Origin of the sequence: Sphingobium sp. B8D3B, assembly GCF_025961875.1 — a bacterium.
GTDB lineage: Bacteria > Pseudomonadota > Alphaproteobacteria > Sphingomonadales > Sphingomonadaceae > Sphingobium.
Map to the genome: position 1 here is coordinate 2043225 of NZ_JAOQON010000001.1, position 115343 is coordinate 2158567.

103 protein-coding genes and 1 tRNA gene (2 of these 104 cut by a window edge) are annotated in these 115343 nt (G+C 64.5%); 62 read left to right on the forward strand and 42 right to left on the reverse strand.

Going from position 1 to position 115343, the window contains the following annotated elements; translation table 11 throughout:
* Positions 1-531, reverse strand: partial view of a CsgG/HfaB family protein gene (locus M2343_RS09610; RefSeq protein ID WP_181558816.1) — the 5' portion only. 231 nt of this gene lie to the left of the window's left edge; only the first 531 of its 762 coding nucleotides appear in the window; the start codon lies at positions 529-531; its stop codon lies off the left edge, out of view.
* A gap of 211 nt (positions 532-742) precedes the next feature.
* Here M2343_RS09610 and lepA point away from each other — a divergent pair, with 211 nt between their 5' ends.
* From lepA to M2343_RS09630, 4 genes are all read left to right on the forward strand, one after another.
* On the forward strand, positions 743-2563 hold the full coding sequence (gene lepA, locus M2343_RS09615; protein WP_264572150.1) for a translation elongation factor 4: 1821 nt from the start codon (positions 743-745) through the stop codon (positions 2561-2563).
* Positions 2560-2874 carry an alkylphosphonate utilization protein gene (locus M2343_RS09620; RefSeq protein WP_181558814.1) on the forward strand — a complete coding sequence of 105 codons (315 nt, stop codon included), beginning with the start codon at positions 2560-2562 and terminating at the stop codon, positions 2872-2874. Before lepA ends, M2343_RS09620 begins: the two co-directional genes overlap by 4 nt.
* Positions 2875-2914: 40 nt before the next feature.
* Positions 2915-3109 carry a hypothetical protein gene (locus tag M2343_RS09625; RefSeq protein WP_181558813.1) on the forward strand — a complete coding sequence of 65 codons (195 nt, stop codon included), beginning with the start codon at positions 2915-2917 and terminating at the stop codon, positions 3107-3109.
* 191 nt (positions 3110-3300) lie between these two features.
* Positions 3301-3627, forward strand: coding sequence for a hypothetical protein (locus tag M2343_RS09630; protein WP_264576471.1), 327 nt, complete (start codon positions 3301-3303; stop codon positions 3625-3627).
* Between the two features lie 19 nt (positions 3628-3646).
* Here M2343_RS09630 and M2343_RS09635 read toward each other — a convergent pair whose 3' ends face one another.
* Together M2343_RS09635 and M2343_RS09640 are read right to left on the reverse strand one after the other, a co-directional pair.
* A complete protein-coding gene (locus tag M2343_RS09635; protein ID WP_181558812.1) occupies positions 3647-3835 on the reverse strand; it encodes a flagellar FlbD family protein in 189 nt (62 codons plus the stop codon).
* Between the two features lie 111 nt (positions 3836-3946).
* A complete protein-coding gene (locus M2343_RS09640) occupies positions 3947-4150 on the reverse strand; it encodes a Flp family type IVb pilin (protein WP_264576472.1) in 204 nt (67 codons plus the stop codon).
* 397 nt (positions 4151-4547) lie between these two features.
* Here M2343_RS09640 and gmk point away from each other — a divergent pair, with 397 nt between their 5' ends.
* The 3 genes from gmk (at position 4548) to M2343_RS09655 (ending at position 7668) form a co-directional block, all read left to right on the forward strand.
* Complete coding sequence (gene gmk / locus M2343_RS09645; protein WP_181558811.1) at positions 4548-5228, forward strand: guanylate kinase; 681 nt, start codon at positions 4548-4550, stop codon at positions 5226-5228.
* Between the two features lie 191 nt (positions 5229-5419).
* On the forward strand, positions 5420-7219 hold the full coding sequence (locus M2343_RS09650; protein ID WP_264576473.1) for a DEAD/DEAH box helicase: 1800 nt from the start codon (positions 5420-5422) through the stop codon (positions 7217-7219).
* Complete coding sequence (locus tag M2343_RS09655; protein ID WP_264577533.1) at positions 7219-7668, forward strand: YaiI/YqxD family protein; 450 nt, start codon at positions 7219-7221, stop codon at positions 7666-7668. Before M2343_RS09650 ends, M2343_RS09655 begins: the two co-directional genes overlap by 1 nt.
* Before the next feature lie 20 nt (positions 7669-7688).
* Here M2343_RS09655 and M2343_RS09660 read toward each other — a convergent pair whose 3' ends face one another.
* The gene (locus tag M2343_RS09660; protein WP_264576474.1) at positions 7689-8765 is read right to left on the reverse strand and encodes an ABC transporter substrate-binding protein; all 1077 of its coding nucleotides are present in this window, start codon (positions 8763-8765) and stop codon (positions 7689-7691) included.
* A 216-nt stretch (positions 8766-8981) separates the two neighbouring features.
* Here M2343_RS09660 and M2343_RS09665 point away from each other — a divergent pair, with 216 nt between their 5' ends.
* On the forward strand, positions 8982-9887 hold the full coding sequence (locus tag M2343_RS09665; protein ID WP_264576475.1) for a hypothetical protein: 906 nt from the start codon (positions 8982-8984) through the stop codon (positions 9885-9887).
* A gap of 132 nt (positions 9888-10019) precedes the next feature.
* Here M2343_RS09665 and M2343_RS09670 read toward each other — a convergent pair whose 3' ends face one another.
* The 4 genes from M2343_RS09670 to M2343_RS09685 all read right to left on the reverse strand — a co-directional run bounded on the left by M2343_RS09670 (position 10020) and on the right by M2343_RS09685 (position 15773).
* Positions 10020-11645 carry an ABC transporter ATP-binding protein gene (locus M2343_RS09670; RefSeq protein WP_264576476.1) on the reverse strand — a complete coding sequence of 542 codons (1626 nt, stop codon included), beginning with the start codon at positions 11643-11645 and terminating at the stop codon, positions 10020-10022.
* Complete coding sequence (locus M2343_RS09675) at positions 11642-12661, reverse strand: ABC transporter permease (RefSeq protein ID WP_413716048.1); 1020 nt, start codon at positions 12659-12661, stop codon at positions 11642-11644. The genes M2343_RS09670 and M2343_RS09675 overlap by 4 nt, the downstream gene beginning before the upstream one ends.
* A 65-nt stretch (positions 12662-12726) precedes the next feature.
* Entirely contained in the window at positions 12727-13806 is a 1080-nt protein-coding gene (locus M2343_RS09680; protein ID WP_264576478.1) for a microcin C ABC transporter permease YejB, read from the reverse strand.
* Complete coding sequence (locus tag M2343_RS09685; RefSeq protein WP_264576479.1) at positions 13803-15773, reverse strand: extracellular solute-binding protein; 1971 nt, start codon at positions 15771-15773, stop codon at positions 13803-13805. The genes M2343_RS09680 and M2343_RS09685 overlap by 4 nt, the downstream gene beginning before the upstream one ends.
* A gap of 274 nt (positions 15774-16047) precedes the next feature.
* Here M2343_RS09685 and M2343_RS09690 point away from each other — a divergent pair, with 274 nt between their 5' ends.
* Positions 16048-16977: a 1-phosphofructokinase family hexose kinase gene (locus M2343_RS09690; RefSeq protein WP_264576480.1), complete on the forward strand. Its 930-nt coding sequence runs from the start codon at positions 16048-16050 to the stop codon at positions 16975-16977.
* On the opposite strand, the gene M2343_RS09695 is transcribed toward M2343_RS09690, so the two are convergent.
* Positions 16964-17431, reverse strand: a complete 468-nt coding sequence (locus M2343_RS09695; protein ID WP_264576481.1) for a low molecular weight protein-tyrosine-phosphatase — start codon at positions 17429-17431, stop codon at positions 16964-16966. The genes M2343_RS09690 and M2343_RS09695 overlap by 14 nt on opposite strands.
* Positions 17432-17444: 13 nt before the next feature.
* Here M2343_RS09695 and otsB point away from each other — a divergent pair, with 13 nt between their 5' ends.
* From otsB to M2343_RS09710, 3 genes are read left to right on the forward strand one after another with little or no spacing between them, the layout of a single operon-like run.
* Positions 17445-18356, forward strand: coding sequence for a trehalose-phosphatase (gene otsB / locus M2343_RS09700; protein ID WP_264576482.1), 912 nt, complete (start codon positions 17445-17447; stop codon positions 18354-18356).
* Entirely contained in the window at positions 18356-20152 is a 1797-nt protein-coding gene (locus M2343_RS09705; RefSeq protein WP_264576483.1) for a glycoside hydrolase family 15 protein, read from the forward strand. Before otsB ends, M2343_RS09705 begins: the two co-directional genes overlap by 1 nt.
* Positions 20149-21609, forward strand: coding sequence for an alpha,alpha-trehalose-phosphate synthase (UDP-forming) (locus M2343_RS09710; protein WP_264576484.1), 1461 nt, complete (start codon positions 20149-20151; stop codon positions 21607-21609). Before M2343_RS09705 ends, M2343_RS09710 begins: the two co-directional genes overlap by 4 nt.
* Here the strand turns inward: M2343_RS09710 and M2343_RS09715 are convergent.
* Both M2343_RS09715 and M2343_RS09720 read right to left on the reverse strand, forming a co-directional pair.
* Positions 21588-22889, reverse strand: coding sequence for an MFS transporter (locus M2343_RS09715; protein ID WP_264576485.1), 1302 nt, complete (start codon positions 22887-22889; stop codon positions 21588-21590). The genes M2343_RS09710 and M2343_RS09715 overlap by 22 nt on opposite strands.
* 64 nt (positions 22890-22953) lie before the next feature.
* Positions 22954-24579: a GMC family oxidoreductase gene (locus tag M2343_RS09720; protein ID WP_264576486.1), complete on the reverse strand. Its 1626-nt coding sequence runs from the start codon at positions 24577-24579 to the stop codon at positions 22954-22956.
* Positions 24580-24707: 128 nt separating this feature from the next.
* On the opposite strand from M2343_RS09720, the gene M2343_RS09725 reads away from it, so the two are divergent.
* The 3 genes from M2343_RS09725 to M2343_RS09735 all read left to right on the forward strand — a co-directional run bounded on the left by M2343_RS09725 (position 24708) and on the right by M2343_RS09735 (position 27091).
* Positions 24708-25097: a nuclear transport factor 2 family protein gene (locus M2343_RS09725; RefSeq protein ID WP_264576487.1), complete on the forward strand. Its 390-nt coding sequence runs from the start codon at positions 24708-24710 to the stop codon at positions 25095-25097.
* Between the two features lie 105 nt (positions 25098-25202).
* Positions 25203-26699, forward strand: a complete 1497-nt coding sequence (locus M2343_RS09730) for a sensor histidine kinase (protein WP_264572132.1) — start codon at positions 25203-25205, stop codon at positions 26697-26699.
* The gene (locus M2343_RS09735) at positions 26696-27091 is read left to right on the forward strand and encodes a response regulator (protein ID WP_264576488.1); all 396 of its coding nucleotides are present in this window, start codon (positions 26696-26698) and stop codon (positions 27089-27091) included. The genes M2343_RS09730 and M2343_RS09735 overlap by 4 nt, the downstream gene beginning before the upstream one ends.
* 35 nt (positions 27092-27126) lie before the next feature.
* Here M2343_RS09735 and M2343_RS09740 read toward each other — a convergent pair whose 3' ends face one another.
* On the reverse strand, positions 27127-28386 hold the full coding sequence (locus M2343_RS09740) for a threonine ammonia-lyase (protein WP_181558795.1): 1260 nt from the start codon (positions 28384-28386) through the stop codon (positions 27127-27129).
* 57 nt (positions 28387-28443) lie between these two features.
* Between M2343_RS09740 and M2343_RS09745 the strand changes: the two genes are divergently transcribed.
* From M2343_RS09745 to M2343_RS09765, 5 genes are all read left to right on the forward strand, one after another.
* Entirely contained in the window at positions 28444-29313 is an 870-nt protein-coding gene (locus M2343_RS09745) for an NAD(P)-dependent oxidoreductase (protein ID WP_264576489.1), read from the forward strand.
* Positions 29310-30980: an amidohydrolase gene (locus tag M2343_RS09750; protein WP_413716015.1), complete on the forward strand. Its 1671-nt coding sequence runs from the start codon at positions 29310-29312 to the stop codon at positions 30978-30980. Before M2343_RS09745 ends, M2343_RS09750 begins: the two co-directional genes overlap by 4 nt.
* A gap of 3 nt (positions 30981-30983) precedes the next feature.
* Complete coding sequence (locus tag M2343_RS09755) at positions 30984-31793, forward strand: class I mannose-6-phosphate isomerase (RefSeq protein WP_264576490.1); 810 nt, start codon at positions 30984-30986, stop codon at positions 31791-31793.
* Positions 31794-31941: 148 nt separating this feature from the next.
* The gene (locus M2343_RS09760; RefSeq protein ID WP_181558791.1) at positions 31942-32787 is read left to right on the forward strand and encodes a beta-etherase; all 846 of its coding nucleotides are present in this window, start codon (positions 31942-31944) and stop codon (positions 32785-32787) included.
* Positions 32788-32927: 140 nt separating this feature from the next.
* On the forward strand, positions 32928-34160 hold the full coding sequence (locus tag M2343_RS09765; RefSeq protein ID WP_264576491.1) for a serine hydrolase domain-containing protein: 1233 nt from the start codon (positions 32928-32930) through the stop codon (positions 34158-34160).
* A 108-nt stretch (positions 34161-34268) separates the two neighbouring features.
* Here M2343_RS09765 and M2343_RS09770 read toward each other — a convergent pair whose 3' ends face one another.
* Positions 34269-34964 (reverse strand): hypothetical protein, encoded by a 696-nt coding sequence (locus tag M2343_RS09770; RefSeq protein ID WP_264576492.1) that lies wholly within the window; start codon positions 34962-34964, stop codon positions 34269-34271.
* A gap of 95 nt (positions 34965-35059) precedes the next feature.
* Positions 35060-36373: a S8 family serine peptidase gene (locus tag M2343_RS09775; RefSeq protein WP_264576493.1), complete on the reverse strand. Its 1314-nt coding sequence runs from the start codon at positions 36371-36373 to the stop codon at positions 35060-35062.
* A gap of 115 nt (positions 36374-36488) precedes the next feature.
* Here M2343_RS09775 and M2343_RS09780 point away from each other — a divergent pair, with 115 nt between their 5' ends.
* Both M2343_RS09780 and M2343_RS09785 read left to right on the forward strand, forming a co-directional pair.
* Entirely contained in the window at positions 36489-36947 is a 459-nt protein-coding gene (locus M2343_RS09780; protein WP_264577535.1) for an RNA polymerase sigma factor, read from the forward strand.
* A gap of 4 nt (positions 36948-36951) precedes the next feature.
* Positions 36952-37686, forward strand: coding sequence for an anti-sigma factor family protein (locus tag M2343_RS09785; RefSeq protein WP_264576494.1), 735 nt, complete (start codon positions 36952-36954; stop codon positions 37684-37686).
* A gap of 164 nt (positions 37687-37850) precedes the next feature.
* On the opposite strand, the gene M2343_RS09790 is transcribed toward M2343_RS09785, so the two are convergent.
* Positions 37851-38987 carry an LLM class flavin-dependent oxidoreductase gene (locus M2343_RS09790; RefSeq protein WP_264576495.1) on the reverse strand — a complete coding sequence of 379 codons (1137 nt, stop codon included), beginning with the start codon at positions 38985-38987 and terminating at the stop codon, positions 37851-37853.
* Between the two features lie 412 nt (positions 38988-39399).
* Between M2343_RS09790 and M2343_RS09795 the strand changes: the two genes are divergently transcribed.
* Positions 39400-42252, forward strand: coding sequence for a TonB-dependent receptor domain-containing protein (locus M2343_RS09795; RefSeq protein ID WP_264576496.1), 2853 nt, complete (start codon positions 39400-39402; stop codon positions 42250-42252).
* Positions 42253-42429: 177 nt separating this feature from the next.
* Here M2343_RS09795 and M2343_RS09800 read toward each other — a convergent pair whose 3' ends face one another.
* The 3 genes from M2343_RS09800 to M2343_RS09810 are packed head-to-tail and all read right to left on the reverse strand — an operon-like array spanning position 42430 to position 45269.
* The gene (locus M2343_RS09800; RefSeq protein ID WP_181558783.1) at positions 42430-42936 is read right to left on the reverse strand and encodes a flavin reductase family protein; all 507 of its coding nucleotides are present in this window, start codon (positions 42934-42936) and stop codon (positions 42430-42432) included.
* Positions 42937-42949: 13 nt separating this feature from the next.
* The gene (gene ribB / locus M2343_RS09805) at positions 42950-43618 is read right to left on the reverse strand and encodes a 3,4-dihydroxy-2-butanone-4-phosphate synthase (RefSeq protein WP_319799398.1); all 669 of its coding nucleotides are present in this window, start codon (positions 43616-43618) and stop codon (positions 42950-42952) included.
* Complete coding sequence (locus tag M2343_RS09810; protein WP_264576497.1) at positions 43611-45269, reverse strand: CocE/NonD family hydrolase; 1659 nt, start codon at positions 45267-45269, stop codon at positions 43611-43613. The genes ribB and M2343_RS09810 overlap by 8 nt, the downstream gene beginning before the upstream one ends.
* Before the next feature lie 164 nt (positions 45270-45433).
* On the opposite strand from M2343_RS09810, the gene M2343_RS09815 reads away from it, so the two are divergent.
* From M2343_RS09815 to M2343_RS09825, 3 genes are all read left to right on the forward strand, one after another.
* Complete coding sequence (locus M2343_RS09815; protein WP_264576498.1) at positions 45434-46282, forward strand: TetR/AcrR family transcriptional regulator; 849 nt, start codon at positions 45434-45436, stop codon at positions 46280-46282.
* Between the two features lie 183 nt (positions 46283-46465).
* Positions 46466-47470: a Rieske 2Fe-2S domain-containing protein gene (locus M2343_RS09820; protein ID WP_264572119.1), complete on the forward strand. Its 1005-nt coding sequence runs from the start codon at positions 46466-46468 to the stop codon at positions 47468-47470.
* A 27-nt stretch (positions 47471-47497) separates the two neighbouring features.
* On the forward strand, positions 47498-48226 hold the full coding sequence (locus M2343_RS09825) for an SDR family oxidoreductase (RefSeq protein WP_264576499.1): 729 nt from the start codon (positions 47498-47500) through the stop codon (positions 48224-48226).
* Positions 48227-48319: 93 nt separating this feature from the next.
* Here M2343_RS09825 and M2343_RS09830 read toward each other — a convergent pair whose 3' ends face one another.
* The 3 genes from M2343_RS09830 to M2343_RS09840 form a co-directional block, all read right to left on the reverse strand.
* Positions 48320-49312, reverse strand: a complete 993-nt coding sequence (locus M2343_RS09830; protein WP_264576500.1) for an amidohydrolase family protein — start codon at positions 49310-49312, stop codon at positions 48320-48322.
* Positions 49309-50658 carry an MFS transporter gene (locus M2343_RS09835; protein ID WP_264576501.1) on the reverse strand — a complete coding sequence of 450 codons (1350 nt, stop codon included), beginning with the start codon at positions 50656-50658 and terminating at the stop codon, positions 49309-49311. Before M2343_RS09835 ends, M2343_RS09830 begins: the two co-directional genes overlap by 4 nt.
* 90 nt (positions 50659-50748) lie before the next feature.
* On the reverse strand, positions 50749-51825 hold the full coding sequence (locus tag M2343_RS09840; protein WP_264576502.1) for an alpha/beta hydrolase: 1077 nt from the start codon (positions 51823-51825) through the stop codon (positions 50749-50751).
* A 222-nt stretch (positions 51826-52047) separates the two neighbouring features.
* On the opposite strand from M2343_RS09840, the gene M2343_RS09845 reads away from it, so the two are divergent.
* From M2343_RS09845 to cyoD, 5 genes are read left to right on the forward strand one after another with little or no spacing between them, the layout of a single operon-like run.
* Positions 52048-54375, forward strand: a complete 2328-nt coding sequence (locus M2343_RS09845) for an FdhF/YdeP family oxidoreductase (RefSeq protein WP_264576503.1) — start codon at positions 52048-52050, stop codon at positions 54373-54375.
* Complete coding sequence (locus M2343_RS09850; protein ID WP_264576504.1) at positions 54372-55244, forward strand: cytochrome ubiquinol oxidase subunit II; 873 nt, start codon at positions 54372-54374, stop codon at positions 55242-55244. Before M2343_RS09845 ends, M2343_RS09850 begins: the two co-directional genes overlap by 4 nt.
* A gap of 11 nt (positions 55245-55255) precedes the next feature.
* The gene (locus M2343_RS09855; protein WP_264577536.1) at positions 55256-57325 is read left to right on the forward strand and encodes a cbb3-type cytochrome c oxidase subunit I; all 2070 of its coding nucleotides are present in this window, start codon (positions 55256-55258) and stop codon (positions 57323-57325) included.
* Positions 57322-57948: a cytochrome c oxidase subunit 3 gene (locus M2343_RS09860; RefSeq protein WP_264576505.1), complete on the forward strand. Its 627-nt coding sequence runs from the start codon at positions 57322-57324 to the stop codon at positions 57946-57948. The genes M2343_RS09855 and M2343_RS09860 overlap by 4 nt, the downstream gene beginning before the upstream one ends.
* Entirely contained in the window at positions 57945-58259 is a 315-nt protein-coding gene (cyoD, locus tag M2343_RS09865; protein ID WP_264576506.1) for a cytochrome o ubiquinol oxidase subunit IV, read from the forward strand. The genes M2343_RS09860 and cyoD overlap by 4 nt, the downstream gene beginning before the upstream one ends.
* A gap of 23 nt (positions 58260-58282) precedes the next feature.
* Here cyoD and M2343_RS09870 read toward each other — a convergent pair whose 3' ends face one another.
* The 7 genes from M2343_RS09870 to M2343_RS09900 form a co-directional block, all read right to left on the reverse strand.
* Positions 58283-59224 carry an NAD(P)/FAD-dependent oxidoreductase gene (locus M2343_RS09870; RefSeq protein ID WP_264576507.1) on the reverse strand — a complete coding sequence of 314 codons (942 nt, stop codon included), beginning with the start codon at positions 59222-59224 and terminating at the stop codon, positions 58283-58285.
* A gap of 2 nt (positions 59225-59226) precedes the next feature.
* Positions 59227-59769: a hemerythrin domain-containing protein gene (locus M2343_RS09875; RefSeq protein WP_264576508.1), complete on the reverse strand. Its 543-nt coding sequence runs from the start codon at positions 59767-59769 to the stop codon at positions 59227-59229.
* Positions 59770-59886: 117 nt separating this feature from the next.
* Entirely contained in the window at positions 59887-60780 is an 894-nt protein-coding gene (locus tag M2343_RS09880; RefSeq protein ID WP_264574500.1) for an NAD(P)H-hydrate dehydratase, read from the reverse strand.
* The gene (locus M2343_RS09885; protein ID WP_264576509.1) at positions 60777-61535 is read right to left on the reverse strand and encodes a histidine phosphatase family protein; all 759 of its coding nucleotides are present in this window, start codon (positions 61533-61535) and stop codon (positions 60777-60779) included. The genes M2343_RS09880 and M2343_RS09885 overlap by 4 nt, the downstream gene beginning before the upstream one ends.
* A 291-nt stretch (positions 61536-61826) precedes the next feature.
* Positions 61827-63968, reverse strand: coding sequence for a bifunctional diguanylate cyclase/phosphodiesterase (locus tag M2343_RS09890; RefSeq protein WP_264576510.1), 2142 nt, complete (start codon positions 63966-63968; stop codon positions 61827-61829).
* A gap of 327 nt (positions 63969-64295) precedes the next feature.
* A complete protein-coding gene (locus M2343_RS09895) occupies positions 64296-66284 on the reverse strand; it encodes a BCCT family transporter (RefSeq protein ID WP_264576511.1) in 1989 nt (662 codons plus the stop codon).
* A 250-nt stretch (positions 66285-66534) separates the two neighbouring features.
* Positions 66535-66608 (reverse strand) — tRNA-Gly (locus M2343_RS09900).
* A gap of 179 nt (positions 66609-66787) precedes the next feature.
* Here M2343_RS09900 and trpD point away from each other — a divergent pair.
* The 8 genes from trpD to M2343_RS09940 all read left to right on the forward strand — a co-directional run bounded on the left by trpD (position 66788) and on the right by M2343_RS09940 (position 74913).
* A complete protein-coding gene (trpD, locus tag M2343_RS09905) occupies positions 66788-67780 on the forward strand; it encodes an anthranilate phosphoribosyltransferase (protein ID WP_264576512.1) in 993 nt (330 codons plus the stop codon).
* Positions 67777-68565: an indole-3-glycerol phosphate synthase TrpC gene (gene trpC, locus M2343_RS09910; protein WP_264576513.1), complete on the forward strand. Its 789-nt coding sequence runs from the start codon at positions 67777-67779 to the stop codon at positions 68563-68565. Before trpD ends, trpC begins: the two co-directional genes overlap by 4 nt.
* Positions 68562-69029 carry a cyclic pyranopterin monophosphate synthase MoaC gene (gene moaC / locus M2343_RS09915; protein ID WP_264576514.1) on the forward strand — a complete coding sequence of 156 codons (468 nt, stop codon included), beginning with the start codon at positions 68562-68564 and terminating at the stop codon, positions 69027-69029. The genes trpC and moaC overlap by 4 nt, the downstream gene beginning before the upstream one ends.
* 21 nt (positions 69030-69050) lie before the next feature.
* Positions 69051-70256 carry a gephyrin-like molybdotransferase Glp gene (gene glp, locus M2343_RS09920; protein WP_264576515.1) on the forward strand — a complete coding sequence of 402 codons (1206 nt, stop codon included), beginning with the start codon at positions 69051-69053 and terminating at the stop codon, positions 70254-70256.
* A gap of 83 nt (positions 70257-70339) precedes the next feature.
* Positions 70340-71605 carry an FAD-dependent oxidoreductase gene (locus tag M2343_RS09925; RefSeq protein WP_264576516.1) on the forward strand — a complete coding sequence of 422 codons (1266 nt, stop codon included), beginning with the start codon at positions 70340-70342 and terminating at the stop codon, positions 71603-71605.
* 3 nt (positions 71606-71608) lie between these two features.
* The gene (locus M2343_RS09930) at positions 71609-72064 is read left to right on the forward strand and encodes a c-type cytochrome (protein WP_264576517.1); all 456 of its coding nucleotides are present in this window, start codon (positions 71609-71611) and stop codon (positions 72062-72064) included.
* A gap of 223 nt (positions 72065-72287) precedes the next feature.
* On the forward strand, positions 72288-73982 hold the full coding sequence (locus tag M2343_RS09935; protein WP_264576518.1) for a hybrid sensor histidine kinase/response regulator: 1695 nt from the start codon (positions 72288-72290) through the stop codon (positions 73980-73982).
* Position 73983: 1 nt separating this feature from the next.
* A complete protein-coding gene (locus M2343_RS09940; protein WP_181558759.1) occupies positions 73984-74913 on the forward strand; it encodes a DNA-binding response regulator in 930 nt (309 codons plus the stop codon).
* Here M2343_RS09940 and M2343_RS09945 read toward each other — a convergent pair.
* Complete coding sequence (locus M2343_RS09945; protein WP_264578209.1) at positions 74872-75495, reverse strand: RidA family protein; 624 nt, start codon at positions 75493-75495, stop codon at positions 74872-74874. The genes M2343_RS09940 and M2343_RS09945 overlap by 42 nt on opposite strands.
* A gap of 242 nt (positions 75496-75737) precedes the next feature.
* On the opposite strand from M2343_RS09945, the gene M2343_RS09950 reads away from it, so the two are divergent.
* The 7 genes from M2343_RS09950 (at position 75738) to M2343_RS09980 (ending at position 86976) form a co-directional block, all read left to right on the forward strand.
* Positions 75738-78392: a TonB-dependent receptor plug domain-containing protein gene (locus M2343_RS09950; protein WP_264576520.1), complete on the forward strand. Its 2655-nt coding sequence runs from the start codon at positions 75738-75740 to the stop codon at positions 78390-78392.
* A 47-nt stretch (positions 78393-78439) separates the two neighbouring features.
* Entirely contained in the window at positions 78440-78940 is a 501-nt protein-coding gene (locus tag M2343_RS09955; protein ID WP_181558756.1) for a Rid family hydrolase, read from the forward strand.
* A gap of 73 nt (positions 78941-79013) precedes the next feature.
* Positions 79014-80603, forward strand: a complete 1590-nt coding sequence (locus M2343_RS09960) for a flavin monoamine oxidase family protein (protein ID WP_264576521.1) — start codon at positions 79014-79016, stop codon at positions 80601-80603.
* Between the two features lie 4 nt (positions 80604-80607).
* On the forward strand, positions 80608-81045 hold the full coding sequence (locus M2343_RS09965; RefSeq protein ID WP_264576522.1) for a c-type cytochrome: 438 nt from the start codon (positions 80608-80610) through the stop codon (positions 81043-81045).
* 38 nt (positions 81046-81083) lie between these two features.
* Positions 81084-82673 (forward strand): flavin monoamine oxidase family protein, encoded by a 1590-nt coding sequence (locus M2343_RS09970; protein ID WP_264576523.1) that lies wholly within the window; start codon positions 81084-81086, stop codon positions 82671-82673.
* Between the two features lie 116 nt (positions 82674-82789).
* Complete coding sequence (locus M2343_RS09975; protein WP_264577537.1) at positions 82790-83857, forward strand: efflux RND transporter periplasmic adaptor subunit; 1068 nt, start codon at positions 82790-82792, stop codon at positions 83855-83857.
* Complete coding sequence (locus tag M2343_RS09980) at positions 83854-86976, forward strand: efflux RND transporter permease subunit (protein WP_264576524.1); 3123 nt, start codon at positions 83854-83856, stop codon at positions 86974-86976. Before M2343_RS09975 ends, M2343_RS09980 begins: the two co-directional genes overlap by 4 nt.
* 112 nt (positions 86977-87088) lie before the next feature.
* On the opposite strand, the gene M2343_RS09985 is transcribed toward M2343_RS09980, so the two are convergent.
* Positions 87089-87397 carry a UrcA family protein gene (locus M2343_RS09985; protein ID WP_264572066.1) on the reverse strand — a complete coding sequence of 103 codons (309 nt, stop codon included), beginning with the start codon at positions 87395-87397 and terminating at the stop codon, positions 87089-87091.
* A gap of 19 nt (positions 87398-87416) precedes the next feature.
* Positions 87417-87770, reverse strand: a complete 354-nt coding sequence (locus M2343_RS09990) for a hypothetical protein (protein ID WP_264576525.1) — start codon at positions 87768-87770, stop codon at positions 87417-87419.
* 413 nt (positions 87771-88183) lie between these two features.
* On the opposite strand from M2343_RS09990, the gene M2343_RS09995 reads away from it, so the two are divergent.
* The 5 genes from M2343_RS09995 (at position 88184) to gltB (ending at position 96779) form a co-directional block, all read left to right on the forward strand.
* Positions 88184-89143, forward strand: coding sequence for a complex I NDUFA9 subunit family protein (locus tag M2343_RS09995; RefSeq protein ID WP_264576526.1), 960 nt, complete (start codon positions 88184-88186; stop codon positions 89141-89143).
* 87 nt (positions 89144-89230) lie between these two features.
* Complete coding sequence (locus M2343_RS10000) at positions 89231-90034, forward strand: undecaprenyl-diphosphate phosphatase (protein WP_264576527.1); 804 nt, start codon at positions 89231-89233, stop codon at positions 90032-90034.
* Positions 90035-90193: 159 nt separating this feature from the next.
* Complete coding sequence (locus M2343_RS10005) at positions 90194-91639, forward strand: NAD(P)-dependent oxidoreductase (protein ID WP_264576528.1); 1446 nt, start codon at positions 90194-90196, stop codon at positions 91637-91639.
* Positions 91639-92229, forward strand: coding sequence for a DUF2059 domain-containing protein (locus M2343_RS10010; RefSeq protein WP_264577538.1), 591 nt, complete (start codon positions 91639-91641; stop codon positions 92227-92229). The genes M2343_RS10005 and M2343_RS10010 overlap by 1 nt, the downstream gene beginning before the upstream one ends.
* A 20-nt stretch (positions 92230-92249) precedes the next feature.
* On the forward strand, positions 92250-96779 hold the full coding sequence (gene gltB, locus M2343_RS10015) for a glutamate synthase large subunit (protein WP_264576529.1): 4530 nt from the start codon (positions 92250-92252) through the stop codon (positions 96777-96779).
* An 85-nt stretch (positions 96780-96864) separates the two neighbouring features.
* Here gltB and M2343_RS10020 read toward each other — a convergent pair whose 3' ends face one another.
* Positions 96865-97341, reverse strand: a complete 477-nt coding sequence (locus M2343_RS10020) for a hypothetical protein (protein WP_264576530.1) — start codon at positions 97339-97341, stop codon at positions 96865-96867.
* Positions 97342-97484: 143 nt separating this feature from the next.
* On the opposite strand from M2343_RS10020, the gene M2343_RS10025 reads away from it, so the two are divergent.
* Positions 97485-98156, forward strand: coding sequence for a glutathione S-transferase family protein (locus M2343_RS10025; protein ID WP_181558743.1), 672 nt, complete (start codon positions 97485-97487; stop codon positions 98154-98156).
* 6 nt (positions 98157-98162) lie between these two features.
* On the opposite strand, the gene M2343_RS10030 is transcribed toward M2343_RS10025, so the two are convergent.
* From M2343_RS10030 to M2343_RS10055, 6 genes are all read right to left on the reverse strand, one after another.
* Entirely contained in the window at positions 98163-99320 is a 1158-nt protein-coding gene (locus M2343_RS10030; protein WP_264576531.1) for a sensor domain-containing diguanylate cyclase, read from the reverse strand.
* A 103-nt stretch (positions 99321-99423) separates the two neighbouring features.
* On the reverse strand, positions 99424-100629 hold the full coding sequence (locus tag M2343_RS10035; RefSeq protein WP_264576532.1) for an FAD-dependent monooxygenase: 1206 nt from the start codon (positions 100627-100629) through the stop codon (positions 99424-99426).
* Positions 100630-100719: 90 nt separating this feature from the next.
* Positions 100720-101361 (reverse strand): class I SAM-dependent methyltransferase, encoded by a 642-nt coding sequence (locus tag M2343_RS10040; protein ID WP_181558740.1) that lies wholly within the window; start codon positions 101359-101361, stop codon positions 100720-100722.
* Between the two features lie 127 nt (positions 101362-101488).
* Positions 101489-101854, reverse strand: a complete 366-nt coding sequence (locus M2343_RS10045) for a response regulator (RefSeq protein WP_264572056.1) — start codon at positions 101852-101854, stop codon at positions 101489-101491.
* A gap of 100 nt (positions 101855-101954) precedes the next feature.
* Positions 101955-102833, reverse strand: coding sequence for a LysR substrate-binding domain-containing protein (locus M2343_RS10050; RefSeq protein ID WP_181558738.1), 879 nt, complete (start codon positions 102831-102833; stop codon positions 101955-101957).
* Positions 102834-102929: 96 nt separating this feature from the next.
* Entirely contained in the window at positions 102930-104147 is a 1218-nt protein-coding gene (locus M2343_RS10055) for a DUF418 domain-containing protein (RefSeq protein ID WP_264576533.1), read from the reverse strand.
* A gap of 84 nt (positions 104148-104231) precedes the next feature.
* Here M2343_RS10055 and M2343_RS10060 point away from each other — a divergent pair, with 84 nt between their 5' ends.
* The 3 genes from M2343_RS10060 (at position 104232) to M2343_RS10070 (ending at position 106796) form a co-directional block, all read left to right on the forward strand.
* Positions 104232-105038: a methyltransferase domain-containing protein gene (locus M2343_RS10060; protein ID WP_264576534.1), complete on the forward strand. Its 807-nt coding sequence runs from the start codon at positions 104232-104234 to the stop codon at positions 105036-105038.
* Positions 105031-105564 (forward strand): GNAT family N-acetyltransferase, encoded by a 534-nt coding sequence (locus M2343_RS10065; protein WP_264576535.1) that lies wholly within the window; start codon positions 105031-105033, stop codon positions 105562-105564. The genes M2343_RS10060 and M2343_RS10065 overlap by 8 nt, the downstream gene beginning before the upstream one ends.
* Before the next feature lie 131 nt (positions 105565-105695).
* On the forward strand, positions 105696-106796 hold the full coding sequence (locus M2343_RS10070) for a CAP domain-containing protein (RefSeq protein WP_264576536.1): 1101 nt from the start codon (positions 105696-105698) through the stop codon (positions 106794-106796).
* A 42-nt stretch (positions 106797-106838) separates the two neighbouring features.
* Here M2343_RS10070 and purL read toward each other — a convergent pair whose 3' ends face one another.
* Both purL and M2343_RS10080 read right to left on the reverse strand, forming a co-directional pair.
* Positions 106839-109076 (reverse strand): phosphoribosylformylglycinamidine synthase subunit PurL, encoded by a 2238-nt coding sequence (purL, locus tag M2343_RS10075; protein WP_181558734.1) that lies wholly within the window; start codon positions 109074-109076, stop codon positions 106839-106841.
* Between the two features lie 142 nt (positions 109077-109218).
* Positions 109219-109596 (reverse strand): hypothetical protein, encoded by a 378-nt coding sequence (locus tag M2343_RS10080; protein ID WP_181558733.1) that lies wholly within the window; start codon positions 109594-109596, stop codon positions 109219-109221.
* A 124-nt stretch (positions 109597-109720) separates the two neighbouring features.
* On the opposite strand from M2343_RS10080, the gene M2343_RS10085 reads away from it, so the two are divergent.
* The 5 genes from M2343_RS10085 (at position 109721) to queA (ending at position 113323) form a co-directional block, all read left to right on the forward strand.
* Positions 109721-109966: an exodeoxyribonuclease VII small subunit gene (locus M2343_RS10085; RefSeq protein ID WP_264576537.1), complete on the forward strand. Its 246-nt coding sequence runs from the start codon at positions 109721-109723 to the stop codon at positions 109964-109966.
* 7 nt (positions 109967-109973) lie between these two features.
* Positions 109974-110876: a polyprenyl synthetase family protein gene (locus tag M2343_RS10090; protein ID WP_264576538.1), complete on the forward strand. Its 903-nt coding sequence runs from the start codon at positions 109974-109976 to the stop codon at positions 110874-110876.
* A 10-nt stretch (positions 110877-110886) separates the two neighbouring features.
* Positions 110887-111405 carry a pantetheine-phosphate adenylyltransferase gene (coaD, locus tag M2343_RS10095; protein WP_181558730.1) on the forward strand — a complete coding sequence of 173 codons (519 nt, stop codon included), beginning with the start codon at positions 110887-110889 and terminating at the stop codon, positions 111403-111405.
* A 77-nt stretch (positions 111406-111482) separates the two neighbouring features.
* Positions 111483-112199, forward strand: coding sequence for a peptidylprolyl isomerase (locus M2343_RS10100; RefSeq protein WP_264576539.1), 717 nt, complete (start codon positions 111483-111485; stop codon positions 112197-112199).
* A gap of 92 nt (positions 112200-112291) precedes the next feature.
* The gene (queA, locus tag M2343_RS10105) at positions 112292-113323 is read left to right on the forward strand and encodes a tRNA preQ1(34) S-adenosylmethionine ribosyltransferase-isomerase QueA (RefSeq protein ID WP_264576540.1); all 1032 of its coding nucleotides are present in this window, start codon (positions 112292-112294) and stop codon (positions 113321-113323) included.
* A gap of 20 nt (positions 113324-113343) precedes the next feature.
* Here queA and M2343_RS10110 read toward each other — a convergent pair whose 3' ends face one another.
* Entirely contained in the window at positions 113344-113751 is a 408-nt protein-coding gene (locus M2343_RS10110) for a DUF1489 family protein (RefSeq protein WP_264576541.1), read from the reverse strand.
* An 86-nt stretch (positions 113752-113837) separates the two neighbouring features.
* On the reverse strand, positions 113838-114176 hold the full coding sequence (locus tag M2343_RS10115) for a GIY-YIG nuclease family protein (protein WP_319799402.1): 339 nt from the start codon (positions 114174-114176) through the stop codon (positions 113838-113840).
* Positions 114177-114415: 239 nt separating this feature from the next.
* Here M2343_RS10115 and cobA point away from each other — a divergent pair, with 239 nt between their 5' ends.
* Both cobA and M2343_RS10125 read left to right on the forward strand, forming a co-directional pair.
* On the forward strand, positions 114416-115216 hold the full coding sequence (gene cobA / locus M2343_RS10120; RefSeq protein ID WP_264576542.1) for a uroporphyrinogen-III C-methyltransferase: 801 nt from the start codon (positions 114416-114418) through the stop codon (positions 115214-115216).
* Positions 115217-115220: 4 nt separating this feature from the next.
* On the forward strand, positions 115221-115343 hold the 5' end (the start) of the coding sequence (locus M2343_RS10125) for a DUF2849 domain-containing protein (RefSeq protein ID WP_181558725.1). Its footprint extends 177 nt past the window's final position; 123 of the gene's 300 nt are visible here — the first part of the coding sequence; it begins with the start codon at positions 115221-115223; its stop codon lies beyond the right edge, outside the window.

Sequence of the window (115343 nt, forward strand, 5' to 3'; positions counted from 1 at the left end):
CGTGGTGCGCGCATTGACGATGGAGAGCGTCACATTGGCTTCGCTCTTCTTGATGTTGATGCCGCCGGCCAGCGCGCCGAACGTGCTGCGGCCCAGGAAGCCGCCCAGCATGCCGCCCAGAGCGTTGCCGCCGCTATTCTTGTTGGAGGTCACGATGTCCGGCTGGAGGAAATAGTCCGCCGCCTTCACCTGACCGCGCCCGATGTTGCTGCCGGCTTGCAGTTCACCCTGATCGGCCAGGGCGCGCTCCATCGCGCGGTTCTGCATCGAGCGCCCGCGGTTAACGAGCGTGAAGCAGCCGGACTGCTGGATGAAGATGCGCAGGATCGCTTCGGGGCTGCCGAGACTCAGCTCGCGCCACCACTGCGTGTCCGGCTCGACGATGGCGACGGTGCCCAGATTCTTGGTGCAACGCGGGATGTCGCGCGTGCCTTTGTCCTGCGCCTTGCGCCCCGAGGATTGCGCCATGGCCGGCTGCACCACCAGGCCGATCGCGGACAGCGCCAGCGCCAGTTTGATCGATAGTTTCATGTGTTACCTCACCCACAAGGATTATGCAGTCGACGCCCCTGCCGAACCACAAGGCCCGCTGTTTATCACAGCAAAATGGCGGCACAAGGTTAACGACTGCACGGCGGCGGCGCATGACAGGCGGCGCTCCTCATGTCTTGTATGAAATGGTCGCGGCGGGCCCTCTTTCAGAAGGCTTTGCCGGAACCCTTCCGCCTGCTATCGGCGCGCAATGACTGACCTCGCCCACATCCGTAACTTTTCCATCATCGCGCATATCGACCATGGCAAGTCGACCCTCGCCGACCGCTTGATCCAGCGCACTGGCGGACTCTCGGATCGCGAGATGACCGCGCAGGTGCTCGATAACATGGATATCGAGAAGGAACGCGGCATCACCATCAAGGCCCAGACCGTGCGCCTCGATTACACCGCGAGCGACGGCAAGACCTATGAGCTCAACCTCATGGACACGCCGGGCCATGTCGACTTCGCCTATGAAGTCTCGCGCAGCCTCGCCGCGTGCGAAGGCGCGCTGCTGGTCGTGGATGCCGCGCAGGGCGTGGAAGCGCAGACGCTGGCCAATGTGTACCAGTCGATCGAGCATGACCATGAGATCGTGCCGGTCATCAACAAGATCGATCTGCCCGCCGCCGAGCCCGAGAAGGTGAAGGCGGAGATCGAGGATGTGATCGGCATCGACGCCAGCGAGGCGGTGCTTGCCAGCGCCAAGGCCGGCATCGGCATTGACGAGATTCTGGAAGCAATCGTGAAGAAAATCCCCGCCCCCAGCGGCGACCGGGACAAGCCGCTGGAAGCGATGCTGGTCGACAGCTGGTACGACCCCTATCTCGGCGTCGTCATCCTCGTGCGCGTCATCAACGGCGTGCTCAAGAAGGGCCAGAACATCAAGTTCATGATCGGCGGCACGGAGCATCTGGTCGACCGCGTCGGCTGCTTCCGCCCCAAGATCGAGACGCTGCCCGAGCTTGGCCCCGGCGAGATCGGCTTCATCACCGCGCAGATCAAGGAAATCACGCAGACCCGCGTGGGCGACACCATCACCACGGTGAAGAACGGTGCGACCACGCCCCTGCCCGGCTTCAAGGAAGTGCAGCCGGTGGTGTTCTGCGGGCTCTTCCCGGTCGACGCGGCGGACTTCGAGAAGCTGCGCGAAAGCATCGCCAAGCTGCGCCTCAATGACGCCAGCTTCTCCTTCGAAATGGAGAGCAGCGCGGCGCTGGGCTTCGGCTTTCGCGCCGGGTTCCTCGGCCTGCTGCACCTGGAGATCATCCAGGAGCGGCTGACCCGCGAATATGACCTCGACCTCATCACCACCGCGCCGTCGGTGGTCTATCGCATCCAGCTGCGCAAATCGAAGACCGAGGACGCGCGCGAGATCCTGCTGCACAATCCGGCGGATTATCCCGACCCCAGCCGCATCGAGCAGATCGACGAGCCGTGGATCAAGGCGACGATCTACACGCCCGACGAATATCTGGGCAGCATTCTCAAGCTCTGCCAGGACCGGCGCGGCATCCAGACCGGCCTCACTTATGTGGGCGGCCGCGCGCAGGTGAGCTACGAACTGCCGCTCAACGAAGTGGTGTTCGATTTCTACGATCGGCTGAAGTCAATCAGCCGGGGCTATGCCAGCTTCGACTATGAGCAGATCGGCCTGCGCGAGGGCGACCTCGTGAAGATGAGCATCCTCGTCAACAACGAGCCGGTCGACGCGCTCTCCATGATCGTCCATCGGGGCGTCGCCGAGGAGCGCGGCCGCCACATGTGCGAGCGGCTGAAGGACCTCATCCCCCGCCACCTCTTCAAGATCCCCATTCAGGCGGCGATCGGCGGCAAGGTGATCGCGCGCGAGACCATCGCCGCGATGCGCAAGGACGTGACCGCCAAATGCTATGGCGGCGACATCACCCGCAAGAAGAAGCTGCTGGAGAAGCAGAAGAAGGGCAAGGCGCGGATGCGCGAATATGGCTCCGTGCAGATTCCGCAGGAAGCATTCATCGCCGCGCTCAAAATGGGGGACGACAGTTGAGCGAGCAGACTAGCGACGAGGATTATGTGTTCGATGAAGCCAGCGGCGAGTGGCTGCCGGCTTCCGAACTGGCCGCCAAGCAGGGCGCGGCCGATGCGGTGGAAGTGCGCGACGCAGTCGGCAATCTGCTGGCCGATGGCGATCAGGTCACGCTGATCAAGGATCTGACCGTGAAGGGCGCGGGGCAGACGCTCAAGCGCGGGACGCTGATCAAGTCGATCCGCCTCACCGGTGACCCGCAGGAAATCGACTGCCGCTACGAGGGCATCAAGGGGCTGGTGCTGCGCGCTGAGTTCGTGAAGAAGCGGTGAGCGCGGTACCGGGCCGCCCATCGCAAAGGAGTGCAGCCTGATGGCCAAGACTGACGCCGGCGGACGCTTCGAGCGGCATCGCCAGCCCTGGACCGCCGCCGAGATCGACAAGCTGCACACGCTGGCGAAGAAGGGCATGGCGCTGAAAGCCATCGCCAAAGCGCTCACCCGCAGCGAGGAATCGGTGAAGGACCGCGCCAAAGCGGACGGGCTTACGATCGCGAAACTGCGTTAAGGCGCGGCCCCTAATCCTGCCAGCAGCAAATGGCGCCCGTCCGAGCGAGCGTCCGGCAACCTTCGGGGCGCACAAGCGTCTCATCAGGGCCAGCTCCCAAGCGAGATGGAAGTGGCACAAAGCTGCTGTGGGCATGTCGCGTCCGCGGCGGCCGCGTGCCGCTGTGCGAGACCATGCTGGAGGATGTCCCCATGCCCATTTCCCATACGCCCCTGATAGAGCGCATTGCGCGCGTGCTCGCCGGACTGCGGCTGAGCGAGAATGCTGATGGCACCGAGCCGAGCGCCAGCCGGTCTGTGGACCTGGAATGGGAAGATTGCGTTGAGGACGCACGCGCAGTGCTCCGCACGATGCGCGAGCCGGACGCGGCAATGGCCAGCGCAGGCAATGAAGAGATTTGGGAAGCGATGATCGCGGCCGCTTTGTCGGGCGAAGCGAGCGGTGCGGGTGCAAACCAAGCCAACCCGGATGAGACCAATCCGCTTGCTCCTCCGATCAATCTCAACGCGGGCAGCTGAAGTCTCGACGCGCTAGTCCCTAGCTTTCGGGTAGCTGGTTGGTCCGGTTCAGCCGGTCGATCACTTCATCGAGCGGTTCAACGACCGTCACGCTACGGCCTTCGCCAAAGCGAATACGCGTGCCCTCGCCGACATTGGAGATGAACGAAATCTGCGTTGCATTGACGGCGACGGGGGCGCGGTCCGGGCTGGTGAACTTGACGAACATGGGCACGCTCTCCTGCTTATGATTGGAGACAGCCTAAGCGCATTCTCGCGTCACGCAATTGCTCGTCGCGCGAAGGTGGAAAATATCCGGCAGGCTGCCGCTTCTCGCGCCTTATCGGCCCGACAGGCTGTTGCTGATGCCGAAGAAAAGCTCGGAGAGATTGATACCGAGCGACAGGAACGCCATGACGCAGGCCAGCGACACCAGCGCCGCGATCAGCCCATATTCCACTGCCGTCGCGCCCCGCTCATTTGCGCGCAGCCGAGCAAAGGGCTTAAGGTCACGGTCAACAGCAGGTGATATCTGACGCGGCATGGGGCACTCCTCACATTTGTCGGTTCAACGTCGCCGCAAATGGTGGAGAGGTGGTAAAGAGAAGGCGCCAGATGACATTGGACTAAGAGCGCGGAAGGCTCGTCAGCCCAAACCGAGTGAGGCCACGGCGATCAATGCCGCGATACCGGTGAGGCTGGTTACCAGCCCAAGTTCCAAAGCCTTTGCTCCGCGCTCGGTGCGGAGAATCCGCATAATCATGTCATCCTCCAATGACATAACCCATAGCACCGGCTGGCTTTACGTGCGCTTAACGAAGCCGCTGGAAGACGACCGATCCACACAAAAAGCCCTCCAGACTGGGAGCGCGGAAGCGATTCCTCCGCCCAAGTCTCAGTCCGCCAATTGACGTGGCGACAGACTCACGGCAGGAGCAAGCATGGCCGACATGACCGATCCCGTTTCCGCCGATCCACTTGCCCAGCCCGCGTCCTTCAAGCGCCGGGGGATGCTTTTCGTGCTGTCCTCCCCTTCCGGGGCCGGCAAATCCACCATCTCGCGCAAGCTGCTGGCGCATGATCCGGGCCTGACCATGTCCGTCTCCGCCACCACCCGGCCGATGCGGCCCGGCGAAGTCGACGGCAAGGATTATCATTTCGTCGATCTCGAGCGGTTCCGCGCCATGGTGACGGACAACCAGTTCCTCGAATGGGCGCATGTGTTCGATCATCGCTACGGCACGCCGCGCGCGCCGGTGGAAGGGATGCTGGAAGCCGGGCACGACGTGCTGTTCGATATCGACTGGCAGGGCGCGCAGCAGCTTCACCAGCTTGCCGGCGGCGATGTCGTCCGCGTGTTCATCCTGCCCCCCTCGATGATCGAGCTGGAAGCGCGGCTGCGCGGACGCGGCACGGACAGCAACGACGTGATCGAGCGACGCATGGCGCGCGCGCACAGCGAAATCGCGCACTGGGACGGCTATGATTATGTGCTCGTCAATGACGATGCCGAAGCCTGTTTCGCCAAGGTGCTCACGATCCTGCAGGCCGAACGGCTCAAGCGCCACCGGCAGACCGGCATCATCGGCTTCATCCGCAAGCTCGACCGCGAGGAAATCTAGCCCTCAGCCCGCCCCGCAGGGGTCATCGGCCCGGCCACGCAAAACTTTGCAAGCCAGATGCCCTCCATATCTGTATGGGGGGCGCATAAGGCGGACCACCAAACAGGATGACGCGCGCAGATGAGGCCTTTGAAACAGGCTTTGCGGCGAGGATGGTCCACCGCTCCACTCTTTTTTGATTAGCGAGATACATGCCCTTTTCCACACTCCCCCCTCTTCTCGCCAATGCCCTTGCCGAGCGCGGCTATGCCGACCCCACGCCCGTTCAGGCCGAAGTTCTGGAGGCGCAGGCGCATGGCCGTGACCTCATCGTCTCGGCGCAGACCGGATCGGGGAAGACCGTGGCGTTCGGCCTCGCCATTGCCACCGACCTGCTGGAAGATGGCGAACGCATGGCGCCGCCCGGCCTGCCCCAGGCGCTGATCATCGCGCCGACCCGTGAACTGGCGCTGCAGGTCAGCCGCGAGTTGATCTGGCTCTATGGCAAGGCCGGCGCGCGCATCGCCACCTGCGTCGGCGGCATGGATGCGAGCAAGGAACGCCGCGCGCTCTCGCATGGCGCGCAGATCGTGGTCGGCACGCCCGGCCGCCTGCGCGACCATCTGGAACGCGGCGCCCTCAACCTCTCGACCCTGCGCGCCGTGGTGCTCGACGAAGCCGACGAGATGCTCGACATGGGATTCCGCGAGGATCTGGAAGAAATTCTCGACGGCACGCCGCAGGAGCGCCGCACCCTGCTCTTCTCCGCGACCATGCCGGCCCCCATTGTGGCGCTGGCCCGGCGTTATCAGCGCGACGCGCTGCGCATCTCGACGGTGACGCAGGAGCGCGGCCATGGCGACATCAGCTATCAGGCGATGGCTGTGGCGCCGGCCGACATCGAACATGCCGTGGTGAACCTGCTGCGCTTCCACGAAGCGGAAACGGCGATGCTGTTTTGCGCGACGCGCGACAATGTGCGCCACCTCCATGCCGGGCTGGTCGAGCGCGGCTTCGCGGTCGTTGCCCTTTCCGGCGAGCATAGCCAGAATGAGCGCAATCAAGCGCTGCAATCCTTGCGCGACCGGCGGGCACGCGTGTGCGTGGCGACCGACGTGGCCGCACGCGGGATCGACCTGCCGACGCTGAGTCTCGTCGTCCATGTCGAGATTCCGCGCGATGCCGAGACGCTGCAGCACCGCTCCGGCCGTACCGGGCGCGCGGGCAAGAAGGGCACCGCCGTGCTCATCGTGCCCTATCCGCGCCGCCGCCGGGTGGAATCGATGCTGCGCGGCGCGCGCATCCAGGCGGACTGGATTTCGCCGCCTTCCGCCGACGACATTCGCCGCGCCGATACCCAGCGCCTGCTTGAAACGCTGCGCGCCCCTGTCGAACTCAGCGAGCAGGATCATGAGCTGGGCCGCCAGTTGCTGGCCGAGCGCAGCCCGGAAGATGTCGCCGCGATGCTGGCCCATGCCTATCGCGCGCGCCTGCCCGAGCCCGAAGACCTGCTGGGCAGCGATGCCCCCGCCGAGCCGCGCGGTCCCCGCCCCGGTTTCGAGCAGAGCGCCTGGTTCCGCCTCAATGTCGGCCGCAATCAGAATGCCGATCCGCGCTGGATCCTGCCGCTGCTCTGCCGGCGCGGCCACATCAGCCGCACCGAGATCGGCGCGATCCGCATCGCGGCGCAGGAAACGCTGTTCGAGGTCGCGGGTGGCGTCGCTGCGCGCTTCCTCGACGCCGTGCGCCGCACCGCCAGCGAGGATGACGAGGTCGACATCCAGCCGACCGACGGCAAGCCCCGCGAGGAAGCGCGCCGCAATCGCCGCGACAATGCCCGCCCCGTCCATGCGCCCAAGCCCTATCGCGCACCCGCGGCGCGCGGGCCGCATGGGGGCCGCCCGGACCAGGCCCAGCCCGGCCCGCATGGCGCCGGCAAGAAGAAGGGGCCCAACAAGTGGAAGGGCGGCGCCAAGCCCTTCGCGCACAAGAAGCCCGGCAAGGATAGATGATCGCGATCCTCGTCGATGCCGATGCCTGCCCGGTGAAGGAAGAAATCTACCGGGTGGCGTTTCGGCATGAGACGCCGGTCAGGATCGTCAGCAACCAGCGCATCCGCATTCCCGATCATCCGCTGGTCGAGCGGGTGGTCGTGTCCGACGCCTTCGACGCGGCCGACGACTGGATCGCCGAGCAGGCGGGCCCGACGACGATCTGCATCACCGCCGACATTCTGCTCGCCGATCGCTGCCTGAAAGCCGGCGCGAGCGTGATCGCCCCGACTGGCAAGCCCTTCACCACCGCGTCCATCGGCAGCGCCATCGCGACCCGCGCCATCATGGCCGATCTGCGCGCGGGCGGCGACATCATCGGCGGCCCGGCGCCGTTCAGCAAGGCGGACCGCTCACGCTTCCTTTCCGCGCTGGACGAGACGATCGTGCGGCTGAAGCGGTCGCGCTGAGGGCCAGGGTCCGCGTTACGTCACTTCCGCTTGGGCAGCGGTGGCAGAGCCTTGGCTTCCTCCAGCACGCTCGTGTCGATCAGCGTCGCGAGTTGTGCGCGGGTGCGGGGCGTGCGCTTGTCCTGTTTGGCGAGCCAGGCTTCCTCTTCCTCCAGCACGTCCAGCAGGTCGCCCGTCCAGTCCGCCAGCCAATTGTGGTGGGACCAGCTCTGCTTGACCAGCTCGAGCGGATAGCCGCTGTTCTGCGCCACCAGCTCCTGCGCCCGTGCGGGATTGCGGCGGACCTCCTGCGTGGCATCGATGATCGCGCGGACCATAACGACGATGTTCCGCCGCATCTGCGGATTGGCCAGCGCGCCCGCGGTTGTGTTGAGATTGAACAGCTCGCGATAGACGCCCTTGCCGCTGAACTCGATGGCATCATCGCCAATCGCCTGCGCGGCGCGCTCGACTTCCGGCTCCCAGATCGCCACGGCATCGACTTTGCGGTCGGCCAGCGCCTGCGGCATGTCGGGCAGCTTCATGCCGACCATGGTGACGTCGTCACTGGACAGGCCGACGGTTTTCAGCATCTTCTGGGTGAAGAAGCCGGACGAAGTGACGGAAATCGTCGCAATCCGCTTGCCCTTGAGATCCGCCAGCGAGTTGATGCCGGCCGATTTGCGCGCGACGATGCGGTACAGCCCCTCGGTGACGGTCATAACGATCCGCATGTCCGGATTGCGCAGCGAGTAGCGCAGCGCCTGCGTCTCGGCATTGGTCGCGATGTCGGCCGGCGCACTGCTGTCATCCGGCGTCGCACCGGGCTCGCCGACAAGATTGGCAACGCTCCCCCGCCCGACCGTGACGGGAGCCGGATAATAGGATTCAGCGGCGATAAAGAGCGGCGCGAATTCGAACACGGTGAGATTGCCGAACGCGCGGATCGGACCTGCCTGCGCGACAGTCGCGGAAGCCGCCGAGGCCGAGGCCACGGGCGTATCCGCCTGGGTGCAGGCCGAGGTGCTGGCGACCAGAAGCGAGAGACCGGCCAACAGGACGCCGCGCCCACGCCGACTCGCGCTGCCGTGGCTCCCCGCCCGATTGAATGCCGACATCCTCTTCTCCCTCACATCGCTTTTGACGGCAGAAGGCTAGCGAGCGGCGGCGCCGCCAACAATGCACGGAACGGCATTGATCCTTGCCTGGGGTGGCGAGTGCGGCGTTTGCCGTTCACAGACCAACAGGGTCATTCCGGACACCACGCCTTTGCAGCTATCAGAGATGTCGAGCGGTAGTAAAAAACATGACGTTCATGCAGACGAATATGGAGTATGATCGCTGTATTGGGGGGGCAGATGCACTGGCGTAGGACTGCTAAAAGCACCGACGAACCATCCGGCTGTGCCTATCTCGGCCTCCTATCTTTCATCGCGTGTCTGCTGGGCTCGGCGCTAGCAGCGCCGGTGTTCATCGGTACAACTTATTCGCAATTCCTTCTCGGTAGTGGATGGGAGAATGGAGCCAACTTTCTCCTTTCTGTGATGTTCGTATCCTTCGTTGGCGCCTTCTTTGCCATTCCAATCGGTCTGCTTTTGGGCATTCCATTGCTCGCGGCCTGCCGGCCCTTCTTGCATTACACCGCCCTCGCGGCTCCGGTCTTTGCGCTCTCAGGTCTACTCACCGGTTTAGCCGTAAAACATTTTAGCGAAGTAGAGTTCGGTAGTGCTGAGCTTGTCTTCGGAGCTTGCATCGGCGGTATGCATCCGCTGGTTTATGGTCGAGCAAGCGGGGTTGCCTGGTCGAAAATCTGCATAGCCTCGCTGCTCAGCACTATAATTGTGCCGGCTGTCGCTTACGCTGGTGAGGATGTGCTGAACGCCATAGGTAGCCGTCACGAGTTTGAGGAACGGTGCGCCGACATTTACGGCTCGATGGCGGTTGTCCGTGACCGTGCCGACATGGAGCAGCAGGACCCTGCTTATCCATATGCCGGAAAGTGGCTCAATCAGCGAAAGTGGCGCTCGCTCTATGCGCGAGAAGACGTGACCTTACTCGATGAGACCCAAGTCCTCATTGCACGTGATTACGCTTACGTGCCCGGTGGCTTTACGGGTTGGATTACTGGCGGACGGCGGGTGGAGCGGCATTGCCTGACTGACAAAACCGGGGTCGACGCGGATTTTCTGCGCGGGCAAGGGTTCGGCGTACGGCCTAACCTTCGCGATCTTGCAGACTAGATATGACCGCGCTTCAGCTATCAAAACATCCGCGTAATAGCTACCTGACAGCTCCCTACACCGTTGCAGCCGTTCACTTACCGAGCCAACACTGCATAGCGGACATTCATCTGGTCGGGCTTGCTAACCCAATCACGCCGCCGCCCGCGCCCGCAACTCCAACGCCGCCGCGATTAGATCACGCGTGTAATCCGTCTGCGGCGCGTTGAAGATCTGTTGCGAGGAGCCTTGCTCCACGATCTTGCCATTGCGCATCACCACCACTTCATGCGCGAGGGCGCGGACGACCTTGAGGTCGTGGCTGATGAACAGATAGGTCAGGCCATGGCTCGCCTGCAGGTTGCGCAGCAGGTCGACGATCTGGGCCTGCACGGACATGTCGAGCGCGGAGGTGGGCTCGTCGAGGATCACGAGATCGGGCCGCAGGATGATCGCGCGGGCGATGGCGATGCGCTGGCGCTGGCCGCCGGAGAATTCGTGCGGGTAGCGATCCAGCACCGCCGTCGAAAGGCCGACCTCCTCGATCATCGTCGCGACGGCCTCGTAGCGCTCCGCTGGCGTCAGGTCGGGTCGGTGGATCGGCAACCCCTCGCCGACGATCTGGCCAATGGTCATCTTGGGGCTGAGGCTGGCAAAGGGGTCCTGAAAGACGATCTGCATCCGCTTTCGCAGCGACCGCATCTGCTTCCAGTTGCGCTCGTGCAGCGGCTCGTTCTCGAACCAGATCGGCCCTTCCGAGCGGCTGATGCGCAGCAACGCGAGGCCGAGCGTGCTCTTGCCCGAGCCGGACTCGCCGACGACGCCGAGCGTATGCCCGCGCGGAATGGAGAGCGTCACGCCATCCACCGCCTTCACAAAGGCGCGCGGCTTTCCGAACCAGCCCTTGATCGGGAAATGGACCTTCAAATCCTCGGTGCGTACCAGCGGCGCGGGATCGCCCTCGATCTTCAGCGGTTCGCCGCGCGGCGTCGCGTCCAGCAGCTTGCGGGTGTAGGCATGCTGGGGATTGTCGAACACCTCGCTGGTGTCGCCGGCCTCCACCACCTCGCCCTGCGTCATCACGCAGACGCGCTCGGCCATCTTCCGCACGACGCCCAGATCATGGGTGATGAGCAGCATCGCCATGCCTAGCCGCTGCTGCAGATCCTTGAGCAGATCGAGCACCTGCGCCTGCACGGTCACGTCGAGCGCGGTGGTCGGCTCGTCGGCAATCAGCAGGTCCGGCTCGTTGGCGAGCGCCATCGCGATCATGATGCGCTGGCGCTGCCCGCCGGAGAGCTGGTGCGGATAGGATTTGAGGCGGTTCTCGGCATCGCGCAGCCCCACCAGCTTGAGCAGATCGATGGTCTTGGCGATTGCGGCCGCCCGGCTGATCGCGGGATCGTGCAGCTTCATCGCCTCGATGATCTGCCGGTCAATGGTGTGCAGCGGGTTGAGCGCAGTCAGCGGCTCCTGCGGGATCAGTGCGATGCGTGCGCCACGCAGCGTCTGCATCGTGCGTTCGCTGGCGCCGACGATCTCCTGCCCGTCCAGCCGGATCGAGCCCGATGGATGGAACGCCACGGGATAGGGCAGCAATTGCAGGATCGACATGGCAGCGGTGGACTTGCCCGAGCCGGACTCGCCGACCAGCGCCAGCGTCTGGCCCTTCTCCAGCGTGAAGGAGACGTCCCTGACCGCCTCGACGATGCGGCCTTCCGAGCGGAACGAGCAGCACAGCCTGTCGACCGCAAGCAGGGGCCTGTCCGTGGCGCTCATGTCGATTTCCTTGGATCGAAGGCGTCCCGCGCCGCTTCGCCGATGAAGATGAGCAGCGAGAGCATGGTGGCCATGACGGCGAACCCCGCGATGCCGAGCCACGGTGCATAGAGATTGTTCTTCGCCTGGTTGAGCAGTTCGCCGATCGAGGGCGATCCGCGCGGCATGCCGAAGCCGAGAAAATCCAGCGCCGTGAGGATCGTGATCGACGAGGAGACGATGAACGGCAGGAACGTGATGGTCGCGACCATCGCATTGGGCAGGATGTGCCGGAACATGATCGTCCGGTTGCCAAGGCCGAGCGCCCGGGCGGCGCGGACATAATCCAGATTGCGCGCACGCAGGAACTCGGCGCGCACGACGTGCACCAGCGTCATCCAGCTCACCAGCAGCAGCACGCCGAGCAGCGTGAAGAAGCTGGGCGTGAGGAAGCTGGCCATGATGATCAGCAGGTAGAGCATCGGCAGGCTCTGCACGATCTCGATGCAGCGCTGGAAAATGAGGTCGGTCCACCCGCCGAAATAGCCCTGTATGGCGCCGGCGGTGATGCCGATGATGGAGCTGAAAAAGGTGAGCAGCAGGCCGAAGGTCACCGAGAGGCGGAAGCCGTAGATGATGCGCGCCAGCACATCGCGCGCTTGGTCGTCTGTGCCCAGCCAATGGCGTGCGGAGGGCGGCGACGGCGCGGTGACGGGGATATCGTAATCGATCGTCCGGTAGCTGTAGGGGATGATCGGCCAGATCGCCCAGCCGTCGCCCTCAGCGATCATCGCCCGCACGGCGGGGTCCTGATAATTGGCCTCCGTCTCGAACACGCCGCCGAATGTGGTCTCCGGATAGGCGCGCAGAACAGGCGCATAGATCTCGCCACGATAGCTCAGCAAGATGGGCTTATCATTGGCGATCAGCTCGGCGCACAGCGTCACCGCATAGAGCGCAAGGAAGATCCACAGGCTCCAATAACCGCGCTTATTGGCCTTGAAATTGGCCCAGCGCCGGCGCGTGAGCGGGCTCATCCGGCTGATCGGGCGCACAGGCCGGGAATGAACGGCCGGGGCTGCGACGGGCGCTTCGGCGTTCATCAGACGTCCCGCCTTTCGAAATCGATGCGGGGGTCGACCAGCACATAGGTGACGTCGCCGAGCAGATTGGTCAGCAGGCCGAGCAGCGAGAAGATGAACAGCGAGCCAAGCATCACGGGATAATCCCGGTTGATCGTCGCCTCGAAGCCCAGCAGCCCAAGGCCATCTAGCGAGAAGATCACCTCGATCAGCAGCGAGGAGGTGAACAGCACGCTGACGAAGGCAGCCGGAAAGCCGGCGATGACGATGAGCATCGCGTTGCGGAAGACATGGCCGTAGAGCACGCCGTTCTCGGAGAGGCCCTTGGCCCGCGCCGTGGTCACATATTGCTTGCCCACTTCATCGAGGATCGAATTCTTGGTGAGCATGGTCAGGTTAGCGAAGGCGCCGATGACCATCGCGGCCACCGGCAGGGTGATGTGCCAGAGATAATCGAGCACCTTGCCGATGAGCGACAGCTCCTCCCAATTGTCCGAGACCAGGCCCCGCGCCGGGAAGATGCTCCAGAATGTGCCGCCAGCGAACAGCACGACCAGCAGCACCGCGAACAGGAAGCCCGGAATGGCATAGCCGATGGTCACGAAGAAGCTCGACCAGGCATCGAACGCAGTGCCCGCGCGCACCGCCTTGCGGATGCCGAGCGGAATAGCGACGAGATAGGTGATGAGCGTGGTCCAAAGGCCCAGCGAGATCGACACCGGCAGCTTCTCGATGATCAGATCGATCACCGGCTGGTCCTTGTAATAGCTATTGCCGAACTCGAACCGCGCGAAATCGCCGAGCATCTTGAAGTAGCGATAGAGCACCGGCTTGTCGAAACCGTAGAGCTTCTCCAGCTCCTTCACCATTGCCGGGTCCAGCTCGCCGGTGGGCATGATGCCGCTGCTCGCGCTGGTATCCACACTGCCGCCGATGGTGGCCGTCGCGTCCATCGCGGTGCCGGCGAACCGCGCCTGAATCTGGTCGATCGGGCCGCCCGGAACGAACTGGATGATGATGAAGGTGATCGTGACGATGCCGATCAGCGTCGGCACCATCAGCAGGAGCCGCCGGGCGACATAGGACCAGAGTGCCGTCATGAGGACTGTCCTTGTGCGTGCCCGGCCGTCTTGCCGGGGTCGCTCCACCACGTATCCAGCGTCATGATCGGGAAATTATAGGCGGGCTGCTTCCTCGGCATGCCGAACCGGTCCCAATAGGTGATCGGCATCTGCCCCACCGGCGCCGGATAATCATGCTGGAAAGGAATGGCGTAGAAATTCCACAGCAGGATGCGATCGAGCGCCCGCATCGCGCCGACCACGGTCTCGCGGTCCGTCGCGGTGATCATCTGCGCGAGCATCTTGTCGACTGCGGGATTCTTGACGCCCGGATAGTTCAGCGATTGCGGCTGATCCGCAGCGTGCGACCCCCAGATCAGTGTCTGGCCGATGCTCGGCGTTTCATGGCCGGGGAACATCGGGATGTTGAGCAGCAGGTCATAATCATAATGCCGCAGCCGATGCCGGAACTGCGCGCTGTCGAACGAGCGGAAACTGATGGCGATGCCCAGTTGCCGCGCATTCTCGACAAAGAGCGAAACCTGCCGGTCCATCAGCGGAGAATAGCTGATCAGTTCGAGCGTGATGGGGCGACCGGTCGTCTTGTCGATCAGCCGGCCGTCCTGATAGCGATAGCCCGCCGCCCGCAGGATCCGCACCGCCTCGATGAGGTTGGCCCGGCGATTGCGCCAGTTCCCGCCCACGGGCAGGTCCGGCGCCTTGGTGAACACCTCGCCCGGCACCTCGTCCCGCACGGATTGGAGCAGCTCCAGCTCCCGCCCCTGCGGCAGTCCCTCGGCCGCAAACTCGCTGTTGGTGTAGAAGCTGTGCAGGCGGCCATGATGCCCGGCGAGCAGGGTCCGGCGCACCCACTCGAAATCATAGGCCAGCATCAGCGCGCGCCGCAATTGACGATCCGCCAGCGCGGGCCGCCGCGTGTTCATGACGATGCCCAGATAGAAGGACGGGCTGCGGTAATCGATGACCTGCCGCTTGATCTGGCCCGCGCGGAAGGCCGGCAATTGCTTCTCGCTCGCCCAGCGCACTGCGCTCGTTTCCTGTCGGAAGTCGACATTGCCGGCGAGGAAGGCCTCATAGGCCACGGTCTGGTCCCGGTAATAATCGTGCCGGATGATGTCGAAGTTGTATCGGCCCTTGTTGACCGCCAGATCCTTGGCCCAATAATCCTTCACGCGCTCGTATTCGATCCAGCGCCCCTGGCTGAAACGGCCGACCTTGTAGGGGCCGCTGCCCAAGGGGCGGTCGAGCGAGGCGGCATTGAGCGCGTGCTTCGCGTAATAATGGCGGGGGAGCAGCCACATATCCATCACTACCGTCGGCAGCGTGGGATTATTGGGCTGGGTGAAATAGACGCGGACCGTGTGCGGACCGCGCTTTTCCGCACGCGTCACGGCCTGCTCCAGCCGTTTGAGCGAGGGCGTCACCAGACCCTTGGCCTGATCGATGGTGAAGATGATGTCCTCGGGCGTGATCGGCACGCCATCATGCCAGCGGGCGCGGGGATCGAGATGGAAATCCATCCATGAAATATCTTTGGGATAGGTGATCGACTCAGCGACCAGCGCGTAGCGCATCGCCGGCTCGTCCGAACTGCGCCGCATCAGCGGCTCGTAAACCTGCATCATGCCGATGGGCGGCGTGCCGAGCAGGGCCATGAGATTGAGACTGTCGAAGCCGCCAATATAGGCCACCCGCAGCGTGCCGCCCTTGGGCGCCTTGGGATCGGCATAGTCGAAATGCTTGAAGCCGGGGCCGTATTTGGGGGTGCCGAACACCGCATAGGCATGGCTGGAGATCAGCTCATTGCCGCCCGGCACGGCCTGAACGCTGGCGGAACTGATCGTCAGCAGCAGCGGAAGGCAGAGTAGCGCCAGCAGGAGTTGCCGAAGCACCCCGAGGCGCTGCCTCACCGGCCCGGCAGATGGTGGCGGGCCGCCATCATCCAGGCCATGGTCATTCGGGCCGTCCGCAGCATCTCCAGCCATACTCTCCCTTCCGAACCCCAGATGGAGTCCAGCAAACCGGTGATGCCCATTCGATCTTGCGCCGAATGTCGTCTCACCCGCTCCGTTGGTTCAATGTCTAACTTTAGTTGACCTAACTAACAATTCGAATCGAACTTATCTTGTCATAATTCGCGCTGCCAGGCGCGTAAACGCCCTGCTCGTCATCGTGCCGCGCCTGCTCTGCCAATGCAACCGGCTGCCGCACAGCGCGGCACGGCTTTGATCGCCGCGCGCATCCTGCTAGCCCATGCGCATGAAGAACATCGCCACGCTCACCCTCAATCCCACCATCGATGTGGCCTATGAGGTCGACAAGGTCTTTGCCACGCACAAGATGCGGACGGCTGGCGAATATCATAATCCGGGCGGCGGCGGCATCAATGTCGCCCGCGTGTTCGTGCGGCTGGGCGGCAATGCGCGGGTGCATTACCTGTCCGGCGGGGCGACCGGCGTGGCGCTCGATGGCTTGCTCGACCGGCATCAACTGGTGCGCGCGCGAATCCCCATTCAAGGCGAGACCCGCGTCGCGACCTCGGTGCTGGAGAAGGACAGCGGCAAGGAATATCGCTTCACGCCGCCGGGGCCGGTGGTGGATGAAGCCGAATGGCGGCTGGCGCTCGACCAGCTCAGCCAAGTGGACTGCGATTATATCGTCGCCAGCGGATCGCTGCCGCCCGGCGTGCCCGAGGATTTCTACGGGCAGCTTGCCGCCGCGCTGGCGCCGCGCGGCATCGGCTTCGTGCTCGACAGTTCAGGCGCCGGTCTGCGCGGCGGCCTTAGCGGCGAGCATGTGCTGCTGGTCAAGCCGAGCCAGGGCGAATTGCAGCAGCTCGTCGGGCGCGACCTGAAAGGTCCGGACGCCATTGCGGCGGCAGCGCAGGAGATCGTGCGATCGGGCCGCGCCCGCTATGTCGCGGTCACTCTTGGCCATGAAGGCGCGGTGCTGGCGACGGCAGAGAGCACCCTCTATCACCCCGCCATCCCCATCGACGCGAAAAGCGCGGTCGGCGCCGGGGACAGCTTCGTCGCCGCGATGGTCTATGCGCTGGCCAGCGACTGGCCGGTGGAAGATGCCTTCCGCTATGGCATTGCCGGCGGCACTGCGGCGGTGCTGACGCCGGGCACCGACCTCGCCCGCCCGGCCGACATCGACCGCCTCTACGCGCAGATCAAAACCGGCTGACCAGCGCGCGCGCCGCCGCCTGCACATCCCGCCAGGTCACATCGAACCCGGCTTCATCGCCAAAATAGGGGTCGGCCACGGCCTGCCCCTCCCGCGCCGGCACCATGTCCAGCAACAGGCCGACATGAGCGCGATGCCCTGCGGGCGCGAGGCGCCGGATGCTGGCGAGATTGTCCGCATCCAGCGCAAGGATCATGTCGAAGCGCTGGAAATCCGCCTGGGTGATCTGCCGCGCACGATAGGTCGAGATGTCAATGCCATGACGCAGCGCGGTCGCCTGCGCGCGCGGATCGGGCGGCCGCCCGACATGCCAGTCGCCCGTGCCCGCCGAGTCCGCCGTCACATCGAGGCCGGTCAGCGACGCCTCGTGGCGGAAGGCCGCCTCGGCCAAAGGCGAGCGGCAGATATTGCCGAGACAGACGAACAAAATGGCGGATGGGGTTGGCTTGAGCATGCGCCTCGCTATCATGCGCGGACGACGAACGCGACCCGGCCGCGCTTCGGCCAGGCCGCGAGACAGGAACCCGCCCCCATGTGCGGGCGTTCGCAACGAGAGCCACGCCGAACCCAATCACGGCGGACCCAACCATAACGCAAACCATGACGCAAAGCATGACAGGGGAATCACCATTTCGCATCCGTCCGCATTCGATCTTCCAGCGCCCTCAATCGACACCCTCGACCATCTCAGCCTGTTTCTGGATCTGGACGGCACGCTCTTCGAGCTGATCGACCATCCCGAAGAGGTGATCGCAGACGAGCGTCTGCGCAGCCTGCTCGCCCGGCTGTCGACGCGGCTCGATGGGCGTCTGGCGGTCGTGAGTGGGCGCTCGATCCCGCAGATCGACGCCATTCTCGGCCCTATCGCGCAGGATCTGGCGGTTTCCGGCAGCCATGGCAGCGAACATCGCTGGCGTGGCGTCGCGGCGCATCCGGTGCGGCCCAAGGGACTGGACGAGGCCGCTGCGGACTTTCGCGCCTTCGCCGGTCAGCATGAGGGGGTGATCGTCGAGGACAAGAGCTATGGCGTCGCGCTGCATTTCCGCATGGCGCCGCAGATCGAGGCGGAAGCCACCGCCCTCGCCACCCGCCTCGCTGACGACCTCGGCCTCCATTACCAGCCCGGTAAGATGATGACGGAACTGCGGATGCCCGGCGGCGACAAAGGCAAGGCCGTGCGCACCCTGATGAGCCGCGCGCCCATGGCAGGCACCTCGCCTTGGTTCCTTGGCGATGACGAGACAGACGAGGCCGCGTTTCTCGCCGCCCAAGCGCTTGGCGGCGTCGGGGTGATCGTGGGCGATCGGCAGCCAACCGCGGCCCAATACAAGCTTGCCAATCCGCGCGCCGTACATGCCTGGCTGGAGGACCTGCTCTGATGACTGCAACACTCGACCTCTGGCCCATCGGCAATTGCCAGGTCTCCGCCCTGATCGACCGGGCTGGCCGCTTCGTCTGGGGCTGCGTGCCCCGGGTGGATGGCGACCCGGCCTTCTCCTCCCTGCTCGACCCGGCCCCGCGCGCCGCCGAGGGCGCACGCGGCTTCTGGGAAATCGATCTGGAAGACTGCGTGGAGACGACGCAGCATTATGTCCGCAACACACCGGTGCTGGTGACGCGGCACGAGGACAAGCATGGCAATGCCATCGAGGTCATCGACTTCTGCCCGCGTTTCCACCGCAGCGGGCGCATGTTCCGTCCGGTCGCTTATGCCCGCATCGTCAAGCCGGTGGCGGGCAGCCCGCGCATCCGAATCCGCCTGCGCCCGGCGCGCGACTGGGGGGCGCGCGATCCGCACCGCACGCGCGGCACCAATCACATCCGCTACATGCTCTCGGACATGACCCTGCGCCTGACGACCACCGCGCCGGTCGGCTGGATCGAGGACGAGCGGCTGTTCCGTGTCGAGCGGCCGCTGCACTTCTTTCTCGGGCCAGACGAGAGCTTTGCCGACGATCTGCGCATTACGCTGGACACCATGCTCGACCGGACGATCCGTGAATGGCAGGGCTGGGTGCGGGGTCTCGCCACGCCCGTGGAATGGCAGAAAGCGGTCATTCGCGCCGCGATCACGCTCAAGCTGTGCCAGCATGAGGAAACCGGCGCGATCGTCGCGGCCCTGACCACATCGCTGCCCGAACATGCCGATAGCGGGCGCAACTGGGATTATCGCTACTGCTGGATTCGCGACGCTTATTACACGGTGCAGGCGCTCAACCGGCTCGGGGCGCTCGATGTTCTGGAGAGTTATCTCGAATATCTGCGCAACCTCGTCGACAATGCACGCGGTGGCCATATCCAGCCGCTTTATGGGGTGGGTGGCGAAGCCACGCTGACCGAAAGGATCGCGCCGGGGCTGGCCGGCTATCGCGGCATGGGGCCGGTGCGCGTCGGCAACCAGGCGGCCGAGCAGATCCAGCACGATGCCTATGGCCAGATCGTCCTCTCCAGCACCCAGAGCTTCTTTGATCGGCGGCTGCTGCGCATGGGCGGCACCGACGATTTCCATGCGCTTGAGGCCGTGGGCGAGCGCGCGTGGGACGTCTATGACAAGCCCGATGCCGGCCTGTGGGAGCTGCGCACCCGCAGCCATGTCCACACCTACTCCGCCGCCATGTGCTGGGCGGCGTGCGACCGACTGGCCAATGCCGCCGCCGCGCTCGATCTGCCGGAGCGGGCCGCCTTCTGGCAGGGGCGCGCCGATAGCATGCGCCAGACCATTATCGATGCGGCCTGGCGGGAGGATACCGGTCGGATGTCCGCGACATTCGGCGGCGACGATCTGGATGCCAGCATCATCCAGTTGCTGGACCTTCGCTTTCTCTCGCCCGGCGATCCGCGATTCAAGACCACGCTGGAGGCCGTCGAGCAGGGGTTGCGGCGCGGCAGCCACATGCTCCGTTATGCCACCGAGGACGATTTCGGCCTGCCCTCGACCGCCTTCAACGTCTGTACCTTCTGGCTGATCGAGGCGTTGCACGCCACCGGACGCGTCGATGAGGCGCGGGTGCTGTTCGAGGAAATGCTCAGCCGTCGCACCGCCGCCGGACTGCTCTCGGAGGATATCGACCCAGCCACGGGTGAACTGTGGGGCAACTATCCCCAAACCTATTCGTTGGTTGGATTAATCAACTGCGCCGTTCTGCTCAGCAAACCGTGGAGTACCATCAGATGACTCGCCTCGTCATCGTGTCGAACCGCGTCAGCCCGCCGACGGGGGAAGGACAAGCCAATCAGGGCGGCCTTGCGGTCGCGCTGTCCTCGGCGCTGCGCGAGACAAACGGCATCTGGTTCGGCTGGTCGGGCAACGAGACCGAGACGTTCACGGGTCATGTGAATTTCAGCAAGAGTGATGGCGTCACCACTGCCACCGTCGACCTTGAGCCGCAGGATGTCGACGAATATTATAACGGCTTTGCCAATCGCACGCTCTGGCCGCTCTTTCACGACCGGACCGACCTCGCAGAATTCGAGCGCAACTTCGCGGGCGGTTATGCGAGGGTGAACGAGCGCTTCGCCGACACCCTACTGCCGCTAATCACGCCCGAAGACCTGATCTGGGTTCATGATTACCACCTCATCCCGCTCGGCGCGGAACTGCGCAAACGCGACGTTACGAACCGCACCGGCTTCTTCCTCCACACGCCCTGGCCCGTTGCGCGCCTGCTGACCTCCCTGCCGAGCCACGCCAAGCTGGTGAATGCGCTGTTCGCCTATGATCTCCTGGGCTTCCAGTGCCAGGCCTGGCTCGATTCCTTCCTCTATTATGTCCACGACCAGTTCCCCGAGGCGGAAATATCGGACGGTGTGATCCGCATCGGCGACCGGACCGTGCGGGTCGTCGCCTGCCCGATCGGCATCGATGCGGGGGACTTCGCCAAAAGCGCGACCACCCCGGAAGCCGATGAAGCGCGCGAAAGCATCCTGCGCAGTCTCGAAGGCCGCGACCTCATCATGGGGGTCGACCGGCTGGACTATTCCAAGGGCATGGAGCAGCGTTTTCACGGGTACAGCCGCCTGTTGCAGGACCATCCCGAGTTTCAGGAAAAGGTCACCTTCCTCCAGATCGCGCCGCCATCGCGCGAGCAGGTCGCCAGCTATCAGGACATCCGCCGCGAACTCGATGCGCTCTCGGGCCATATCAATGGCGAGTTCGCCACCGCCCATTGGGTGCCGTTGCGCTATGTGAACCGTGGCTATGATCGGCTTGCCCTCTCCGGCATGTACCGCTCCGCGCGCGCCGCACTGGTGACGCCATTGCGGGATGGGATGAACCTGGTCGCGAAGGAATATGTCGCGGCGCAAGACCCGGAAAATCCCGGCGTGCTCATTCTCTCGCGTTATGCCGGCGCAGCCGAGCAATTGCAGGATGCCCTGCTGGTCAACCCGTTCAGCCCGGAAGAACTGGCCGACGCGCTGCACCAGGCGCTGCTCATGCCGCTCGAAGAGCGCAAGACGCGCTGGCGGGCTATGATGGACAGCGTGGAAACGCAGGACATTCGCTGGTGGCTCAAGCGCTTCCTCGATCTGCTGACGAGCGAACACCCGCCGCGAGGGAGCGCTGCCGAGGCCTCTGAGAGTTCAGAAGGCGCAGATACGAAAGAGGCCGCTCAGGCTGCAGCCTCCTCCTGAGCGGAGGGCGCGGTCGCGATCCGCGCCTTGGAGAAGGCGAGCACGCACAGGATGCAGCAGCCGACCGGCACCAGCAGCGCCAGAAAGAACATGCCGGCGGACATGTTGGCAGCGATCAGCGCCCCGCCTACGAGCGGGCCCGCCATGGCACCCACGCGCGCGACGGCGACCGCCAGACCGATGGCGGCCGACAGCATCGTGATCGGGTAGATGCTCGCGGCCACGGCCGTCAGGGCGATATGGGCGCCGCCGACGCCCATGCCGATAATCAGCATCAGCAGGCCCCAGGTGGCGAATGCCGGCGCCAGCACCGCCAGCGCCACCAAGCCGAGCGACACCAGCGCATAGCCTGCCAGCAGCGCCGGGATCGTGCGGTGACGGTCGATCTGCGTAGCCAGAATGAGGCCGCCGACCAGTCCGCCGATCTGCACGATGGACGCCATATGGGCCGAGGTCTGGAAGCTGAAGCCCACCCCGCGCAGCACCGTCGGCAGCCAGCTGGCCAGCATGTACATGGACAGCGCATTGAAGCAGAACAACGCGGAAAACAGCGTGGTGCGCAGCAGATAGCCGCGCCCCAGCGGCGCCAAGATGGGAATGTCCGTCCAGTGCCACGCCCGCTCGCGCGCCGCTTTGACCGCTACGGGCGCCGCCGGCAGACGCGTGAGAAACAGCGCGAGAAGAATCGTGATCACAAACATGAAGGTCGCCGGAACGGTGAACGCCGCTTCCCACCCGCGCCCGGTCGTGAGCCACGGCACCACGATACCGGCGCCCGCCGCACCTACAGGAATGCCGCACCCGACGATGGTCATCGCGCTCGCCCGCCGCTTGGCCGGCATCACCTCCGCGAGGATCGCCAGCACGTTGGGCAGGCAGGCGCCCAGCGCCGTGCCCGTGAGAAGGCGCCACCAGAACAACTGACTGACCGTCTGCGACCATGACGTGCCGAGCGTCGCGAAGCTGATAACGCCCAGCGCCACAACGGTCGTCGTCCGCCGCCCCACCTTGTCGCCCAGCGGGCCGAGAAAGAAGGCGCCGAGACCAAGGCCAATGACCACGGCAGACAAGGCCGGTGCGAACAGGGCCGGTGACTCCCCCCAAAGCTGCGCCAGATGCGGCACGATGACGGGCATTGACCCGATATCATAGCCATCGATGACCATGATGATGAAGCTCAGCAGGCCGACGATGTAGATCTGCAATCCGCTGGCCGCCTTGGCAGGCGCCGGCGGGTCAGCTTGTGCATCCGCCGGCAGAATTGCGTCGCTCTGGCTCATCTCGGTCCCATCCTCTCACCCTGTCGCCGCCGGTTCATCCGGTCTGGCCGTTCCTGCTCGTCCATCACCGTTGCGCTGGCTTGGCCGGCCCCGTCTTGCCCAGAATGAGGTCAGCCGCCTTTTCCGCGATCATGATCACGGGGGCGTTGGTATTGCCCCGGATCAGCGCCGGCATGGAGGAGGCATCGACCACCCGCAGGCTCTCGACCCCGCGCACCCGCAACTGCGCATCCAGTACGGCGGCATCGTCGGTCCCCATGGCGCAGGTGCAGGCGGGATGGCCCCCGCTCCGCGCCGTTGCGCGCAGCCAGCCTTCAAGCGCGGCATCATCCGCTGCATCCGAGCCGGGCGCGACTTCTGCGGCGACCAGATCACGCGCAGGCGCTGTCGCGAAGAAACGGCGCATGAAGTGCATCGACCATAAGAGCCGATCAAGATCGCCCTGTTCGCTCAAGAAATTCAGGTGGATTTTCGGCAGCGCCTCGGGATCGGCGGAGCGGAGCGCGATGCTGCCCCGGCTCTCGGGGTTGAGCAGCAGCGTGCCGGCCGAAAACTGGTGCCCCGCGCCTTTTCGCCAGCCGGGGAACCAGGGCCGCGCCGCGTAACTTGCGTGGACGATCTGAAACTGAAGATCGGGTCGATCCTGCAACGGCCCCGAGCGCAGGAAGCCCTGTATCGACATCGGGCTCTGTGCCATGTTGCCGGTGCCGAACAGGGCCCAGCGCGCCGCGTGCAGGGCGATCCGGTCGAGCCGCAACTGGTCGTCGAAAGTCACCGGCGTGGCGGCTTGCCAGAAGCTGAGCGCGATCGGATGATCCTGCAGATTGGAGCCGACACCCGGCAAATCGCGCAGCACCGGCACGCCCATATCGGCCAGATGCGCCGCCGGGCCGATGCCGGAGAGCATGAGCAGTTGCGGCGAGTTGATCGCGCCGCCGCACAGGATCACCTCGCGGCGCGCCCGCACCTGGCGCACGGCCCCGCCCTTGCGATACTCCACCCCGACCGCCCGGCCATGCTCCATGATGACGCGCGAGGCGAGCGCATGGGTCTCGATCCGCAAATTGGGGCGACCCCGCACCGGGTCGATGAACGCCCGTACCGTGCTGTGGCGCCGCCCCGCGCGGATCGTGCAATCGGGAATGCCGAACCCCTCCGGGCGCGGCACGTTGAAATCCGGTTCCTCGTCATAGCCCAGATTGCGCGCGGTGCGCATGAAGGCCGGGAACAGCACCGGGTCCGGCTTCATCGCCGTGACGTGCAGTTCGCCCGTCCCGCCATGGTCGGCGCCGGCGCCGCGCCAATTGGTTTCCGAGCGGCGGAAATAGGGCAGTACGTCGTCGAAGCCCCAGCCGGGCAAGCCCATCTCGCGCCAGCGATCATAGTCCGCCGCGTGGCCGCGAATATACATGGTGCCGTTGATCGAGGAGCTGCCGCCCAGCGCCTTGCCGCGCGGGATAGGCTGGGTGCCATTGCCCATTTGCGGGTCCGGCTCGCTCTCATTGCCCCAGATGAAGCGCTCGGTCGCGGCGGCCTGCATCCAGGTGAGCGGCATGTCGATGATCGGATGACGGCACTCACCGCCGGCTTCCAGCAGCGTGACGGAGGTTCCGGCCTGCGCGCTCAGGCGATTGGCCAGCACGCAGCCCGCACTGCCTGCCCCCACGATGACGAAGTCCGCCTCATCCATCGGTCGGTCGCCCTCCCCTCCACACTGTCTCTGCCAGACCGTTGCAGCCTTTGCCCTGCTGGTCTTACGGTGCATATGCACGAGCACAAGTGCGATAACGCACGCCTGCCGCGATGGAGAGCGATGAGATGCGATATACCGCCGATGAGGAAGCCAATCTGGCCTTGGTGCGCGGCCTTTTCGACGAGGTGCTCAACCCCATGGATTCGAGCGCCGTGGACCGGTTCATCGCGCCCGACTATATCCAGCACAATCCCTCGGTCGAAACGGGGCGCGCGCCATTCAAGGCGTTTCTCGACCATATCAGGTCGGTGCATCCCCAGGGCGTGCATGATGTGAAGCGCATGTTCGCCGATGGCGATCATGTCATCGTCCACTACCACGTCCGCCGCTGGCCGGACGATAGCGGCTGGGCGGTGGTTGACATCTTCCGGATCGAGAACGGCCTCATTGTGGAGCACTGGGATGTCGCGCAGGACGTGAAGCTCGGCGGGCCGAACGCGAACGGGATGTTCTGAGCAGCGGGCATTCGCCGCCCGCGCAGATGCGACCAAATCGTCAGGCTTTGGCCGGCGCAGGTGGAATGAAATTGACTCTGTGCAACCGACGCGCAAGATCGTGCATTGTCGGGCTGGATTCTACCGCCGTCCGTCTTTTCCGAGGGCTCCGTGACGATCGATTTTCAGGCCCTGCTGGCGCGTTCTCCCAATCCCTATGTGTTGCTCGATAGCGATCTGCGGATCGTCTGGATGAACGACGCCTATCTGCAGGTGACCATGCGCACCCGCGATAAGCTGCTGGGCCAGAACATGTTCGATGCCTTTCCAAGCGACCCGGACTCGGAGAGTCATCGGCAGCTGGAAGCCTCGTTCCGGCGGGTTTTCGCCTCCGGCAAACAAGACGAGATCGCGCTCATCCGCTACGACATTCCCACGCCCGACGGCGGCATGGACGTGCGCTACTGGAGTGCGACACACACGCCCTTTGCGGACGAGGCACGCAAGGTCGCCTACATCCTGCAGCACACGGTCGACGTCACCGAACTGCAGACGCTGCGGGCCATGCGCGATGAAATGGGCCTGATCCAGCGCGCCAATGCCGTGCAGGCGCGCAATCTGGACCTCGCGGAAGAGGCTGGGCAGTTCAAATCCCTGTTCGAGCAGGCGCCGGGCTTCGTGGCCATTCTGCACGGGCCGGATCATGAGTTCCGCATGGCGAACGCCGCGTATCACAAGCTGGTCGGGGGCCGGGATCTGCTGGGCAAGCGGGTGAAGGACGCCCTGCCGGAGGTCAGCGGGCAGCGCTTCCTGAACCTGCTCGATCAGGTCTATCGCTCGGGCAAACCCTTCATCGGGCGCCGCCTCAAGGTGCTGCTGCAGAATGACGAGGGAACCGAGGTGCAGGAGCGCTACCTCGACTTCGTCTATCAACCCACCGTGGGCGAAGGCGGGACTGTTTCCGGGGTGTTCGTCCAAGGCCATGACGTGACCGACCAAGTGGAATCGGAAGAGCGGCAGGCCCTGCTGATGAACGAGCTCAATCACCGCGTGAAGAACACGCTGGCGATCGTCCAGGGCCTCGCGATGCAGTCATTCCGCCAGATGCCCGGGTCCGAGGTTCCGCGTCAGACCTTCAACGCACGGCTCGCGGCGCTGGCGGCGGCCCATAATCTGCTGACGACCAGCAACTGGAAAACCGCCGGCTTCATCGAGACCGTGCGCAGTGCGGCCGAAGCCTCCATCGGCGAGGATCTGGCGCGCGTGCATCTGGACGGCCGGGATTTCACCATCGCGCCGCAGACGGCGGTGTCCCTCTCCATGATCATTCACGAACTCTGCACCAATGCTGTGAAATATGGGGCTTTGTCGGTGCCTGAAGGTCACATAGACCTGAGTTGGACGATCGAGGACGAAGAAGAGGATTACCGATTGATCGACCTGCGTTGGGAAGAACGCGGTGGCCCACCCGTCCAGCAACCCGCAAGTCGGGGTTTCGGGTCGCGCCTCATCGAGCACGGCTTCTCGACGGAACGGGCCAGCGGCGTCGTGATAGACTTTCGGCCGACCGGCCTGCTGTGCACCATCAAGGCAAAGCTCACCAACGCATCGATTGTTTCATGAGACTGGACGACCTGACCATCCTGATCGTTGAGGACGAGCCGATTATCGCCCTCGTTCTGGAAGACAAGCTGCTGGATCGCGGCGCGAACCCCGTTCTGGCGCACAGTTTCGACAGTGCGGCAGAGCTGATCGGCCGACAGGCGCTAGACCTCGCCATTCTGGATGTGAACATCCATGGCCAGCAAAGCTATCCGCTGGCGCAAATGCTGCGAGACAAGGGCACACCCTGCATCTTTGTGACTGGCTATGGCGGGGCGCTGCACCCGGAGGCATTCGCGAACGTCATGACGCTGACCAAGCCCTATAGCGTGGCCGCGTTGGATGACGCGCTCCAGACGGCGCTGGCATCCAGCTCTGCCAGCCAGCCGGAACCCGACACGCCGCTGACCTGACCGGTCAGAGCCGCGTCACCGGCGCGGCGGCGTTTTCAGGCCAGCTCGACCGGCGTTGTGTCGTAGCCCGCCACAGCCAGCGCCTGCATCAACCGCTGGAGATGGGCTTCGTCGCGCGTCTCGCATTCCACATCCAGAGTCAGCCCCTTGGCGGGCAGATTGGTGAAAATCCGCTGGTGGGAGAGCTCCAGGATGTTCACCGCCTCCTGATCGAAGATGCGAGCGACATGGAACAGCGCGCCGGGGCGATCCTGCATGATGATGCGCAGGCGGGCCAAGCGGCCCGAACGGGCCAGATCGCGCAGCAGCACATTGGCGAGCAGGCGCGTATCGATGTTGCCGCCGCACAGCACCAGGCCCACCGTCTTGCCGGCGAACAGCGGCTTGTGCTCGATCAATGCCGCGAGACCGGCGGCGCCAGCGCCCTCGACCACGGTCTTCTCGATCTGGAGCAGCAGGCTTACCGCCTGTTCCAGCGCGCGCTCGGTCACGAGCACCACATCATTCGCGAGCGCGGTGACGAAGCGGCGCGTGAGCTGCCCCGGCTCCTTGACCGCAATACCCTCGGCCAGCGTATCGCCATCGCAGGGCAGGTTGGCGCTCTTCACCACATCGTACATGGAAGGGTAGAGTTCGGCCTGAACGCCGATCAGCTCGATATCCGGGCGGATGCCGCGCGCAGCGGTGCCCATGCCAGAGAAGAGCCCACCACCGCCGATGGGAATGACCAGCGTGTCGATCTCCGGCGCGTCCTCCAACATCTCCAGCGCCACCGTGCCCTGCCCGGCGATGATGTCCGGCTCGTCGAACGGGTGGACGAAGGTCAGGCCACGCTCGGCTTCCAGCTTGCGCGCGTGATTATAGGCGTCCTCGAATTTCTCGCCTTCCAGCACCACGGTCGCGCCGTGACCCTCGGTCTGCATCACCTTCACCAGCGGCGTCGTCATGGGCATGACGATGGTAACGGGAACGCCCAGCTTGGCGCCGTGATAGGCAAGGCCCTGCGCGTGGTTGCCGGCCGACGCCGCGATAACACCCTTGGATCGCGAGGCATCGTCCAGCAGCAACAGGCGATTGAGCGCGCCGCGTTCCTTGTAGGCGGCGGTGAACTGGTGGTTCTCGAACTTGAGATACACGGTCGCGCCGGTCATCTGCGAGAGCGTCTTGCTGACCACCGTTGGCGTGCGCAGGATCGAGCCCGAAATTCGCGCCGCCGCCGCGCGGACATCGGCGACGGAGACGGGCAGCGCATCGGCACTGGCCGTCAGGGGCTCAAGCGGTTCGATCCTGTTCATGGCGCCGCCCCCTACTCCCATCTGGCGCATCCTGCAAACTGCCACTATGCCCTGCTTATGGCAAAAATCGCGTTTATCGGGCTGGGAGTGATGGGCGGACCAATGGCGGGGCATCTCGCCGCCGCCGGGCACGACCTCTCGGTGTTCAATCGGTCGATGGGCAAGACCCAGGCCTGGGTCGAGCAGCATGGCGGCGAGGCGGCAGTCAGCCCCGCGCAAGCCGCGGCGGAGGCCGAGGTGGTCATCAGCTGCGTCGGCAATGATGCCGACCTCGAAGCGGTGACCATCGGGCGCGACGGCGCGTTCCGCACGATGCGACCCGGCGTGCTGTTCATCGATCACACCACCGTCTCCGCCAAAATCGCGCGGCAGCTCGCAGACGAGGCGGAGAGCCGGGGGCTTCATTTCGTCGATGCGCCGGTTTCCGGCGGACAGTCCGGCGCGCAGGGCGGCACGCTGTCGGTGATGTGCGGCGGCACCCAGGCGGCGGTCGAGACAGCGCGGCTGGTCATGCAAAGCTATGCCGCCCGCATCGTGCATTGTGGCGAGGCCGGCGCGGGCCAGACCACCAAGATGGTCAACCAGATCTGCATCGCTGGCGTGCTGGAGGGACTCTCCGAGGCGCTGCGCTTTGCGCAGGCAGCAGGCCTCGACCTCGGCAAGGTTCAGGAAGCGATTGGCGGCGGCGCGGCGCAAAGCTGGCAGATGGACAATCGCTGGAAGACGATGAGCGAGGACAGCTTCGATTTCGGCTTCGCAGTGGAGTGGATGCGCAAGGATCTGGGCCTCGCCCTTGATGAAGCGCGCACGCTCGGCGCCACATTGCCGGTCACGGCGCTGGTCGATCAATATTATGGCGAGGTCGTTGCCATGGGCGGCGGGCGGCAGGATACCAGCGCGTTGGTGAGGCGCCTGCGCAAGCCATGAGTTTTGCACGAAGGACAAGCGCCGTTCTGGCGGCGCTCGCGCTTGGACTGGGCATGGGCGCGACCCGCGCGGACGCGCAGGGCCTGATCGATAATGTGAACGGCATCACGGTCGATGCGACCGGGGATCTCGTGCATTTCACCGGCCTTGTCATCAGCGACGATGGCCGGGTGGAAAAGCGGCTGGCGCGCGGCGAGAAACGCCCCGATCGGCCGAGCTTCCGCTTTGACGGCAAGGGCCGCACGCTGATGCCAGGCATCATCGACGCGCATGTTCATGTCATTGATCTCGGCTTCTCGCGCCTCAATCTGGACCTGAGCGATACCAATTCGCTCGAAGAGGCGCGGCAGAAGATCGCCGCCTTCGCTGCGGCCAACCCCGGCCGTCCGTGGATCATCGGCTTTGGCTGGAATCACGAGAAGTGGAACCTCGGCCGCTTCCCGACTGCCGCCGACCTCGATGGGCTGGGCGATGGGCGCCCGATCTGGCTGGAGCGCGTCGATGGTCATGCCGGCTGGGCCAATGCCGCCGCGCTGGCCGCCGCAAAGATCGCGCCGACCAGCAAGGCGCCTGTCGGCGGGCGGATCGAGATGGTCGCAGGGCGTCCCAGCGGCATCCTCGTCGACAAGGCGATGGCGCTGATGACGCCCGCCCTCCCCCGACCCCAGCCCAAGGATTATGACGCGGCACTGTCCGCCGCGCAGGATGCGCTGCTGGCGCGCGGTGTCACCACCGTGGCCGACATGGGCACCAGCATCGAGCATTGGCAGGCCTATCGCCGGGCCGGGGACCGGGGGGCGCTACGCATCCGCATTCTGGGCTATGCCGCCGGCATGGAGCAGGCCGCGCTGATCGCCGGGCCTGCGCCGACGCCGTGGCTCTACAACGACCGGCTGCGGCTGGGCGGCGTCAAGCTGGTGCTGGATGGCGCGCTCGGCTCACGCGGCGCCTGGCTCAAGGCGCCTTATGCCGATGCGCCCAAGGAGAGCGGCTTAGCGCTGCTGACATCAGCCCAGTTGCGCAACCAGATGAGCCGGGCAGCGATGGACGGCTTCCAGCTTGCCGTCCACGCCATTGGCGATCAGGCCAATGCCGAGACGCTGGATGCCATCGAGGAACTGAGCGAGACCTATAAGGGCGACCGGCGCTGGCGGATCGAACATGCGCAGATCGTCGACCCGGCCGATCTCGCCCGTTTCGCGCGCAGCGGCACGATCGCTTCCATGCAGCCGCAGCACGCCACCTCCGACTGGGCGATGGCGACGCGGCGGCTCGGGCCGGAGCGGCTCGGCGGCGCTTATGCCTGGCGCACGATGCTCGACAACAAGGTGCCGCTGGCATTCGGCTCGGATGCCCCCGTGGAGCCGGCGGATGCCTTTATCGGCCTCAAGTCTGCCACCACGCGGCTCGATGCCCGCAACGAGCCGGCTGGCGGCTGGTTGCCGACGCGACGTCTGACGCTGGCCGAGGCACTGCGCGCTTATGGCCGCGGCGCGGCTTACGCCGCTTTTGCCGAGGAGCGCTTCGGCAATCTCGCACCCGGCCAGCGTGCCGATTTCCTCATTCTGGACCGCGACATCGAACTGGCCAGCCCCACCGACCTTGCCGCGACGCAGGTCCTCGAACTGTGGATGGACGGCAAGCGCGTCGCTCTGAAGGATCGCTGAATCGTGAACGCCATTCGCCTTGCCACCAAATATGTCGAGAAGCCCTGGGGCCGCACCGATCTGCCAGCGGCCTATCCCGATGGACAGGGCCGGCAGATTGGCGAGGTCTGGTTCGATGGGCCGGACGGCCAGCATCCGCCGCTGCTCGTCAAATATATCTTCACCAGCGAGCGCCTGTCCGTCCAGGTTCACCCCAATGACGCGCAGGGCCAGGCGCGCGGTCTGCCGGGCGGAAAGAGCGAGTGCTGGCTCATCCTCGATGCCGAGCCCGGCGCGACGCTTGGCATGGGGACGCTCCGCCCGCTGGATGATGAGACCCTGCGCGCCGCCTCGCTCGATGGCAGCATCGAGCATCTGATGGACTGGAAGCCGGTAAAGGCCGGCGACTTCTTCTACATTCCCGCCGGGACTGTCCACGCCATCGGCGCTGGCGTCACGCTGGTCGAGGTGCAGCAGAATGTCGATGTGACCTATCGGCTCTACGATTATGGCCGGCCGCGCGAACTGCATCTGGATGATGGCGTCGCCGTGAGCCGGGCCGAGCCCTATACGCGGGCGCCGGTCAACATCGCAGAGGTGGATGCGGACACGCTTCTCCGCCGCGACGAGGCGCCCTTCACGCTGGCCCTAGAGCGCTGGCACGAAGGCAACCATGACCTGGACTGCGCCGATGGCCCGTGCTGGTTCGTGCCGCTGAGCGGCCACGGCACGATCGACGGACTGGCTTGGGCAGCGGGCGAGTGCTGGCTGGTGACGGATTCCGCCACGCTGACCGTGACCGAACCCGCCCGGGGCCTCATCGCGCAAAGCTGACACCTGCCAGACTTAGTCAATGAGAGAGCGCGCCGGGCCCGCGCAGCTCTGCTCATTCCCTTTGCGCTTAGCCGCAAAAATACTGGCATTCGAGATTGCAAAGCCCTATTCACGCCCCACAATGGCGAGGACTGAAAGAGGCTCTGCAATGGCAAAAGACAACAAAATCACATTTTACGATCTGGCGTTGGCGAGCGGCGCGACGATCAGCCCCTTCGTGTGGGCGACGAAATATGCGATCGCCCACAAGGGCTTTGAGATCGACACTGTGCCCGGCGGCTTCACCGGCATTCTCGAGCGCACCGGCGGCAAGACCGAGCGCCTGCCCGCGATCGTCGACGATGGCAAATGGGTGCTCGATAGCTGGCTGATCGCCGAATATCTGGACGAGACCTATCCCGACCGGCCGACGCTCATCCCGCACCCCAGCGTGCGCGCCCTCACCCAGGGCATGGAAGCCTGGCTGTGGAAAGAAGCGATCAGCCCGTGGATGACCTGCTTCCTCAAGGAATATCGCGATCGCTCGCTGCCGCAGGATCACCAATATGTCACCGAATCGCGCGAGCGGATGTTCGGCCGCAAGATCGAGGATATCATCGTGGGCCGTGAAGAGCGCCTGCCCAAGGTGCCGCCAAACCTCCAGATCATGCGCAATGTGCTAGCGGAGAATAAGTGGTTCGGTGGCGACACGCCCAATTATGCCGATTACCGTCTGCTCGCCGTGTTCCTGTTCACCGCCTCGGTGGCAGATACGCCCGTGCTGACCGACGACGATCCGCTCCGCGATTGGATCGAGCGTGGGTTCGATCTGTATGGCGGCCTTGGCCGTCACCCCGGCCTCTCCCCCATCTTCGGCCTGCAACTGCGCGAGGGCGATCCCGAACCGTTCGTGAAGGGCAATGCCAAGAACGGCCTCTCCAGCCGCAACACCGGCCCGCAGTCCACCTCGGCGGAAACCGCGCGGCTCAAGGGCGAGGCCCAGCCGGCCGCCTGAGCGCCCCCGACATCGCCCTTTCGAGGCGACAAGAGACAGACAGGCGGCAGGCTTCACGGCGTGCCGCCTGTTCGTTTTTGCGATCTCTTGCCGTCCGCCCGCGCGCGGATTACCCACAGCGCAGGAGAGGAGACATAATCATGAAAAATCTTGCTCGCCGGGTCGGCTTGGCCCTGGCTCCCATTGCCATCTGTGCCGCCCCTGCCCTCGCCCAGCAGGAACTGCCGCCCGTACTCGCCAGCGGCGCGAAGTCCGATGTCGCGCCCGCCGTGCAGATCCTGCGTTGGCACATGAACGATGCGGACGTCGCGTCCCTGACCTTCCGCAGCATGGACACGCTGTTCACCACGCGCTCGGCGCCGCGCTCCGGGCCGATCTGGCAGCTCCCGCGCAACGACAAGCCGCTCGATTTCAGCTATGCCTATAAGGGCACCACCTACAAGGCCGACGACTTTCTGGAGCGCACCTATACCAATGCGCTGCTAGTGATGAAGGACGGCAAGATCGTCACCGAGATCTACCGCAACAATAGCAATGAACAGACCCGCTTCATGGGCTGGTCGATGACCAAGTCGCTGACCTCGATCCTCATCGGCAGCGCGCTGGCGGAAGGGCGGATCAAGTCGCTCGACGATCCCATCACCGCCTATCTGCCTGAGCTGAAGGGCTCGGGCTATGAGGGCGTGTCGATCCGCCACATCCTGCAGATGCGCTCGGGCGTGGACTATGAGGAGCGCTACGACTTCGCCAATCCCGGCATCGCCGCGACCAATCACATCAATGCGCTGGTCAAGAATGTCTCGCGCTTTGCCGACATGGCGCGGCAGGTGAAGCGGCTGCACACGCCGGGCACTGTGTTCCAGTACAAGACCATCGACACTGCCGTGCTCGGCTGGCTGATCGAGCGGGTGAGCGGCGGCGACACCATTGCCGGCTATGCGACCAAGCATCTGTGGGAGCCGCTGGGCGCCGAGCGTGACGGCTTCTTCATCATGGATGGCCCGCCGGGCGTCGGCCGCGAGTTCAACGGCGCCGGCTACAATGCCACGCTGCGCGATTGGGCGCGCGTGGGGCAGATGATGCTCGATGGCGGCAAGGCCAATGGCAAGCAGATCGTCTCGGCCGCCTGGGTCGCGGAATCGACGCGGCCGACCGACCCCAAGGAAGCAGGGCCAATGGGTTATGGCTATCAGTGGTGGACGCTGGGCGGCGGCTCCTACTCCGCCATCGGCCTGCAGGGACAATATGTGTTCGTCGATCCGGAGAGCCGCACGGTGGTGGTGAAGCTCAGCTACTTCCCGCCAGCCAATATGAGCGCGGACGAAGAGACGGCTGCATTCCTGAAGGCCGCAGCCGCCTGGACACCGCGCTGAGCGCCATCTCTCGAGCATGAGAAATGCCCCGGCCTCTCATCGAAGCCGGGGCATTCCGAACGGTCTGTCCCACACAGCGCCGTTCTACGGCGACGGTGCGAGGGAGGCTTACTCGTCGCCGGTGCTGGCAGACTGGCCGGCCGTGCCCGAACCCTGGACCGAGCCGCTCACGGTGCCGCTGGCATCCACCGAGCCGGCGGTATCACGCACCTGTCCGGCAGCGTTGCGAGCAGCATTCGCCGTGCCACGCGCCGTACCGCGCGCCGCTTGAGCGGCACCGCGGGCCGTGCCGCGCGCGGTCTCCACTGTGCCGCGAGCGGTGCCCCGCGCCGTCTCGGTCGTGCCCTGCACAGTGCCGCGGGTCGTTCCGACGACCTCCCGGGCCGTGCTGCGAACCGCATCGGTGCCGACACCCTGCGCCGAGACGCCGACGCTCTTGTCGATGCTCTGGCTGGTGCCGAGCGCACCGCCACCGGTCACGGAGCCAGCCGGGCCAGTCGCGGACGTCGCCCCTTCAACGGTGCCGGCAACCGTGCCGGCCAGACCCGCATTGGCGCTGGCCGAACCCGAGCGCGTATCGACCGAGCGGCTGGTGTCGGCCCGGCCCGCGCCGGACAGGGTGCCGGTGACGCTCTGGGAGGCAGAGCCGACCGAGCCGAGCGTACCGCCAAGATTGCCGGCACCGCCCAGCGTGCCACCAAGCGTGCCGCCCAGCGACCCGCCGGCATTACCAAGGAGCTGCGCCTGCGCGGGCATCGCGAAAATAGCGGCAGCGGCGAACGTGGTGATCAAAATCCGGTTCATATGTCATCTCCTTCAAGATGCGGGCCTCTCTTCTGGCCCGTCGGAAGGAGAACGACGGCCGGATGGGGCTTCATCCCGACCCGCCGGAAAAATTTTTACCGCGCGGTCGCGGGCACCGTGCGGCAGGCTTTGCAGACGATGCCGCGCCCGACATTGCCCTTGCCCTTCACCGCTTCGCCGGCCACCGCGCTGACGCGACGCGCGGGAGAGCCCTGCGCGGCAGCCAGACGTGCCGCAACGAGCGGCGCGGCAAAGGAGGTGCCGCGCACCTTGCCATAGCCCTTGCCGGGCAGCGCGGCGACCATGTCGGCGCCGGGCGCGGCGAAATCCAGATGTCTGGCGCGCCCCGCCTCGAGCAGCGCCCGGTCCCGGCCATCGACACCGGTGACGGCGATTACGCCGGGATAGGAGGCCGGATACATGGGCGGCGCAGCAGGCCCGTCATTGCCCACCGCCGCAACGACGATCACGCCGCGCTGCTGCGCCAGCGCCACGGCGCGGGCCAGCAACTGATTGGGCGGGCCGACCAGCGAAACGGTGATGACGGGCGCGCCACTCTTGACCAGCCAGCCCAGCGCCTGCGCGATCAGCTCAGCCGATCCGGCAGCGGGATTGCCGCCATAGACATCCGCCGCCAGCAATACTCGCCCCGTGGCCGCGCCCTTGAAGGCGCCGTCCCGGCCGACCAGCAACGAGGCAATGGCCGTTCCATGGCCGCTGCCCTTCGGCCCGCCCGCCGCAAAGCCGCGTTGGCGGATCGATGCTCCAGCCAGCGCCGGATGGGCCGCGACGCCACCGTCGATCATGCCGATGGGCACATCGCTGGCCCCGCTCTCGCCGGCCGCCGCTGCGCCGTCCGCGCCGCCCAGCGCCCCGCCGGCTGGCTCGAATACATGGTTGAGATCGAACACCCCCTCCGGCGCGAGCTTGCGGGCGCGCTCCAGTGCCTTGCGCGCCGTCTCGCCGCGCGGCACGCCGAGCACATGGGTCCGCAGACCCAGTTCCTCCATCGCCTCCGTCCGCAATGTCTCGAAACCCGCCGCCTTGAGGCGCACGAGCAGATCCGGGGACGCATCAAGCGCGATGATCTCTCCCCGCCGCACCGGCTGGCCGTCGGCATCCGCCTCCAGCACATCGCGGTTGGCGCGGATCAGTGCATCGAGCCGGGCGCGGCGCAAATCACGCAGGGACACCCGGTCCAGCGTATCGGCCGCACGGACGCTGAGCGTGTCCACCGCGCCGCCGATGGTCGCGGGCGCATCACGCAAGAGCGGATCGACCACGCCGCCGGCGATCTGGCCGGGAAGCTGGCCCGGAAGCTGACCGAGATTGCCCGGCAGAAGCTGCGCCTGCGCACTTGCGCCGAGCAGAGCGGCGATCAGGAGAATTGCGGTTGATTGTCGCGCCATGGTCGGTCCTTATCATTTTTTCTCAAGCTTTGGATGAAACGCTCGTGCCGCGTCGTTTCATCCACAAGAGCTGAAAGGAATTGGCTTGGACGGGTTCGAGGAAGGCCTCACTGCCATGTTGCCGCGCCTGCGCCGGTTCGCACATGGGCTGTCGCACAGCGCCGCCGACGCGGACGATCTGGCGCAGATCGCCGTAGAGCGCGCCTTGCGGTCCCGTAGCCAGTGGCAGGCCGGCACACGCCTCGATTCCTGGCTCTACCGGATCACGCGCAACGCCTGGATCGATACGGCGCGCGCACGAAACCGTGAGACCGCGCGCCTGCTGCCAGAAGAAGCCGGCGAGCAGGTGGGCGAAGACCCGCGGCCCGGCCTCGAAGCCCGGCTGGACCTCGACCGGATGATGGCAGCGATGACCCGGCTGCCGGAAGACCAGCGCGAGGCTGTCGCGCTCGTGCTGATCGAAGGCTGCGGCTATCGGGAGGCCGCTGAGATATTGGAGATACCCGTCGGCACGTTGTCGAGCCGGCTGGTGCGTGGACGCAATGCGCTGCTGGCGCTTGTGGGCGAAGGATGAGCAGATGACGGACCCAAGGATCGGCCCCATGATCGATGACGAAACGCTCTATGCCTGGCTCGATGGCGAACTGCCCGAGGACGAAGCCAAGCGCGTCGCCGCGCTCGTCGCCGCCAATCCCGCGCTGGGCGAGAAGCTGGAAGCCCAGCGTCAATTGCAGGCGGGCCTGCGCGCGGCCTTCGATCCGGTTGCCGCTGCCCCGGTGCCGGCCGGCATGGCCGCAATCGCAACGAGCGAAGGAACCGTGCAGAGCTTGGCTGATGCGCGCGCCCGGCGCACAAGCCGTGCGGGCTTTGGCCTGCCGCAATGGGCAGCCGTCGCGGCGGCGCTGGTCGCTGGGTTCGTTGGCGCGCAGATGCTGCCAAAGGGCGGCGCCACCGCTCAGGACGGGCTGGTCGCAAGCGCAGAGCTAACCGAGGCACTCGACACCCAGCTTGCCAGCGCCGGGGATGCCGATGGCGCCGCCGCGCCGGTCAGGGTGCGCCTCACCTTCAAGGATAGCAAAGGCGACATCTGCCGCAGCTTCGATACCGCCAGTACCGCCGGCGTCGCCTGCCGGGAGCAGGACGGCTGGGCCGTCCGCGCGCTGGTCAGCCATCCCCGCCAGACCGAGGGAAGCTATCGCATGGCGACCAGTGGCGATGCCGCCATCATGGCCTATGTGGACGCCCAGATCAGCGGCGATCCGCTGGATGCGACGGCCGAAAAGCAGGCCATGGCGAAAGGGTGGAAGAAATAGTGCTGCAGCGCAGGCCGGTGGATAAAAAAGGTGGTCTTGCTGCGCCAATCGGCCCGAGTTGCCACCCTTGATAGCCCGACTCTGGGGCGGCGCCGTCCCAGTTTACCTGGGACGCACACCTCTCACCGACCGGCCCACCCCGCGAGTTGCCCCATATTGCCGGCTCAGCTTTTCCCGCCCTCCGAAACAGCCTTGGCAATAGCGGCCTGATTGGCACCGCTGAATTCATCGCGTCGCTCGTGGACCCAGTTGAAGGACCGTTCCCGTTGGGCATTGGCCCGGTTAAACCGCGGCATGACGTAGCGCATCATGAGCTCATAAGACCGCTTGGTCGCTTCGAAATCCATCCAGTTGGTCCCGGTCATCGTAATATAACCGAAGCCACCCGTCTTTTCCCACAAGGCCTCGAGATATTCGACGGCATCGTCTGGTGTGCCGATCAACCCGCCGCGCGCCGCGACGATGCGCTCCGGATCGGATCCGGCTTTGGCGCGCGTATCCGCATAGCTTTTCGGGTTGAGCGCTTCGAGATAAGCCAGCCAAGGCTCGAGCCCGAAACGCATGGCCGCAGCGGCATCCGCGCGGCTCTCGGCCAAGTGGAAGGAAACCACGACACGCAGATTATCGCGATTGAGTTGATTGCCGTGGGCGCTGCCGGCTTCTTCCGCCAGCTTCCATGCCGCGGCAACATCGCCGCCGCCATGAGTGAGGATGCCTAGACCGTATTTGCCTGCCAGGCGCGATCCGATCGGCGTCTTGGAGGTCACGACCGCCATTTCGGGACGACGGAAGCTATAAGGCGCCATTTGGAGGCTCGCCTCCCGCAGCGAGAACCAGTCGCTATCGTGATCAACGACTTCGCCATCCAGCAACCGGACGATCACATCCAAGCCTTCGACCAGCCTCTCGCGCTGCTGCTCCGGCTTGATGTTCAACATGTGCGCATCGGAGACCAGCATGCCGGGACCAAAGCCGAACATGGCCCGACCGCGTGTCTGATGATCGAGCTGCAGGATGCGATCCGCAATCATGTAGGGGTGATGATAGGGCACCGAGATCACCCCGGCGCCGAGCTTGATCCTTGAGGTCCGTTCCGCCGCAGCCGCGATGAACAGCTCCGGGGAGCCATATATTTGCATGCCCCCGGAATGATGCTCGCCCATCCACAATTCCGCAAAACCGAGATGCTCCAGCCAGTCCACAAGCTCGAAATCCCGACGCATGCAGAGCGCTACGTCCTCATCGTTGCCGTGATGTGGGGGCAGGAATACGCCTGCACGAACGTTGCGCCTCTCATACATGGGTTTTCTCCCGCAAATCTTATCGTCACGGCCCGACTATCAACGCAATAATTAAAACACAATAGAAATTATTATTTCGTGAGACTCGCGAAGCCTGACCGCTCGGACAGCGAACGAACCGAGCGCGTGAAAAACGGCTCATCGCACGTGGGATACAGGCCTTAATATATCCTCTTTTCCGTGTCATATTCCGAGTGAAGGGAAGTTGGCAGATGACGCAAAAACGGCACCCTTCTCCAGCCCTCATAGCTTCACATCGGTTTTTATATATATCTATAAATAAGTTGTTTCGGCCCCAATGATCGGTTAGGAGGATGGCGTTTCTCGCCAAGCCCAACCAGGGCTGGACGACGTCAAGAGACCAAAAAACTCGGCGCGCCATATGCTGCCGAAGCTGACTGGAGGGAGGATTATGAAAACACTCAGGAAAGTTGCCGTTTTCACGCCGCCGCGCGTAACATGGAAGGCAACCACCGCACTCGTGACCAGCATTGTCCTGAGCCTACCGAGCGCTGCGAATGCGTCGGAAGGTGGCCAGCCCGATGGCATGGCGGCTCTTCCTCAGGCCAGCACACAAGCCAGCGCGCCGGAAAGCGCCAGTAGCACCGACATCATCGTAACCGGATCTCGCGCCGCCGCGGCCGGTTTTTCTGCACCATCGGCCGTGTCAGTCATCGGCGCCGATATCGTCGATCAGCAGTCGCCGATCAGCATTGCTGAAGTGCTGCAGCAGGAGCCGGCTTTCAAGGCCACGCGCTCGGTCGGCGGAAACGCGAACAACTTCGCGAGCCCGGGGCAGGCGACGGCAGATCTTCGGGGGCTTGGCGGGCAGCGGACCCTCGTGCTCGTCGATGGGTCACGGGTTGTGCCTCAGGCATCTTCGGTCACGACAGGATCACCCGTCGCGACGGACCTCAACGTCATTCCAACGAACATGATTGAAAGAGTCGAAGTCGTCACGGGCGGCGCGTCCGCACAATATGGATCGGATGCCGTTGCAGGCGTGGTCAACATTCTTCTCAAGAAGAAGATGACCGGCATCGAACTGTCTGCCCAGACCGGCATTTCGCAGCAAGGCGACAATTTCCGCTACAAGCTCGGCGCCGTGGGAGGCTTGTCGTTCGGGGACGGCCGGGGGAACATCGTCGTGGCGGTCGAGAAAGCGCGCAGTGACGAGATTCAGGACATTTATCGCCGCGATTGGGGACGCCGCGAGGAGATGATCGTCACCAACAGAGCCTATCTGACCAATGGCTTGCCCGCCAATATCGTGGCCGACGGCGTGCGCAATTCCAACAGCATCGGCGGCCGCATCATCGGCCCTGCCAACTTCAGCCTGCGCAACTATACCTTCAATGATGATGGCACCATCCGGCCCTATCAGGTCGGCAGTGTCGATGACGGCACCAATCAGATTGGCGGCGAGGGTCTTAGCCGGTCCAAGGGGTCGAGCCTGATCCCCGGCATCGAGCGCTTTGTCGTTCACGCCCTCAGCAGTTTCGAAGTCTCGCCTGCTCTTAATATCACCCTGTCCGGGGGCTATTCAGAGACGCTAGGCCTGTTCACCGGCGGCCTGCCGAACTTTGCGTCCTTTACGATCCGCAACGACAATGCCTTCCTGCCGCAAGCGGTCAAGAATGCCATGGCTGCGCAGGGGCTGACCAGCATCACCGTCGCCAAGGGTGTCTATGATGTCGGGAACATCAATTTCCGGGTAAAGAACAAGACGCCGCACGGCACGATTGGCGTCGAGGGCGACCTCGGCAATTCGTGGCACTATGATGCCCATTATTCCTATGGCGAAAACCAGTTCCGCAGCGACTTCAGCAATAATTTCTCACCCGCCTTCTGGAATCTGGCGGTGGATGCTGTCACGGCTCCAGGCGGCGGGATCGTCTGCCGGTCGACCCTCGCCGGGCAGCCTGCCAATCCCCTCGCCGCTGGCTGTGTTCCAGTCAACATCTTCGGGCCGAATGCCGTCAGCACCCAAACGCCGGCCGCGCTCGCTTATGTGAACCGCTCCGATTATCACGAGGTGATCTACAAGCAGCACGCCGCGAGCATCAACATGCGTGGCGAGCCGTTTTCCACCTGGGCTGCGCCCGTCGCGGTCGCCTTTGGTGGTGAGTATCGCCAGGAGTCGCAGGTTCTGACGGCCGGTCCGCTCGCGACAGCCGGTCGGTTTGCGATCGGCAATGTCGCGCCCTTCTCCGGCAAGTTCAATGTCAAGGAAGGCTATGTCGAGGCAATCGTGCCGCTCGCCAGGGACCTTTCTTTCGCGCGCAATCTCGATCTCAATGGCGCCATTCGCTATGCCGATTACAGCACGGCCGGGGGCCAGACGACCTGGAAGGTGGGTGGCGTATACGAGCCCATCCAGGGGCTGCGTTTTCGCGTGACACGCTCGAAGGACATCCGTGCAGCGGCGATCTACGAACTGTTCTCGCCCGGTTCTTTCGTGAACGTGCCTTTGACGGTGAACGGGGTCACGGCCGTCATTCCGCAGAACCGCACGGTGGGGAATCCCGATCTGAGGCCTGAGAAGGCCGACACGCTCACGCTGGGCGTTGTCGTACAGCCCTCGAGCCTGCCCGGGCTGCGCATGTCGCTCGACTATTATCTCATCGACCTGAAGGATGCGATCGACTCGATCACGGCCGCCAATATCGGCAATGCCTGCTCGGCGGGCGATGCCCAGGCGTGCAGCTACATCACCTTCAGCGGCGCAACGCCGACGCGCCTTGTCGCGCCTGTCCAGAATATTTCGCAGTTCAAGACGAGCGGACTGGACATGGCGCTCTCTTACCAGGCCAGTCTTGGCGGCGGCGTGTCCATGAGCACGCGGTTCACCGGAACCTACGCCTTGCGGTCCTACATCAATGGCATCGACCGGTCGGGCGAAAACGGGATGGGCAGCCTCGGCTCACAGCCACGCTTCCGGGGAAATCTCACGCAGACATTCAGCACCGATGCGGTCTCGCTGTCAGCGCAGCTCCTGTACATCAGCAAGGGCAAGAACGATAACCAGTTCGACACGATCCCTGCGTTGACCATCAATGAGAACGACATCCCGGCCGCCGCTTACGTCAATCTGTTCTCGACGATCCGCGTAGCGGGCAATTTCGAGCTGTCCGCCAGCGTCTCCAACCTCCTCGACAAGGATCCTCCATCCAGCCCCTATGCAACGCAGAGCCAGCCGGTGAATGGCCAGCTCTACGACAAAATCGGACGCGTGTTCGAGGTGGGCGTGAAGGTTCGCTTCTGATGATTGGGCGGGCCAGTGCGGCGAGCGCGCTGGCCCGTTCCACGGAAGTCTCTGCTGCTTCAAATGCCCTGACGAGGCAAACCGCTGGCCACCGCCATGGCGACCCGTTCCGTTGGCCGGTTCAGCGGTGCATGGACCCGCCTTTCCAGACCTCCTGCTCTGACGCGGTAAAAACGATCATCCGGCAGTGATAGGGGCGCCCAGGCTGACGTAGGAACCGTTCGCGTACACCAGCGGGCTGACCTCATCAGTGAGGAACACTTCCTCGACACGGCCGATCACAATGTGATGCGTCCCATAGTCCAGAGCCTGCTCGTAGCGACAGAAAAAGCTCGCCTGCGCATCTTCCAACCGGGGACAGCCATCTGCAGCCGTGCCCCACTTGCCCGTGGCGAACCTCTCTTCCCCCCGCGCTTTGCCGGCGCAAGCTGCCGATATGTCGGCATGGTCGCTGTGCAGAATATTCACGCAGAAGTCGGCGCCTTCAGAGAGCGGCAGGTACAAGCTCGCCGAGCGATTGACGCAGATGAGCAGCGATGGTGGATCCATGCTGAGCTCGCTCACCGCGGTCGCGGCCATCGCGTAGCGGGTGCCGTTATGGCGACAGGTGATCACGACGACGGCTTTGGCCAGACGCCGCAGCCCCTCGCGCAAGCTGATGGCCACGGGGGAGAGTTCGGTCATGTCATTTGCTCCGTCACGCTGCCTGACGCTCTGTCTGGCGGCGGTGGATGATAAGGTCTTCGATTGAGCCAATGCAGAGCCCGTGCCGATCGGCGAAGCGGATGAGGTCGGGCAGACGCGCCATTGTGCCATCATCGTTGAGGATCTCGCAGATCACGCCTGCGGGCTTCAGCCCGGCCAGCCTTGCCATGTCGACCGCTGCCTCTGTGTGACCAGGTCGCGTGAGGACGCCACCGGGCTGCGCGACGAGCGGGAAGATATGGCCTGGCGAGACGAGGTCGGGCGGCCCGCACTTGTCGTCGATCGCCACGGCGATGGTCCGCGCGCGGTCATGGGCCGAGATGCCGGTCGTCACGCCCTCGGCAGCTTCGATCGACACCGTGAAAGCCGTGCCATGCGGCGCGTTGTTTGTTGCGACCATTGGCTGCAGAGCCAGATCCTCCGCGCGAGCCGCAGTGAGGGCGAGGCAAATCAAACCGCGGCCATAACGGGCCATGAAGTTGATTTCCGCGGCCGTTGCAAATTCGGCTGCAATAACGAGATCACCTTCATTCTCTCGATCTTCCGAATCCACGAGGATGATAGGCCTGCCCGCACGAAGCGCGCCAACCAACTCATGGATGGGCGAGAGCGGGGACAGCGGTCCGTCCACGACCGGACGTGGATATTCTGCCTCAAGCATTGCGCAGGGCCACGACCGGGATCAGCAGGTGGGAGTCATGCTCGCCCCCGGTGTGGATGTGGTGCATGCCGCGATTGACCGTGTCTTCGTGCCGCATGTAGAGCATCGGCTTGGGATATTGATAAATGTCCCGCCCCTTGATCCTGATCCGCAGCACGTCGCCGGCCCTGAAGAGCGTGCCGGAGGGCAGGATCTCAATCTGCGCTTCGACAATCTCTCCCGGCGTGACCTTCCACTCAGAGGTGTTGGTGAGCACGGGCTGAAATTCGGTCGAGCGTTCGGAGTCCAATTCACGCCGCGAGAGGCGCAACCAGCCATAGGCGGCAGCGCCGTCCTCAAATACAGCCCAATGGATGAAGCCCACCTTCTCGCCATCTTCGACCTTTTCGACCGCGACAAATACGTCCATGTCATCGGCGTCTTCGGTGGAGACCATGAGCTTGAGCTTCATATGCCCGACGAGCGTGCAATCCTCCTCGAACCGATAGTCGAAGCTGGCCTCCGCCCCGTCATCGAGCGGATCATAGCTCTGGATCGCTTCGGCCGGCGCTGGCTTGTCGCTCATCTCTCCGGTCGCTGCGTCGAGATACAAGCGACGATATTGGGTGTCCTCCACGGGCCATTGCTCTGACTGCTTCATGATTGCCGAGCCAGCCCTGTCGCGTACGTGCAGTCTGACCGGCGGCCAGGTGCCCATGTCGTTCGATACGCCCTTCAGGACATGGTCGAAGAACGCTGTCTGGCGCGCGATGGAAGTGGGTTCGTAATAATAGCCCCATTTCTTGCTACCATGAACCTCGAGCCACTTGCGCGGAGATGCGATTTTCTTGAAGCCTTCGAGGGTGCCACGCGTGTGTACGCCGTGGTCGCTCCAACTCGCGACCACATAGGCCGGGACGTCGATCCGGCTAAAATCGGGCACCTTCGATTGCCAGTACTCGTCGAAGAACGGATGCTCGGCGGTCAACGCCCAGAGATCCTCCACCATGGCATCCGAGGCGCCCCAACGCACCTGGATGTGCGGCCAGAAATGCGTCTCTGGGATGCCTCCGTGGCGCACGATCTCGTTGAAGGTGTCCGACCAGCCCTCCCAAGGATTGATCGCCGCCAGATGGGGCGGGTTAAGTGCGGCCACGTTCCACTGCGACGAGGAGAGGTAAGATACGCCTGACAGGCCTACGCGCCCGTTGCTCCATGGCTGCGTGCCAGCCCATTCGATGAGATCATAATGAGCCTCGCCTTCCTTGCGCGAGAAATAGCTTGCTGTGGTTTCCGCATACCAAGTTCCGGGGATATCGGCCGTAATCACCGCATAGTCCTGGCCGGTCCAGTAGACGGGATCCGGGGCCTCGAAAATGGTGAGGTCCGACTGCCACTCCGCCTTCACGCCGGACGTCGGATAGAGCGTCGCAAGCGGGGCCGGGTCATGCTTGCCATAGGGGGTCCAGGCGACCAGAACAGGGATCGGCCCCGTCAGGTCCGCTGGCAGAAAGAGGTCGATCCAGAGCGGCTTGCCTTCCCGGGTCGGCACCGCAATGTCCCGCTCGATGCGGATGCGATCGCGGAAGGAAAGCTCGTGCTGGCGGGGGCGCCCTCCACGAAATTGCGGCGTGTTGGGCGGCCGCCTCAGTCTTTCCCGATAATCGCCCATCCTCTCGCTCTCCACTGACCAATTGGCTTGCGCCTCATAACCGGGGCCGGGATTAATTTCAATACGCTTAGAATTTATTCCGGGCGTGATGTAGGCCGCCGTTCCCATCCTGCCGGCCTTTCGCGTAAACTGCGCGTCCGTAGAAAATGACAAGGGGACCGGCTATGGCTATGAACGCCCCGTATCGCGGGATGTCGGCCGGACTAACTGGCTGGCGTGCAAGCCGATTATGCGCAGGCAGAGTTTTCAAGGTGTCGGATAAATCCGATGCCCTTTCCAGGGTGGTTAAGATGGGCCGGAAGAAGGCGGAGAGCCAAAACAGCAGCGAGGGTGCCGAAACGAAGGGCGCGCGACCGGCCAAAAAGCGCTCGATCGGCCGTCCATCCGGGCAGCGTGGTATCGGCAAGAAGCTGTTGATCGACAAGACTGTCGAACTCCTGCGCCATGTGCCGCCCGAAAAGCTGTCCCTGTCCATGGCGGCGCGCAATGCCGGGGTACACCTCACCCTTTTCAAATATTATTTCACCGACCGAACCCGGTTGCTGGTCGACGTCGCGCGAACCCTGGCCGTCTCTTTGGGCGACTGCCTCGCCCAGACCGAAGCGGGATCCCTGCCGGCCGTGGAGCGGATAAAGATCAGAATCGACACGATGGTCGACTTCTTTTTCGTCAATCCTTTCTATCACCGGCTCATGACCGAGATTATCGCCGACGAGACCGATCCGCTCGCGGCTGAGCTGATCGCTTTGTGGGTGGGGAAGACGCTCGATATCTATCGCGACATTATCGACAAGGGCGTGGCGGAAGGGTCGTTGCGGAAGGTCGATCCCTACTTCACATTTTTCGCGATCATGGGGCTGTGCGAGCAATATCAGCACGCATCCCGCTTCGTCGAGCAAGGCAATTTGGCAGCAGGCGGCGCCCCTCATTCCGATGTGGCGGCAGAATATAAGGCCTTCGTCTATCAGCTCATGCTGAGTGGAATTGCGCTCGAGCCCGCCCGCACGGGCTGAGCCTCACGGCAGCATTACTCATCGGTGTTCGACGACGTTCCACCAGTGGGAGCGAGCGATGCCGCTCGTCCTGAGCATGAACATCCGCATGACGGCGGAGGTGGTGCATATTTATAGCATCCTATAAAAAACTTTTCTTCTCATTTTGCGCGTGATAGGGAGCCCAAAACCAGGAGGATTGTGATGTCTGTTACGACGGTCGATGAGCAAGTGAACGCCTCACGCCAGCGCCCTTTTGCCGGCCAGGAATATGGCCGGGTCCCTGACGGTACCTATCTCAAGAACTGGAATCCGATCATGCTGGCCTCGGAGCTGGTGCAGGGAAAGATCGTCGGGAAGGATTTTCTCGGGACGCGCATCATCGTTTACCGCAACGAGCAGGGTGAGCCTGTGGTGCAGAGCGCGTACTGCCCCCATGTCGGCGCCGACCTGTCCGGCGGCGAAATTGTCGATGGCAAGGTGCGCTGCCCCTATCATCACTGGAAGTTCGCTGCCGATGGCCGCTGCGCTGAAATTCCAGGCGAGACGATTATTCCCGGCGCCGCGAGGATCTACAATTATCCCGCTGCCGAGCGCTGGGGCATGATCTGGGCATTCAACGGAGAAGAGCCGCTCTATCCCCTTCCCGAGATGCCGAACCTTAAGGAAGACGAACTGGTCTACCGCGCGTTTCACAGAGGGCAGCGAGAGATCGAAGGGTGGATTGGCTCCTCGAATCTGGTGGACTTCCAGCATCTGTCCACCGTGCACGGCATCCCCGACCCAAACCCAGTGAGCGTGGTGTTCGAGGACTATCTCATTACCGTCCGGCAGGAATCCGTAACGCGCATCGCCGACACGCAGCTATGGGGGGCAACCTGGCTTACCGCGCATATGCAGTTTCCCAATGGCAGCGAGCGCTTGTTCATGGCCGGGAGTTCGCAGGTTGCGCCCGGCTGGTCCGACGCCTTCTTCGTCGTCGCCATGCGTCGGTCCGATGCGGAGAAGATGGGCGACCAGGCCGCGCAGGAAGAGTTGGATAACCGCATCGCCTATATGCACAAGCTATATGCGGAGGATGAGCCGATCCTCTTCAAGCTCCGTTTCCGGGGCTATGGCAAAAGCGCGCTCCTGAGGGCCGACAAATATTTCGGCCAGTTTCTCCAGTATCTCGAGAAATATCCCCGCTCCGCACCCTTCGACGTCTGAGGACCGATCCGTAAAAAGGGATGAGGAATGACTGAGGCTGGACGGGTTGCACTTGTGACCGGGGCAACCCGGGGCATCGGGTTCGAGATTGCCAGAGGCCTGGCAGAGCACGGCATGCGGGTGGTGATCGGCGCCCGCGATCCTGCGAGCGGGCAAAAGGCTGCCAAGGCCCTGTGCGATCAGGGCCTGGATGCCCATTATGTGATCATCGACGTGACCGATCGTGCATCGGTTCAGGCTGCGGCCGCGGTGCTAGTCGACCGCTTCAAGCGGCTCGACGTCCTGGTCAACAATGCCGGCATTTCCCTGGACAAGCACAGCCTGCCAAGCACCGCCGATCTCGACGAAATGCGCAGGGTGTACGAAACCAATGTCTTCGGCGTGGTGGCGGTCATCCAGGCGATGCTGCCGCTCCTCCGCCAATCGGATCGTGGCCGCATCGTCAACATGTCGACGGGCCTTGGCTCCCTTGCGCTGACCCGCGGGCCGGATGGGCCGATGGCGTTCAGTCGCCTCCTCGCCTACAACAGCTCCAAGACGGCCCTCAATGCCGTGACCGTGCAATTCGCGAACGAACTTGCCGGGACGCCGATCAAGATCAACGCGGCCAATCCGGGCCTATGCGCCACAGAGCTTTCTGGTGGCAAAGGCCAATCGCCGGTGGCGGGGGCGAAAGTCGCCATCTCCCTTGCTCTCCTGGCCGCAGACGGGCCAACCGGCGGGCTTTTTGGTGAGGGTGGTCCAGTGCCATGGTAATGGCGCGCTTCCCCTCCCCGCGAAGAGGCGAAGTGCGGCCCCGTTGACCTGGCACGCACCGGGTCGCATCGCGCATAAGAATGGCAGTGAGGCCTAAATCCGGAAGACGCGCCGCGCGGTTTCGCCAAGCACTGCTGCTCGCTCCGCCGCGCTGAGAAGGCGCGTCGCATCGATCCCATCGGCAACAATGCCGGCATAAGGCCTCGTGGTGTTTCCGTAATCGGACCCCCACATGAGGCGCGACGCCCCGAACACGTCTACTGCGGTACGAAGGAAATTCGCCGTGTCGATGCCTGCGCCCGCAAGCGCGTCGACATTCAGGCTGGTCCACTTGAAGGCGATCGTCTCGTGATCCTTCAGGGCCATGTGGTCAGGAAGCAGACCGTTCTGGCTGCCTGTGCCTCCAGTCCAACCCAAATGTTCAAGGACGACCTGACAGTCCGGGTAGCGGTCGGCCAGTTCGCACACCGTCCGGAGGGCCGCCGACCTTGGGTCCATCCGCAGGTAGGTGATGCAGAGCGGGAGCTTTTCAGCCTGTGCCATCTGCCACAATGCCTGCGCGCCCGGTGACTTCAGCCAGGGCAGATCCCCGTCCCCATCGACAAAGCCGGTCAGGCGAATAGCCGAAACGCGCTTCGTCGGCAGGAGCGCCTGAAGTACGCTGCGACTTTGCACCTGCGCAGGATTGAGGATGATCTCCGTGCGGATGCGGTCCCAATGGGCCTGCGCGACGTCGAGCAGATAGGTGTTATCGGTCTTGTAGGCGCCGCTGTACTGCACCCCGATCCCGGCCCTGATGCCCATCTTTTCCCAGAGGGGAAGCATCTTCTCGGGCGTGACAGGCGCATTGAGGACGCGTGCGCGCATCACCGCTTCCGGCTCACGGGCGTTGCGCATGTCCACCGGATAGTGCGCAAAATCGGCAGAGAAGAAATGGATATGGGCATCGATCATGCCCGCCGTTGCATCGGGCTGCGACGGCTGCTGTCGCGTTCGTGCCAGCGCCGGCCCTGCGACGAGGAGCGGCGGAACAGCTCCCAGCAGCGCCCTGCGCGAGAGGACGGCGGAGCGGCCGGGGGCGCTCATCGCACGCCCTTTGCCGTACGAGCCGACAACGCCGGCCCCGACACGATGACGTGGAAAAGGATCATGGCAATGGCCGTGAGCAGAAGCGGCGAAGCAACGATCATATAGATCCACAAGCCTGGGACCTGTGCCGCGAGCATCACGCCGCCAACGGCGGGACCGATCATGGAGGTTACCCGCCCGATCCCCCCGGCCCACCCGATACCCGTTGACCGCATGGAGGTGGGATAGCTTGAGGCAACAAGGGAATTCAGGCCCGCCTGGACGGCGATGACGAAGAAGCCATAAGCGAAACCCAGGAACCAGCCCAGCGCATGAAAGCCACTCACAAAGTAGAAGCAAGTCATTGCGACAAATCCCAGCAGCGACATGAGCGCCAGTGACGGAGCAAGACCAAGGCGCTGCATGAGCAGGGTCAGCAGAATCGGCCCAGCGATAGCGCCGAACGCAGACACTGACGACATCCGCGCGGCGGCCCCGGTCTCTACGCCCCCGAGAAGATGAAGGAAGCTCGGGAGCCAGGAGGTCAGTGTTGCCACCACGCACAGCGTGCTCCCCATGGCGACCCAGAGGAGCAACGTCATGGGTGCGCGACCGCTTCTGAACAGGCCGATCACCGGCGAGCCCTCATTACGCTCCTCGTTGGACACGAATATCGTGTCAGGCGCGAGTTGCAGGTCGGGAGCGATTTTTCCGAGGATCTGGGCGACGCGCGGATCCCGGGGATTGCGCGTCATCAGATACCGGCAGCTCTCCGGCAAACGGACATAAAGGTAGGGCACCAGCAGGAGAAGTGCGATGCCTCCGCCCCATAAGGCCGACTGCCACGAGTGAAAATGAACGAAACTCGGGCCAACAAGCCCGGCCACAGACGCGCCCAGGCCGTGGCCGATGTAAAGCCAGGTGAGCAACTTGCCGCGGCGGTTCTCCGGCATGAACTCGGTCGCCAGCGCGACAATGTTCGGCATCGTTCCGCCCATGGCTGCGAAGGCGAGAAAGCGCACAAGGGTGAACATTTCGAGCGTCTGGACAGCGGTCGACAGGAGCGTCAGCAGCCCGAAGAAAGTGGCACCGACCAGGATGATATTCCGGCGGCCGATGCGATCGGCCAGGACAGGGATGGTGTAGAAGCCCAAGGCCATACCGGCTGCCTGCGCCGAGAACACATAGGCCATGGACGGAATGGGTATATCGAGGTCGCGGGCGATGACGGCCGCGAGGTTCGCAACGATATAGGCGTCATATCCTTCCAGGGCCATGAGGATGCCGCACAGGAGATAGATGGTCCAGCGGTAGCGACCCATCGTTGGGCGCTCGAGAATGGTATCAATCGACTGAACAGCCATGCAGATCCCCTCCGGCGCTCCACATATCGCAGAGCGCTCGCCAATCAGCTAACATCACAAATCGACACGGGCAATATATTCTATATAAATTTAATTATTTGGTCGGGTATGCGACACTTCGCCCGCTGGCGCCGCGAGCTTGTGCTTCGCCAGGAAATTCTGCAGCAAATCTGCCACGGCGACATTATTGAGATCGGCAAAGGGGAGGTGCGTGTTGCCCTTGAGACCCGCATTGGCAAGCTCGAGAATTTCCGCCTTGCCCCCATATTGATTGATGAGCTTTACGAACCGCCGGTTCAGCGGCAGCGCGAGTTGCGGACCGCGCGGTTGCGACAGATTGTCTCCCCAGACAAATTGCATGGGGATCTTTGCCAGTTTCTTGAATGTCTCGAGCGGCACGTAGACCGGGCCGTAGGGGCTTGGGGGCGAACCGTCATTCTCGCTCTCCGGTAGAACGAAGCCGACATTTTCGTAGGCGACGATCGCCTTCACGCGGTCGCTCTCAATCGCCGTGAGGAGAGCCCGGAGGCCGCCCGCCGAATTCGTGACCATGACGACCGGACCGGTCCGCTCCAGTGCGGCGGCTGCGGCATGCGCCTGCAAGGCGACGTTCTCCATCGTGTCATATTCGGCATAACGGGCCCGGCTAGCCTGCTCCCACGCGCGGGCGTCCGCGGTCGGAAACTGCACCCCGGGGTGCCACTTCATATAGCTTGGGCCAAACCGCCAGGCCGTGAAGGTCTCCTGGTCAGATCCCAAGCGCGGGGCTGACTCCACGGTTTCACAGGGCAGATTCGCGCGGCCGACGCGGGGGCCATCCCAGAGATAGACCGGGAAATGTCGTCGCAGAAAGATGCTGTCGAAACCTTCACCGCCGTCCCACCGGTTTTTCCAGGCGGCGACGCTGGAGCTATGCCAAAAGAAGAGGCCAGTAGGGCCCGCATTCGCCGGGATTTGGTACTCCACATAGCCGTGATCACAGACAGTGGACTTGACGACTGGGTCCCCAACCCGTGTTCCTCCGGCTGCGAAGGAGCCTTGTCGCTCGATCATCAGCGGCGGCGGCCCCGCGTCCCTCGCGAGCGACGCGGATGGTCCCGTAATGACGAGTACCGCGACGAGGAGGCACCGCGCGACCTGACCGGGAAACATGTGATTGCGAGTCATCAACCTCTCCAAAGAGTTGGCATCTGGAAGGTGAGCTTGATGCTCCAGCACAGACGCCACTCCCTCGACGTCTATATTATAATACTCTATAAATAATGGCAAGCAAACCTGCTTGTGCTCCACCCATCGCTGAATACGCCGCCCTTCTCGACTTTCCCCAAACAGATCGGATCGCTCGCCGGTCCGAAGCGTTATGCTGCAAATGGCACGGGAGCGGGCACGATGGCGCATGAAGATGACCCCACGACGCAGGACGAGGACACGGTCCATTACGGCGGCCCCTCCGGCGGCTTTGGTTCGCTGAGCGGCGTCGCGCGCATCTTCGGCAAGGAGTGGGCGACGCCCATGGCGCTGGAGACATTGCGGCGCCAGAACAAGCCCGGCGGCTTCATGTGCGTCTCCTGCGCCTGGACCAAACCGGAGCATCCCCACCCCGCCGAATTCTGCGAAAATGGCGCCAAGGCGACGCTGTGGGAGCTGACCACGCACAGCTGCACACCGGACTTCTTCGCCAAGCACACGGTGACCGAATTACAGGCTTGGCAGGACTATGACCTCGAGCAGACCGGCCGGCTCACGCACCCTATGCGCTATGATCGGGCCAGCGATCGCTATGTGCCGGTCAGCTGGGACGAGGCCTTCGCGGGCATCGGCGCTGAACTCAAGGCGCTCGATCCCAAGTCCACCGTCTTTTACGCCTCAGGCCGCGCCAGCCTGGAGACCTCTTATCTCTATGCCCTGTTCGCGCGGCTCTATGGCCACAACAATCTGCCCGACAGTTCCAACATGTGCCACGAGACGACCTCGGTCGGCCTGAAGAAGGTGACCGGATCGCCGGTCGGCACCTGTCAGCTCAAGGATTTCGACCATTGCGACGCGATCTTCTTCTTTGGCCAAAATACCGGCACTAACAGCCCGCGTTTTCTCCATACGCTCAAGTCTGCGGTGGAGCGCGGCTGCAAGATCGTGACCTTCAATCCCGTCCGCGAGAAGGGGTTGATCGAGTTCGTCGATCCGCAGAACCCCGTTCAGATGGTGACGCAGAAGCGGACCGAGATTTCCTGCCTCTATTATCAGGTGAAGCCGGGCGGAGACATCGCCGCGATCATGGGGATGATCAAGCATGTCCTCGCGGACGAAGACCGCCAATGGGCCGAGCAAAAGCAGCATTTGCTGGATACGGACTTCATCGCACAGCACACGCATGGCTTCGAAGCCATGGTCGAGAAGGTCCGCGCGACCTCCTGGGCTGAGATCGAACAGGAGTCCGGCCTCAGCCGCTCTCATCTCGAAACGGCCGGGCAGATCTATTGCGACGCCAAGAAAGTCATCGGCATCTATGGCATGGGCGTCACCCAGCATGTCCATGGCTCGCAGACCATCGGCATGCTGGTCAACCTGCTGCTGCTGCGCGGGCATATCGGCGTCGAGGGGGCGGGCATCTCTCCAGTGCGCGGTCATTCGAACGTGCAGGGCCAGCGGACCGTCGGCATTTCGGAGAAGCCCGAACTCGTGCCGCTTGATCGGCTGAAAGAGCTGTTCGGCTTCGATCCGCCGACCGAGAAGGGCGTCAACACCGTCGAGGCCTGCGAGGGCATCATCGATGGCAGCATTCGCGCCTTCATCGGCCTGGGCGGCAATTTCGTCCGCGCCATCCCGGAGCGGGAGAAGATGGAGGCCGCGTGGACCAAGATGCGGCTCACCGTCCAGATCGCCACCAAGCTCAATCGCAGTCATCTGATCAACGGCGAGGTCGCCTATCTCCTGCCCTGCCTCGGCCGATCGGAGGAGGACATGCAGGCGGGCGGACCGCAGACCGTGACGATGGAGGATTCCCTCTCGATGATCCACGGCTCGGTCGGCAAGCGCAAGCCGGCGAGCGAGCATCTTCTCTCCGAACTCGCCATCGTGGCCGGCATGGCCAAGGCGACGCTGCCTGCGCGGCCAGCCGTCAAATGGGATGACTGGGTCGGCCATTACGGCCAGGTACGCGACCTCATCGAGGCGACCTATCCGGACAAGTTCGCGGACTTCAACCAGCGCCTGTTCACGCCGGGCGGCTTCTTCAAGGGCAATAAGGCCCGCGAGCGCATCTGGCAGACCGAAAGCGGCAAGGCCGAGTTCACGACGCCGACGAGCCTCACCGCCATGGGCGTGCCCGATAAGGCGGGCCGCTACCGCCTCATCACCATGCGTTCGAACGATCAGTTTAACACAACGATCTATGGCTTTTCGGATCGCCTGCGCGGGATCGAGGGCACGCGTGACGTGCTGCTGATGAGCCCGCGCGACATTGAGGCAGCCGGGCTTGAGCCCGGGCAGGTCGTGGGCCTCGCCAGCGATGCGGACGATGGCATTGACCGGCAGGTGGGCGGGCTCACCGTCACCCCCTTCGACCTGCCGGAGGGCTGCGTCGGCGCTTATTATCCGGAGATGAACCCGCTCATCCCGCTCTGGTATCATGACAAAGCCTCCAAGACACCGGCCGCCAAGGGCGTGCCGGTGCGGATCGTGGCGCAGTCGGCCACCGGAGGGGGACAGGCGGGATGAAGCGCAGTGGCGAAGGCGCTCGGGCGGTTCGCCCGGGCGCCGCGCTGCTTAGCCTGCCGCTGCTGCTCGGCGGATGCGAGGCGCTGAAGCTCGGCGTGGTCAACCATGCCGGCCCTGTGGCGGCGGACCAGTGGCATCTTTTTCTCCAGCTTGCCCTCGTCCTCATCTTCGTGGCCGGGCCGGTTTTCATCCTCGTCCCGCTGTTCGCCTGGCACTATCGCCTGTCCAACCGGGATGACGCCTATCGGCCCAATTGGGGATTTTCCTGGCCGCTCGAGCTGCTCATCTGGATCCCGCCAACCGCCATCGTGATCGGACTCGGCGTCCTCCTGTGGAACGCGACGCACCGGCTCGATCCCTACCGCCCGCTCGCCTCCAACCAGCCGCCCCTGGAGGTGCAGGTGGTGGCGCTCGATTGGAAATGGCTCTTCATCTACCCCAAGGAGGGCATTGCGACTGTCAATCGTCTGGCCATCCCTGTGGGCCGACCGATCCATCTCAGCCTGACCAGCGGGACGGTCATGCAATCGCTACTCATCCCGCAACTCGCCGGGCAGATCTACGCCATGGCCGGCATGCGCACGCAGCTGCACCTGGCCGCCAGTCGGGCCGGCGTCTTCCGTGGCCAGAACACGCAGTTTAATGGGAAGGGCTTTCAGAGCCAGAAGTTCGATGTCGTGGCGCTGCCGCCGGCCGACTATCGCCGCTGGCTGGAGCAGGTGCGCGCCGTCCGTAGGCCGCTCGACGACAAGGCGCTGGCGGCGATCACCGCCCGCTCCATCGCCCCGCAACCCGCCTTGTTCTCGTCCGTCCCCCCAGGCCTGTTCGAGCATCTGATGATGGCGAGCACACAGGGGCAGGCCCATTGAGCGCGCCGCTTATGCCGGCGCTGCTGGGGCGGTTCCGCTGGGATGCGCTGCCCTTTGTGCGCGCTTGGGAAAACCCCAACACCAATGAACTGATCGCCGCCGGAGCCGGTGCCGTGGTGGTGGCCGGCGCGCTCTTCATGGTCGTGCTGATCACCCGCCTCGGCCGCTGGCGCTGGCTCTGGACGGAATGGCTCACCAGCCTCGATCACAAGAAGATCGGGATCATGTACGTCGTGATCGCCCTGATCATGCTGGCGCGCGCGCTGATCGAGGCCAATCTGATGCGGTTGCAGCAGGCGGTGGCAATCGGCAATCCCGGCCTGGTTGCGCCCGAGCATTTTGCCGAGCTGTTCAGCACCCATGGCTCGATCATGATCTTCTTCATGGCGATGCCCTTCCTCACCGGGCTGATCAACTATCTGGTGCCGCTGCAGATCGGCGCGCGCGATGTCGCTTATCCGCTGCTCAACGCCATCGGCCTCTGGCTCACTGCAGCCGGCGCGGGGCTGATGATGGCCTCGCTGGTGATCGGCCGCTTCTCCACCGGCGGCTGGAGCGGCTATCCGCCGTTCACGGAGATCGGCTTCAATCCCGGCGTCGGGCCGGATTACTGGATCTGGGCCGTTACTTTGGGCTCGGTTGCCTCCACCTTGGCCGGCATCAACATCGCCGTCACCATCTACAAGATGCGCTGTCCGGGAATGACATTGATGCGGATGCCGCTGTTCGCCTGGACCAGCCTGTGCACCGCCATATTGATGATCTTCGCGATGCCGCCGCTGACGGTCGCGACGGCGCTGCTGGCGCTCGACCGCTATCTGGACTTCCACTTCTTCACCAACGCCCTTGGCGGCAACATGATGCATTATGCCAACCTGTTCTGGATGTTCGGCCATCCAGAGGTCTACATCGTCATTCTGCCGGCCTTCGGCATCTATTCCGAAGTGGTCTCCACCTTCTCCTCAAAGGAGCTGTACGGCTACAACTCGCTGGTGATCGCCACGATGGCGATTGCGGTTCTCTCCTTCACCGTCTGGTTGCATCATTTCTTCACCATGGGGCAGAGCCCGAGCCTGAACGCCGTGTTCGGCATCGCGACGATGGCCATCGGCGTGCCGACGGGGGTCAAGATCTATAACTGGATCTGGACGATGTTCCGCGGCGAGGTGCGCTTCACAACGCCCATGTGCTATGCGCTCGCCTTCATGATGACCTTCGTGCTCGGAGGGCTCACCGGCATCATCCTCGCCTTCCCGCCGCTCGATTACATCGTGCACAACACGCTGTTCCTCGTGGCGCATTTCCACAATATGCTGATCCCGGGCACGCTCTACGGCCTGCTCGCTGCCTATACCTTCTGGTTCCCCAAGGCGTTCGGCTTTCGGCTCGATGAGCGTTGGGGCAAGATATCCTGCGCCTGCTGGGTGATCGGCTTCTATCTCGCCTTCATGCCGCTCTATGTTCTCGGCGCGGCAGGCATGGCGCGCCGCACCCCGGCGGTGATGGAGACCGCCTACCGGCCCTGGCTCTATGCGGCGGAAGTCGGCGCGCTGGTGCTGTTCTGCGGGTTCCTCGCGCTGCTCGTCCAGCTCTGGGTGAGCCTGCGCAACCGCGCGGCCACCCGCGTCTTCGCTGGCGATCCCTGGGATGGGCGGGCGCTCGAATGGTCGATCGCGGCGCCGCCGCCCGCGTATAATTTTGCCCGGCTGCCGCAGGTCGACCAGCGCCACTGGTTCTTCGACGCCAAGCGCAAGGGTGCGCCTTATGTCAGGCCAGCCCATTACGAAGACATTGAGACGCCGAAAAACAGCGCCGTCGCGCCAATCATCGGGATGGCAAGCGCGGCAGCCGGCTTTGCCCTTGTCTGGCATATGTGGTGGCTGGCGATCCTTGGCCTGCTTGCGGTCATAGCGACCGTGATTGCACGCAGTTTCGCCCGCGACACGCACCGGCTGATCCCGGCCAGCGCGGTCGAACGGACGGAGCGGGCCTGGCTCGACGCGGTGGCGCGGGCGCGGCCCATCCCCCGCGAGATGGAGACGACCCCGGCGAATGCGGGGCTGGCCGAGGTGCACCCATGACCGCCGGTGAGACGAAACATCCCGGCCTCAATCTTGGCAGCACCGACGCGCAAACCCATGAGGCGGCGGGCTCTGCCCTGTTCGGCTTCTGGGCGTTCCTGATGAGCGACGCGGTGATCTTCGCGCTGCTCTTCGCCACCTATGGCGTCATGCTCCCCGCGACCGCCGGCGGCCCAACTCCGACAAGCGAATATAAGATCGGCCCGACCTTCCTTGAAACGCTGGTGCTGCTCACCAGCAGCCTCACCTACGGCCTGGCCTCGATCGCGATGAAGCATGGGGCGGGGCAGGCGCGCATCCAGACCTGGCTGGGGCTGACACTTGCCTTGGGGCTGCTCTTCCTCGGGCTGGAACTGCACGATTTTGCTGGCATGATTGCCCATGGCGCCACGCCCATGCGCAGCGGCTTCCTCTCGGCCTTTTTCGCGCTGGTGCCCCTGCACGGCCTGCATGTGCTCGCCGGTAGCCTGTGGATTGTCGTGATGATGGCGCAGTTGCGGATCATCGGCCTTGATGCGCGCGTGAAGATCAACCTCCTGAGGCTCGGCCTGTTCTGGCACTTCCTCGACATCATCTGGATTGCGATCTTCTCGACCGTCTATCTACCGGGGCTGATCCCATGAGTGAACGCCGAGACGATCCTCGCCGGGAGGCGCGCAGCTATGTCTTTGGTTATGCCGCCGCGCTCCTGCTGACCGCCGCCGCCTTTGCGCTCGTGCGCTGGCCGGTGCTTGCCAGCACCACCACCTATGCGCTCGTTCTGGCCTTGGCGCTCATCCAGATTGTCGTGCAGTTTCGCTGCTTCCTCCATATCGGCCTCAAGCGCTCGACCCGAGACGATCTCCAGCTCATCCTCTTCTCGACCCTGATCATCACGCTCATGGTCGGCGGCACGCTGGTGATCCTGTTCAATCTGCGGATGCGGATGATGTGAGTGGGCGGTCGTCGCAGCGTTGACTAGCGACGGAGGGGCGCCACCTTGGCCAGATCGTTCCGGATCGTGGTCGCGGCGACGCCGCCCTCCCCCATCGCGTGGCTGATCTGGTCGAGGCCGAGGACGACATCGCCAGCGGCATAAAGCCCGGGGATGTCTGTGCGCTGATGGGCGTCGACCATCAGACACCCCTCGGACGTGCGACTTGCGCCGAGCATCCCGGCAAGCTCCGAGCGGATGTCAGAACCCAGCGCCGGATACAGCGTGTCGAAGCGGCGCGTCTCGCTCTCGATGCCGAGCGCGATCTGGTCTTCCACCAAGCTGATGGACGTACATTGTCCGGCAATATCGATGCCCGCCGCTTTCAGCCCAGCGCATTGCGCCGGTTCCAGACTATGTCCCCCTTCAGGCGCGACCAGCGTGATATCGGCGGAATAGCCGCGAAGGAACGTGGCTTCATTATAGCCGCGCTCGCCCGTTCCGAGCACCGCGACCGCCTTGTCCGTGACTTCATAGCCATCGCAGATCGGGCAATAGCGGAGCCGACCGGTCGCAAGCGCGCGATCATGGCATAGATCGTCCATCATGGTGGGGCGGCGATTGACCACGCCGGTGGCGAGCAGGACGGTCCGCGCATGGAGGGTGCGGCCGCCCGCCTGCGCGATGAACTGGTTGCCATCATGCGCGAGGCTCTCGACGATCCCGTCCTGCAGGCGCGCGCCATAGAGGACTGCCTGTCGACGCATCCGCGCAAGCAGATCGACCCCGGAGACGCCCTCCGGAAACCCGGCATGATTGCGGGTGAGCGGGATCAAGGCGGCCCGGCTATGTCCGCCGTCTATGACGCAGACCGCCAGATGAAAGCGCGCGAGATAGATCGCGGCGGTCAGCCCCGCAGGGCCGCCGCCGACGATCAGGCAGTCCAGCCGTTCGGCCGAGGGGTCGGCCGGCTCCTGGACGGCCATGCTTATTTGCTGGCCTGCGCCATCAACTCGGCCTTGCGGGCCGCCAGCTCTGCGCCCAGGGCCTTGAGATCGAGTTCGCTCTCGCGGCTTTCAGCAAACATCTCCTGCTCCTCTTCCTCGACATGATGCTCAACATATTCGCCGAGCACCGTCACTTTGGCGTCGAACAGGCGGTCACCCGCCTTCATGGCCTGGATCTCAGCGATGAGTTGCTTGGCGCTGGCATGTTCCACTTCGGCCTCGTCGAGCAGGTCATCATCGTCGATGGCCTCGCGCGCGGCGGGATAGAAGATTTCTTCTTCGATCTGCGCATGAACCGTCAGAGCGAGGCAGATCTTGTCAGCCAGCGCCTGCTTCTCGGCATCGTCTTCGAGATCAGCATATTGGTCGAAAAAGCCCTTCACCTCCTTGTGGTCGTCCTTGAGCAATTTGATCGCGTCGGCGGGCTTTGCCGCCGCCCGCTGGGTCTTGCGCGCCGTCTTCGAGGCGGGCTTCTTCGATGCGGGTTTCGCTTTGGGCTTTGCGGCAGTCTTGGTCGTGGCCATGTCGTTTCTCCATCCTGGGGGCGCAGGCGCGCGCCCCTTCGCAGAACAACCACCGAACGACGCCGCGGACCCCGCCGCGCCGCCCATATTAACCTTTGGCAATACGATTACCGTCGCTCATCGCTCCGGTTCCAGGCTAGCGATCAGCCCGGGAATGACCGGCAGAAGATCGCGCGCGAGAAATCCGACTTCGGCAATCTGGTTGGCAACGCCGGCGCCCGCCGCGCCATGGACGAAGACACCCCAGGCCGCCGCTCGCAAAGGATCGGCGCCGCGCGCGGCAAGGCCGCCGATCAGACCAGCCAACACATCGCCCGACCCGCCCGTGGCAAGACCGATGCTGCCGCCCTCGAACAGCAAGGGCTCATCCTCCCGCGGCGACGCGATCAGGGTTTCGGCGCTTTTGAGGACGACCACGGCATTGAAGGCGCGCGCGACATGCAGGGCTGCGGCGCGCGGGTCTTTGCGGATCACGTCGATGTCCTGCCCCGTCAAAAAGCTCATTTCCCGATGGTGTGGCGTCAGGATGACCCGCCCCTCATGCGCCGCCACCAGTTTCTCGAGCTTCCGGGCGCAGGTGAGGGCAGCGGCATCGAGGATGATCGTCTGGCCCGGTTTTGGCGTGCCGAGCAGCGCGGCGACAAACTGCTCGGTGCGATCCCCCGCGGACATCCCCGGCCCGAGGATGAGCGTGTCACAGCGCGCGAGGCGTTCCTGCAGCAACGCGACCGCCTCGAGCGCGATCTCGCCATCCTCATCCGCAGGCAGGGCGATCATCGCCGCCTCGGGCACCAGGACGGCGAGCGCCATCGCGGCGGATCGCACGGTCGCCATCTGGAGCTTGCCGGCTCCCGCGCGCAACGCCGCCTCGCCCGTGAGCCTGAGCGCGCCCGGCACGAACTCCGCGCCGCCGACCAGGAGAACCCGGCCCCGCGCGTCCTTATCGCCCAGCGCCGCGATCGGCGGCAGCGGATGGGCTTCGAGCCAGGCGCGGTCGAGGGTCGGCATCATCCGCGCCGCCCCGTGATCGCGTCAGGTTCGCTGGTGACCGGGGTCGCGTGGTTCTGCATCGGCGCTGTCACATTGTAGCGGTGGAGCTTGAGCCCGCCATCCCGGCCCGCCGACGGATCGAACAGATAGTCGGTGATGGCGCAATTGGCCACGTCCCCTTCCCGGTCGATCGCCAAGATGCGTTGTTCATCGAGGCTCTCGATGATGTAGCGCATGCAGAGGACCACCACCTGATGCGTGAAGATCATCACCCGCTTCCCGGCATAATGAAGCGAGATGGTATCGAGGACCGACCGCAACCGCAGGATGACATCGCACCAGCTCTCGCCCCCGGGCGGGCGGTGATAGAATTTCCCCAGCAGGCGCCGAAATTCGGCCTGATCAGGGAAGATATTCGCGACGCCGGGCGTGGTGAGGCCATCGAGAATGCCGAACTCCTTCTCGCGCAGGCGCTCGTCAAAGCAGATCGGCTCCTGCCGGTCGGTCCCGCCCGCCTCGCGGAAAAGCTCCGCGGTCTGAAAGGCACGGAGATAGGGAGAAGATAAGAGAATCTGTGGCCGATGCTCGGCCGGCTGCTCGCAGAACCACAGACCCAGGGCGCGCGCCTGCGCCGTACCGAGGTCGCTCAGCGGCACGTCGGCATCCCGCGAGGTCAGAGCGATCCGGTCATGCACTGCCTCGTGCGCAGCGTCGCGGGCGACATTCCCCGCGCTCTGCCCGTGGCGCACGATAATCAACTGTTCTGGCCAATGCATACTGCCTCCGCTGATGATCGCGGAACGTTCCTGACGCTTAATTCGATCCCCATGAGGGTGAGGCGCGGACAGCGAGCACCCCGGCGGCGCCCGCGATTCAAAGCGCTCCAGTTGTTCGCTTGCGCCCCCTTGCTGTCTAAGCTGGGTGCTCCACTCAACGCACCGGTCGGTTGTTGAAGCCGAACCAATAACGGCTCCCAAGGCCAGAAGATTGGGGTTTACACCACCACTCGGTTGGCAGGAGGGGCCACGCCACCCACTTCATTCTCGTTCAGCGGCTGCAATCGAGAATCATCTTTTTTGAGTCCCGCGCCTCAGACTGCTTTCTTGGAGTAGCTGGGAGAGCGGCATCGGGCGGCCGAACAGCCAGCCTTGCAGCCAGTGGCATCCTGCGGCCCGGGCGAGGGCCGCTTGATCTTCTGTCTCTACGCCTTCTGCCGTGATCCTAAGACCCAGCGCTTGGGCCAGCGCTACAATGGCTACCAACAAATCGCGACCTGACGCACAGCCCATGGCTTCTTTCACGAAGAGCTTATCTATTTTCAGCCGATCAAATTTGAAGGATTGGAGGTAACCAATACTTGCGAAGCCAGTTCCAAAGTCGTCCAAAGCGAGCCGGATGCCCAAGGTCCGCAGATCGGCCATGATTGCCGCAGCGGCCTGTGGCCGACCCAGCAAATAGCTTTCAGTGATCTCGAGTTCGAGCCGGTCAGCTGGAAAGCCTGTGTCGGCAAGGATTGCGCTGATCTGGTCAGCAAGATGTGCATCCCAAAACTGCGCGGGCGAGAGGTTGACCGAGAGGTCGATGCCGAGAGGCTTGATGTCGATGCAGGCCCTGCGGAGCACCTGCCCTCCCAAGGAACCGATTAGGCCAGTCATTTCGGCAAGCGGAATGAATACATCTGGGGGAATTGGACCTTCGGTGGGATGGGTCCATCGCGCTAGGGCTTCAAGCCCAACAATGGCGCCGGATTCCGCTAGAACAATCGGCTGATAGGCCAGTTCAATTCGATTTTCCGCGATTGCAATGCGCAAGTCCTGTTCAAGACGCTTCCGCACGAGATGTTCTTTGTCCAGTTCGAGGGTGAAGTCGCTCCAGCGGTTCTTCCCCCTGGCTTTGGCATTGTACATTGCAACGTCCGCACGGCGCATCAGTTCGTCGATATCGACGAGAGCATCTGAAGAAGACGTCACGACGCCAACGGATATTCCGATGAGAATATTGGCGCCGGCGACCGGAACCGTCGTCTGAAAGGAGGCGATGATGCGTTCGGCGAGCGAACATCCCGGGCCATCGACATCAAGCTGGCACAATATTGCAAACTCGTCGCCGCCCGTGCGAGCAATCAGCGAATGCGCCGGCGCGGCCGCTGCGAGCCGGGATGCCACCTCCCGCAGCAGGGCGTCCCCTGCGCCATGGCCATAAAGATCGTTCACGCCTTTGAAGCCATCTAGGTCCATGTAAAGCAGAACGAAATGATTACCGGTCGCAATCGCCTCGTTGAGCCGACCGAGGAGGACGCGGCGATTAGGAAGCTCCGTTAAAGGATCGTGGTTCGCCAAATGCTGAGTTCTGGCTTGGCTGGCTGTCAATGCTGCAATGGACTGCCCCCCCTGCCGCAGGATAAAAAGCGCAGCGATAACCGCGACGACCATGATGCCGGCAAACCCGGGGATGACCTCGCGACGAAATTGTGTGCCAGGGGTCTCGAACGCGACCTCAACGGATGCGATCTGGTTACCATCCATATCTCGCAGGACTATCGCGGCGCTCGACGGGGCTGGCCGTGCCAGGTTTAGCGCTAGGGCGGGGAGATGGTGCTTGGCACGGATACTGGCGAGATGGCTCGCATCAAAACGCTCGGCTATGACGAGCAGGTGCCTCTCACCCGCAGGCGCCGACACTTTGTTGGTCAAGGGAACAACGGCAGCAACCGAGTAGACGAAAACCTGACGTTTCTCGCGGGCAAAGCCGCTGACGATTGGCGTGCCACGATCATCCATACCACGCACTTTTGCCATCGCCGTCTGAATTGACGGACCCAGTATCTCGGCAAGTTTAGATGAGGATCGGTTCCCGTTGCTGAAGGCGTAGCGGGTCCCCCCGTCAGGACCGATGACAAAGACATGGTCATAATTCTGGGTTTTACCGAGGTAAGCCGTGATGTTGTCGTCGATCCACGCCGCGCTGAAGTCGTACGAAATGTGGCGCACTGCGTCGTCCCATTTCGCGTAGTCCTGAAGATCATGCTCCACCATGGAGACGCTTGTCGCGAGGGCAGCTTCCAGCGTCCGCGTCTCGCGTACTGCCTCAAGCCGATCCTGCGCGGAGGTCGTGACTAAAATGAGCCCTAGAATGCTTCCAAAGCACAACCCGAGAAGCAATAGCACAGGCCAGAGATAGCGAGCAGGCACGCGTTGAATGAGTGACATAGGCCTTTGCTGATGTGACTGTTTTCAGCACCTTTGGGCCGCAGGTCGTACCAAGACGTTAATAAAGATTCTCCATTCACCGCATTTCGGATGGAGGGATAGCTGACGGCTTTTTCGCTCAGAATGAGCCCGTGTCTCAGCAGAACCTCGCTGACAAATTTCCGTCGGAGAAAGCGTGCGGACGAACGAACACGCTCCCTTGAAGTCTCCCTCACGCGAGCTTGCAATCGGATGAAATGTTCTCTGAGGCCAAATGCCGTTTGCGTCTTACGACTACATTTCAGACGAGCTCTACCCTTTACCTTCTGCTGACTGCCGCTGATCGCATCACGACATCCGCCGGCTGTGACGGAAGCGGGAATAGCGATTAAGCAGATCGTTGATCAGTTGCTCGTCGGTATAGCCGGTCACGTCATGAGGCTGCCCGCCGTCGGAAAAGTGCGCCACGGCGCGATAATGAAGCCGCTCTCGCTCCTGGGTCTTTCGCGGCTCGGCCCAGACAAAACTCGCCACGCGAAACCCGCGCGCACGGACGGTATAATCGAAGTCGCCGCGATCGCCATGCGGGATGGTGAGCCCCACATGGTCGGCATCCTGCATGAGGCGCGCGGAAATGCCGCTGTCTCGCATCTGCGCCGCCACCGCCGCGAGGGCCGGCTGCGCGGTGTCGGCGAGAAAAGTGAGCACTTCCTCTCGATCGTGAAACCGGGTGATGGTTGCGAGGCGCTGCTGCCATGTGAGGGCGGTTTCTGCGCCCGTGGCATCACCTGCAGTAGACAGGTCCATCGCTTCCTGGCTCTCGGTTTGAAGGGCTCGCAACAGGCCATAGCAAATGAACACCATGACCACAGCGAAGGGCAACGCGCTGGCGATCGCCGCGGTTTGAAGCGCCTGAAGCCCACCGGCGACCAGCAGCACCGCCGCGACACCGCCGGCGCAGACCGCCCAGAAGACGCGCTGCCAGACCGGCGGGTCTTTCGCTGCGCCGGACGTGATCATATCCATGACCAACGCACCGGAATCCGCTGACGTTACGAAGAACGTGATGATGAGAAGCGTCGCAATGCCTGAAACAATGGTGGAAAGCGGGAGCTGCTCAAGCGTCTCGAACAAGGCGACCGGGAGGTTGTTAGCGACCGTATCGGCGATGTGGGCTGCGCCGCTCAGATCAAGCGCGATCGCTGTGTTCCCGAATACGGTCATCCAGAGGAAGGTGAACAATGCCGGGACGAGCAAAACGCCGCCGACGAACTGACGGATTGTGCGCCCGCGCGAGATGCGCGCGATGAACATGCCGACAAATGGCGACCATGCGATCCACCAGCCCCAGTAGAACAGCGTCCAGCTACCCAACCACGGATTAGGCTCGTAGGCGTACAGGCGGAAGGTGCGCTGCACGACCTCGCTGAGATAAGTCCCCACATTCTGGACGAAGGCCTGAAGCAGAAACACCGTCGACCCTGTCACGAGCACGAAGACCAGCAATAGGGCGGCCAGAATGATGTTCAGTTCCGACAGGCGCTTCACGCCTCGGTCCAGCCCCATGACAACCGACAGCGTCGCCAACCCCGTGATGGCGGCAATCAGGACCAGCTGGATGACCGTATTGCTCGGCAGACCGAACAGATAGCTAAAGCCGGCATTCACCTGCAGCACGCCCAGACCGAGCGAAGTCGCCACACCGAACATGGTGCCCAGCACGGCGAAGATGTCGACAGCGTGGCCGATAGGACCATAGATCCGCTCCCCGATCAGCGGGTAGAGCGCCGAGCGGATGGTGAGCGGCAGACCGCGGCGAAAGGCGAAATAGGCGAGCGCCAGGCCGACGACGATATAGATTGCCCATGCGTGCAGCCCCCAGTGGAAGAAGGTAAGGACCATCGCCTGACGGGCGGATTCGATCGTGCGACCTTCGCCGACCGGCGGCAAGGCGTAATGCTGGATGGGCTCGGCGACGCCGAAGAAGATCAGCCCGATCCCCATCCCCGCGCTGAACAGCATCGCGAACCATGAAGGATAGCTGTAGTCCGGTTCACTGTCGTCGGAGCCAAGTTTGACGTCGCCATAGCGGCTGAACATCAAAAACAGGGCGAACACGAGAAAGCCGGCCACCGAAGCGATGTAGAACCAGCCGAAGTCCGCCACGATGAGCGCCTGCGCAGCGGCGAATAGCCGACCGGCAACATCAGGAGCGATTGCTCCAAACAACACAAAGGCGAGAATGAGGCCGGCCGAGACGAAGAACACGGTAGGATTGATCTCAACCCGGCGCTTTGTCGTGCCTTCCGGCGCATCATTAAACGATGGCTCGCTCACCTCTTCCCCCCATGCAGCGAGAACTCTGCTCAGGAAAGGGAACGAGGCGAAGCGCCGTCGGTTGCATATAGCTCATTCTAACGCCAGCAGTCCGTGCCAGCAGCGTGACCTTAGCGCGCGGTATCTTCTGCACCTGTCCGCTCACAAAGGAAATCAAGAGCGAAGAAATGCCGCCCGATTATGAATGATCGTCCAGATCACCGCACGTGCGCAGCCGGCTTGCAACATCGCGATACGAATGAAAAAGGGCTGGAGCGGGTAGCGGGGATCGAACCCGCATCACAAGCTTGGAAGGCTAGTGCTCTACCATTGAGCTATACCCGCTCATCGACCGTTCGCCGATCCTCACCGGCACTCAGCCGGGACGACCGCTCAGTGGCGATGCGCTGGAGCCATTGCCACGACAGGCACGGCAGCGTCAACAGCTTCGCATCGCGATCCTTTGACGGCAGAGCATTGATCGACGCTCGACTTTGCGCGCCGCAGATTGCAAAGGATCGGCAATGAACAGCTTGCCCGATCCTGCCAGCCCTCTCTCGCCGGAGGACGCCGCCCGCGCCTTCGCAGCCATTCTGGATGGCACGGTGGAGGACGAAGCAATCGCCGCCTTTCTGATCACACTGGCCGAGCGCGGCGAGACGGCCACCGAGATTGCCGCCGCCGCGCAGGAGATGCGTGCGCGCCTCATTCCCGTGCAGGCGCCGGCGGGGGCCATCGACGTGTGCGGCACCGGTGGCGATGGCCATCACACACTCAACATCTCGACCGCCGTCAGCCTCGTCGTTGCCGCCTGCGGCGCGCCGGTGGCCAAGCATGGCAATCGCGCTGCGTCCTCCAAGGCCGGCGCCGCCGACACGCTCGAGGCGCTGGGGCTGGACCTCGACCGGGCTGCCGAAACAGCCGAGCGCACGCTGGCGGATCTCGGCATCTGCTTCCTGTTCGCGCAGAAGCATCATCCCTCGCTCGCGCGGATCGCGCCGATCCGCAAGGCGCTGGGCCGGCGGACCATCTTCAACCTGATGGGGCCGCTCGCCAATCCGGCCGGCGTCACCCGCCAGCTCATCGGCATCGCGCGCCCGGCCTATGTGCCGATCTATGCGCAGGCGCTGGCGGAGCTGGGCACCGAACGGGCGATGGTGATTTCCGGCGATGAGGGGCTGGACGAACTCTCCCTCGCCGGCGGCAATGACGTGGCCGATGTGACGAGCGACGGCATCGTTGCGATGCGACGGATCAGCGCCGCCGATGCCGGGCTGCCGACACACCCTATCGACGCGATCAAGGGCGGCGACCCGGCCTATAATGCCGCGAAACTGCGGGCGCTGCTGCTGGGCGAGGCAGGCCCCTATCGCGATGCCGTGCTCTTCAACGCCGCTGCGGCGCTGATCGTCGCCGGCAAGGCCGAAACCCTAGCCGAAGGAGTCGAGGAAGCCACCGAAGCCCTCGACCGCGGCCTTGCCAACACCCTGCTCGACTGCTGGATCGCCTACGCATGAACAAGCTCGATGAAATCTGCGCCACCAAGCGGGACGAGGTCGCCGCCCGCAAGCAGGCGACCTCGCTCGCTGACCTGCAGGCGATGGCCGCCTCCCAAACCCCGCCGCGCGGCTTCCGTCGCGCGCTCGACGCCAGGGTAGCGGCGGGGGGCTATGGCCTCATCGCCGAGGTCAAGAAGGCCTCGCCATCCAAGGGGCTGATCCGCGCCGACTTCGATCCGCCGGCCCATGCCCGCGCCTATCAGGCGGGCGGCGCGGCCTGCCTTTCGGTGCTGACCGACGCGCCCTATTTTCAGGGCCATGAGGACTATCTCATCGCGGCGCGCGCCGCCGTCTCGCTGCCGGTGATCCGCAAGGACTTCATGGTCGACCCCTGGCAGGTGCTGGAGAGCCGGGCGATCGGCGCCGATGCCGTGCTCATCATTGTCGCGGCCCTCTCCGATGCGCAGATGCAGGAGATCGAGGATGCCGCGCTTGGCCTCGGCATGGATGCGCTGGTGGAGGTGCATGATGCCGCCGAGCTGGAGCGGGCGCTGACGCTGCGCTCGCGGCTGATTGGCGTGAACAACCGCAACCTCAAGGATTTCTCGGTCGATTTCGCCCGCACCTATGAGCTGGTCGGCAGCGCGCCGGAGGGCTGCACCTTCGTCGCCGAGTCCGGTCTTGGCTCGAAGGCGGACCTCGATGCGATGGCGGAGCATGCCGTGCGCTGCTTCCTGGTCGGCGAATCGCTCATGCGGCAGGATGATGTCGAGGCGGCGACCCGCGCGCTGATCGGCGCATGAGCGGCCTCAGCCATACCGACGAGGCCGGCGCCGCGCGCATGGTGGATGTAACGGCCAAGGCCGACACCAGCCGCACCGCCAGCGCGACCGGTAGGATCGACATGAATGAAGCAGCTCGCGCCGCGATTGCGGACGGCACTGCCGCCAAGGGCGATGTGTTCGCCGCCGCGCGCATCGCCGGCATCATGGCCGCCAAGCGCACCAGCGACATCATTCCGCTCTGTCATCCCCTGCCGCTCACCGGCCTGACCCTGGACCTTGCGCTGGATGCGGGCGGTGCCACCGCAACCGCAACGGTGCGCACATCCGGCAAGACCGGCGTGGAGATGGAAGCGCTGACCGCCGTCTCCGCCGCCCTGCTGACGCTCTACGACATGCTCAAGGCCGTGGATAAGCACATGGTCATGCGCGACATCCACGTGACGGCCAAGGCTGGCGGCAAGTCCGGCGACTGGACCGCTTGAGATCATGGCGGCGGCGCGGCCATGATCTCTGTCGATGACGCACAGCAGCGGCTGCTCGCCCTCGCCACCCCGCTGGCGCCCGAGGCGGTTGCGTTGGCTGAGGCGAATGGCCGATGGCTGGCCGCGCCGCTGACCGCAGCGCGGGACCAGCCGTGGACGGCCCTCTCCGCCATGGACGGCTATGCGATCCGTCACGCCGATCTGCCCGGGCCCTGGCGCCTGGTGGGCGAAAGCGCGGCGGGGAGCGTTCCTCCGGCTCAGGCCATCGGCGCGGGCGAAGCGATGCGGATTTTCACCGGCGCGCCGCTGCCGCCCGGCGCGGATACGGTGGTGGTGCAGGAAGATATCGCCGCCGATGGCCCGTCCATCCGCCTGACCGGCGACGGACCGGGCGGTGCGGGGCGGCATGTCCGCCCGCGTGCCAGCGATTTTGCGCAGGGCGATATGTTGCTGCCCGCCGGCCTGCGGATCGGCCCGGCGCAAATCGGCCTGGCGGCGCTCGCGGGCCACGACACGCTGACGGTGCATCGCCAGCCGAGGGTCGCGATCCTCTCCACCGGCGACGAACTCGTCCCGCCCGGCGCGCCCTGCCCGCCCGGCAAGCTCCCGGCCTCCAACGGCGCGATGTTGCGCGCCATGATTGGCGGCGCGGGCTGCGTGGTGACCAGCGAGCGGATCGTGCGGGACGATCTGGATGCACTCACCGCCGCGCTGCGCGATGCGGCTACCGCCGATGTCATCGTCACCTCCGGCGGAGCGTCCGTGGGCGATCACGATCTGGTGCGCCCGGCGCTGGAGGCGGCAGGCGGCAGCATCGATTTCTGGCGGATCGCCATGCAGCCCGGCAAGCCGCTGATCGTGGCGCGCATCGGGCAGCAGATCATGCTCGGCCTGCCCGGCAACCCGGTCTCGGCGATGGTCACCGGCGCGCTGTTCCTGCTGCCGCTCATTCGGCGGCTCGCTGGTGGAACGGATGTGCTGCCCAAGAGCCGCACGGTGCGGCTCGGCGCAGACCTCCCCCCGGGCGGCAAGCGCAGGCTGTTCATGCGCGCGATGGTCGACGGTGCGGGAATCGCCACGCCGCTGGCTTTCCAGGATAGCGGCGCGATGCATGCTGCCGCGCAGGCCAATGCGCTGATCGTCCGGCCCGAAGGCGCGCCGGCCGCGCGCGCTGGGGAAGAAACAGCCGTGCTCGACTGGGCCGCGCTCGGCCTCGGCGCGGACTGAGCCTTTCCAGCACTCAATACGTATTCTGGGCAATTGCTGCCCTCCCCTCGCGCCCTACAGTCTGCGTCTCAAATGGGGGTCGCATGGCAGAATTTCGGCAAGAGGGGCAGCTGGGCGTCGAACGCCGGGCCATGCTCACAGGAACGATCGGCGCCGCAGCCATGCTGGGGCTGCAGGCCTGCGCCCCGGCCTCCGGTTCCCGTCCGGCGACCCTGCGGGCGCCGAGCCGCCGGACAGCACTCGTTCCCATCCGCATCAGCCGCGACCAATTGATCGACGTAAAATGCTGCATCCGCCCGCTGCGCGCTGCCGGACCGAACCTGAACGTGGAGACGGTCGGCGATGCCCTCGTCATCCATAATTATGGCCATGGCGGCAGCGGCTGGTCGCTCTCCTGGGGCTCCGCCGACATCGCGGTCGGCAAGGCGCTCTCTGTCCTGCCGCGCGAGATTGCGGTGGTGGGGTGCGGGATTATCGGCCTGACCACGGCCGTGATGGCGCAGCGCGCCGGCCTCAAGGTCACGCTCTATGCGCGCGAATCCATCCAGCAAACCCGCTCGTTCCGCGCCAGCGGATCGTTCACGCCGGATAGCCGCATCGCCTTGGCCGAGCCCGCCGGCCCCGCCTTTGGCGAGCTGTGGGAACGCATGGCCCGCTTCTCGTGGAAGGCCTTTCGCACCTATCTCGGTCTGCCGGGCCATCCGGTGGAGTTCGGCGATTCCTACCAGCTTTCGGATACGCCGATCACTCGGCGGGAGTGGCCAGCCGACCCTGCAATCACGCAGAACTTCGCGACGAGTGGGCGGCCACAGCAGAATTCCGAGTTCGGCCATTATAGCGAGCTCATTCGGGACATCGTGCCGCAGGCGCAGCCGCTGAGCGCCGAGGAGAATCCCTTCCCGCAACCCCATGTGCGGCGCAGCTCGCAGATGATCTTCAACTTCGCCAGCTATGCCCATGTCATGCTCGGCGAGTTCTTCGAGCGGGGCGGGCAGTTCGTGATGCGCGACTTCGCTCGCCCGGCGGACTATGCAGCACTGCCCCAGAAGGTCGTGATCAACTGCACCGGCTATGCCGCCCGCGACCTGTGGCAGGACAAGACCATCATCCCGGTGCGCGGCCAGACCGGCTGGCTCGTGCCGCAACCGGACGCCTTTTACAGCGTGCGCTATCGCAATGTTTCGCTCACCTCCAAGCGCGACGGGATCGTCGTGATGAACAATAACCCAGATGTGGGCGAGATGCTGGGCGTGGGCGACAGCATGGAACTGCCCAATGTCGCGGACATCGAGAAAGGTCTGGAGATCATGGCGCCCGTCTTCGCGCCCGGCTTCCAGGCACAGGGCTGACCGATGCTGCTGCGCACCGCTCCGCTCCTGGCCGCTGCCCTGACCGCCCTCGCCGCGATCGCTGCCACGCCACCTACAGCCAGCACGCGAGACGGCGTCTATACGGCTGCACAGGCCAAGGCTGGCGCCCGCCTCTACGCCACGCGTTGCGCCATGTGCCACGGCCGGGCGCTGGAAGGCACGTTCGAGATTCCAGGTCTTGGCGATCGGTTCATGGCCCATTGGAGCAATGCCCCGCTCTCCAATCTGCATGATTATGTCGGCCGGGCCATGCCGCAATTCGCGCCCGGCTCGCTGACGCCGGACGACACGACGAACATCATCGCCTTTCTGCTGCAGGCCAATGGCCTGCCGGCCGGAAGCGCTGCGTTGCCCAGCGAGGCCGGCGCTCTCGCGCGGATCACCGTGCAGCCCGCAGACCTCAAGCTCACCGCCAGGGCTGTGCCCAGAACACAATAGGCACAGCCCTTTTTCCTTATGACGCACTGCAGCAAATTTGCCACAGATTCCGGAAAAATGCCTTGCACGCGTGCGAGGCTTTGAGTTTGTCCTTTTTGCAATGCACCATTCATCAAATGAACCGTGCGCGCGTGAACCAAGGTCAATCGCCGATGGAGTCGGACTGTCCCGGCTTCAGGACGCTGCGTCGCCACCGCCCGCGTCACCGGCAGATCGGCTGACCATGACGCGGCAGGATCTTCATCGCAGGGACACCGCTCCCATCGAGAAGATCGATGCCGCCGGCGTTCTGGAGACGCCGCCGCCCCGGCTCGCCCACCTCGTCAAGCTCGGGCTTCTCGGGCTGGCCTTTGGGGGGATTTTCGTCGGCCTGCACATGGTGTCGGACAACGAAGATCGGCTGCTGCTGGAAACGCTCACCATCCTCGATCTTCTGGCGCTGAGCTTCCTGCTGCTGCTCGGCATTCGCCGCTGGCGGGAAGCGGCGGCCTACACGATCCGCGCCCAGCATCTGGTCAGTGAACTGGAGACGGCACGGCAGAGTGCGATCAGCGCGAACCTCGCCAAAAGCCGCTACCTTGCCAGCGTCAGTCACGAGATTCGCTCGCCGCTCAATGCCATCTATGGCTATGCGCAGCTGTTCGAGCGGGGCGATGGCGTCAACGCGCAGGAGGCGGCGCGGGTCATCCTGCGCTGCTCGGAGCATCTGACCAATCTGGTCGAGGGCTTGCTGGATATCTCGCAGCTCGAATTCGGGATGCTGCGCGTGCGCACCGAAGAGGTGCGCCTCAACAGCTTCCTCGACCATATCGTCTCGATGATGCGCCCCGCCGCTCACGCCAAGGGCCTCACCTTCACGCTGGAAAAGACCGGCCGCCTGCCGGAGATCGCCCGCTTCGACCAGAACCGGCTGCGCCAGGTGCTGATCAACCTGCTCTCCAATGCGATCAAGTTCACCCAGCAAGGCAGCGTGACGCTCAAAGTGGGTTATGCCGGGCAGATCGCCACCTTTGAGGTGAAGGACACCGGCCCGGGCATCGCGCCGGAAGACCGGCAGCGCATCTTCGAGCCATTCGAGCGCGGCGAGGGGCGGGAGTCCGGCGCCGGCCTCGGCCTCGCCATCTCGCGCACGCTGGTCGAGATTCTCGGCGGCCAGCTCGATCTGGTCAGCACGCCGGAAGGCGGCAGTTGTTTCCGCATCGTGATGATGCTGAGCGAGGTCGCCGGCAAGGCCCTCTCCTCGGCACCCATGCGCAAGCTCACCGGCTATGAGGGCAAGCCACGCCATGTCCTGCTGGTGGAGGACGATGCCGACCAACGCCAGTTCCTCGAGCAGTTGCTGCGCGGGCTCGGCTTTCAGGTCGAGGCGCGGCCAGATGGCGAACAGGCGCTGCTTGCCGCGCGCGAGACGCCGCCGGACCTCGCCATTCTGGACATCAGCCTGCCGGGGCTATCCGGCTGGGAGATCGGCTGTGAGTTGCGCGCGATGTTCGGCGACCGGCTGCAAATCCTCATGCTCTCGGCCAATAGCGAGGAACTGCACCGGCCGGAGCATGACAGTCCGCAGCACGATCGTTTTCTCGTCAAGCCGGTGGAATTTGAATCGCTCGTCGGCGCGATTGGCGATTTGCTGCAACTGACGTGGCGCTGGCAGGACGATGCGCCAGATGTCGGCAGCGCCGGGCCGGATACACCGTCCGCCCTGCAACCAGCGCCGGTTGCGCTCGACGACACCGCCCGCAAGCACATCGCCCGGATGCAGGAATGCCTGCGGATCGGGCACATTCGCGGGATCGAAACCGAGATCAAGCAGCTGGAGCGCGCCTCACCCGCCGCCGAGCCGCTTGTTCGCCAGCTTTACCAGCACCTCGACCGATACGACCTGACCGCCATGGCGCGCCTCTTACAGGATTACTGACATGATTGGCATTCCCGGACATTCGGACACCGTCCTGATCGTCGATGACGAGCCGGACACGTTGCGGATGCTCACCGCCGCGCTGGAGACAGCCGAGATTTCCGTGCTGGTCGCAACCTCAGGCCATGTGGCGCTGGCTCAGCTGGGCAACATCATGCCCGACCTCATCCTGATGGATGCGGTGATGCCCGGCATGGACGGGTTCGAGACCACGCAGAAGATCAAGGCCAATCCCCAGCTCGCCAGCATCCCGATCATCTTCATGACCGGCCTGACGGAGAGCGAGCATGTGGTCGAAGCCTTCGAGGTCGGCGGGGTGGATTATGTCCGCAAGCCGGTGGACCTGCAGGAGCTGCTGGCGCGCGTGCGCGTCCACATGGCGCAGGGGCGTGCCGTCCATGCCAGCGTCGCCAGTCTCGATGCGACCGACAGGCTGATCCTGGCCACCGATGCGCGCGGCAGTCTCTTGTGGTGCACCCCGCGTGCGGAACAGGCCATCTCGCGCGTCTCACCCGGCTGGCTGCGCAGTGAATCCGCGCTGCCGGAAGAAATCCGCAACCAGATCGAGAAGCTGCTGACCAAGGACGAGGGCGTCGCCGGCAATGCCGTGCGCGTGCGACAGACCAAGGGCCAGGGCGAGCTGGAGATGCAGGTCATTGCCCATTATCGGGAGGATGAAGTGCTGATCCGCCTTAATGAGCTCAATCCCGAGCAGGATCTCGACCGTCTGCAGGAGCGCCTGCCGCTCACCCGGCGCGAGGCCGAGGTGCTGCTATGGGTGAGCTATGGCAAGCCCAACCGGGTGATCAGCGATGTGCTGGAGATCAGCCCGCGCACCGTCACCAAGCATCTGGAACGGATTTTCGACAAGCTGGGTGTGGAGACCCGCTCAGCCGCGGCGGCTGTCGCGATCCGCATGCTGGGCCAGTAGCGACTTCTTGCGCAGGGCGGGGGGAAGCCGCGGCGGCCGCATGTAAGAGGCCTCCGGCGACGCGCCGCTGGACTTGCGCACCGCGATGGCCTCGATCTCGATCAGGTAGAGCGGGCCGACAAGCGCGGCGACCTGGAAAGTGGAGCGCGCAACGGTGTTGGGATTAGCCTGCGTGCCGAAGAACTGACGGAACCCCTCGTTAACGCCGGCGAAGTCCATCTTGCCGGTGCGCGGGTCCGCCGCGACGAACAGCGACAGCTTCACCAGATCGGACATCTTATAGCCCTGCGCCTCGAGCAGGCTCTTGATCTTGTTGAGGGTGCTGATCGTCTGGGCCTTGGTGTCGCCCATCTCCTCCAGCGTCTTGACCTCGCTCATCGGCTTGGCGGGATCGACCGGGGACGGCAGTTGGCCGGAGAGGTAGAAGGTCTCCATCCCCTCGCCGACGCGTACGCCATCCAGAATGATTGCGTTGGGATTGCCCTTGATCCGCGTGACCTCTGCCTGAGCGGGCGCGGCGGTCATCAGCAGCGCGGCGGCACCTGCCAGAACGGTCTTGGCCAACATGGCCTTGAGAGACATGCGACCCAGGTCGCGGCGAGCCGAATAAGCGCGTCTAATCATAGTGATGTTAGCTACGAATACCCCCCCTCCGCCACCATACGACAAAATGCGTATGTCCGAATCCCGACCAGTCCGATCAGCTAGCCAGGCGCAAAACAGCATATCACAGGGCGACGCGGGACGCTCGGCGCAACAACCATAACCCGCCGAAAAGACAGACAAAAAGGAGAGCGCACCACGAGAACAAGGGGGACGTCTTCATGATCACGCGCAGAAATATTGCTGCCCTATTGCTCCTTACGAGCGCAGCCATTCCCGCCGCAGCCGTGGCGCAAACGGCCGAAACGCCGCAGGAGCCGCCGGCCGATGGCGGCGAGATCATCGTCACCGGCACCCGTTCCACTGGCATGATGGCCGCAGAGAGCGCCGCGCCGATCCAGTTGCTGAGCTCCTCCGCACTGGAAAAGGTGGGTCAGCCCAACCTCAACCAGGCCCTCACCCAGCTCGTGCCGAGCTTCCAGGCGCAGACGCAGGGCACCGATATGGCGAGCTTCTCGCTCTCGGCCCGCCTGCGCGGTCTCAGCCCCAACCACACGCTGGTGCTGGTCAACGGCAAGCGCCGCCACGGCAACTCCATCCTGCAGGTCATCAACGGCGCATTCGGCGGTTCCGCCGCGCCGAGCATCGACCTGATTCCGCCGGACATCGTTCAGCGCATCGAGGTGCTGCAGGACGGCGCCGCCGCGCAATATGGTTCGGACGCCATTGCCGGCGTCATCAACATCATCCTCAAGTCGGACACTTATGGCGGCGCGGTGAAGTTCAACGCCGGCCAATATTATGACGGCGAAGGCACGACCTACAGCGCGAGCGGCAATTTCGGCATGCCGATCGGCGAGAGCGGCTTCCTTGACCTGTCGCTCTTCCATCGCCGCAATGACTGGACAACGGTCGGCGACGGTCAGTTCTCGGTGCGGAACTATGACGGCACCACCGTCACCAACGTGTCAGCAGCCTTCAAGCCCCTGCTCGACGCCTGCAATGCCAAAAACTGCACCGCGGGGATCAACGGTGGCCAGCCGGCGTCGCAGTTGACCCTTGGCTTCTATAACTTCGGCTATGATTTCGGTGGCGTCGAGCTCTACTCGTTCGGCAACATCTCCTATCGTCATGGTGACGCCCTGCAGGGCTATCGCCATCCCACCCGCCTGTGCCGCACCACCGCCGGCGCCGCGACGACCACGGACCCGACCAACTGCTTCGGCACCAGCGCCCAGACCGGCCTCGTGCCGCATATCGAGGTGAAGCAGGACGAATTCCAGTTCACCACCGGCCTGCGCGGCGAGATCAGCGGCTGGGACTGGGATCTGGCCGGCAGCTATTCGGAAGACGTCGCGAAGGTCTACACCACCAATTCGGCCAACGCGTCGCTGTTTGTCGCGACCGGGCAGTCGCCGTCCGACTTCTATGACGGCAGCTTCAAGTTCACCCAGTTCGTCGGCACCCTCGATCTTCGCAAGGAGTTCGACGTTGGCTTAGAGGATCCGCTGAATTTCGCCATCGGCGCGGAATATCGCAAGGAAACCTACGCCATTGGCGCTGGCGACGCGCTGTCGCGCTATGTCGAGGGTGGCCAGTCCTTCCCCGGCTATGCTCTCAGCGATGCCGGCACACTCTCGCGCAACGCCAAGGCGGCCTATATCGACGTCGCCGTCAACCCGGTGCCCGACTGGACCGTGGATGTCGCCGGCCGCTATGAGCATTACAGCGACTTCGGCGACACGACGATCGGCAAGATCACGACGCGCTACGACTTCTCGCCGGCCTTCGCGATCCGCGGGACGGCCAGCACCGGCTTCCGCGCGCCCTCGCTCCAGGAATCCGGCTACTCGGCCACGAACGTCGGGCCGACCTCTGCCACGCTGCAACTTGCGCCCAGTTCGCCGGGATCGGCCAGCGCCGGGTTCGGCGCGCTCAGTCCGGAAAAGTCGGTCAACTTCTCTGCCGGTATCGTGCTCCGCCCGATCTCGCGCTTGACGATCACGCTGGATGGCTATCTCATCAAGATCAAGGACCGCATCGTGTCCTCGGGCAGCATCACCGGCCAGCAGTTCGTCAACCTGACGTCGCCGCCGCAACGTGTCGGTATCGACACGCCGGCCGCGCTGATCAATGGCCTGACGCCCTATGACCTCGTGATCAACGCCATCAATGCCAGCGGCAAGCAGCTCGATCCGACCGTGCGGACGAACGGTTCCCTCGCGATCCAGACCTTCACCAACGGTATCGATACAAGGACGATGGGCCTGGAACTCGCCGCGCGTTATCCGGTCGATCTGCCCTTCGGTAACATCGATTTCTCGATCGGCGGCAACTACAACCTCACCAAGGTCACGAAGAACAAGCTGGGCACCCTGTTCGGCCCGACCTCCGAGCAGATCATCGAAAAGGCCAGCCCGGCCTTCAAGGGCAACTTCAGCGCCCTCTTCACCAGCGGCAAGTTCACCGCCAATGCCCGCGTGAATTACTACAGCAAGACCAATCAGTTCGTGCAGCCCAACAGCACATCGGCCAACGGCAATGCGAGCCGTGGCATCGCTGCCCTGCCCGCGCCGATCCTGCTGTCGAACAACCAGCGTTACTATAATGCCGAGGTGGCGCCGGCCGCGATCGTCGATCTGGAGTTCAGCTACGAGATCACCAAGTTCGCCAACCTCGCGATCGGCGCGAACAACCTGTTCGACAAGATGCCGGAAGTACCGGCGCTCGTTGGAAACTACGATCCCGCGACGTGGCCGACGACCGGTGTCTCGCCCTACATCAACAACGGCGGCACGTTCAACGCGCCCTACACCTTCGGTCCTTACGGGTCGAACGGCGGGTATTACTACGCCCGCCTGACGCTCAAGTTCTGATCGAACAAGACGAGCAACCTTACATCAACTGTATCTGGACGAGGAGAATGACATTGAAGAAGACCGGCATCACCGCCGCCATGTTGTCAGGAGCGCTGCTTGCAGCGCTCCCCTCGGCCGCCGGCGCGCAGACCGTCGAGCGCACTTATGGCGCGCCGAACTCCCCCATCGCCTCGCTGGCCTTCGTGCCGGCGGGCGCGAACATCATGTTCGTTTCCGGCACCACGCCATCGCCGGTCGATCCGGCCAAGCCGGAAGAACTGGGCGATACCAAAGCGCAGACGCTCAGCATCCTCACCAAGATGAAGGCGTCGCTGGAAGCCAAGGGCTTTTCCATGGGCGACATCGTCAAGATGACGGTGTTCCTCGTCGGCACCCCGGAGACGGGCGGCCGCATGGATTCAGCCGGGATGAATGAGGTGTTCCGCACCTTCTTCGGCACGGCGGAACAACCCAACAAGCCCACCCGCTCGACCATCCAGGTCGCCGCGCTGGGCCGCCCGACCATGTACGTGGAGATCGAGGCCATCGCGGCGAAAATGCCGTGAGGGTCGAGGGAGGCGCATCGGGGGATCGCGCCTCCCTTTTCCACCGGGCACCGGCATCAAAGGACAAGCAAGGATGACGACATCACTGCGGCCGACCCGGCGGGATATGCTGGCGATGATCGGCAAGGTCGGCGGCACGGTCGCGCTCTATCAGGCGATGACAGCGCTGGGCCATGCGGCGGAATCGCAATTCACCGGCCCGCCCCAGCTCACCGGCGCGCCCAAGGGCAAGAAGGTGCTGATCCTCGGCGCCGGCCTTGCGGGTCTCGTCGCTGCCTATGAGTTGCAGCGGGCGGGCTATGCCGTCGAAATACTCGAATATCAGGATCGCCCCGGCGGCCGGAACTACTCGGTGCGTGGTGGCGACAAGGTCGTGGAAGTCGGCGGCGTCTCGCAGACCTGCGCTTTCCAGCCCGGCAATTACCTCAATCCCGGCCCGTGGCGCATTCCGCACCATCACCGCTCGCTCTTGCATTATTGCAAGACGCTGGGCGTGGCGATGGAGCCGTTCATCCAGCTCGATCACAATGCGTTCGTCCACAACAGCAAGGCGTTCGGTGGCAAGCCCCAGCGCTACAAGGAGCTGGCGGTCGACTTCAAAGGCCATGTGTCGGACCTGCTCGGCAAGGCGCTCAACGCGGGCGCGCTGAATGACGCGGTGACCAAGGAAGATCAGGAAAAGCTGCTCGAATCCCTGCGCGACTTTGGCCTGCTCGATGGCGACCTCAATTTCACCAGCAGCCTGCGCGTCTCCGGACAGCGCGGCTATGATCGCGCGCCGGGCGGCGGCGTCAACGGCGCGCCCACACCCTCGAAGATCAACAGCCTGTCCGACGTACTCTCGTCCGACATCTGGGCGCATATGAGCTTCTTCTTCAACAATGTGATGCAGACCACCATGTTCCAGCCCAAGGGCGGCATGGACATGATCGGCAAGGCCTTCGCCCGCGCCGTCGGCCCGGTGGTCCAGCTCAACACCAAGGTCACCCGCATCACGCAGGACGACAAGGGCGTCACCGCTTATTGGCAGGATATTCCCAGCGGCAAGACCGGCCAGAGCAGCGCCGACTGGTGCGTGAACACCATCCCCCTCCCCGTGCTCAGCCAGCTCGACATGCAGGTGGGTGCGCCACTCAAGGCCGCGATGCGCGCCGTGCCCTATAGCGGGCAGGTGAAGATCGGCCTGGAGATGCGCCGCCGCTTCTGGGAAGAAGACGACGCCATCTATGGCGGCCACAGCTTCACCGATCAGACGATCGGGCTGATCTCCTATCCCAATGACAGGATGTTCGGCAACGGCCCGGCCGTGCTGCTCGGCGCCTTCGCCCGTGATGCCGGCGGGTTCCAGCTTGCCGGCATGACGCCCGCCCAGCGCATCGAGATGGCACTGGCGCAGGGCTCGGTGTTCCACCCGGCCGCCTATCGCAAGGAGTTCATGAACGGCACCTCCGTGGCCTGGAGCCGCCTGCCCTGGATTCTGGGCTGCACCTCGCGCTGGTCGGACGACGCCCGCGCCGCGCATTACCAGAACCTCGTCGCGATGGAGGGCCGCATCGTCCTCGCGGGCGAACATGCCTCTTATTACGGCGGCTGGATGGAGGGTTCGCTGCTCTCCGCGCTCGACGCCATAACCCGCATCCACCAGCGCGCCACCGGAGCCTGACGCCATGACCCTCAAAACCGCCGCCGCGCTAGCTCTGGCGGGCGCTCTCCTCGCCGCCACGGTGGCTGTCCGCGCGCAGGATGCGCCGGGCGGCGGGCCAACCAGCGTGGACATCTCCAATGAGGGCAAGGAGGTCTATGAGATGATCTGCCAGGCCTGCCACATGGCGGATGGCAAGGGGGGCGCCGGCGCGGGCGCGGCGATCCCGGCCATCGCTGGCAACGCCAACCTGGCGGACAAGGACTTCATCGCCACGATCCTGGTCAAAGGGCGCGGCGGCATGCCCTGGTTCACGGACATGCTCACGCCCGAGCAGATGGCCGCCGTCGCGACCTACGCGCGCAGCCATTTCAACAACTATCCCGATCCCGTCACGGCCGCCGACGTCAAGCGCGTCATCGCCGCGAACGGATCGTCGACGCGCGATTGCAGCACCTGCTGAGCCGTGGGGACGGCCCGGCACTTTTGGGGGACATGAGCATGACCGAATTTACGGCTCCGACACGGCGTGACCTGCTGGCGATGATTGGCAAGGCGGGCGGCGCCATGGCCATGTATCAGGCCATGACCGCCTTTGGCCATGCCGCCGAAACCCAGTTCACCGGCCCGCCCAAGCTCTCCGGCGCGCCCAAGGGAGCCAAGGTGCTGGTACTCGGCGCGGGCCTGGCCGGCATGCTCGCCGCCTATGAGCTGCGCAAGGCCGGCTATGCCGTGCAGATCCTCGAATATCAGAACCGCCCCGGCGGGCGGAACTACTCGATCCGCGGTGGCGACAAGGTGGTCGAGGTCGGCGGCACGACGCAGACCTGCGAATTCCAACCTGGCAACTACCTCAACCCCGGCCCGTGGCGCATCCCGCACCATCACCGCACCCTGCTCCACTACACCAAGGCCTTTGGTGTCGAGTTGGAGCCGTTCATCCAGCTCAATCACAATGCCTGGGTCCACAACAGCAAGGCGTTCGGCGGCAAGCCCCAGCGCTACAAGGAATTGGCCGTTGATTATAAGGGCCATGTCTCCGAGCTGCTCGGCAAGGCGCTGAACGCCGGCGCGCTCGATCAGAAGGTTACCAAGGAGGACAAGGAGAAGCTGGTCGAGGCCTTGCGCGAATGGGGCCTGCTCGATGGCGACCTGAATTACACCAGCGGCCTGCGTGCCTCCGGCCAGCGCGGCTATGATCGCGCGCCCGGCGGCGGCGTCAACGGCGCGCCGACGCCCTCCAAGATCAACGATCTGGGCGATGTGCTGGATTCCGGCGTGTGGCAGCAGATGAGCTTCTTCTTCACCAATGTGATGCAGACGACGATGTTCCAGCCCAAGGGCGGCATGGACATGATCGGCAAGGGCTTTGCCAAGCAGGTCGGCGACCTGATCACCTACAATGCGAAGGTGACGAAGATCGCGCAGGGCGAGAAAGGTGTGACCGTCTCCTGGCAGGACCTGACCTCCAGCGCCATGCATGAGGCGAAGGCAGATTATTGCGTCTGCACAATTCCGCTAGGTGTGCTCAATCAGCTCGAGCTGCAGGCGAGCGCGCCGCTCAAGGCCGCCATCGCCGCCGTGCCCTATTCCAACTCGGTGAAAATGGGCCTGGAGATGCGCAGCCGCTTCTGGGAGGAAAAGGACGCGATCTATGGCGGCCACAGCTTCACCGACCAGCAGATTTCGCTGATCTCCTACCCGAACTTCGACTTCTTCGCGGACAAGCCGGCAGTGCTGCTCGGGGCCTTTGCAGGCGGCGCCGGCGGCTATGCGCTGGCCGGCATGACGCCGCAGCAGCGCATCGAAACCGCGCTGGCGCAAGGATCGGTGTTCCACCCCGAAGACTATCGCAAGCAGTTTATGAACGGAGTCTCCTTCGCCTGGAGCCGCACGCCGTGGATCATGGGATGCTGCGCCACCTGGTCGGAGGCGGCCCGCGCGCAGCACTACCAGAATCTGGTCGCCATGGATGGCCGCATCGTCCTCGCGGGCGAGCATGCGTCTTATTATGGCTGCTGGATGGAGGGCGCTCTGCTCTCCTCGCTGGACGCCATTGAGCGACTGCACAAAAAAGCAGTGGCTGGCTGATCGAAACTGGGGCAAAGTAGACAAAATCTACTATCGATATGGATGACGCCGTGGACCTTCTAAACCGGCTGCCGGGCGCCGCCGGGCATCCTCTCTCCTCGTGGCGGCAGGGCACCCTGCTGATCGGGCTCGCGCTTCTCGCGGCATGCGGCAAGGGCGAGACCGAGCAGAAGCGGCAGCCGCCCCTGGTGTCGGCGATAAAACCTGCCACCCACGTCTTCCGGGACGAGATCCAGGCTGTCGGCACCGCGCGCGCCAATGAGCAGGTGACGCTTGCCGCCAATGTGACCGAGCGGATCGAGCGGCTGATGTTCGATGACGGCATGTTCGTCCGGTCCGGCCAGTTGCTGGCGGTGCTTTCCAACGCGCAGGAACAGGCAGCATTGGCCGGCGCCCGCGCCAGCGCCACCGAGGCCGCCTCGCAGCTCGACCGCGTCAACAGCCTGTATGAGCAGGGCTTCGCCACGCGCGCCCTGCTCGATCAGCAGCGCGCCGCCCTGAGCGAGGCCCGGGCCAGTCAGGACGGCATCAAGGCCCAGCTTGGCGACCGGCTGATCCGCGCGCCCTTCTCCGGCTATCTCTCGCTCCGCACCATCTCCGAGGGCGCCATCGTCAACAGCGGCACGCCTTTGGTGACGATCAGCGACCTGTCGCGCATCAAGCTGGATTTCACCGTGCCGGAAACGCAGCTCGGTGCCTTGCGCATCGGCCAGCCGATCCGGGCCTCCTCCTCGGCCTATCCCGATGATGTGCTGCAGGGCACGATCAGCACCATCGATCCGGTCATCGATCCGGCAAGCCGCGCCGTCATGGTCCGCGCGACGCTCCCCAATCCCGGCGCGCGGATCAAGCCCGGCATGTTGCTGACCGTCCGCATCGAGACCGGGCAGCGCACCGGCCTTGCCGTGCCGGAGGCGGCGGTGCTCAGCCAGGGGGACAGGCGCTATGTCTACACGCTCGATAAGGACCGCAAGGCCAAGCGGATGGACGTGCGCACCGGGCTGCGGGACAATGGCCTGATGGAAGTGAGCGGGCTTCCCCAGGATGCGCTGGTCGTCTCCGAAGGCGTGGTGAAGGTCGCGGAAGGCCGGCCCGTGCGTCTGGCCGAGGTCGAGAGCAGCAATAGCGCGCAGACCGAAGAGATCGTGCCCAAGGGCGCGGCGACGCCGGAAGCGCGGCCGTGATCCTTTCGGACATTTCGGTCCGACGGCCGGTCGTCGCCGCCGTGATGTCCCTGCTGCTCGCGATCATCGGCTTCGTCGGCTTCATGAACCTGTCCGTGCGCGAATATCCGGACACCGACCCGCCCATCGTCTCGGTCGAAACGCGCTACACCGGCGCCAATGCCAGCGTGATCGAGAACCGCATCACTCAACCGCTTGAACAGCGGCTCGCCGGCATCGAGGGGATCGAAACGATCAGCTCGACCTCGCGCGACGGCACTTCCAACATCGTGATCGAATTCCGCGCCGGGCGGGATGTCGATGCGGCCGCAAACGATGTGCGCGACCGGGTCGCCGGCGGCGCGGCAGACCGTCCGGACGACGCGCTGCCGCCGGAAGTGCGCAAGGTCGATTCCGATTCCCAGCCGATCATCTTCTTTGCCGTGATGGCGCCGGGCTGGGACCGCACCAAGCTCGGCGATTTCGTCTCGCGTGTCGTGGTCGACCGGCTCTCGACCATCGATGGCGTGGCGCAGATCGTCGAACTCGGCATGGCCAAGCCCGCCATGCGCGTGTGGCTCAATGCCGATCGGCTGGCGGCCTTTCGGCTGACGCCGGGCGATGTCGAGGCCGCGCTGCGCCGACAGAATGTGGAATTGCCCGCCGGGCGGATCGAGGCGGAGGCGCAGAACCTCTCGCTCCGCGTCCAGCGCGACTTCACGACCCCGCAGGACTTTGCCCAGCTTGTCATCGGACGGGGCAGCGATGGCTATCAGGTGCGCCTGGGCGATGTCGCGCGCATCGAGGAAGGGCCGGAAAATCCCTATTCCATCTTCCGCTACAATGGCGAAACCGGGGTGGGCCTGGGCATCGTTCGCCAGTCAGGCGCCAACACGCTGGCGGTGGCGCAGGCCGCCAAGGCTGCAGTTGCGGAGCTGAGCAAGAACCTGCCCGAGGGCGTCGAGATCCGCATGGGCGGCGACAGCACCATGTTCATCGACGAGGCCATTCGCGGCGTGTGGCACACCATCTTCGAGGCGGCGCTGCTCGTCACAATCGTCGTGTTCTTCTTCCTCGGCAGTCTGCGCGCGACGTTGGTGCCGATGATCACCGTGCCGATCTGCCTGCTCACGACCTTCGGCGTGCTGTGGCTGGCGGGATACTCCATCAACCTGCTCACCTTGCTGGCGCTGGTGTTGGCTATCGGCCTTGTGGTCGATGATGCCATCGTCGTCCTCGAGAATGTCTATCATCGTATTGAGGAAGGCGAAGACCCGCTCTTTGCTGCCTTTTACGGCGCGCGGCAGGTCGGCTTTGCAGTCGTGGCCTCCACCATGGTGGTGTGCGCCGTGTTCGTGCCGGTGATGTTCCTCTCCGGCCAGGCCGGCTCGCTGTTCCGCGAACTGGCGGTGGCGATGATCGCGGCGGTCGGCGTCTCGGGCTTCCTCGCTCTCACGCTGACGCCGATGATGTGCTCCAAGCTGCTCAAGGGCAGCCAGCGCGGCCGCCTGACCGCCAAGATCGACCGGCTGATGGAGCGGACGGAAAACGGTTATCGCAACGCGCTCGGCTCGGTGCTCCGCCGCCCGCTGCCGGTGATGGTCGCGTCCGTGCTGCTGATTGCCGGCAGCGTTGTGCTGTTCCGCAGCCTGGATTCCGAGCTCGCCCCCGCAGAAGATACCGGCGTCATCCAGGTCCGCCTCAACAGCCCGGAAGGGACGGGCTTCGCGCAGGCCGACAAATATCTGCGCCAGGCCGAGACGCTGGTCCTGCCGATGGTCGCCGAGGACGGCCCGGTGCGCGGGATGAATGCCCGCATCGGCGGTTTCGGTGGCGGGACCGACGATTTCAACAGCAGCAGCCTCGCGGTGTTCATGAAGCATTGGGACGAGCGCAAGGAAAGCTCGCAGAGCGTCGCGCAGGAGGTCAACAAGCGCCTGGCAGGCCTGCCGTCCGTGCGCGGCAATGCCACCGTCACCAACCGCCTTTCGCGCGGCGGCCAGCCGATCAGTTTCGTGATCGCCGGCACCAGCTATGAGGATCTGGCCGTCGCCCGCGACCGCATATTGGATGCGGCGCGCGACAACCCCGGCATCGTCAATCTCGACGCCGATTATGTCGAGAACAAGCCGCAACTGCTGATCGAGATCGATCATCAGCGGGCTGGGGACCTCGGCATTTCCGTCAATGACATCAGCCAGGCGCTGCAGACGATGATGGGATCGCGGCGCACGTCGACCTATGTGCGCGACGGCGAGGAATATTATGTCGTCCTGCAGGCGGAATCCTTCAATCGCGACGACGAGGCATCGCTGGCGAAAGTCTATGTCCGCGCCGCTGGCGGGGCGCTGGTGCCGCTCTCCAACCTGCTGATCGTCAAGCAGGCGGCGACGGCGCGCGAGCTGGGCCGCTTTAACAAGATGCGCGCCATTACGCTGAGCGGCGGCCTGGCCGAGGGCTATTCTCTCGGGCGCGCACTCGACTTTCTCAATGAGCAGGCGCGCCAGTCGCCGGAAGTGACCGCCGTGGGCTATAAGGGTGAGAGCCGCAGCTTCATGCAGACCGGCACCTCGATCTGGATCGCCTTCGGCTTTACCGTGGTGGTGATCTACCTGCTGCTCTCCGCCCAGTTCGAAAGCTTCGTCCACCCGCTGGTGATCATTTCCGCCGTGCCGCTCGGCGCTGCGGGCGGCATTATCGGCCTGGCGGTGACGGGAACGAGCATCAACCTGTTCAGCCAGATCGGCATGATCATGCTCGTCGGCCTTGCCGTGAAGAACGGCATTCTGATTGTGGAATATGCCAATCAGTTGCGCGATGAGGGCCGGGATTTTCTGGTGGCGATCAGCGACGCATCCGTCCGCCGCCTCCGGCCGATCCTGATGACCTCCATCGCCACCGTCGCAGGCGCTATTCCGCTCGCAATCGGCGGCGGTGCCGGCGCGCATGCCCGCTCGTCCATCGGCTGGGTGATCGTGTTCGGCGTCAGCATCGCGACGGCCATCACCCTGTTCGTAGTGCCTTTGCTCTACAGCCGCTTTGCGCGGGGCACATCCTCGCCCCAGACCGTCACCCGCCGCCTGCGTGCGCTGATGGGCAAGAACGGGAAGCCCGATGGAACGGCCCAGCCGGCGGAATGATCCGGCCCCGCTAACCGGCCACGCCAGCCACCTGGGCGACGCCCCAAACGCAAACGGCGCGCCACTCGATGACCGAGGGCGCGCCGCTCAACGACGAAGAGATCGTGATGGATCAGTCCATGGTCGCCATGCGCGCATTGCTGTTGGACAGCTGCGCGATGCGGGTCTCGCTGACCTGCTTCATCGACTTGCGGCACTTGAAGTCCGGCGCCAGATCGGCGTTCACGCGGTTGCCCGGGTTGCAGGCAGCGGCGATTTCACGAGCGACGCGACCCCGGAACTGATCGACGCTTTCGGCGTCGGCGAAGTTCACACCGTCCGTGGAGACGCGCACTTCGACATTTTCACGGGGCTTGGCGAATCCGGCGCTCGAACCGACGAGCAGACCAGCCGCGACGAGGGCGGCGGCAACGATTTTCATGTCTGTTACTCCTGCAAACTCAATTTTTCTTTTCGGTAACTCTTGATGAAGTCAGGCCCGTGACGCTCTCAAGGAGCGTTCCTGAACCTGTCCAGCGTTCTTGAGTGCGCTTGCCGTCCAGATAGGTCTGCGGGCGTTCACGGACAAGGCAAAATCGTCGCTGCGCCGCAGAAATCAGCCATTTTTTGATGTTGCACGGCAGGAAAGCCATGCGCCCCTTGCAATGTCGCAGTACGCCAGGAGACAAGTTTTCGCGTGGCGCTCCGCTCGCGGAAGTCGCGCCAGCGGCGTTGTTCGATGGATAGCGCAAAATCGCGGCCACGTTCCAACCACGCGCGGTGCGATCATCCGCCATCAAGTCAAATTTCGACATATTGTGGCTTACGTTCAAAAGTTTATGCCCGTAAGTGATCGATACTTGGATCACCCTGCAAAGTCGGGAGCGTCGCCTTGACCCTAGCTGTGCCCACCGGCAGTCTGGACGATGCCGGCCCGGACTAGACAGCGGACAGCCGAGATCACCGGTGCGTTGTGCATTTATGTGCAACTTATTCTTACGCTGCATGGGCGAAATAAGCCGGCGAAATTATTTTTGCGGGCCACGCCATATTCCACCCCGCAGGGCGTCGTGCGGCCGGTTCATGCGCTCATCGCTCGCGATTTGCGCCGCCGTTTGTCGAGTCGCGCATCCACCCGGTTGTGTTGGATGGCGGCCTGATGCAAGGGAGAGGAGAACCGCAAACGCGGACAGACAGGCCCTTGGGGCAAGGACGACGGAACAGAGTCATGATAGCGACGGACAAGCCGATTGTGTTGTTTGGGGGTGGTGGTTTCGTCGGCCGCCACGTGGCGCAGGAGCTGCTGGCGAAGGGCTATCGCCTGCGCATCGCCCAGCGCGATCCGCGTCAGGCCTTTGCGCTGCGCACGCTGGGCGGCATGGGCCAGATCCAGTTCGCGGCCGTGGACATCACCCGCGCCGATCAGGTCGCCGCGGCCCTCACGGGCGCATCCGCCGCAGTCAACTTCGTCGGCCTGCTGACCGGCGATATGCACGCCGCGCATGTGGTGGGCGCACAGACCATATCCGAGGCTGCGGCGGCCGCGCGCCTTGAGGCGCTGGTTCACGTCTCGGCCATCGGCGCGAACGCTGCCAGTGCATCTGCCTATGGGCGGACCAAGGCCGAGGGTGAGGCGGCAGTCCGCAACGCCTTCCCGCGCGCGACCATCGTGCGGCCCTCGATCCTGTTCGGGCAGGACGACCAGTTCACCAACCGCTTTGCCCGCCTGATCGCCTCGGGATCGACCCTGCCCGGCCAGATCGTCCCGGTGATCCGCGGCGAAACGCGCTTTCAGCCGGTGCATGTGGTCGATGTCGCCCGCGCCATCGCGCAGGCCGCGACGCAACCCGAAGATCACGCCGGTCAGACCTATGAGCTGGGCGGCCCAGACACGCTCTCCCTGCGCCAGATCAACAGCTGGATCGCGGCCGAGATCGGTCGCCCGTGCAGCTTCCTGCCCATCCCCGACGGTGTCGCCAAGGCGCTGGCCGTGCTGACCGGCTGGGCACCGGGCGCGCCGATCACGCGCGACCAGTTCGAGATGCTGCTGAGCGACAATGTCGTTGCGCCGGGCGCAGCGGGCTTCGAGCGTTTCGGCATCACCCCTGCCCCGATGGCAGCGATTGCGCCGGCATGGCTGGAGCAATATCGCAAGCAAGGGCGGTTCGGCGTCACGGCACGGGCCTGACGACCATCCGTTGGGGGCACTGGCGCTCGCGGCGCGCCCCTGCCCGCCCGCGTCAGACACCCGCCTCGTTTCAAGGATTGCGCCCGCATGGATAGCAACGTTTTCACCGCCATTCTGCTGGGCATATTGGAAGGGCTGACCGAGTTTCTGCCTGTCTCCTCGACAGGCCACCTCATTCTGGCGAGCGAGTTGCTAGGCTTTACCGGCGAATCGTCCGTGACGTTCAAGATCGCCATCCAGTTCGGTGCCATTCTCGCTGTGATGGCTGTCTATTGGCAGCGCTTCTGGGGCGTGGGCACGGGCCTGCTGAAGGGCCGGCCGGACGATATCGCCTTCACGCGCAACGTGTTCCTCGGCTTTGCGCCGGCGCTGGTCATCGGCGTCCTCGCCTATGACGCGGTGCGCGCCGCCATCCAGACCCCGATGATCGTGGCGGTCGCCCTCATCATCGGCGGCATTCTGATGCTGATCCTGGAGCGGATGGTGAAGACCGTGCGGGTCAAGTCCATAGAAACCATGCCATTTACCACCGCGCTTGGCATCGGCCTGGTGCAGTGCATCGCGATGATTCCGGGCGTAAGCCGGTCCGGCGCGACCATTTTGGGGGCGCTGACCATGGGCGTCGACCGCAAGACGGCAGCGGAATACAGCTTCTTCCTCGCCGTCCCCACGATGCTCGCAGCGACCGTCTATGCGCTGTGGAAAGATCGCGCGCTGCTCAACGCCGACGATCTGGGGATGATCGCCATCGGTTTCGGCATGGCATTCCTCACTGCGCTGTTCGTCGTGAAGGGCTTTGTCGCCGTCGTGACCCGCTACGGTTTCAAGCCTTTTGCCTGGTACCGAATCATAGCCGGGTCGATTGCGCTGATCGCCCTTTTGATGCAGTAGGACCGGATCGGACCTATAAGGGGTTTAGATAACCTATCCAAACCCTAAAAAATGGCCGTGTGCCACATTATAGGTCAATAACACTGTCCTTAATGTGGAGAAACGCGTGACTTCCGCGATTGTCGCCCCTATGTGCGGCGCCGAAAGGAAGCACCGCCTATGGCCGAGAATCCAATGCTCAAATTCGTCATTCGCCCGCAATCCTACCCGGAGAAGCGGTCGGCCAACGAACGCGCGCATGATTTCCAAGAAATTTCGGACGGCTTCGAGACGCCCAAGGCCGAGGATCAGGCCGCGCGCTGCTCGCAGTGCGGCGTGCCCTATTGCTCGGTCCACTGCCCGCTGCACAACCACATCCCGGACTGGCTGCGCCTGACCGCGGAAGGTCGGCTGCGCGAGGCCTATGAACTCTCCAACATGACCTCCACCATGCCCGAGATCTGCGGCCGCATCTGCCCGCAGGACCGGCTGTGCGAGGGCAACTGCGTCATCGAGTTTTCCGGCCATGGCGCCGTCACCATCGGCTCGGTGGAGAAGTTCATCACCGATACCGCCTGGGAAGAAGGCTGGGTCGAGCCGGTGCAGGTCGGCAAGGCAACCGGCTTCTCGGTCGGCATCATCGGCGCTGGCCCCGGTGGCCTCACCACGGCGGAATATCTGCGCGCGGCAGGGCATGAGGTGCATGTCTATGATCGGCACGATCGCGCCGGCGGCCTGCTGACCTATGGCATCCCCGGCTTCAAGCTGGAGAAAGAGGTCGTCATGCGCCGCGTCAAGCGGCTGGAGGATGCCGGCATCCAGTTCCACATGGGCTTCGAGGTCGGCAAGGACGCCTCGCTGGCCGAGCTGCGCGAGCGGCATGACGCGATCCTGATCGCAACCGGCGTCTACAAGGCGCGCGACATCAAGGCGCCCGGCGTCGGCACCGCCGGCGTGGTCAAGGCGCTCGATTTCCTCACCGCTTCCAACAAGGCCGGCTTTGGCGATCATGTCCCCGCCCATGAGGATGGCTCGTTGCTCGCCACCGGCAAGGATGTCGTGGTGATCGGCGGCGGCGATACCGCCATGGACTGCGTGCGCACCTCGATCCGCCAGGGCGCCAAGTCAGTGCGCTGCCTCTACCGCCGCGACCGGGAGAACATGCCCGGCTCGCAGCGCGAAGTGCAGAATGCCGAGGAGGAAGGCGTCGAGTTCGTCTGGCTCTCCGCCCCCGTCGCCTTCGAAGGCACAGAGAAGGTCACCGGCGTCAAGATGACACGCATGCGCCTCGGCCAGCCGGACGCTTCCGGCCGCCGCGCGCCGGAGCCGGAGCCGGGCAGCGAGACCAGCATCCCCGCCGATCTCGTCATCAAGGCGCTGGGCTATGACCCCGAGGATCTGCCGGTGCTGTTCGGCGAGCCCGGCCTCGCCGTCACCCGCTGGGGCACGCTGCGTGTCGACCATCGCAACATGATGACCAGCGTCGATGGCGTGTTCGCCGCCGGCGACATCGTGCGCGGCGCCAGCCTCGTCGTCTGGGCCATCCGCGATGGCCGCGACGTGGCCGACCATATGCACAGCTATCTGCGTGCGCGGACGCCCAAGAAGCAGGCGGTGGCTGCGTGATGAGGCTGCCTTCACTCCTGCTAGCTGGCGCCTGCGCGCTGCTGCCACTCGCGCCGGCTTGGGCAGCGGATGAGACGGTTGCGCAGGCAACCAGCATTGATCCGGCGCGCCGAGCGGCAGCAGAAGCCTTCGCCTTATCAGTCGATCTAAAGGGACAGTTAGCGAGCGCAAACGAGATTGCCGCTGGCCAAATGGAATCCAGCATTCTCAGGCAATTGCTTGAAAGCAACCCGAAGGCACAGGAAGCGCGCGAGAAGGACCCGGAGCGATTTGAACGGATCATGACCGGCCTGCAATCAGCGCTAGCTCTGGAAGTTCGAAGATTAAACGCTGAGTTGGAACCCAGCGTCTATAGCGAGACGCTCGATATCTACGCGCGGACTTTCACCGAAAGCGAATTGCGGGAAATTCAGGGCTTTTACGCCTCACCACTGGGTCAGAAGCTGCTTGCAAAGCAGCCCGAACTCATGCGCGAGTGCATCGCCATGTCGCAGCGACTGATGATTGAGAAAATGCCGACCCTCTTCGTGCGTCTCAAGGAAACCATCGAGGCCAACGGTCTCGACTTCAAAGACGCCGGTAAAGATTGATGAAGAACAGGACCCAGCCCATGCAGAGCCAGACCCTGCCTGAAACTGAACGCGACCGGATCGCCCGTGAGGGCATGTATCGCCCCGAATTCGAGGGGGACGCCTGTGGTGTCGGCCTCGTCGCGGCGACGGATGGCAAGGCCTCGCGCCGCGTGGTCGAGAGCGCCATCGATGCACTCAAGGCCGTGTGGCACCGCGGTGCTGTCGATGCCGATGGCAAGACCGGCGACGGTGCCGGCATCCATGTCGATCTGCCGGTGCGCTTTTTCGACGATGCCATTTCCGCCTCCGGCCACAAGCCGCTGCCCAACCGCCTTGCCGTCGGCATGATCTTCCTGCCGCGCACGGATTTGGGCGCGCAGGAGACCTGCCGCACGCTGGTCGAGGCCGAGATCATCCAGGCGGGCTACCGCATCTATGGCTGGCGGCAGGTGCCGGTCGATGTCTCCGTCATCGGTGAGAAGGCCCAGCGCACCCGCCCCGAGATCGAGCAGATCCTCATCTCCGGCCCGATGCCCGAGGAGCAGGACGTCGCCGAGTTCGAGCGCGATCTCTATCTCGTGCGTCGCCGCATCGAGAAGAAGGTGATCGAGGCGCAGATCAACGATTTCTACGTCTGCTCACTCTCCTGCCAGTCGATCATCTACAAGGGCCTGTTCCTCGCGGAATCGCTCTCGGTCTTCTATCCGGACCTGACCGACGAGCGCTTCGAGAGCCGCGTGGCGATCTTCCACCAGCGTTACTCCACCAACACCTTCCCGCAGTGGTGGCTTGCCCAGCCCTTCCGCTCGCTGGCCCATAATGGCGAGATCAACACGATCCGCGGCAACAAGAACTGGATGAAGAGCCACGAGATCAAGATGGCGGCGCTCGCCTTTGGCGAGCAGTCCGGCGACATCAAGCCGGTGATCCCGGCGGGTGCATCCGACACCGCCGCGCTCGACGCCGTGTTCGAGACGCTGTGCCGCGCCGGCCGCGATGCGCCGACCGCGAAGATCATGCTCGTGCCCGAGGCGTGGCAGCACAATGACGATGTGCCGCAGGCCCACCAGAACATGTACAACTATCTCGCCTCCGTGATGGAGCCGTGGGATGGCCCGGCCGCGCTCGCCATGACCGATGGCCGCTGGGCCGTGGCCGGCATGGACCGCAACGCATTGCGTCCGCTGCGCTACACACTCACCTCCGACAATCTGCTGATCGTCGGCTCGGAGACGGGCATGGTCGTGGTGCCGGAGACCACCGTGGTCAAGAAGGGTCGCCTCGGCCCCGGCCAGATGATCGCCGTCGATCTCGATGCCGGCCAGGTCTATGACGACCGCGCCATCAAGGACCGGATTGCCGGCGAGCGTCCCTATGCGGATTATGTGAAGGGCTTCCGCACGGCGGACGACCTCCCCGCCGCTGCCAATGACGCGCGCCCTCAGTGGGACCGCGCCGAGCTGGCGCGCCGTCAGGTCGCCGCCAACCTCACCATGGAGGACATGGAGCTGATCCTCAGCCCCATGGCCGAGGATGGCAAGGAAGCGGTCGGCTCGATGGGCGATGATGCGCCACTCGCGGTGATCACCGAGAAGCCGCGCACGATCAGCCACTTCTTCCGCCAGAACTTCAGCCAGGTGACTAACCCGCCCATCGACTCGCTGCGTGAGCGGCATGTGATGAGCCTGAAGACGCGCTATTCGAACCTCGCCAATATTCTGGAGGAAGACCGCCAGAACAGCGAGGTAATGATCCTCGAATCGCCGGTGCTGCTGTGCGACGACTGGTCGCGGCTGAAGCGCTATTTCGGCAAGACGGTGGCGGAGATCGACTGCACCTTCCCGGCCGATGGCCCGCCGGATGCCCTGCGCGCGGCCATCAACCGCATTCGCGACGAGGCGGAAATCGCCGTGCGCGCCGGCCAGACCGAGCTGTTCCTCTCCGATGAAGCCATCGGGCCGGACCGCGTCGGCATCGCCATGATCCTCGCGGCGGCGGCGGTTCACACCCACCTCGTCCGCAAGGGCCTGCGCTCCTACGCGTCGATCAACGTGCGCACCGCCGAATGTCTGGACACGCATTATTTCGCGGTCCTGATCGGCGTGGGCGCCACGGCGGTGAACGCCTATCTTGCCGAAGCCTGCATCGCCGACCGCCATGCTCGCGGCCTGCTGGGCGACCGCAGCCTGGAGGCGTGCCTCGAGAACTTCCGCACGGCGATCAACGAGGGCCTGCTCAAGATCATGAGCAAGATGGGCATCGCGGTGATCTCCAGCTATCGCGGCGGTTACAACTTCGAGGCGGTGGGTCTTTCGCGCGCCATCGTGAACGATCTGTTCCCGAACATGCCCTCGAAGATCTCTGGCGAAGGCTATGCCTCGCTGCAGTATAACGCGCTCGTCCGCCATGAGGCGGCGTTCAGCAAGGCCGTCGCCACGCTGCCGATCGGCGGTTTCTACCGTCACCGGGCGGGCGGCGATGCCCATGCCTATTCGGCGCAGCTCATGCACCTGCTGCAAACCTCGGTGAACACGGACAGCTACTCGACCTACCTGCAATTCTCGCGGGGCGTCTCGGAGCTACCGCCGGTCTATCTGCGCGATCTTCTGGAGTTCAACTATCCCGATCAGGCCGTGCCGATCGACGAGGTCGAGGCGATCACCGAGATCCGCAAGCGCTTCGTCACGCCCGGCATGTCGCTGGGCGCGCTCTCACCCGAGGCGCATGAGACGCTGGCCATCGCCATGAACCGGATCGGCGCCAAGGCCGTTTCCGGCGAGGGCGGCGAGGATCGCTCGCGCTTCCAGCCCTATGAGAATGGCGACAACGCCAATTCGAGCATCAAGCAGATCGCCTCGGGCCGCTTTGGCGTTCACGCCGAATATCTGGGCGCCTGCGAGGAAATCGAGATCAAGGTCGCGCAGGGCGCCAAGCCCGGCGAAGGTGGCCAGTTGCCCGGCTTCAAGGTGACCGAGTTCATCGCCAAGCTGCGGCACTCGACGCCCGGCGTGACGCTGATCTCGCCGCCGCCGCATCACGACATCTACTCGATCGAGGATCTGGCGCAGCTCATCTATGACCTCAAGCAGATCAACCCGCGTGCGCGGGTCTGCGTGAAGCTGGTGAGCCAGGCGGGTATCGGCACGGTCGCGGCGGGTGTCGCCAAGGCGCATGCCGACGTCATCCTCGTCTCCGGCAATGTCGGTGGCACCGGTGCCTCGCCGCAGACCAGCATCAAGTTTGCCGGTCTACCTTGGGAAATGGGCCTGGCCGAGACCAATCAGGTGCTCACGCTCAACGGCCTGCGCCACAAGGTGAAGCTGCGCACGGATGGCGGCCTCAAGACCGGCCGCGACATCGTGATCGCCGCGATCCTGGGCGCCGAGGAATTCGGCATCGGGACGCTGAGCCTCGTCGCCATGGGCTGCATCATGGTCCGCCAATGCCACTCGAACACCTGCCCGGTGGGCGTGTGCGTGCAGGACGAGCGCCTGCGCGCCAAGTTCACCGGCACGCCGGAGAAGGTCATCAACCTGATGACCTTCATCGCCGAGGAAGTGCGTGAGATCCTGGCGCGTCTGGGCTATCGCAGCCTGGACGAGGTGATCGGCCGTACCGAACTGCTCAAGCAGGTCAGCCGTGGCGCCGAGCATCTGGACGATCTGGACCTCAACCCGATCCTCGCGAAGGTGGATGCGGACGACGACAAGCGCCGCTTCAACCTGCCGACTTGGCGCAACGAAGTGCCGGACAGCCTGGATGCGCAGATGATCGCGGACGCGCAGGCGGTGTTCGAGCGTGGCGAGAAGATGCAGCTCACCTACACGGTGCGCAACACGCACCGCGCCGTGGGCACGCGCTTCTCGGCGCTGATCACCAAGAAGTTCGGCATGTCGACCCTGCAGGATGGGCACGTCCATGTCCGTCTGCGCGGCACGGCCGGCCAGTCGCTGGGCGCCTTCCTGTGCAAGGGCATCACGCTGGAAGTATTCGGCGATGCCAATGACTATGTCGGCAAGGGCCTCTCGGGCGGCATCATCGCCGTGCGGCCGATGGTCTCCAGCCCGCTGGCCAGCCAGGAGAACACGATCATCGGCAACACGGTGCTCTATGGCTCCACCGCCGGGAAGCTGTTCGCAGCCGGTCAGGCCGGCGAGCGTTTCGCGGTCCGCAACTCCGGCGCGCAGGTCGTCGTCGAAGGCTGCGGCGCCAATGGCTGCGAATATATGACCGGCGGCACCGCCGTGATCCTCGGCAAGGTCGGCGCCAATTTCGGCGCGGGCATGACCGGCGGCATGGCGTTCATCTATGATGAGAGCCGCACCTTCCCGGCCCATGCCAATGCCGAGAGCATCGTCTGGCAGCGGCTGGACAGCGCCCATTGGGAAGGCGTGCTCAAGGATCTGGTCGAAGAGCATGTCGCGCGCACCGACAGCGACTGGGCCAAGTCCATCCTGCACAGCTGGGAGCGCAACCGCGATCACTTCTGGCAGGTTTGCCCGAAGGAAATGCTCAGCCGCCTCAAGCAGCCGCTGTCCGACAAGCAAGAGGTTGTCGCGGCAGAATGAAGACAAGACCCCCGGTGGTGACGCCGGGGGTTTTTCTCGACGGATGGCGAGACGTGCGGCGACGCGCCTCAGCGTTGGGTTCTGATCATTCCTGCAAAAGCGGCGCGGCGATGACAGGCGCGGCGGCCAAACGCGCGGCAACCTTCGCCGGAGCCGGCTTCTGCACGCGCAAGGGCGCTGAGGGCGGCGAGACAGAAGCGCGGTCCGCCGGGGCTGGTCGCGTCGGCTCCTGCAAGTCGACCGCCTCATAAGGTGGCAGCGGCGCATAGTCCGCGGGCATTGGCTCCAGATAATCCCGGTGGCGGTTCAGGCCCGCATCGCATCCTTCACAATGGTAGCTGGATGGCCCGTCACGCATCGCTGCGCTTGCATAGGCGCGATCCTCGAAGGACGAGGACGTTTCCTCGGCGCCGGCCTCGCTCCAATAAGCCGCCAGTTCGTCTGCACCGGTAGGGCGACCCGCCCCATTTGCCGTGACGAAATTGCCGAGCACCACGCCGCCGGTTCCGCCCGCCAACAAGACGGCGCCGATAAACCCCCATGTGCGTGCGCTGGTGTTCATGGTCGTGTCCCTATCAGATCTCGCCTTCTCGGGCACTCCGCCGTGGGGGATGCTGTCTCTGGAACAAGTCCCCTCGCCGCCATTGGTTCCAGCAGCGCAAGTTTCAGCTATGATCGGCCTCGCTGGCGATTTAAGAGCCGCGCATGTGGCATCTCTATCAGTTTCCGCTCTGTCCCTTCTCGCGCAAGGTCCGCTTTCTCATGGCGGAAAAGGGCATCGTGTACGAAACGGTGCGCGAATCGCCCTGGGAAGGTCGGGATGAATTCCTCGATCTGAACCCCGCCGGCACCACACCGGTGATCGTGGCCGATGACGGCCATGCGACACTGGCGGACAGTCAGGCCATCTGCGAATATTTCGAGGAGACGGTGGACAAGTTCCCGCTGATCGCGGGCTCCGCGCTGGATCGCGCGGAAGTCCGCCGGCTCGTCGCCTGGCTGGACCAGATCGTCTATCGCGATGTCGTGGCGCCACTGCTCAATGAGCGGATGATCAAGCGGGTCGTCTCCCGCACCTCACCCGATGCCGGGGCGCTGCGCGAGGCGATGCGGCGGGCCAACACGCATATGGATTATCTCGATTATCTGCTCGACCATCGCAGCTGGCTGGCCGGCGGAACGATGAGTCTGGCGGATATCGCGGCGGCCGCGCACATCTCCGTCGCGGATTATCTCGGCGGCATCGACTGGGAAGGCCATGGCCAGACCAAGCGCTGGTATGCCGGCATCAAGTCACGCCCTTCCTTCCGCCCGCTGCTGGCGGAGCGGATGGAGATCGTGACGCCGCCTAAATATTACGATCAGCCGGATTTCTGAGCGCGCTCAGTGCTCGGTTTCAGCCGCGATATAGACGCGGTTGCGGCCATGCTCCTTGGCCAGATACAGGGCGCGATCGGCGGCCTTGAGCGCATCGCGCGGTTCGGTGTAGCCAAAGACATCCGCCACGCCGCCTGAGAAGGTCACGCGGTCCATGCGTTCGCCGGTCTTGCGGTCGACGAGATTGCGCTGCGCCATGTCGATGCGTGCATCGTCCACCACCTTGGCAGCCTCCGCCACGGTCAGCCCGCGGAAGAGCATGACGAATTCCTCGCCGCCGTGGCGCGCGACATGGCATTTATCGCCGGAAATCTTCGCGAGCAGGCCGGCAACGAACTTCAGCACGCGGTCGCCGGCATCATGGCCATGCGTATCGTTGATAACCTTGAAATGATCGATATCGCAGAAGGCGACGCACAGGGATTCGCCATCTTCGCGCGCCTTGACGGCTTCCTCACGCAGCGTGTTTTCGAATGCGCGGCGGTTCGGCAGGCCGGTCAGATGATCCTGCTCGGCCGCCTTGCGGGCGCTCTCCAGGTTCTTCTGCAGCAGCCGCGTCTGCGTCTGCCCCTCACGCATCTTGCTTTCGACTTCGCGCGTCTTCTCGATCATGCTGCGGGTGAGCAGAATGAGATTGCCCAGCGCTTCCCCGGCATCCGACTGCTCCAGCGAGGCGGCCTGCTTCTGCAAGGCGACGCCGAAATCCTTGGCGGACGTGCTGGACTGATCGACAATGCCGGTGATCTGATCAAGATTGGCCTCGACCTTCTTGAGCATGTCGGCCAGCGTATCAGGGGTCAGTTCCTCGGCCCGCTGGTCGACGATGATCTGCTCGACCGCGCCATTGGTAAGCTTCCCGCGCTCCATCAGGATCGCGCGGACCGCCTTTTCCACGGCGATGTCGTTGCCGGTGATGTAATCCAGCGCCAGCCCGAAGTTGAGCGGCGTTAGATCAAGATCATGGGCGAAGAGAAAGCTGCCGACTTCTTCATAGATCATCTTGCGCCGCTCGCTCTCGCGACGAAGATGCGCATTGCCCTCCTCGCGCCGAGCCCCTTCGACGACGTGCGCGTTTTCGGACGCACCTTCCGTGATGCCCAGAATGCGGCCCAACCGGGCCAGCTTCCCACCAAAACTCTCAGACGGCACTTGCGCGGCAGACATGCCTGATCTCCTCCAACGCGGCCCTTCTAGCCGGCTGTGGTAAACAAAGCTTTGAAGGTGACGGGCTGAATTGCGACTGAAATGCAAAAAAGCTGTCAGGCGGTCAGACCAGATCGCCCAGCAGCAATTTGGGCCGGCTGCCGCTTTCGCCGCGCGCTTCCGCCATGAACCGATCCTTGAGCGGCCCGAGCTTCTGCACGGCGGACAAGCCTAGCCGACGGATCGCCGAGACCGGCCGGCCGGGCACATCGAACAGGCGGACGAGGCCATCCATCATGATCGTTACGCTCAGCGCATCCAGCGCCCGCCAGCGCTGGTAGCGGGCGAGCAGTTGCGCATCGCCCGGCTCCATGCCCGTGCGCATGCCTTCCACGATCACTTGGGTGAGCGCCGCGACGTCACGATAGCCAAGGTTGACCCCCTGGCCGGCGATCGGATGGATGCCGTGGGCAGCGTCACCCACCAGCGCCAGCCGTTCGTCAATAATCCGGGCAGCGCGATGATAGCCGAGCGGGTAACTCTGCATGGGCGCGGCAAGGCGGATGCGGCCGAGGAAATTCCCCATCCGCTTTTCCGCCTCCGCCAGCCAGGCGTGCTCGCCGAGCTTGAGATAGGCGGCCGCGTGCTTTGTCGGCACCGTCCAGACGATGGCCGAGCGATTGCCCGGCAGCATCGGCAGCAGCGCGAACGGCCCGCCCGGGTAGAAGATTTCATAGGCGGTGTTGCCGTGCGGATCGTCATGCTCGATGGCCGTGACAAGCGCGGTGTGGGGATAATCCCATTTCGCCACTGTGATGCCGGCAGCCGCACGCGTCGGGCTGCCCCGGCCCTCCGCGCCCACAAGCAGGCTCGCGCCGATCTCGGCGCCGCTTTCCAGCCGCACGCGCACGCCATGCGCATCCCGCACCGTCTCCACCGCCCGGTCGGGCTGGAAGCGCACGATATTCGCCGCGTCCGCCGTGGCCTCGATCGCGGCCCGCAGCTCGCGATTCTCGACCATGAAGCCCATGGCGCCATCATCGGGATCGGGCGCGAAATCGAGCGCGCCGCCGGTCAGCCCTTCGCTCACCCAGATCCGGTCGATCGGGCAGGTCTTGCCGGCAAGGCGCGGCGCGATGCCGATGGCCTCGAACTGGCGCCAGCTTGCCGAGGAAATCGCGGAGGTACGTCCATCGAAGCTCTGCGCCGGTAGGCGGGCGGGCGCCGCCGGATCGACAATGGCGCTGCGCACGCCATGGCGTTCGAGTGCGACGGCCAGCGTCAGCCCGACAAGACCGCCGCCCAGAATGATGACATCATAGCGTTGCATGGGTCCATTCTAGCGAGGCCGGAGGGCGAAGGCGACTGCCCATTGGAGAAAAGCCCGCGCCTACCAAGACCGGGCTGGTCTCCGCTCACATCAGAAGGCGAGTTGCGCGCTGTCCATGGCTGCAATGTCCGCGGCGCGGCGGTAACGGAACACCGTGGCCGGCGGCACGTTGCGCACGATGGTGCCGATCCGCTCCACGCCCAGATCGAGCGCATCGGCGACCGACTCGGCCAGCGGCGGGCGTGGCGAATAAGTGAACTGGATGAACGCGCCGCCGGGCCGCAGCAGCCGGAATGCCTCGCTGACGATCGCGCTCTGCAGGGTCTTGCTCATCGCCAGCAGCGGCAGGCCGCTGATCACGCACTGATAGGCACCCTCGCCGCCCGTGCATTGGCCGAGCACGGCCTGAGCCGGCGCCTCGATGATCGAAACGCCCGCAAAATCGCGCCGCAGGTTGCGCGCAAAACCGGGGTTGATCTCAACCACTTCCAGATGGGTGCGCGGCAGGCCCGTCGCGAGAATCTGCCGGGTGAGCGCGCCCGTGCCGCCGCCGAACTCCATGACGAGGCCGCCTTGCGGGTCGATCTGCGAGGCCATCAGCCGGCCAAGGTGCGGGCTGCTCGGCACGATGGAGGCCGTCTGGCGCGGTTTGCGCAGCCAGGCATGTAGGAATTTCAGATAATCCCCGGCGCTTGACCGACGATCGGTCAGTGCGGAACTCTTGCTCGCCATCGCCCCTCGCTCGCTTGTCACGGAACCGTCTCACTAGTGCGCCGTGGGGGCGCTGGGAAGAGGCAAGATGTGGGTGATCGATCGGCTTTGTGCGCCGCTCGTCCTGAAAAGCACAGGGACCGGCTGGTCAGTGCGTCACATGCCGCACGGCCGCGAGGAGACGCTCCGGATCGAACGGCTTGACCAGCCAGCCCGTCGCGCCGACTTCCCGGGCGCGGGCGCGCTTTTCCTCGCTATACTCAGTGGTCAGCACCAGCACCGGCCGGTCGACATGGCGCCTGCCCTGCGCCCGCAACGTCTCGATGAAGCCGAAGCCATCGAGCCGGGGCATGTTGATGTCCGTGATGACAAGATCGGCCTCATTGGCCTCCAGCCAGTCGAGCGCGGCCTGGCCGTCCTCGGCCTCGACCACCTCATAGCCGCCGCCGGTCAGCGTCATGCGCAGCAACGCCCGCATGCTGCGACTGTCATCGACTGTCAGAACCTTCGGCATGTGCGTGTGCGACCTTCTGCCCGTTCGAGCGAAGGCACGCCATAAGGGTGTCAGCGTTTACAAATCGTCGACAGCGCAGACCGACGACGGCCCGGCCCGGTCAGATTTCTGCGTTGATCACCCAGTCGTGGAACATGCGCACAGCGCGCTTTTCCATGGCTTTGGGGCGGCAGACGAAGAAATAGCGATAGGGGCTTTCGACATGATAATCGAACAGCCGCACGATCCGGGGGTCATGCGCTTCCTTGAAGTGGCGCCCATGCATCGCGGCGATGCCGAGTCCTTGCGCCGCCGCCTCCAGCATCAGCGCACCCGAATCATAATAGTCGATCGACGCCGGCGTCAGATTGGGCAGGCCGACCGCTTCCTTCCAGACGTCGAACGTCGCCGACATGTCGCGGTGAACCAGCAGGGTCTGGCGGGCGATGTCCTCAGGGCGCGTGACCGGCCGGGGGCCTTCCAGCAAGGTTTTCGACCCGATGAGATAGACAAGATCGCGATCCAGCTCGCGCCCGTACAACGAGGGATCGACATCCCGCGCCAGCACGATGGCCGCGTCCAGCCCTTCTCCCAGGCGCGCGATGGCATTGGGGCTGGTGTCCACGTCCAGATGGAGATCGGGATGCTGCTTGTGCAGCTCGCCCAGCCGCGGGAACAGGCGTTGGCTGGCGAACAATGGCAACATGCCCAGTCGAACCCGCATCGTCCGCGCGCCGCCGGTAGCACTCTCGATAGCCGCGCCCAGCGCATCGAGCGCGGGCGCGATTTCCTTGATCAGGGCATGGCCGTTCTGATTGAGTTCCAGCTGCTGGTGTTTGCGCTCGAAGAGGTTGTAGCCGAGAAATCGCTCGAGCGCCTGGATACGGCGGCTGAGCGCGGGGGCGGACAGGGCCAGTTCCTCGGCCGCGGCCTTTACCGAGCCGGTGCGGGCGACCTGCACAAAAGCCTCAAGGGCGGTGAGAGGGGGAAGCCTGCGCATCGATGTTAACGGGACCCAAGTTTATGCTGCATTGCACAACTATGCCGCAAGCGTTCAGCCGACGCCAGAGCGTTTTGAGCCTTTGTTATCTCAACGCTATCCGCGACGCGACGCCAGACGCCAGAGCCGTTCGACAGGCCCCTGCCCCATCGATCGCCGCCAGAGGACCGACCAGGCGAGCATGACGGTCCACATCGCCAGCACGACCAGCAAAAGCTGCGTCCGTGTCAGCGCCCCGAACAGCCCTCCGCCATAGCCGTAGAACAGGCCGGTCATCAGCAAGCTGGTGAGCAGGTAATTGGAGAGCGCCAGCCGGCCAATCGTTGCAATGGCCCGAACCAGCGGCGCCTGCGGATGTTGCGCCGCCAACCCCATCGCCATCGAGGCCAGAGCGACGGCCAGGGGCAGACGCAGCGGCACCGACCAGCCGAACAGGGCCGCCTGCGCCGCGAGCGGATCGCCCGACAGCAGCACCCAGATGCCAAGGCCCGCCATCGGCACCAGGCCGACCAGCATCGCCCGGTGCCATGTCGCGCGATATTGGGGGACCGGCCACTGGCCCGCCATGAAGCCGCCCTTGAGCATCGCCATGCCAAGCGCGATGAAGGCCAGACATTCGGGCCAGGAATAGAGGATCTGATTCAGCGCCGCCCGCGGCGCGGCGCCGATCCGCTCCGCAAAAATGCCGGCATAGCCGCCGGTATAGAGCGCGATCTCATTGGCAACCGCCCGGCTCGCCCCCATGCCGGCCGAGTCCGCATAGGCCTGCCAATGCTCGACGATGGTCGGTGCGGCTCCCGGTGCCAGCGCCGCTGCGCGGAGCGAGAAGGCGGGCCATACCGCCACCAGATTGATCACCCACTGGAACAGCAGCAGGGCCAGCGCGAGCTTGATCAGGCCGAGCGTCTCGAACCGGATGAACAGGGTGGCGATCAGGCCGCACAGGGCCAGCTGGACGAGGATATCGCCCGACCAGAGCAGCAGATAATGCGCTATGCCGATGGGCAGCAGCCACAACATCCGCCGACGATGCGCCTGCAGCCCATCCCGGCCGTTCATCTCCGCCGACTCGATCACCAGCAGGATGGACGCGCCCAGCAGCATCGCGAAAATCGCGCGCATCTTGCCATCGACCAGCAGGAAGGTCGCGAACCAGGTCGCCAGATCCGCTGGCCCTTGCGTCCCCACCGTGAACGGGTTGAACCCCGCTACAGAGGGCAGCCCGAAGGTCACGATATTGCCGAGCAGGATGCCCATCACGGCGCACCCCCTCAGAAAATCCAGTCCCTCGATCCGAAAGCCCTCATCGGCCATGCGCTATGCTGTCCCGGTTGCGGGCCGGGCGCTTGAGCGGGCCGGCGCCTTGTTCGATTGGTCGTTGCTCTATCGCCTTTTGGCGTGACGTCCACCCCAAGCTGGTGCATTCGCGCAGCGATGGTCAGCGACTGCAAGACACGCATCGGCGCCGCATTCGGCGCGGCGGCGCCCCGCTATGAGGGCGATGCCGGCGTGCACCGCCATGTCGCCATGCGCCTGCTCGATTTTGCGACGGGCGGCACCGATACCGGTGCGCGCGATCCGGCAACCGTGCTGGAGATCGGCTGCGGCACCGGCCTGCTGACGCGGCTGATTGTGGAGCGCTGGCCGGATGCGAAGATCACCGCCACCGACATCGCGCCCGGCATGATCGCGGCGATGCGTGAGGCCGGCAGCCCGGCGCGGCTGCTGCTGATGGATGGAGAACGCCCGGATCTGGGCACCGAGCGCTTCGACCTCATTCTCTCCAGCCTCGCCTTCCAGTGGTTCGAGGATTTGCCGGCGGCCCTCGCCCGCCTGCACGGCCTTTTGGCGCCGGGCGGGAGCCTATGCTTCGCCACGATGGGCGCCGAGAGCTTCAGTGACTGGCGCGCGGCCCATGCGCGCGAAGGGCTGGTCTGCGGCTTACGCGACTATCCGAGCCGCGATGAGGTGGCCGCGATGGCGCAGGCTTTGGGCCAGTGCGATCTTGCCGAGGAGCTGGTTCCGCTGCACGCGCCTGGCGGGCTGGCGCTGGCCCGGCATTTCCACGCCATCGGCGCGCGGGTGCCGCAGCCCGGCTATCGCCGCCTTGCGCCCACTTCGCTCCGCCGCGTGATGGCGCGGTTCGATGCGGATGGCGGGGCTTCAAACTACCACATCATCTATGGCAGGCTGTGGCATGACTGATCGACCGACCCTGCGCAGGGCAGTAGCCGAGGATGCCGAAGCCCTGGCGAGGCTGAAGCTTACCTGCTTTCGCGAGACCTTTCTGGAGGACTTCGCGGTCCCCTATCCGCCCGATGACCTCGCCCGGTTCGAAATTGAAGCCTATGGCACGCAGGCCGTCGCCCGCGAACTGGCAGACCCGACCCACGCCAGCTGGGTGTGCGCCACCGCGTCTGGAGAGCTGGTCGCCTACGCCCATGCCGGGCCGAGTAAGCTGCCGCACCCGGAGGTCAGCGCGCACTCCGGCGAACTCTATCAACTCTACGTCCGTCGCGGCCATCAAGGGTACGGGTTGGGAGGCGCCTTGCTGAAAAGCGCGCTGGATTGGCTTGCAGAGCGCTATCCGGGGCCAAGCTGGCTGGGCGTCTGGTCCGGCAATGACCGGGCGCAGGCAGTCTACGCGGCCGCCGGCTTCCACAAGGTCGGCGATTATCTGTTCCACGTTGGTGACCACCGCGACGAGGAATATATTCTGCGCCGCGACTGAAAGCGATGCAGCGTTTCTGCCGCCCGACGAACCGCAGCCCCGTTTAGAGTTTTGCCATAGTTCCGCGCCTAGCCTGCGCCAGAACGACACGGTGCCAAAAGCCGTGGCAAAGCTGGGAACGGACGGACAAGATGCGGGCTGCAGAAATCCTCAACAGGTCGGACGTGCCGCGCGGACAGCGGATATGGATGGGCCTCGCCTCAAGCCTGCTGGCCCTTTCGCTGGCCGGCTGCGGTGGCAGTGACAGTGGCGGTGGCGGCAGCGGATCGACGCCGATCACGGTCGCGCCGACACCAACCCCCACGCCAGCGCCGACCCCGGCGCCCACACCCACGCCAAGTCCTACGCCGACGCCGACCCCCACCCCAACGCCGACAAGTTGGACGGCGGCGGCGGCCGCGCTCTACGATACGCAACCGAATGTCGCCTCGTGCAACACCGGCGTGCTCAAGACCAGCGTGCGGATGGACATGCTGGCCAAGGTGAACGCGGTGCGCGCCCTGCATGGGCTTCCCGCCGTCGTTTACGCTGCGTCTGCCAATCAGGGCGTCGACGATTCCTCGCTCATGATGGCCGCGAACAGGACGCTGGACCACAATCCCCCACCCACATGGACATGCTACACGACCGCAGGTCGCGACGCCGCCGGCTCGGGCAATCTCATCGGCGGATGGGGGTCATTGCCATGGCGGACCGAAGACGATCTGCTGGCGGGGTGGATGACGGAGCGCAATAGCCTCTCGATCGGCCACCGTCGCTGGATCCTGAACCCGTTCCTCGGTCAGATCGCCTACGGGCGGTCGGTTTATCAGCTGCCTTCGGGCGAACGCGCAGATGGCGCGACGATGAAGGTCTTTGGTTTCAGCACCAGCGTCGCGGCACCAGCCCCGAGCAGCTTGCCCGATTTCATCGCCTATCCGCAGGGCAATTATCCGCAGCGTTACTTCGGCGCGAGCGACATTCTCTCATTCACCGTGCTCGCCAACAAGACCGGGGCCTATGGCGCCAACGGAAACGTCGGCTTTAGCGGCGCCATCATCACGGTCAGCAGCGGTGGCACGAGCCTGCCTGTCACCAACGTGAAGTATGACAATGACGGATATGGGGTGCCGAACAACATCGAGTGGCGCGTGACGGGCCTGCAGGCCAACACGACCTACACCGTCAAGATTGTAGGCATCACCGGCGCCCCGCAGAGCGGCTACGAATACACTTTCCGCATGGTGCCCTGACCCGGCCGCATGGTGCCCTGAGCCGGCACCGACGGGCGCCGGTCAGGCGTCCATCAGGGCCGGGAAGAAGCCTTCATGCGCGGTGCGCAGATCGGCCAGCGCGACCGAGTGATCGCTCTCGGGCAGCTCGAAGATGATGCGATTGGCAATGGTGCGACCCAGCCGCGCGACCGTGACGCCGCGCGCCTCGGCATGGCTGAGCATCTCGACCAGCGCCGCATCGCGCACCGTCACGACATACAGGCCCTGATCCTCGGCGAAATAGGTTTCCGCCGTCGTGCCGGCCAGCGGCTGATCGAGGATCGCGCCGATGCCGCCGGCAAGCGCCATCTCCGTCACCGCGACGGCGACGCCGCCATCCGACACATCGTGACAGGCCGTGATGGCGCCGCAGCGAATGGCCTCGCGCACGAAATCGCCGGTCCGGCGCTCGGTGGCGAGATCGACCGGCGGCGGCGGTCCCGCATCACGGCCTTCCAGCCCATGGACCTGCCGCAGCCAGAGTGACTGGCCGAGCGATCCGGTGCGCTCTCCGACCAGAAAGATGATGTCGCCGACATCCTTGAACGCGATGGTGCACATCCGCTCGACATCCGGGAGCAGGCCGACCCCGCCGATCGCCGGCGTGGGCAGGATCGCGCTGCCGCCGCCCGTCGCCTTCGACTCATTGTAGAGCGAGACGTTGCCCGACACGATGGGATAATCGAGCGCCCGGCAGGCCTCGCTCATGCCCTCGAGACAGCCAACGATCTGGCCCATGATCTCCGGCCGCTGCGGATTGGCGAAGTTGAGGCAGTTGGTGATGGCGAGCGGCTGGCCGCCCACTGCCGTGATGTTCCGCCACGTCTCGACCACCGCCTGGCGGCCGCCCTGCACCGGATCGGCATAGCAATAGCGCGGCGTGCAGTCGGTGCTCATCGCCAGCGCCTTCCTGGTGCCGTGCACGCGCACGACGGCCGCGTCACCACCGGGCGCCTGCGCGGTGTCGGCGCCGACCATGTGGTCATATTGCTCCCAGATCCAGCGGCGCGATGCGAGATCAGGCGAGCCCATCAGCGCGAGCAGATCGGCTGCCGGGTCCTTACTATCCGGCGCGCTGGCGAGCGGCGCGAGCGGCGGGGTCGGCACATGCGGGCGATCATAGAGCGGGGCATCGTCGGCCAGCGGGCCGAGCGGGATGTCGCACACCGTCTCGCCATGATGGACCAGCACCATCCGACCCGTATCGGTCACTTCGCCGATGACCGCGAAATCCAGCTCCCATTTGTGGAAGATCGCCTCGGCAAAGGCCTCCTTGCCGGGCTTGAGCACCATGAGCATCCGCTCCTGGCTCTCCGAGAGCATCATCTCATAAGCGGTCATGCCGGTTTCGCGCTGCGGCACCTTGTCCATGTCCAGCCGGATGCCGACGCCGCCCTTGGACGCCATTTCCACCGACGAGCTGGTCAGGCCTGCCGCGCCCATGTCCTGAATCGCGACGATGGCGTCAGACGCCATGAGTTCGAGGCACGCCTCGATCAGCAGCTTCTCGGTGAACGGATCGCCGACCTGAACGGTGGGGCGCTTCTCTTCGGAGTCCTCGCCGAAATCGGCCGAGGCCATGGTGGCGCCATGGATGCCGTCGCGCCCGGTCTTGGAGCCGACATAGACGATCGGATTGCCGACGCCGGAGGCTGCGGAATAGAAGATCTTGTCCGTCTCAGCGACGCCCACCGTCATCGCGTTGACGAGGATGTTGCCATCATAAGCGGCATGGAAATTGGTCTCGCCACCGACCGTCGGCACGCCCACGCAATTGCCGTAACCGCCAATGCCACGCACCACGCCGGAGATGAGGTGCTTCATGCGCGGATGATCGGGCCGCCCGAAGCGCAGCGCGTTCATGTTCGCGATCGGGCGCGCGCCCATGGTGAACACATCGCGCAGGATGCCGCCTACGCCGGTCGCCGCGCCCTGATAGGGCTCGATGTAGCTCGGGTGGTTATGGCTCTCCATCTTGAAGATGGCCGCCTGCCCATCGCCAATGTCGATGACACCGGCATTCTCGCCAGGGCCGCAGATCACCCAGGGCGCCTCGGTCGGCAACTTCTTCAGGTGGATGCGGCTGGACTTGTACGAGCAGTGCTCGCTCCACATCACCGAGAAGATGCCAAGCTCCGTGATATTCGGCTCGCGGCCGATGGCGTTGACAACGCGCTCATATTCCTCGGGAGTGAAACCGTGTTCGGCGACGATTTCGGGGGTGATGCCTGAGGCGCTTGGGGTGGTGCTGGTCGACATGAGCGGCCTTTATCGCCGCCAGCGGGCGGGCACAACCGCCCGATCGGCCCTCGTAACGAAAAAGGCCGACCCTCTCGGGTCGGCCATTCTTTGAGCATCGGCCCGCCAGGGCGGACCGTGCGGTTGAACCAAGATCAGCCGGTCAGCCCGCCTTGCAGGCCTGACCGTTATACGTGACCGTCTCGCCGGCGCCTTCCAGCTTCGTCGCGCCATCGGCGGAAACGAAGGGCTGGCCGGCTTCCGGTGCCTTGAGACCGGTGATCGGGCCGCCACGTTCGGTGCGCAGGTTCGCCGTCACATCGTCCGTCATGAAGTCGACGAAGATCAGGCTGTTGTCCTTGCAGCGATAGGTGGTGCTGGCACGGAGCATGGGGGGCAGGGCGACGTTGCCGGCATTAGCCAGTTCCGCAGCCATTGGGTCATTCGTGCCAGTGTTGAAGGTTTCAGGCTCGGACTTGCACGCAGACAAGGCGAGCGCGGCCGCGCAAAGCGCGATTGAGGGGTATGTGAGGGTTTTCATAGCCCCGCGGCTATTGCGATTCGCTCCCGCGAGGTCAACTTGATTTGCGTGACAATACGCCATTTTTCGGGGGACCGCTGAGAGCACGCTTGACCCTGTGGGGGAGCCGGGTCAATGCATGGGCATGGCAGACGAGACCGAGAACGGCACCCTCAGCTTCGAGGACGCGCTCAAGCGCCTGGAGGCGATTGTCCAGCAACTGGAGCGCGGCGACGTGCCGCTGGACCAGTCCATCACCCTCTATCGCGAGGGCGAGGATCTGCGGCTGCAATGCCAGAAGCGGCTCGATGCCGCGCAGGCCCGGATCGAGCAGATCACGGCGAGCGCCGATGGGTCCGCCGCTCGGACCGCCCCTTATCCCAGTGAATGATCCGCTGATGCGCCAGGACGCCGGAACCCGGCTCGAAACCGCCCTGACGGAGATTGCCGAGGCGATCGACGTGCAGTTCGACCGGCTGCTGCCGGTGCCGGAGGACCAGCGCGCGCGGCTTTATGAAGCGATGCGCTATAGCGCCATCGGCGGGGGCAAGCGCCTGCGCCCGCTGCTGGTGAAGGCAAGCTGCGACCTCTTCAACATTGGCTGGGAAAGCGCGGTGCGCGCCGGCCTCGCCGTCGAGTGCATCCACGTCTATTCGCTGATCCACGACGATCTGCCCGCGATGGACAATGACGATATGCGGCGCGGCAAGCCGACGGCCCATCGCGCCTTCGATGAGGCGACGGCGATCCTCGCCGGCGACTGCCTGCACGATCTCGCCTTCGCGGTGCTGGCGGACGAGCGCACGCACGCTGATGCCGCCGTGCGCTGCGAGCTGATCGCCAGCCTGGCCCAGGCCAGCGGTCCGGCAGGCATGGCCGGCGGGCAGATGATGGACCTTGTCGCCGAAACGACGCCGTTCGATCTTCCGGCCATCACGCGACTGCAATTGCTCAAGACCGGCGCGCTCATTGTCTTCTGCCTGGAAGCCGGCGCCATTTTCGCACGGATTCCGGAGGAGCGACGCACGAGCCTGCGCGGCTATGCGCATGATGTCGGCCTCGCCTTCCAGATCGCCGACGATCTGCTGGACATCGAAGGGGATGCCGCCGTCACCGGCAAGGCCGTGGGCAAGGACGCCGCTGCTGGCAAGGCAACCTTCGCCTCATTGATGGGCGTGGAGAAGGCCCGGCAGCAGGCATCCCTGCTGGTGGCGCAGGCCAAGGACCATCTGCGCGATTTTGGCGAGGAAGCCGATCTGCTGCGCGACATTGCCGATTTCGCGATCAGCCGCAGCTATTAAGGACGCGCACATGGTTCACCGCATCGGCCTTTATCCGGGAACCTTCGACCCTATCACGCTCGGCCATATGGACATCATCCGGCGCGGATCGAAACTGGTCGACAGGCTGGTGATCGGCGTGACGACCAATCCCAGCAAGTCGCCTTTGTTCACGCTGGACGAGCGGCTGGCGATGATCCGGCGGGAATGTGCGGGAATCGATGCGGATATTGACGTGCGGCCCTTCGATTCGCTGCTGATCGATTATGCCCGCTCGGTCGGGGCTTCGCTGATCCTGCGCGGCCTGCGCGCGGTTGCGGACTTTGAGTATGAGTATCAGATGGCAGGCATGAACCAGTATCTCGATGCCAGCATCGAGACGGTGTTCCTAATGGCCGACGTAGCGCTGCAGCCCATTGCCTCGCGTCTGGTTAAGGAAATCGCAGGGCTGGGCGGCGACATTGGCAAGTTCGTTTCGCCCGGTGTTCGCACCGATGTGATGGCCCGGCTCGGCATGAGCGTCGACGTCGGCAGAGCAGACGAGACTTGACGGGTCATCATTGGTTCAGCCATGCGACGCTAGTTGGCGGCCGGGCCCGGTTCGGCCGTGAAATGAGGATGGACGACATGCGTGTTACCCGACTGTTTGGCTCCGGCATTGCGCTTGCCGCCGCCTGCGGCCTCATGCTGGCCAGCGCCAATTCCGCGCAGGCCCAGCCGGGCGGCGGTGCGCAGGATGCCCTGGCGAAGGCCGAAATGGCGGCCCGCGCGCAAAAGGATGCCGACGCCCTGCGCGAGGACGCGGAGAAGTCCACGGACAAGCCGCTCGTCGCGATGACGCCGGTCACGCCCGAAAACACCTGGGTGCTGACCCTCTCGGACGGCGCCACCGTGCGCATCCTGCTCCGCCCGGACGTGGCCCCCGGCCATGTCGAGCGGATCAAGACGCTGACGCGGGAGGGCTTCTACAACGGCCTCAAGTTCCACCGCGTGATCGATGGCTTCATGGCGCAGGGCGGCGACCCCAAGGGCGACGGCACCGGCGGATCGCCCCTGCCAGACCTCAAGCAGGAGTTCAGCTGGCTGCCGCACATGCGCGGCACCGTCTCCATGGCGCGCGCGCAGAGCGATGACAGCGCCAACAGCCAGTTCTTCATCATGCTGATGCCGCGCATGCAGCTGGACCACAAATATACGGTTGTGGGCCGGGTGATCGATGGCATGGCCGGTGTCGACAAGATCGCCAAGGGCGAGCCGCCGGCCCAGCCGACGACCATCGTGCGCGCCTATATCCAGAGCGATCAGCAGGCCGCCGCGCCCGCCGGCAGCGACACAGCAGGCTGAGCGCGCCGATACGCGCGAGGGATTACCGGCCAGCCGCACCGCGCTGACCGGTACCTGTTCAATGCCCGGCCCACGCGCTAAGGGCGCCAGCCATGCGCGTTGACCTTTTCGATTTCGACCTGCCGCCCGAGCGGATTGCCCTGCGTCCGGCCTCGCCCCGCGATGCGGCCCGAATGCTGGTGCTCGAAGGCCAGGACGGGGGCCTGCGCGACATGGGCGTGCGCGATCTGCCGACCGTGCTCCGTGCCGGCGACTGCCTTGTCTTCAACGATACGCGCGTCATCCCCGCCCAGCTGGAGGGGCAACGCGGCGAGGCAAAGGTCGGGGTGACGTTGCACAAGCGCCTGGGACCGCGCGACTGGCAGGTCTTCGTGCGCAACGCCAAGCGAGTGCGGCCCGGCGACATCATCGCCTTCGCGCAAGGCGTAGAGGCACAAGCCGGCGAGCGGGACGCCGATGGCGGCATGACACTCAGCTTCCTGGGTGACGAGCCGGTAGAGCTGCTGCTGGAACGCGCCGGCCAGATGCCCCTGCCCCCTTATATCGCCAGCAAGCGGCCCACCGACCAGCAGGACCGCGAGGACTATCAGACGATGTTCGCGCAGGAACCGGGTGCCGTCGCGGCGCCTACCGCAGCCCTGCACTTCACGCCCGGCCTCGTCGCAGCGCTCGCCCAGGCCGGTATCGGGCAGGCTACGCTTACCTTGCATGTCGGCGCCGGCACCTTCCTGCCGGTCAAGGCCGACGATACCGACGAACACCGCATGCATGCCGAATGGGGGCGGATCGACCAGGCCACGGCGGATCGGCTGAATGCGGTCCGCGCTAACGGCGGGCGGCTGATCGCGGTCGGCACGACCAGCCTGCGCCTCCTCGAAAGCGCCACCGGGGAAGATGGCATCATCCGGCCGTTTGCGGATGAGACGCGCATTTTCATCACGCCCGGCTATCGCTTCCGCGCCATTGACGGGCTGATGACCAATTTTCACCTGCCGCGCTCGACATTGTTCATGCTGGTCAGCGCGCTGATGGGGCGTGAGCGGATGCAGGCGGCCTATGCTCACGCGATCGCGCAGGGTTATCGCTTCTACAGCTATGGCGATGCGAGCCTGCTGCTCCCCTGAGGGCGGGCAGCAGCGGGGGCCTAGATCAGCCCGAGCCGGCCGAGATCGGCCGCCAGCTGATCGGGCAGCATGTCGCCGCCCTCGCCATCTCCCATGTCCGGCGGCGCATCCTCGTCAGCCAGATAGCGCCAGCCTTGATGGGCGCGCTTGGGTCGCGGCACCACCGGGATAAGCCGCGGCGCAAGGCGTATCCATTGCCGCCCGTCCGACCGCGCCTCGAACCCGAGCAGCGGACTGCGCCCGACGATCTGATGCGCCAGCACCCAATAGAGCGATCCGCCCGCCATCTCTTCATGCCGCTTGGGCAAATAGCGCGTCGTCAACCGCGCCTCGCCACCCTCTCCGGCCTGTGCATGGCTCTCCAGCCAGTCCCGCAAAGTGGCGGCGCTCTCCGACTGAAAGGCGATCTTGGTCATATGAAGGGGCATGATGCCGATCTAGGGCTTGGGGGCGAATTGGCAATGGCGGCGGTTGGTCGATTTGGAGGATGCGGCCGGCTCACGCGATATCTTCGTCATTCCCGCGAACGCGGGAATCCAGTCAATCGAGCGGCGCAAAACCGAGGCTGACTGCAAGGTCCGGCCAATCGGGATTTGGCTTGCTCGATCAGATCAAGTTTCCAAGCTCTGCGACACTTCTTGATCTGCTTCTCGCGTAGGATCGCATGTTTCATCGTCGCGTGCTGCTCGAACCAGACCAACAGCTTGACTCCATGTTCCGCCGAAAAGCCGCCGAAGGTTTCAGTACGGTGCTGAGCCACGCGCTGCATCAAATCGGATGTCACGCCCAGATAGAGCGTCCCATTGCGGCGCGACGCCAGCAGATAGGCATAAGGTTCGATGCTCCGCTTCATGGCGAGCTCGCTACTGGATTCCCGCGTTCGCGGGAATGACAGGTGAGTGCCCCGTCCCGACAGCCAGTCGCCACCCACTCGCAGACAGCAGACCTCCCCACATTCATTTCCATCCCTCCGTCATAACGAAGCATCCACCACCTCGCCCAAGCCACCCAAAGCCCCCACAATAGTTTCGCTTCGGCCTGCTAAAGCAAGCGTCGGTTGCGGGCTTGGGTCCTCGAACGCATCTACCACCCATGGCGCACTCTGAGTCCTTTACGGCCGGCACGGTCTATCTCGTTGGCGCAGGTCCGGGCGATCCTGATCTGCTGACGGTGCGTGCTGCCCGTTTGATCGGCCGGGCGAGCCTGATCGTGCATGACGGTCTGGTCGATGCCGCCATCCTCGCTCTGGCTTCGCCGGAGGCGGAGCTGATCTCAGTCGCCAAGCAACGCTCGCGCCATTCGATGAAGCAGGAGGCGATCAATTCGCTGCTCGTCGGCGAGGCGCTTTCGGGCCGTGATGTCGTGCGCCTCAAGGGCGGCGATCCCTTCATTTTCGGCCGTGGCGGCGAAGAGCTGGAGGCCTGCCGCGAGGCTGGTGTGCGCTGCGAGGTCGTGCCCGGCATCAGCGCGGCGGTCGGCGGCGGCGCCAGTGCCGGCCTGCCACTCACGCATCGCGAGGATGCCAGCATCGTCAGCTTCGTCGCGGGGCAGTGCAAGGGTCTTTCCGAGCAGAATTGGGTTGGCCTTGCCGGGCCCGGACGCACGCTCGTCATCTATATGGGCCTCGCGACCAGCCAGGATATTGCCGAGAAGCTGATGCGCGACGGGCTCTCGCCCTCGACGCCGGTCGCGGTCATTGAGAAAGCGACGCGCCCCGATCAGCGCGTGCTGCGCAGCCTGCTCGCCGATCTCGGCGATCTTGTGGCGCGCGAGGCGGTCGCGAGTCCGGCGCTGATCGTGGTGGGCGAGGTCGTGCGGCATGCCGATGCGCTCGATTGCCTGCCGCTTGGATCATTTCACATTCAGCACAGCACAGGTGCGGGGAGCCACTGACGACATGAATATCCTGACCGGCAATGATCTCGCCACCGGCGACGTCATCTGGTGGACTGGCCAAGGCTGGTCCATCCATGTGAACGACGCCGTGGACGTCGGCGAGAAGGGCGCGGAAATCGCCCAG

Coding starts and splice junctions, on each gene's coding strand:
- lepA (WP_264572150.1), top strand. CDS start 743: ATGACTGACCTCGCCCACATCCGTAACTTTTCCATCATCGCGCATATC.
- M2343_RS09625 (WP_181558813.1), top strand. CDS start 2,915: ATGGCCAAGACTGACGCCGGCGGACGCTTCGAGCGGCATCGCCAGCCC.
- M2343_RS09630 (WP_264576471.1), top strand. CDS start 3,301: ATGCCCATTTCCCATACGCCCCTGATAGAGCGCATTGCGCGCGTGCTC.
- M2343_RS09635 (WP_181558812.1), bottom strand. CDS start 3,835: ATGTTCGTCAAGTTCACCAGCCCGGACCGCGCCCCCGTCGCCGTCAAT.
- M2343_RS09640 (WP_264576472.1), bottom strand. CDS start 4,150: ATGCCGCGTCAGATATCACCTGCTGTTGACCGTGACCTTAAGCCCTTT.
- gmk (WP_181558811.1), top strand. CDS start 4,548: ATGGCCGACATGACCGATCCCGTTTCCGCCGATCCACTTGCCCAGCCC.
- M2343_RS09650 (WP_264576473.1), top strand. CDS start 5,420: ATGCCCTTTTCCACACTCCCCCCTCTTCTCGCCAATGCCCTTGCCGAG.
- M2343_RS09660 (WP_264576474.1), bottom strand. CDS start 8,765: ATGTCGGCATTCAATCGGGCGGGGAGCCACGGCAGCGCGAGTCGGCGT.
- M2343_RS09665 (WP_264576475.1), top strand. CDS start 8,982: ATGATCGCTGTATTGGGGGGGCAGATGCACTGGCGTAGGACTGCTAAA.
- M2343_RS09670 (WP_264576476.1), bottom strand. CDS start 11,645: ATGAGCGCCACGGACAGGCCCCTGCTTGCGGTCGACAGGCTGTGCTGC.
- M2343_RS09675 (WP_413716048.1), bottom strand. CDS start 12,661: ATGAGCCCGCTCACGCGCCGGCGCTGGGCCAATTTCAAGGCCAATAAG.
- M2343_RS09680 (WP_264576478.1), bottom strand. CDS start 13,806: ATGACGGCACTCTGGTCCTATGTCGCCCGGCGGCTCCTGCTGATGGTG.
- M2343_RS09685 (WP_264576479.1), bottom strand. CDS start 15,773: ATGGCTGGAGATGCTGCGGACGGCCCGAATGACCATGGCCTGGATGAT.
- M2343_RS09690 (WP_264576480.1), top strand. CDS start 16,048: ATGAAGAACATCGCCACGCTCACCCTCAATCCCACCATCGATGTGGCC.
- M2343_RS09695 (WP_264576481.1), bottom strand. CDS start 17,431: ATGCTCAAGCCAACCCCATCCGCCATTTTGTTCGTCTGTCTCGGCAAT.
- otsB (WP_264576482.1), top strand. CDS start 17,445: ATGCGCGGACGACGAACGCGACCCGGCCGCGCTTCGGCCAGGCCGCGA.
- M2343_RS09705 (WP_264576483.1), top strand. CDS start 18,356: ATGACTGCAACACTCGACCTCTGGCCCATCGGCAATTGCCAGGTCTCC.
- M2343_RS09710 (WP_264576484.1), top strand. CDS start 20,149: ATGACTCGCCTCGTCATCGTGTCGAACCGCGTCAGCCCGCCGACGGGG.
- M2343_RS09715 (WP_264576485.1), bottom strand. CDS start 22,889: ATGAGCCAGAGCGACGCAATTCTGCCGGCGGATGCACAAGCTGACCCG.
- M2343_RS09720 (WP_264576486.1), bottom strand. CDS start 24,579: ATGGATGAGGCGGACTTCGTCATCGTGGGGGCAGGCAGTGCGGGCTGC.
- M2343_RS09725 (WP_264576487.1), top strand. CDS start 24,708: ATGCGATATACCGCCGATGAGGAAGCCAATCTGGCCTTGGTGCGCGGC.
- M2343_RS09735 (WP_264576488.1), top strand. CDS start 26,696: ATGAGACTGGACGACCTGACCATCCTGATCGTTGAGGACGAGCCGATT.
- M2343_RS09740 (WP_181558795.1), bottom strand. CDS start 28,386: ATGAACAGGATCGAACCGCTTGAGCCCCTGACGGCCAGTGCCGATGCG.
- M2343_RS09745 (WP_264576489.1), top strand. CDS start 28,444: ATGGCAAAAATCGCGTTTATCGGGCTGGGAGTGATGGGCGGACCAATG.
- M2343_RS09750 (WP_413716015.1), top strand. CDS start 29,310: ATGAGTTTTGCACGAAGGACAAGCGCCGTTCTGGCGGCGCTCGCGCTT.
- M2343_RS09760 (WP_181558791.1), top strand. CDS start 31,942: ATGGCAAAAGACAACAAAATCACATTTTACGATCTGGCGTTGGCGAGC.
- M2343_RS09765 (WP_264576491.1), top strand. CDS start 32,928: ATGAAAAATCTTGCTCGCCGGGTCGGCTTGGCCCTGGCTCCCATTGCC.
- M2343_RS09770 (WP_264576492.1), bottom strand. CDS start 34,964: ATGAACCGGATTTTGATCACCACGTTCGCCGCTGCCGCTATTTTCGCG.
- M2343_RS09775 (WP_264576493.1), bottom strand. CDS start 36,373: ATGGCGCGACAATCAACCGCAATTCTCCTGATCGCCGCTCTGCTCGGC.
- M2343_RS09780 (WP_264577535.1), top strand. CDS start 36,489: ATGTTGCCGCGCCTGCGCCGGTTCGCACATGGGCTGTCGCACAGCGCC.
- M2343_RS09785 (WP_264576494.1), top strand. CDS start 36,952: ATGACGGACCCAAGGATCGGCCCCATGATCGATGACGAAACGCTCTAT.
- M2343_RS09790 (WP_264576495.1), bottom strand. CDS start 38,987: ATGTATGAGAGGCGCAACGTTCGTGCAGGCGTATTCCTGCCCCCACAT.
- M2343_RS09795 (WP_264576496.1), top strand. CDS start 39,400: ATGAAAACACTCAGGAAAGTTGCCGTTTTCACGCCGCCGCGCGTAACA.
- M2343_RS09800 (WP_181558783.1), bottom strand. CDS start 42,936: ATGACCGAACTCTCCCCCGTGGCCATCAGCTTGCGCGAGGGGCTGCGG.
- ribB (WP_319799398.1), bottom strand. CDS start 43,618: ATGCTTGAGGCAGAATATCCACGTCCGGTCGTGGACGGACCGCTGTCC.
- M2343_RS09810 (WP_264576497.1), bottom strand. CDS start 45,269: ATGGGCGATTATCGGGAAAGACTGAGGCGGCCGCCCAACACGCCGCAA.
- M2343_RS09815 (WP_264576498.1), top strand. CDS start 45,434: ATGGCTATGAACGCCCCGTATCGCGGGATGTCGGCCGGACTAACTGGC.
- M2343_RS09820 (WP_264572119.1), top strand. CDS start 46,466: ATGTCTGTTACGACGGTCGATGAGCAAGTGAACGCCTCACGCCAGCGC.
- M2343_RS09825 (WP_264576499.1), top strand. CDS start 47,498: ATGACTGAGGCTGGACGGGTTGCACTTGTGACCGGGGCAACCCGGGGC.
- M2343_RS09830 (WP_264576500.1), bottom strand. CDS start 49,312: ATGAGCGCCCCCGGCCGCTCCGCCGTCCTCTCGCGCAGGGCGCTGCTG.
- M2343_RS09835 (WP_264576501.1), bottom strand. CDS start 50,658: ATGGCTGTTCAGTCGATTGATACCATTCTCGAGCGCCCAACGATGGGT.
- M2343_RS09840 (WP_264576502.1), bottom strand. CDS start 51,825: ATGACTCGCAATCACATGTTTCCCGGTCAGGTCGCGCGGTGCCTCCTC.
- M2343_RS09845 (WP_264576503.1), top strand. CDS start 52,048: ATGGCGCATGAAGATGACCCCACGACGCAGGACGAGGACACGGTCCAT.
- M2343_RS09850 (WP_264576504.1), top strand. CDS start 54,372: ATGAAGCGCAGTGGCGAAGGCGCTCGGGCGGTTCGCCCGGGCGCCGCG.
- M2343_RS09855 (WP_264577536.1), top strand. CDS start 55,256: ATGCCGGCGCTGCTGGGGCGGTTCCGCTGGGATGCGCTGCCCTTTGTG.
- M2343_RS09860 (WP_264576505.1), top strand. CDS start 57,322: ATGACCGCCGGTGAGACGAAACATCCCGGCCTCAATCTTGGCAGCACC.
- cyoD (WP_264576506.1), top strand. CDS start 57,945: ATGAGTGAACGCCGAGACGATCCTCGCCGGGAGGCGCGCAGCTATGTC.
- M2343_RS09870 (WP_264576507.1), bottom strand. CDS start 59,224: ATGGCCGTCCAGGAGCCGGCCGACCCCTCGGCCGAACGGCTGGACTGC.
- M2343_RS09875 (WP_264576508.1), bottom strand. CDS start 59,769: ATGGCCACGACCAAGACTGCCGCAAAGCCCAAAGCGAAACCCGCATCG.
- M2343_RS09880 (WP_264574500.1), bottom strand. CDS start 60,780: ATGATGCCGACCCTCGACCGCGCCTGGCTCGAAGCCCATCCGCTGCCG.
- M2343_RS09885 (WP_264576509.1), bottom strand. CDS start 61,535: ATGCATTGGCCAGAACAGTTGATTATCGTGCGCCACGGGCAGAGCGCG.
- M2343_RS09890 (WP_264576510.1), bottom strand. CDS start 63,968: ATGTCACTCATTCAACGCGTGCCTGCTCGCTATCTCTGGCCTGTGCTA.
- trpD (WP_264576512.1), top strand. CDS start 66,788: ATGAACAGCTTGCCCGATCCTGCCAGCCCTCTCTCGCCGGAGGACGCC.
- trpC (WP_264576513.1), top strand. CDS start 67,777: ATGAACAAGCTCGATGAAATCTGCGCCACCAAGCGGGACGAGGTCGCC.
- moaC (WP_264576514.1), top strand. CDS start 68,562: ATGAGCGGCCTCAGCCATACCGACGAGGCCGGCGCCGCGCGCATGGTG.
- glp (WP_264576515.1), top strand. CDS start 69,051: ATGATCTCTGTCGATGACGCACAGCAGCGGCTGCTCGCCCTCGCCACC.
- M2343_RS09925 (WP_264576516.1), top strand. CDS start 70,340: ATGGCAGAATTTCGGCAAGAGGGGCAGCTGGGCGTCGAACGCCGGGCC.
- M2343_RS09930 (WP_264576517.1), top strand. CDS start 71,609: ATGCTGCTGCGCACCGCTCCGCTCCTGGCCGCTGCCCTGACCGCCCTC.
- M2343_RS09935 (WP_264576518.1), top strand. CDS start 72,288: ATGACGCGGCAGGATCTTCATCGCAGGGACACCGCTCCCATCGAGAAG.
- M2343_RS09940 (WP_181558759.1), top strand. CDS start 73,984: ATGATTGGCATTCCCGGACATTCGGACACCGTCCTGATCGTCGATGAC.
- M2343_RS09945 (WP_264578209.1), bottom strand. CDS start 75,495: ATGTCTCTCAAGGCCATGTTGGCCAAGACCGTTCTGGCAGGTGCCGCC.
- M2343_RS09950 (WP_264576520.1), top strand. CDS start 75,738: ATGATCACGCGCAGAAATATTGCTGCCCTATTGCTCCTTACGAGCGCA.
- M2343_RS09955 (WP_181558756.1), top strand. CDS start 78,440: ATGACATTGAAGAAGACCGGCATCACCGCCGCCATGTTGTCAGGAGCG.
- M2343_RS09960 (WP_264576521.1), top strand. CDS start 79,014: ATGACGACATCACTGCGGCCGACCCGGCGGGATATGCTGGCGATGATC.
- M2343_RS09965 (WP_264576522.1), top strand. CDS start 80,608: ATGACCCTCAAAACCGCCGCCGCGCTAGCTCTGGCGGGCGCTCTCCTC.
- M2343_RS09970 (WP_264576523.1), top strand. CDS start 81,084: ATGACCGAATTTACGGCTCCGACACGGCGTGACCTGCTGGCGATGATT.
- M2343_RS09985 (WP_264572066.1), bottom strand. CDS start 87,397: ATGAAAATCGTTGCCGCCGCCCTCGTCGCGGCTGGTCTGCTCGTCGGT.
- M2343_RS09990 (WP_264576525.1), bottom strand. CDS start 87,770: ATGTCGAAATTTGACTTGATGGCGGATGATCGCACCGCGCGTGGTTGG.
- M2343_RS09995 (WP_264576526.1), top strand. CDS start 88,184: ATGATAGCGACGGACAAGCCGATTGTGTTGTTTGGGGGTGGTGGTTTC.
- M2343_RS10000 (WP_264576527.1), top strand. CDS start 89,231: ATGGATAGCAACGTTTTCACCGCCATTCTGCTGGGCATATTGGAAGGG.
- M2343_RS10005 (WP_264576528.1), top strand. CDS start 90,194: ATGGCCGAGAATCCAATGCTCAAATTCGTCATTCGCCCGCAATCCTAC.
- M2343_RS10010 (WP_264577538.1), top strand. CDS start 91,639: ATGAGGCTGCCTTCACTCCTGCTAGCTGGCGCCTGCGCGCTGCTGCCA.
- gltB (WP_264576529.1), top strand. CDS start 92,250: ATGCAGAGCCAGACCCTGCCTGAAACTGAACGCGACCGGATCGCCCGT.
- M2343_RS10020 (WP_264576530.1), bottom strand. CDS start 97,341: ATGAACACCAGCGCACGCACATGGGGGTTTATCGGCGCCGTCTTGTTG.
- M2343_RS10025 (WP_181558743.1), top strand. CDS start 97,485: ATGTGGCATCTCTATCAGTTTCCGCTCTGTCCCTTCTCGCGCAAGGTC.
- M2343_RS10030 (WP_264576531.1), bottom strand. CDS start 99,320: ATGTCTGCCGCGCAAGTGCCGTCTGAGAGTTTTGGTGGGAAGCTGGCC.
- M2343_RS10035 (WP_264576532.1), bottom strand. CDS start 100,629: ATGCAACGCTATGATGTCATCATTCTGGGCGGCGGTCTTGTCGGGCTG.
- M2343_RS10040 (WP_181558740.1), bottom strand. CDS start 101,361: ATGGCGAGCAAGAGTTCCGCACTGACCGATCGTCGGTCAAGCGCCGGG.
- M2343_RS10045 (WP_264572056.1), bottom strand. CDS start 101,854: ATGCCGAAGGTTCTGACAGTCGATGACAGTCGCAGCATGCGGGCGTTG.
- M2343_RS10050 (WP_181558738.1), bottom strand. CDS start 102,833: ATGCGCAGGCTTCCCCCTCTCACCGCCCTTGAGGCTTTTGTGCAGGTC.
- M2343_RS10055 (WP_264576533.1), bottom strand. CDS start 104,147: ATGGCCGATGAGGGCTTTCGGATCGAGGGACTGGATTTTCTGAGGGGG.
- M2343_RS10065 (WP_264576535.1), top strand. CDS start 105,031: ATGACTGATCGACCGACCCTGCGCAGGGCAGTAGCCGAGGATGCCGAA.
- M2343_RS10070 (WP_264576536.1), top strand. CDS start 105,696: ATGCGGGCTGCAGAAATCCTCAACAGGTCGGACGTGCCGCGCGGACAG.
- purL (WP_181558734.1), bottom strand. CDS start 109,076: ATGTCGACCAGCACCACCCCAAGCGCCTCAGGCATCACCCCCGAAATC.
- M2343_RS10080 (WP_181558733.1), bottom strand. CDS start 109,596: ATGAAAACCCTCACATACCCCTCAATCGCGCTTTGCGCGGCCGCGCTC.
- M2343_RS10085 (WP_264576537.1), top strand. CDS start 109,721: ATGGCAGACGAGACCGAGAACGGCACCCTCAGCTTCGAGGACGCGCTC.
- M2343_RS10090 (WP_264576538.1), top strand. CDS start 109,974: ATGCGCCAGGACGCCGGAACCCGGCTCGAAACCGCCCTGACGGAGATT.
- coaD (WP_181558730.1), top strand. CDS start 110,887: ATGGTTCACCGCATCGGCCTTTATCCGGGAACCTTCGACCCTATCACG.
- M2343_RS10100 (WP_264576539.1), top strand. CDS start 111,483: ATGCGTGTTACCCGACTGTTTGGCTCCGGCATTGCGCTTGCCGCCGCC.
- queA (WP_264576540.1), top strand. CDS start 112,292: ATGCGCGTTGACCTTTTCGATTTCGACCTGCCGCCCGAGCGGATTGCC.
- M2343_RS10110 (WP_264576541.1), bottom strand. CDS start 113,751: ATGCCCCTTCATATGACCAAGATCGCCTTTCAGTCGGAGAGCGCCGCC.
- M2343_RS10115 (WP_319799402.1), bottom strand. CDS start 114,176: ATGAAGCGGAGCATCGAACCTTATGCCTATCTGCTGGCGTCGCGCCGC.
- cobA (WP_264576542.1), top strand. CDS start 114,416: ATGGCGCACTCTGAGTCCTTTACGGCCGGCACGGTCTATCTCGTTGGC.